Here is a 95628-nt window from a genome sequence, read left to right as displayed (position 1 = left end):
CATCAAAGCCACCGGTGACTTAGAAAGCCTGCAAGGGTCCTATAATTATAAGTTTGCAGGTCAAACCAGTAAAATGATTCTAGACTTTGAATTCTAGCAAAATACCCTATAGTTTAGTAAAAAGGGCATCCCCTGTAATACCAGGAATGTCCTTTTCGTCGAACGAGCTTATTGAACTAACCTGCTTCGTTAGTTCAATAAGAAAAAAGGCTTTACTCTTATTGAAGTAAAGCACCCGTTAGTTTAAGTACAATTTTTCACTATCTATCTCGTGCAAAAAAGCAATGCCCCGTCACTCCGTTAACCTAATAAATTTTGGAATTATGTTGAGATGCCACTTCATTGTTGAAAGGAAAGTTTCCCCGCCTCACTTCTTCCTTTAATCTTTCCAGCGCTTCTACTGTTTCCCTCTTCAAGTCTTTTGAATACCCATATTTAATACTATTTGATTCAAATTCATCCTCATCTACTACTTTCCAGTCATTATTCTTTTCCTGAATAAAATCTAAATCTAGGTCAACAAAACTTATTTGTCCGTTATTAAATAAAGAAGGTTTTGCCACATTACAATAAGTAGATACAACTTTTCCATCTTCAACTTCTATTGCAGCTGTGAACCACTCTTTCAAAGAAAAATACTCTAGAGAGGTATTATCGATAGTAAAAATCTTATTTTTGGTATGATGAATCAATTTGCAACCCGGTTTGCATAGGACTAATAAATAATCAGAGGTGTGACGAATCAGTTCGCCTTCCCATTCATAGTGAAGAACATCAGGGAACTTAAGGGCTTTAATTTTCACAATATTACTCAATACACTCATCCTTACAATGTGTTTTATCCTATATATTTCGCTTTATTATTCGTAATTCCCTTATTCAACTAACCTGCCCCGTTAGTAGAACAAGAAACTAAATGATCCGTCCCGTTAAAGCTCGATTCACTTACTCAACTGGATTGTATCACGTATACATCCTAGGTTCATAAAAAAAGACTGCCCTGCAAAAGGCAGCCGGTTCTTCAACTAAAGCTACCGTTTAGTTAAACAAGCACATTTTCTTATATTGCATAAATTCTTCGTATTGTTCACAACATATTTTTCTTTATTTTCGCTTCGTCCCTATATTTATTTACACATTTTTTACATATACAATTCTTCCTTATACTCTCTGCAGGAACTAACTCAAAGATTCCAATAGGAAATACGCCTTCTGTATCACACCAGCAGTTACCGTGTTCTACTCTTCCTGTCATACATTCGTTTTCCTCTCCACATATAGGACAATATTTATTAGCCAATTATAACCCCTCCTCATTCTTTCACAATATGAATCAAATTCGACATAAAAGAGAGATGAATTCTCACCTTTTTGTTCAACTAACCTGCCCCGTTAGTTCAATAAGAAAAAGGGCTGAATAATAAGCCCGATGATCTTCAACTAAAGCACCCGTTAGTTGAATAAGAAATGCGATTATTAACATATCTATTCTATCGATGAACGACATGCACTCCTAGTAGACATAACACCCGGATTGGGAAGTATTCGACATTAATCCATAAAGAAAGCTGCCCTTTAAAGGCAACTGGATTCACATTTGTATATAATCCAACTTACATAATGTTAAATAAAAAAATCGTCCGTTCAATCGGACAATTTTTTCTTATTGTGCTACTTCGCTGGCAATGCTTGATTCTTTAGCCAACTTCTCTTGCGGGAGAAAATTAATCAACTTCTGCTTACCTATAAGTTCAAAAGAAAAAGAGCAGCCGCTGCCGTTCATTGTTTAACTCAATAAAGAAAGCGATCCCTGCTAAAGCATCGCTCCGGCTTGCGGAAGACTAAAAATATTTTTAAAGGGCTTAAGGGCATGTTTGCGCTTAGCTGGCTAAACAGAATTTGTTCGGATTTTATATGGTTACTGAAAATAGACAGCCTTTTTTGATCGTGTCACTTGTTGGTAGTAACCCTCCAACCAATAAATCCATATCAATAATCTTTCAGCTCGATCCCGTTAGCAGCTTTGGCTATCATTTTTGAAATCATCTTAAATTGTACGATCATAATCGGGGGTATGTGCAACATTAAATTGCGTAGAAAGATTTTGAAGTTTGATTTTTCAATCATACTCCCGGCAGCCATTAGTCCTATTTTTTGATTTTTCTCAACAAACTTTCTCATTTTTTGTTCGTAGGCTACAAATGCACGGGCGAAATCGCCATCTGCAGCTTTAAGTTCACCAGCTAATACATAAGCCCCGACAAGCGCCAGGCTAGATCCTTGACCTGATAGAGGAGATGGACCATACGCCGCATCGCCTACCAATGTAATCCGCCCTTTTGACCATGTCGGCATGTGAATCTGGCAAACCTCGTCAAAATAAAAGTCTGTCGCATCTTTCATGGTTTTGAGTAGATGCGAGGTTTCCCAACCTGAATCGCCTAAGAAGGCATTTTCTACTAGTTTCTTTTGAGATTCTGTATCATTGCGGTCGTGCTTCAATGCCTCTGATTGGAACAAGAACATACCCCTTGCTTCGGTATTGTCACGAGCGCTATACATACCTACAGTTTTGCCTGGTATCGTATATAACAGTTGGCGGTGGTCGAGGTTGAGGTAATTCTCGAGAGTGAAAATCGAGATATAACAGCCAAGCGTCCGTTTAAACTGTGCTTCATCTCCAAAAGTTAAGGTGCGAACATTAGAATGAAGCCCGTCTGCACCGATGACAAAGTCAAATGTCTGTGGCTTGCCATGAATAAATTGAACTTCTGCACCAGCTTCAGTCTCATTTATAGCGGTAATCGAATCGCCCCAAATGTAATCAACAGTATCCTTGGTTAAATCGTACAAAATGTTACTTAGATCGTCTCGCATGACTTCGATGTCCAGACCATGCTGGTTCCCCATACTTGCTTCGCTTATTTGACCTTGGATCTTGCACTTGCTGTTCACAAAGTAAACACCAGTCATGTTCGTGTCAGCTGCACGAACTTGATCAAGTATACCCATCCCCTTAAGCACGGAAATGGCTGCACCACGGATATCAACCCCGAAACCACCCGCGCGCAATGCTGGAGCACGTTCTATTACAGTCACGTCGAATCCATAACGATGAAGCCAGTAAGCGAGTGCCGGACCGGCAATGCTAGCACCAGAAATAAGAACGCGCATCGTTTGTTTCATAATTGCCTATTCACTCCTATCCTAATTAAAGTCTTAACATATCCACAGTATATTTATGGATGATTTCACTTATTTAGGACAATAAAATAATAGGAATTTAATTTTAAAAGCTGAGACTAATGTTCAACTAACCCGACCCGTTAGTTCAATAAGAAAAAAAGAGCTGTCTTAGCAGCTCAATGAATGACAATAACTTAACTCAACTACCACTAGATTATATTGACGGAAGCTAAAATAGCTATAGTCCACATAATGAAAAGAAATGATATTGTGAGCCAAATCGTGTTTTTAGATGTATCTTGCTCATTTTTCACTTTTTTCATTATAGTAACGAGATTAAGACAAAACACAATGGACAATACAGGGATTAAGAACCAACCTAAATACAAAAATGAAACGATCATTTATTAGTTCCTCCCCAAATTATGGCTCTCTAATGTATTATTCTATGTTTTACTTTGTTAAACTACCCTGTCCCGTAAGTTCAATAAGCTTTAAAATTTTTCCTGAGGTTTTTTCTACGATCAATAAAGATTTCTGCATTAGTTGATGAGAAAAAAGAGCAGCTCTTTAGTGGATATTTTTTCCTTTTAATTAACGTTGTATACATCCTGTTCCCAAATTCCATTTGAAATGAAGCCCCCTATTAAGGTAACTATTTTACCGTCTTCACCGATTTCCACTTTGTATCTTTGTTCTGTGTACAAATCAATTTGTGGTGTTACATCAAAAGTGTTTACCTCTGAAAGTATATTGTTTTCATACAGATATTCTTCATAGTAAAGGAATGAGTGCTCTTGTAATCCCAAAAAACAAGAACAATCTGCATATGTAATGATATTCCCGTTTTCATAAGTACTCCGGGATACCCCATTTATTTCACCCATATGATCAAACTCTACACCATAAACAATCTCATTGTTATAAACTAAATATTCTTCCCCAAACTGGCTCTCTGGGGTAGTAAACTCATTTACGCCTTTAACCCTTACCAGCCTGTTATCTTTATCAAACCCGTATTCATAAGAAAACTTTCCAAACTCAGGTTTTTTCTTAAGAAGTTTACCTCTTTTAAGATTGCCAACGATTAAATCTTTTACTAGACTTGGACAATAAAATCCTCTGTGTATGGTCTCCCCACCCTTTTTATATTCAACTTTAATAATTTCCTGTTTTATTGAAGCCTGTGATTGAGGCATGTTATCGGCATACTCATTTCCAAAGCTTACTAAATCTGAAATTATATCTTTGAAGGAGTTTAATTTATCTTTGTCTATTTGAATGCTTGATTTTTTCATCTCATCCACTGTTCTTTGTTGCATTTCTTCTAACATACGTTCAAAATCGTCCATTTCATCACCTGCCCTGTTGGTTGAAGTACTTTTGGATTACTCTCCCAGTTGAAGTAAATATCTTATTTCTATTCCGTTATTTTCTACTATGAGAATATCTCTTCTTTCTTTTGGTGCGAAAATTTTAGTTCCCAGAGGTAAATCACTTGCCATACCTTCTTCAATTTCCCCAATTATCTCATCTTTTGTCAATTCTACTTCCTCTATCCAACCAATTCCCCTTACATAAACTTTATCATTGAGTTCAAAATAGTCTGCTTCAGGATTTTCCTTCAACACTTGTTTTTTAGTTAAATAAGCTGGTGTTTCTTCACCTGGAACACCAGTACAACCTGCCAATAGTAAAATAAAAATTATAACTACAAACATTTTAATTAAATGTTTCATATTTCCCCCTATTATTTTACGTTTATCTCTTAATTAGGATTCTTATTCAACTAACCTGCCCCGTTAGTTCAATAAGAAAAAGGCTTTACTCCTTCTTGAAGTAAAGACCCGTTAGAAACCACTCACCGTTATTTGAAAAGTGCAACATTACGCACTTTTTCCCTCTTTTTTTAACTGTTGAAGAGTTATTATCAAACCAGTAAGCCCTGCTGTAAAGGAAGGCGGAATGCTCCACATAAGATAGTTCCAATTCCCTGTAAACAATGATATGAAGAAAAAAAGAACTGGAAAACCTATTAAAATTATTAATGAAACAGATAGTGCGAATTTGGTATTTCTTTTCATAGTGACCCTCCATTCACTTTTAAAGTTATTCAATTAACTGCCCCGTAAGTTGAATAACAAGAGACCCGGCTTAATCAATTTATCTATTTAAACATTACCATATATTTGATAAAAATCCTTTTATTATTAAAATTGAGCAAGAAAAAAGCAATGCTAAAAGCAATGCTAATTTGTATGTTAATATGACGCTATTTGCCGAGTTATTTAAAATTTTGTACCTGCAAACTGAACGGGTTAATGATAAATCACCTCGCCATTTTTATTGGCTCATGCGAACATGTGGCTAGCGCAAAGATACACTATACAACATCAACGTTTAACAGAGCCTTTATTTTTGAAGCGATTGAGCAAAGTGGGACTCCACTTTTGCAAATGCCTGTTGTAAATCTTCTATTAAATCATCTGAATGCTCAAGTCCAACAGACAAACGCAGTAAGGAATGAGTGATTCCCATTTTTTCACGTTCCATTTCAGGAATGACTGAGTGAGTCATGGTTGCCGGGTGCTGAATCAATGTTTCCGCGTCTCCCAAACTTACAGCAATTTTGATAAGCTTAAGTGAATTCATTAAATATTGAGCAACTTCTTTCCCACCGTGAATTGTAAATGAAATCAAACCACTACCGGCTTTCATTTGCTTCTTAGCAATTTCGTATTGTGGGTGGTCTGGATCAAATGGATAATAAATCTCATTCACAATTGGTGAAGATTTAAAGAATGACAACAGTTTCGATGCATTGTCTGAATGGCGATCCATTCGAACATGAAGCGTTTTTAATCCTCTGATGATCAGCCAAGCATCAAACGGTGAGATAATTCCACCAACGTCTTTTTGGACCGTCATACGAAGATTCATCATATCCTCAGCATCTTTTCCAACCAACAATCCTGCAATCACATCCCCGTGACCATTGATGTATTTGGTTGCACTATGCAACACATAGTCCGCACCGAAATCGATAGGATTTTGTAAATAAGGCGATGAAAATGTATTATCCACAATTACTTTCAATCCATGTTTTCGAGCGACTCTCCCAACCAGTTCCAAATCCACAATTTCCATTGTTGGATTGATTGGTGTCTCAACATATAAACAAACCGTTTCGGGACGAATCGCCGCTTCAATTTCCTGTTCACTCGACATCGAACTGAAACTATGCGAAATGTTATATTTTTCATTCATCATTTCAAGTAACCCAAACGTACAACCATATATCCCTCTCGAACAAAGGATATGATCCTCTGTTTTCGTAACATGAATTAACACTGCACTGACAGCCGCCATCCCGGACCCAAATGCCAATGCGCTTTGTCCATTCTCAAGTTCAGCCATGCGCTCTTCCAAAACTCTTACAGTTGGATTTCCTAACCGTGAATAGATATTGCCCTCTTCTTCACCAGCAAAACGTTTTTCTCCTTGTTCCGCCGTTGAAAAAGCAAATGTAGATGTTTGATATAAAGGTACGGACAAACTGTCGTGATGAATTGAAGTGTCAAATCCTTTATGAACGACTGCCGTTTCTTTTTTCATCTTTTTATTTTCCATAATAAGCACCCCTTTTATGTAAACGCTTTCATCCCATTCATACCTATCCTACTCGATTCCATCTTTTTTGAAAAGGTCAACTACCCTAATCGAATCATTAAATTGTCAAGGTAACATCTTGACATAAGTATAGGAAATCGATACAATGGAGGATGTGTAAAATAAAAGCAGCAGTTGTATGGTCTTATTCGTTTCATTTTATTCCTCCAAACTTTTTGGATGGGGTATCGTGTAACCCTTGGCTGCGAGGGCGAGGATACATGAAAATAAAATGACAGTTTGATTGATACATCTGGTCTTATTTTACAACAAAATAAAACCACTTAAAGGAGGAGTCTCTCATGGCTCGTTATACAGGTCCAGCATGGAAACTGTCTCGTCGTCTTGGTTTATCACTAAGCGGCACAGGTAAAGAATTAGAAAAACGCCCTTACGCACCAGGACAACACGGTCCTAACCAACGCAAAAAAATCTCGGAATACGGTTTACAATTACAAGAGAAGCAAAAGCTTCGTCACATGTATGGTGTAAACGAACGTCAATTCCGTACACTTTTTGATAAAGCTGCTAAAATGCCTGGTAAATCTGGTGAAAACTTCATGATTCTTCTTGAAACTCGCCTTGATAACGTAGTTTACCGTTTAGGTCTTGCACGCACTCGTCGTGGAGCTCGTCAATTAGTTAACCATGGCCACGTAATGGTTGATGGAAAACGCGTTGATATTCCTTCATTCCGTCTTAAAGCAGGTCAAGAGATTTCACTTCGTGAAAAATCTCAAAACCTTGATATCGTTAATGAGTCTATGGAAGTAAACAACTTCGTTCCAGAATACTTATCTTTCGATGCAGACAAAAAAGTTGGTCAATTTGTTCGCCTTCCAGAGCGTAGCGAATTATCAGCTGAAATCAACGAATCATTAATCGTTGAGTTCTACTCTCGTTAATTAAAACGAGTAGTAAATAGCGATTATAAAAACCCTAGAAACCTTGATATATCAAAGGTTCTAGGGTTTTTTTTTACTCTGGTTAGTAGAATTTTGTATTCTCCCCCAAAAAATCGGGGGGCTTTTTGGGGGAAGTTTCATTGTCTCCCTAACCTCCCCTTCATAATTTAAAAAGAAAAAAACCGAAAATAAACAAGCTTGAATAAAAACTTGCATACTTCCGGCTAACTTCAGTTGTCTGTTATGGAAGAATTCCTATAATTTAGATTAATACAACATTGGGCATCTGTACCTATTAGACTAGTTATTAGATGATTATTGGTCTTATACGCATTGGCCACAAAGGAAGTTGTTTCTTTTTTGTAATGTGCGTAAAATATAAAAACGCTATTCTTTCCAATTATTTCAGAAAGAATAGCGTCTTTTTCGTTATATAAAGGTAATTGTGTCTTACTTAAACCAGCATGAGACACACACATTTTGATTATTAGAGAATTTAAATGCTAAGCTGAGATTTGCAATTCTTTTAAAATATCTTGCAGTGTCTTTCCGTCAACTTGTTGGATAGGTACCGGTGGATTGTCAGCTTCTTGGTTTTGTTTTAGATAGTTTCTTTCAACCCAATACATATCATTTGCATCCACAATTCCGTTAAAGTTAATATCCGCAGCTCTGTTATTTGTATTCCAAGCCTGTTGGATGGCTAGTGCATCCTGGATATCAATCACATTATCTTGATTCACATCGCCAGCAACAGCATACTCATGAAAGACTGCTCCCATACCACTATAGTATTGAAGAAACTGTCCCAAAATGATTCCATTCTTCTCTACCCCAATTTGAATTTGTCGTTTCATCATAAAATGTCCTGGCAATTTCATTTCCCAAGTGAATAGTTTGTCAGTAATTGGAAGTTTAGAAATGCGGTAATCTCCAGTTTTACCAATTGTCGATGTGCCATCAAACACAGTGCCGTTCGCATCGATTAATCGAATAGATGCACCAAGTTTTGTCCAATCTTTTAATGGCACGGCAGATCCTCTTAATGTGCCAGTTACATCCGAGAAGGTTGACTGTAGTTGCCATTCCATTCCCGCAGAAGAGACGGAAATACGATTATCCAGATCATTCGTATAAGCAACGGTCGGATTTACGGCTGCACTTACTGCAAATGCTGTATCCTTCACTTTTAATGTTAGATTGATTGCAGGAATATTTCCGCTCACCGTTTTTGTTCCATCCATAGTCAGCTTCACTTTTGAAGTGTTGCCTGTCGTTTCAACATTCACTATGGATGCACCGTAATTCGCAAGTGCATCATTCGCCTTTACATCTACAATCTCAAAGCTTTGGCCGATGTTAGTAAGAGTCCACTCTGCGGTTTTTAACTTATCTACGTTATTTAAAATGAGGGTAGCAGATACCGTTTCTCCCATTTTTACGTTTGTTTTGTCAGTCTTCATATATCCGTACGGTGTACCCGCTTTAACAAAGTAGTAATTTTTCTTTGGAGTCGGATTTTTCGCGCCATCTTGTCCATTTAATGTAAAGCGATTGAATGGGTTGGTTTCATTTATCGGAAAGTCAAAATTTACCATTCCGTCTATTCCGACAGGAAGGACAGGCTTAGAGCTTCCATTAATAGAATACTTGAGAGAGTTGATAGACTGATCGACATTCATTCCGGATGCCACCATCTTTTCCACTTCTTCATCTGTAACTTTAATTTGAAGAGGAACTGTTTTTTGTCCCGGCTGATATTCATAGACAGGTGATTCATTTCCATCTAAAGTTGTTGTCATCGTTGGGCTGTTAGGGTCAACATATATATCATTATTCATCGTAAAAATATGATCACGTTCACTTGTACCAATAACTTTAATCTGGTAATATCCAGGTTTTACATAACTCTGTTGAGCGGAGATTGGCTTTTCTGGATTTCCAGTAAACGCATAGTATTTACCATTAAATATCCTTTCAACATAATAATTCGTACTATCATACAAATCATCTGTATAAATCGTCTCTATAAAACCAATATCATTTCCGGTTTTTCCATCTACCAAAACTAAATCCAGCCATTTCATAGGAGATTTTAATCTGAAATTCAATCTTTCATACCAAGTAGAAGCACTAATTGGGCTCACTTGTAAATGGTAAGGTGAAATTGCATTTGAAGAAAGGGAAGTAGATTCAATTCCTTCTTCAGTTGTTCGAACGCTAAACGGAATCCGATATTGTTCGTTTTTGTCGTCTTGGTTTGAAATGATAAGATATCCTTCATAAATGCCCGCCTTGGCAGTCGCTGGAACTGTTATTGTAACAGGCACTTTTTTTGTTTTAAAAGATTGGACTGGAATAACCTTTGGAATATCTAATATCACCTTATTAGAACTAGCATCGAGTGATCCGTTTACATCTGTTTGAAATTGGACATCCACATCAAACTTTTTCATGTTTTTTTCGAAATTTGTAATATTTACAGTCTTTTTAATAAATGTTTCTTCGTTTGCATAATGATTACCGAAACTAAGTCCGCCTGTCTCGTCTTGTATTGCAATGTTTTCTTCATTGAAGCGAATTGGAGTTTCATCTTGAACTCGAAGCTCCATTCCTGTATGGACGGCACGATATGGATCTACACGACCTGCGCCTACATCAAATACACTATATTTGTCCGCTAATGGTTTAGCTGTATTCATCAAAATCGTTTTAATATCACTTGGCTCGAGATCAGGATTTGCCTGTAGTAATAAAGCAGAAATTCCTGTTACATGAGGTGCGGCCATTGATGTACCAGACATGCGGTTATAAGCGTATTGATAATTAGATGGATCATTTTGATAAACCGAATAAGCTGGAACGCTTGATAAAACGTTCACACCTGGGGCGGTGATTTCTGGCTTCATATCGTAATTTTTGCGTGATGGCCCGCGAGAGCTGAACCAAGCAAGCTTATCACCTTCTGTATATTCTTCTTTAAAATTTTTAAAAGTCAATTTCGTATTGCCTGTAGCTAATTGTGCTTTTAACTCCAATCCTTGCTCATAGCTAATGGAAAAAGCAGGAATGAAATTTTGATCCTCTCTTACGAAAGGGTTTGTCCCGCTATTTGGGATATTGTGATATGCGATGATGGCAGCTGCACCGTGATTCTTGGCATAAACGGTCTTAGTTTGAGTCCCAATACCGCCGGTACTCACGAAAACAATCTTTCCAGCGACATCCTTTCCAACGTAATCGGATTCCAAACCGACCCCTAAATCAATGACCTCATATTGATGATTGTTAAAAACACTCAAATCGGTCACTAAATCACTGTATAGATTGCTTAAAAGAAACTCTGTCGTAGAACCAGATACTACTCCAGTATATTGCGCTACCGGAATCGGTGCACTGCTTGCTCCAACCGTCAATGCTAAAGCAGCCGCTCCCGGAGAGCCAAGAGTATACGAATAAGGTCCAGAGTTACCAGCCGAAACAACCGCGGTCACACCATTTAAAACCGCATAATTGATAGCTGTACTTGTAGGATACTGCGGATCATTGATGTTGATCCCTAATGATAAATTGATAACATCCATGCCATCTCTAACTGCTTTTTCTATACCCGCTAGAATATCTTCCAGTCCACCCGTTCCATATGGCCCTAAAACACGATATCCATAAACTTCAGCTTCAGGTGCAATTCCTTTTACAGCTACACCGCTCGTATTTTTTGCTCGCCCTGCAATCGTACCTGAAACATGCGTACCATGATTCGTATAATATGGTGAACCACCTTCACTAGTCTCTGGAAGTCCAGACTTTTTCCAATCGTCGTATGAGGTTTCCATTGGATCAAGATCGTTATCTACAAAATCATATCCACCCTTAAAAGCATCTTTTAAATCAGGATGGTGATAATCGATACCTGTGTCAATGACTCCGACCTTCACTCCTTTTCCTGTAACACCCTCTTTATGTAACTTGTCTACGCCTAGAAAAGGAATACTCTCTATTCTTTTAGTAGATTCTTCTTCTTCACTAGAATCTGATTGGATTGGCGGATCGATAGTAAATGTAACACTTTTATAAACAGCTTTTACAGCATCTGATTGAAGTAGCGACTCTACTTCGTTCGAGGGTAGTTTCATAGAAACCCCGTTGTAGGCTGTCTTAAAGGAACGCGTTATTTTATAAGATTTTTCACTGCTTTTTTCCAGATTGGATGGAAAAATTCTCTTTAAATCATCTTCAAAAGTAGCGTGCTCATGGTCAATCTTGTTTTTCGCTTGTTCTGGTGTCAGTTTCTTTCCTTTAATAGTAGCCTCAAGTACCTCAACTTTCTCAGGCTTGGACTTAAACTCGACAATAACAGAGATTTCATTATCACTCTTTAATTCTTCTTCATCAAATCCTTGCACCCCATAGTTTTCCGTGGCTTGAAGCTTAGTCATTGCGTCCCGCTGCTCTTTGGTCAGCGAAGCCAAGATTTGTTCAGCCTTTGTACTAGATACAGATCCACTTTGAAAAAGTGGTAATAGAGTCCCCTCAGCATGTACTTGAGATGGTAAATTAAGATTTGTGTTTGATAGACTGCTAGAAAGCAAACCTATCCCCAATGCAAGCATTGCCGCTTTTTTAATAAACTTCTTTTTCATTCTCTTTTACCTCTCCCCCATTAAAATATTATGATAAAATCTTTTACCCCTCGCATGATAATCCATACAATTTAAATGTAAATGCATCATTAAAGAGTGTAAATTGGGGGAAATCACATGATACTTAATCTTTAATTTGGTAAATTTAATAAAAAAATTGTATTAAAGTGCTATTAACAAAGAATTTTTTGCTTTTTTTCAGGAGAATGTAACAAATATTGTCGAATTTTCATTTTAGTAAAAGGATTAAATTGGGGGAATTTATATAATTATGTTCAAGAAATAATTCATATAGTCTTCTTTTAAATGTTGAGATAAATGCTCGTAATATTGGTTTATAAACACATCAAAGAAAGAAAGCTGACCGTTATCATAAGTTAGAGCATATATTCTATCAATATTATGCGCCAATACTAAATTCATATAAATTAAATGATCCGATTTGGTGTGAAGTCTATTAAATGATTTAGTATTATTATTACCCCTATTAAAGAGTAGCCAAAAATTCCACTTATATTAACTATTTCGATGTCATTCCAAATATCCTTGCCTTCTTGAACTAACCTTCCCCTCACGAAAACTTTATTGTTCAATAGCAAAGAGTGGTCGAAATTACATCTTCGACCTCCCCTATCCATAAATTCGTTCATTTCCAAAACACTAATAGTAAAATCTATTGGTTTAAGAATTTACTTTCTATCTTTATAGGTTCCAGACCAAAACTAATGTAAAAAATTTCATATATCAATAATAAAATGAAAGGAGGTTGTGTTATTTTGGAAAAGCATAAAGACACGGACTGCGGGTGCTATACCCGCGATTTTGATTTAGACTTCAGAAATTGCTCCTACTGGCCATGCTGTCCTTCAAGTTGTGGATGTGGGTATGGAATTGGATGCAATTGCTGTCGAAATCGTTGCCGCAGGGATTTGTGTGATGATGATTTCAGTATTCGATTAGCAGGCTTGACTGAGGGCCTAAATTACCGCTTGTATCAACTTCTTTGGTTCAACGTCAATATAGAACTGGAGAATGGCCATTCAGCGTTTGGAAAAATCATTTATGTAGGGTCCAATTTTGTTGAATTGCTTCTGCCGTTAGTTGACGGAGAACCAGTTGAAGAAGATATGGAAGAGGAAGAATTAACTCAAGAAGATTTTGAAGAAAAATCGGAGCTTCATGAAAATAGGGAGCATATTAAAGGCAGAACACTGATTTTTTCCATTGATAGGATCGTAACCGTTGAAACAGCTATATCTAAAGATTGAATAAAGAGTTCTATCAAGTACCTCACCAGTTAAAAAATAAGTCAGCTATTATGAAGGTTTCCTTCAAAAAGCTGACTTTTTTTGTTTAATTGTTTAAGGTAAACAATTTGATTTTATCTATTGAAATGGTTGTCAGTTGTTCAGCCACTTCTAGACTGATTGATTCTTTATCTACTTTTTTCATTTGTCCTTCAATTGTTTGGCCATCAATTTGTACTTGTATATGTTTTTCTTCATATACAAGTAAATAGATGTTCAGCCTCATCCTGAAAAACAGATGGATTAATTCTGGCGAAGAAGAAACGACATCCCCGAAGTTAAAGGTCAATTCCCGGCGAAAGCAAGGATCGATTTCCCTTAGTTCAGGGTCATCGTAAGGATCCGCAAAACGCCCAAAAGGCTTAACTATATCGATTTGACTATATGGGTAGATGAATACCTTTTCTTCATTGCGAAGCACAACAAAATCATAGCCTGACAGGGAGACTTTCCCCTCGCAGGTTTCTCCTGATAGGGCGGTAATCTCAACTCGCAGTCCAATTAAACCGTCAAAAACTTTCTGATAAGTTTCATCTGGCAGCCGCTCCTCGCCCAGAGCCAGATCAAGAAGCAATTCATTTGCAGCCCTTATCTTTTCAAGTACTCTTTCCAAATCTTCTTTCGGAAGGCAGCTCGTAGGGGAAGGAAGATTTGGGGATGGGTACCGATCGGGACAGCATTGTACGGGTATATAGAAATAACTTTCTTTATCAAACTTTTTTTGTACCTTTTCATCAGAAGATATTTCCTTATGGTTTTCTTTTTTCATTTTCTCACCCCCTTCCCGAAAGTAATTCTATGTAGAAAAAAGAGAAGAAATTATTCTTCTCTTCTGTTCGGTCTATTTCTCTAATGGAGGTAAGTGTTCTTGAATCCCCTTGTGAATTCTCATTATCCCCCACATACCCTGCTCTATGTCCCAGAGTATATTTCCTGCACGGTACATATAATCCCCTGGGAATCCCATATAAGCACCAGCGCCGCCGAGCAATTCCAAATTGCGTGCTGCTCCCGCTACGTTCAATCCTGCAAATGATTCCGTACGCGAATTCAAATTTTTCACTTCAAATCGAAAGCGATGTCCATGAATATGGAACGTATGCGTCCTGCGCCTTTCTGCTGGCGTCACCAATCGAATTGTAACCGGGTCTCCTAAGTAGCTTTCAAACAATGGCGTAGCTGGGTCCCCGAAAACACACGAACTGAATAAGTCTTGCAGCACTGGATGTTTGCGGTAGCGGTTGACCAAACGTTCACTTCGATAGTTGAATCCTCTGGAACCTTGGTCATACGTATCGACTTCGTCTTCATCAATGTCCGGAGGTGGCAAAATCATCCCCGCAAGAGGATCGACTATTACCTGTTCTTTTTTATCAAGCAGCCTTACGCCGTCATGCATGATGATGACGAATTCCCTTATGCTTGGAAGGAATGGGTTACGTAGAACCACATTCGCTCCGGTTTTGACCGGCTTCAGCGTATAGGGATCTAAATGCTCTGTTCCCCTTGGTTCGGCAATAAATGCGCCGAATGCGCCGTGGGACTTATGGTTGCGGATATCCGCCATATCCCACATGCCGCATGCACCCATTGGGGCGTCAACATACCAGCGATATTTCCTGCTTTCACCTGGCCCTACCGTTTGGTCTCCATTGAAACCAACTGTTTCCCCTGCAGATGTTTTCACATCATACTGGATCAATTGAGGGTGCATAGAGATTCTCAAAGATGGCGGATAGAAAGCCTGCTCCTTTACTTCCGGATAGGGGTAGATGCCATCCTTGAATGGGAATAGATCCAGTTTCAAAAGGCTAGTGAGAGCAATTTCAATTGTATCTCCAACGTTTCCACGAATGACCAGCGGTTCCGGATTTTTCTTTCCTTTTAAAATAGCATCCATATCTTGGCGCAGTGCAAAAATGATCCCATGAGGATCGTGATCTTCAAAACTGTTATAGATAAGTGGCACTTGGAAAGCTACGATATCGAAATAGCGGATTGGACCTTTTTTGACTGGAACTTTAGTAGGGTCATCTGCTTTAGGAGGCTTTTTCCCCGTACATTCAGGGAGTGGCCTTGAACGCTTTAAAGGGGCTGGACGGTCAGATAAAGGGATAAGATCCGGCACTCTTTCATCAAATGCCCTAATCAATCCCCAAAGCCCATTCCATAGATCTTCTTCCGTTTCAAATGCCCAGAAATAATCTCCCGCTCGGGGAATAAAAGTTTCCATGGTAAACGATTCGGATATTCCAATATGCTGCTGCTCTTCGACATTTGAATTCAAATTCTTTCGCTGCTTTAGCCACCTCAACCCATGGACATTGAAGCTATGGGATTCTTCCTGACACCCTTGGAGGAGCCTGATCCGAATGCTGTCTCCTTCGTAGGCTTTCAATATCGGGGTAATCGGATCACCATTCACATAAGAACTGAATGTATAGGCAGGATCGCAATCAGATCCTAATCGGAATTGAAGCGGTTCATTTTTGTAGTTCACCCCGAATAAACCCGGGTCATCAAAAGAGCCTGGGAACCCAGGGGGCTGAAGGGGTTTGCCGTCTTTATCGAACAGCAAGGCGAAATCCTGTGCGAATAGCACAAAGTCCCGATAATCAGGAATCAAGGGATTCCGAGTAGTGACCTGGGCGCCGCGGGCAACCTCTTCCCCTGTAGCCGAATCGAGAATCTCCGTAAATCGCGGGTGGACAACGCCAGATCCGAATACTCCATGCTGCTGATGGGCGGCTGGAAATAAGTGATCGTGGACGAACCAGGCTTTCAACTCGATATCAGCATAATATTCATACTGGATGGTTTCACCCGGCAGTACCGAAGAATCATAGTTCCAGCCGACATTTGCCCCATCGTTCACCAGAACATCAAATTTCACAAAGTGAATATGGAAACCGATTTCGTACGCTCTCGTCACCAGCTGGAATGCATCGCCATCAAGAATATGGGGCAATCGGTTTGTAAAATTAATGCGAATGCTGGTATGTGCCGTTGCATGGAAAACGAGCGGTTCAGGCTCTTTCTTGCCTGAACATACATCATCCATGTCTTCATCTAACACAAAAATCCGGGCTTTCGGATCATGCCAACCCTGTTTATTATAGGTTACAGGCAGTTCGATTGCTGAGACGTTGAATTCCTTCACGATTGCATCTTCAGGAGATGGATTTACAAATACAGCCCCTGGCCTTGGATTTTTCACCGCTGCGTTGCGTTCCAGTTCTGTCAATCCCCGTCCTCCTTTGATGCCTAGCGGTGGACGCGGCGCTTTGTAACCGACCTTCCCTGGGATGAAGTTCGGGAACCCCGGTTTCAATTTTGTAGGCTTCGGCGGGGCTTTACGGTCAGGCAATGGCTGTAAAGATTTTATCGGGACACCATTCGGATAACACTGGCTACCGTCCTGAAGCGTATCAAATATCCGGTTCATGCCCCACATTCCGGCTGCGAAATGCGGATACAGATGGCAATGGACAATGGCGTCACCAAAGGAGCCTTGTAGGCTTCCCAACCCGTAAAGAGGCTCAACTGTGTAGTGGGATTGAGGACTGATCGCTTGGGAATCAAGCATTTCCGAGTTGAGGTCTTGCGGGTCACTCAGCCATTGATGTACATGATAATGAAAGACGTGCGTCTCTTTCACCCCGCCATGTATCACACGGAATTTTGCAGGATCCCCTACATATCCCCTCAAAATCGGGGTTGATGGATCTCCAAATACCCATGAGTCATGATGGACTTCTTCACCTTCCGTATTAGGTCCTACAACGCCTTCTTCAATGAGCTGCTGGCGCCTGTTGATCGGTTCATACCGGTAGTTAGCCCCATGAAAGGATTCCTCCTCCTGATTAGTAAGATGATTGATTGGCCGGTTTCCCGTTAAATCATCGACCTCCATTTCATCATGGAATATCCAGGCGTATTCCCGATACGAAGGAAGCAAAGGATGATGTACATCAGCATACACACCGCTATTCATGGTTTTGCCCGTTTCTGGGTCCGTCCACCAGGAAAAACGGGGTTGGATCAATAAAGCCCCAAACAACCCATTGGAATTGGAACCATTTTCACCGCTTGCCGGATTGCCCAGATCAGAAAAGATATACGTTCCTTCTTTAACCGCATGCAATCGATATAGAATGGATTCACCTGGGGCAGCCGTCGTATCTTTATTGAACCCTACATTTGCTCCGTCCGATTGGCATACATCATATTCGGCTTGCTGAAAATGCATGCCTGTATTGAAATCCAATTTATTTTCAAAAAGCAGTTCAATTGTTTCGCCTTCATTTGCCCGGATTACAAGAGGCTGGACGAGCTCTACAGGAGCGAAAGGATTTTTTTTGACCAAGTCTTTAACTTTATGCTCATTTTCTTTCAGGACGTACATCATCCCATTAGGGTTGTGGTCCCCAAATGAATTCAGAACAATGCGAATCGGAATTGCTGCTACATGATACCTTCTAGTCATGCAAGTTCCTCATCTGAATGATCTTTTAAATGAGGAATTTTCGCCCCGGTGCCTGTTTCAATGTAGAACACATCAATGGAATCGATATGAATGTTCCATACCTTTCCTTCCAAGGCAGGTACGGATGTGGTTTGTACATACAATGTCACGATATCTCCCAATATTCCTTTGATCTTGCCTATGAACATAAATGGAAAGGCTTCAGTCAATATGAATGCCCGCCGTCCTATATTTTTTTTGAAATAAGATACAAGAGCTTCCTCTCTTGTATCATTAACCGGCCTGCATTCACTTTTTTCGTTAGTCATTTAATAATCTCTCCTCAATTATGCTAATGGGAACACTTCATCAACAGGCACTTCGGTCGAGTAAGATACAATTTGCTCAAATGGAATGCTTATCGGGAAAGGAAAATTATAAAATGGAGCATTCACCATTTTAATGATGACTGGTGACAACGTCATATGACCCTGCTGAACGTCAGAAACCGTTCCAGAGAAAATGGGGCGGAATACTTGGCCGAGTAAGTTCAGCTGGACGGCCCGGGTTATGACAATTAGGTCATCCCCAACAAGCTTTTTCAGCTCTTCATATAAATTATCCACTGTTTGTTCCATCAATTTGCCCCCTTATTATTTCAATATTTTTCCAACCATAACTTCAGGACCTTTTTCCACAGTGGGATTATCCCGATAGTTGAAACATAGCGAATCTCATTTAATGGAATCACGCTTTCTTTTTTCTTTGACAGCTGAAGAATTAAATCTGCTTTTGTGGCTGACACGATTTTCCCGAAAAAGATGTTGTCAGCTGTTCTGGTTTCAACCCAGATTCCTTTCCAAAAGTGAAGGTTTGTCTGAAGAGATTCTTCAAAAAACTGGCGGATTAGGACGTCTTTTTTAGCTACTGTTTCACCGAATTGAAGAACGAGCTTTTGCTGGAGGTTATTATCATAAATAAAATGTTGGTGGGTATTGGAGTAAGTGGGAAATCCAAAGGGGATGGTTGCAGATTGAATCGCTCTGTAGGGAATCCATAATCTTTTTTTCAGATCTGTCAGCATGACAAAGTCTCTTCCAATCGTTGCAACTTTTCCCTCAGTCGTCAAAGGGATATCCTTTTCGATGACAGAAGAAACGACAACTTGTTGGTTCCGCTTCATTTTAAAAAACTGCTTCAAGAAAAGGACTTTCCTGCGGGATTCGTCTTGGCTCGTCACTTTAAACAGGTTTTTCTGGGCGATATACTCGGAAAGAATTCTCGTCTCTTCTTCGGAAACCGCACTGGTTGGTGAAGAAAACGAAGGATTTTTGTTAAAATCGTCCGTTGTCTGGCCAAACGATCCCGTTTCCTCAAAATGATCCTTCATATGCAGGCTCCTTCATTTTGAAATCTCTTCCATAATTTATGTTGAGCCCATAATTTTATGAACTATAAAAAGACTAGACCAGCCAAACTATTCTGCTTCTTTTATCAATTGCATGAAATGGTGGAGAATTTCCTCGGTATTCACTTTTTTGTCTCCCACCGCCATGTCGTGGATGGATCTGATTTGGTTCTTTGAGTCCACAATATACATCGATGTGGAGTGGGTTAGGAACCCATCCTTATTCTTTTCATACACAAAGTTGAAGGACTTGGTAAACCCTCTGATTTCTTTTTCAGAGCCTCTTAAAAACAGCCAATTGTCACTTGAGATTCCAAAAGCTTCTTTATATTGGAGAATTCTTTCTTCTGTATCGTAGGCCGGGTCCAGCGTCACCGATACAATAAGATATTGATCTTCAGTTATCCCTTCGTCCTCCATCGATTGTTGCAGATTTTGCAGATCAATCATAGTGGTAGGGCAAATATCTGGACAGTTTGTATAGAAAAATGTGATAAGTTTTGGCTTATCATGGGCAGGCACTTCCTCTGTTCCCACTTCTGTCAGTTCCCAATCAGTTACGGTACCCAACTTAGGCAAGCTAGTTGATTCGGGCCAAAAGAAGTAAATGGCCAGAATTCCCCCAATCAATAAAATGGTGCATGCAAAAAATTTCATTTAACTCCTCCTTGGTTTTTTCATGAGAATGAGCTCCATTACACCCTAAATGAATAGCGAACGAGCTGGCATACGAGTGCATGAAGGCAGGCAATGAAAAAGGCCAGAATATACATGTTTTCAGCAACCATGGCTTCCGTTTCAATTGGGATCTTGCACAGGGCTGGATTTTGCAGGACTGCACCAAACATCATTCCCATGATCCCACCAATTGCACCATTATAAATTCCATTTAAGGAAGCAGGAGCTTTAATAATAGCCCCGAACTTCCAGCCAATGAAAAGTCCTATTACCAAGGGAATCAAATAAAAAATAGGCTGGTTGACAGGAAGAAGCAAACGAGTGTAAAACGCCATGGCAAATGAAGACATCATGGATATAGCCATACACATCGACTTTGTAAATCGATCATCAAACAGGAAATGCTTCTTAATAAATATCCGGTAAACAAAAAAAGCTTCGAAAAAGCACCACATCAATAACAATATAATGGGCCACAAGGTTTACATCACGACCTTTTAATAGAAATGAGAATGGTGAGTAAACATAATGCAAAGACCCCATGCACGAACAAACTGAACAGGGTAGGCATTTCTACAACAGTTCCAATCATCGGGGACATCAGCCCAATGAACGCACCATTGGTCAATCCGGTTACAAACGTCTGGTAATCGAACAGAAGCCCAAATAACGCACCAACCAATAGCCCCACGGCCGTTGATATCAGCGTAATCAACGTAAAATGGAATGGATATTGCTGCTGAAGCAAAACACCAGAAAGCAGAGCTGCCATCCCGCCCATTGCCACACTAATGTTCATCCCCAACTGAAACCCGATTAACTTTTTAAAGCTTCGCAAATAAAAATAAAAACAAAGAGCTATCCAGCCATCTACATAAAAGATGATTAAATGTGCAATTTTATCCATAGCCCCACCTCTACACAACATATGTACCAGCAAATATGAACGAACTTTGTCCACTGTAAAATGTTGTATATTTGCCTGCTCTATGGGATTCCTTTCTGCATACACTGTTAACAGTTTGAAAAAATATGCAGAAAGTAGGAAATCGCCTGATATATCCAGTATAAATTTGGTAATATCTCTTTTTCTGCGAAAAAAAAAGGAGGCTACACATGACAGTCGGACCAATTAATACGTTTGATGGTTTTCCTATATGGTATAAAGATGAAAATAGATTGCGTCTTCAATTGAATGTCGATCCTACTGATCCTTACTCAGGGATTACTCCTGCAGATTTGCCTAACCCAGCGCTGCCCGTGTCATTCCCGGATAATTATCCATCGGAAGCTTTTTATTTTCTGGCGGAAGCTGAAATGACTACTGGTACTGGCGAAAGAGCTAGGCTTGTCTTAGCTTTGGAAGCTGCTTTTGTAAGCGAAGTTCCTAGGGATGGAGACCAAATTGTATTTGGCAGAGTGCGGATTCGTATCTTTGGATTACAGCCAAATACCGAATATACGGTTACACACCCATATGGAACTGACACATTCATCGCTGAACCTGATGGAGAAGGAGCCGGGGAAATTAATTTTACAGAGGATATTGGCGGATTGAACGGCGGAGAATTCGAGCTTGCGCTTAACAGCCGCGTCCATCCATTTTTAAAATGGGATCCAAATGTTGCACCACTTACCCCAGAAGGATATATTGGCGATCCAAATGTGCCCCATCCAATTACAGGCAGTGTGTTTGTTGATCCATTCGGCCAGCCACAAAACATTTTTCGGATTGAAGGACCAGGAATTGGCATCGGATCCCCGAATCGCTCAACAACTCCTGGCCTTGACCCCGATAACTGTATTGAAACCAGACTTTTTACGGTTCTAGGTAAAATCTCTACCGTTTCGGGAGTCGATGTGACTAGAGCCAACTATACACAAACCGATAGCGCAGGCGGTCTGCTAGATGTCTTTGCGGTTTCAGATGACACCACACAGACGATAAGCGTTTCCGGAAACGGAATTAACACCACCCTGCTTCAAGGAATAAACGGACGGTACTTTGCCCGAGTCGCTTATACAGGTGCTCGCCCCCCTGCTTCCATTACTGTTACAAACTTGAGTGATGTTCCGAACAGTATAAAAGAAGCCGTGCCAGTTGATTTTATTACGGCAACGGCGAACTATGACACGAATTCCCAAACTTTGGCCGTCATTGTCTCATCCAGTGATTTGATTGGAGCACCGGCTTTATCCATAGAGGATTTTGGGGTTGGCGAGATCATCATTCCGCCTACTGGATTAAGCACTACAAGCCTCCCATTTGCACCGTCCCAGGTAACTATTAAATCGACTGCGGGAGGCACAAGGGTTATAGATGTATCAGTGACCGGTTCTCCTGATGGTCCTATACCTGTAGCAGCTAATGCCGGGCCCGACCAAACAGTTGTCGTTAATTCAACCGTGTTTCTGAACGGAACGAATTCAACGGGTGCTATCACCTCATATAATTGGATTCAGTTATCCGGACCTACTGTTGCATTGACTGGTGGCACAACAGCAACTCCTACCTTTATTGCACCAGCTTCTCAAGCGACTCTAGTATTTGAGTTGACAGTTGATGGCGAAGGCGGACCTTCCACCGACTCCGTAAGTATTACGATTCTTGACTCCACACCACCTCCAATTGCTGATGCAGGGCCAGATCAAGTCGTCCAACAAGGAGCACTAGTGACGCTGGCAGGAAGCGCAACAGGGCTTGCAACATCTTACCAATGGGCTCAAATCTCGGGAGTTCCCGTACAATTAACCAATCCCAATACCTCCACAGCCACATTTAGATTTCCCGCACAGCCAGCAACACTAACTTTCCACCTTACAGTCCAAGGTCCTGGAGGCATTTCTTCAGACACTGTCCAAGTGTCATCGGTTCCGGAAACCTTGACCGTTACTCGGGCAGAGTATCGTACTGGTGATGCAGAATGGCGTATTTCCGGGACATCAAATGTGCTTCAAGTAGGGGCATCAATCTCTATCTATATCGGCAGTAGTCTTAACGGCACTCACCTAGCCCAAGTGCCTGTGGATACATTAGGGGAATGGGAGTATCGGGTTGAAGGCTCCTCTCAGCTACCAGATCAAACGAGAGCTATTTCCATCCAATCCAGCTCGGGCGGGACACTCCAAAATATACCACTTAATATTCGCAATTAAAAAACAATTGGTCAGGGATGCAAAAGTACGAACGCATCAAATCAATTGTCATCTTTATTAAGGAAGGAAGGATTAAATTGGATCGCTGTCCAAAATGTAATGGACCATCGAATAATTGTAATTGCGCACGTGGGCCTAGAGGTCCTAGAGGCTATCAAGGTCCCGTTGGTTTTAGAGGAGAGCAAGGCCATCCTGGACCAAAAGGCCAGCAGGGCCCACAAGGATTAAAAGGACCTAAAGGTGATCAAGGCATTAGAGGTCTACAAGGAATACAAGGTCCAAAAGGGGATCAAGGCCCTCCTGGACTACCAGGTATATTGCAAGCAGCTCATGGTTTCGGCATTTGTAATGTAATGAGCAAAGCGTCTGGGGCTGTAAGATTTATCATGCCTGGACCACTCCAAGATGTAGAGTTAATGCAAGACGGCCTGAAAGTATTGAAATCAGGGATTTATCAAATTAGTTATAAAATCATATTGGCATCAAATACAATAACTTGTTCGCCATCGACATTTCACTTAAAGATAAATGACGCCATTACGGTAGTATCCTCGTTCACCGAATCCACCACTGCTACCTCCCTGTCCTCTTCTGATCTAGTTTCATTGCTAGAAGGAGATATTGTTAAAATCCAAGCAAAATTACAGGAGCATTTTAGCTACAAAATGGCCACCCTGCAAATTATCCAGGTAGGGTGAAATAAAAAATGCCTGTACACTTTCGATGACCAGGCAATTTGACTATTGAGTACTACTCTCGTTAATTTTAATAGAGTCCCTGATGGGGCTCTTTTTTTGTGCCTATGATACACTTATATAAAAATTATAAGGAGTTTTTTTGTATGAGACTCATTTCTATATGCCCTAGCAATACTGAAGTTCTTGCCTATTTAGGCTTAACGGATCAGCTTGTCGGACTCGATGACTTTTCTGATTGGCCTTCTTCAGTTCAACATTTACCTCGATTAGGTCCGGATTTATCAATTGATATCGATGCACTAGAGGCATTAGAGCCTGATCTTGTATTGGCTTCGCTCAGTGTTCCTGGTATGGAGAAAAATGTGAACGAATTAGTGGATCGTGGTATTCCCCATCTTGTGTTGGATCCTCAAAGTTTAAACGAAATTGCAGAGGATTTACTGACTGTTGGTCACGCATGTGGTATTTCTGTTGAGGCTGAAAAGATCGTCTTGGAATACAGAAAATTTGTTGATGAAATGAAGATTCGCGCTACCCTTGTTTCCACTTATCCCGAATTATATTGGGAGTGGTGGCCGAAACCAATCTTTACACCCGGACAAGTAAATTGGTTAACTGAAGTCAGTGAAATTTCTGGTGGGCGCAATGTCTTTCGTGACGTTGAATTGGCAAGTGTTCAGACAGATTGGGATGATGTAATGCGTCGCAATCCGGACTATATTTTCCTTGCTTGGGTTGGCGTTCAGCTATCTAAAGTAAATAAAAAAGTTGTTGAAAAACGGTCTGGTTATGAGAATCTAACAGATATACAAAAGAACAATGTACATATAATGGAAGAAGAATTGTATTGCCGTCCCTCCCCGCGCCTTTTGGAAGGTGCGTTTAAGCTCGCCAGTATCCTACATCCTGATATTTATGCCGATTTAGAATTACCTACATGGATTACTGAAAATAAGTGATTACGAAAAAAGCTGCCTTGATGACGATATTAGTCATCAAGGCAGCTTTACTTTTAAGATAAAAATCATCACAGTTTAACGGTGAGCGGTGGTTAGTTGGAAACATGTCTTTCTTTTAATAAAAAAGACCGTTTTAATAAAAAAACGGTCTTTCCTCTTGTGTTATACGAATTTCACCATATGGTATTTCTTCTTGCCGCGGCGCAAGATTGAGAACGAATCATCCAAACGATTTTCAGCATTCACGATGTGATCAACAGCCGTCAATTTTTCTCCATTGATTGAAATCGCTCCATTCGTTACATCTTCACGTGCTTGACGTTTAGATGGCGAAACTCCCGCTTCAACCAATAAGTCCACAATGTTTTTGTCTTCTTTTGGCAATTCAATAGAAGGGACATCTTTGAATACTTCTTTCATTTCACTTGCAGATAATGATTTTAAGTCTCCGCTGAATAATGCTTGTGTAATACGCAATGCGTTATCCAAAGAGTCTTGACCATGAATCATACGTGTCATTTCTTCAGCAAGCGCCTTTTGTGCTTTGCGTAAATGTGGCTCTTCCGCAACTGTCACTTCAAATGCCTCGATTTCTTCACGTGTCAAGAAAGTAAAGATTTTCATGTACTTGATTACATCTGCATCTGCAGTATTCAACCAAAACTGGTAGAACTCATATGGTGATGTTTTTTCAGCATCTAACCATACCGCTCCAGTAGCCGACTTACCGAACTTCGTACCATCCGATTTCGTCACAAGTGGAATGGTCATACCAAATGCTTTTGATTCTTCTGTATGAGTTTTACGAATCATTTCAAGTCCAGTCGTGATATTACCCCACTGATCAGATCCCCCTACTTGAATTCGACAGTTGTGAGAATCGTATAAGTGATTGTAATCAATTGCTTGAATCAACATGTACGAAAATTCCGTGAACGAAATTCCTCCTTCCAAACGTGAGGCAACAGTATCTTTCGCTAACATGTAGTTAACCCCAATGTATTTTCCATAGTCACGTAAAAATTCGATGACATTCATCGAACCGATCCAGTCACGGTTGTTAACCAAAACGGCTCCATTTTCAGAACCAAAATCAAAAATGCGTTCCATTTGAACTTTAAGACCTTTAACATTTTCATCAATTTGTTCAGTTGTTTGCAATTGACGTTCTTCGCTACGGCCAGACGGATCTCCAATCATTCCTGTAGCTCCACCTATCAACAGAATCGGTTGATGGCCATGTAATTGAAAACGGCGCAATGTCAGTAAAGGAACGATGTGTCCAATGTGCATACTGTCCGCTGTAGGGTCCACTCCACAATATAAAGAGATTGATTCTTTATTCAAAAGCTCCACCATACCCGCTTCGTCAGTCAGCTGGTAGGCAAGGCCTCTCCATTTTAAGTCTTCGATTAATGCGTTTGTCATTTGCCATTCCTCCTTGAAAATATGAATTGCGTAACTCGCCACTCAAGCTCAACTCCGACGCTGTAAGAAACATATCGGAAACTTGTTTCCGAGTGAGTTCATGAAGCGGAGGTGCGAGCTGGCGCGTGGAGCTAAACATAAAAAAGTCCCTGCACGATTAATAAAAATCATGCAGGGACGCTAAATACAATTTGCGCGGTACCACCCAGCTTGAAGGAACCAGTCCTTCCGCTCATCAGACACAGTATCGTTGTGTTGACGTTTAAGCTCCCAGCCTGTAATTCATGTATGCACACCGACCAGCTTTCACCACCCGCTGGCTCTCTAAACAGCACTTGCATTCATTACTTCGGACTTTTCATCACTCAAAATAATATATATTTTTTCATTGTACGCTTTTATTAATCGTTGTCAATAAATATATTGGGCATCTACCATTTTATGATATAATAGGACAAGATTTTAGGAGGTCGATTCGGTTGAATGATCAAGTAAAAAACTGGTTGAAAAAAATAGACGAAACATGGGATAGGTGGACGAATGCACAGTGGGCTAAAAGATTGCGCATTACCTCAGGGGTCATCTGGAATCTCGCATTAATTTTGCTTATTGTCCTTTTGGTAGGCGGCGCATTTGCAGGATCGGTGGCAGCTGGATATTTCGCTTCACTAGTCGATCAGGAACCACTTCGTGAAGAAGCGGATATGCGAGCATCCATCTTCAGTTATGAAGAGACCTCAGAAGTATATTTTGCGAACAATGTGTACTTAGGGAAAATAAGAACAGATTTACAGCGTCGTGAAACTAAACTTGAGGAAGTCTCTCCTTATGTCCTTGATGCAGTGTATGCAACGGAAGATGAATATTTCCCAGTACATAATGGAATCGTACCAAAAGCTATTTTCCGTGGGCTACTGCAGGATGTAACGAATTCTGATAGCCAGACAGGTGGATCCACATTAACACAACAATTAATCAAAAATCAGATTCTCACAAATGAAGTTTCCTATGAACGCAAAGCAAAAGAAATTCTTCTCGCCATGCGCCTTGAAAAATTCATGGAAAAAGATGAAATTCTGGAAGCTTATTTAAATATTATCCCCTATGGCCGCAACGCTTCTGGAGCCAATATTGCAGGGATTGAAACCGCCGCAGAAGGAATTTTTAATGTCAAAGCAAAAGATTTAAATTTACCGCAGGCTGCTTTTATAGCGGGTATTCCGCAAGCACCTTTCGCTCATACACCATTCACTTCTGGAGGTTTATTGAAAGATGATGATGGTCTGAAACCAGGAATCGATCGGATGCTGACAGTTCTGTATCGTATGAAAGAAACTGGCTACATAACGGAACAAGAATATAACGCAGCGATTGCTTACGATATTAAAAAAGATTTCCGTTCTCCTGAATTATTACCTCAGGAAAGGTACCCTTTCTTAACATATGAATTGGAACGCCAAGCAAAACAGATTATAGCGGAATTGTTAGCTGAAAAAGAAGGCATTGACCCTTCTCGTTTAAAAGATGAAGAAAAATTAAATGAAAAATATACAATTATGGCCGATCGCGCAATGCGTAACAACGGCTACCGAATACATTCAACCATAGACAAAGAAATGTATGACGCTCATCAAAAAGTTAAAGATGAATTTAAAAACTATGGCCCCTCAATCAAGGTTGAAAAATACAATGCCGAATCACAAAAAAATGAATGGGTTGAAGAACCTGTTCAGGTAGGCAGTGTGCTGATGGAAAATAGTACAGGCAGAATCTTAAGTTTTATCGGCGGACGTAGTTATGACATTGAAGCATCAAATCATGCAACACAAAGGTATCGTCAAAATGGTTCAACCATGAAGCCTTTATTAATTTATGCTCCTGCCATTGAGTATGGTGTGATTGGTGCTGGAAGTCCGGTCGTCGATGTTGCATTCAAAGACTATGTAGACGGCAGTGGAAATTCATACTCACCTGGAAACTTCAATAAAGAACAAGAACTTGGTATCATTCCTGCCCGACAGGCACTGGCATCTTCACAAAACTTGGCAGCTTTAAGATTGTATAATCAAATTGTCGAAAAACGGCCAGCGGAATTTTTAAAAAAACTCGGATTCTCTCGTTTAATAGATGAGGATTATGTAAACCTTTCCGCTTCCATTGGTGGTATTAGAAATGGTGTCACAATTGAAGAAAACACAAATGCTTATGCCACTTTGGCGAATGGTGGTCAATTTATCGATTCATATATGATTGAGAAAATTGAAGATGCTGATGGCAATATTATTTTCGAGCATCAATCAAAAGCTGTACCTGTCTACTCTCCACAAACATCATATATCGTAACTGATATGCTAAGAGATGTTTTATCTGAAGGTACTGGTAGACGAGCGCAATCGGAATTGAAATTCAACTCTGATTTTGCAGCTAAAACGGGAACAACAAATAATGCACACGATGTTTGGTTCATGGGATATAACCCTTCTATTACACTTGGTGTATGGCTAGGTTACGATACTCCAACCAATTTAAATATTTCGAATGGTACTTATCAACAACCAGGAACTCGCGTCAATATGTTATGGGCAAGATTGATGAATAGTTCATATGATGTGAATCCTGAACTCGTGGACCCAGCTGCCGAATTCAAGCGGCCCAAAGGCGTTGTCTCTCGTTCATTCTGTGCAATTTCAGGAATGTCTCCATCAGAAGAATGTTCTCGTGCAGGTCTTGTTAGATCTGATTTATTCAATGCCAACACTTACGTACCAAGGAAAGCAGATGATAGCTTCGTCTCATCATCTTACGTCATGATCGATGGCAAACGGTATCGCGCACTTCCGTCAACACCTAGCGAATTTGTAGTGAGTGGTGGAGTTGGTGTAAACAAAGACTTTATTAATCGTATGTTTGGCAATATCAACGGTGATGCAAGTAAGCTTTTCCCTCAAAATTCTAGTTTTGCAGACCGAGTAGTATCTGAAGATACATTCGATGCTGATGGGGCTTCACCCGGATCAGTTTCTGCTTCCATTTCAGGAAGAACTCTAACTTGGTCGAATTCCGCTTCCAAAGATGTCGTTGGATACCGAGTGTTCAAAAGTACTGGTGGCAATGTTTTGTTAACTTCCGTCAAAGAAGCAAGTGGCAACTCGTATCAATTGAGCAGCCCAGGCACATACTTCGTGGTTGCTGTGGATATTACAGGGAACCAATCTCCCGCATCCAATATGGTAATTGTGGAAGCTCCTGAACCAGAACCAAAACCAGAACCTAAACCTGGTACGGAACCAAAGCCGAAGCCAGATCCAAAACCTAAACCGGATCCAAAACCTGAGCCACCTCCAGTAGTACCACCTCCAGTAGAACCACCTCCTGGAGATGGTGAAGGAGCATAAAATTAAAAAGCAGTGAAACTTATCAGCATCGATAAGTTTTACTGCTTTTCTATTTGTCTAGCTTCAAGCGCCAGCCCTCGCCTCCGCTTCACACGGTTGGAGTCAGGCAGCGTGGCCAGGTTCACGTTTCAAAGTGTCTGGATATGCTTTTCAATAAAGAAATGCCAACATCTTGCACTGCAATAGTGCAAGATGTTGGCATTTTCATTAATCTTCCATTGTAGATAAATCGCCTGTTGGTAAATCAAGTTCCCACGCTTTTAACACACGTCTCATGATTTTCCCACTGCGTGTTTTCGGAAGCTTGTCTTTAAATTCAATTTCACGCGGAGCAGCGTGTGCAGCTAATCCTTTTTTCACGAATTGTTGTATATCCGCAATCAATTCGTCCGAAGGCTCAACACCTTCTTTTAATGCTACGAATGCTTTAATGATTTCTCCACGAACTGGATCCGGTTTTCCGATTACACCCGCTTCGACAATTGATGGATGCTCGAGAAGTTTACTTTCCACTTCAAATGGTCCTACGCGTTCGCCAGAAGTCATGATGACATCGTCAATACGCCCTTGGAACCAGAAATACCCGTCTTCGTCCATGTAAGCAGAATCTCCTGAAACGTACCATTCATCGTTAAGGAAATACGATTGATATTTTTCAGGATTATTCCAGATTTGACGCATCATTGATGGCCAGCCTTTTTTAAGTGCCAAGTTCCCCATTTGGTATGGAGGCAACTCAACCCCACGATCGTCAACGATAGCTGCTCTCACACCTGGAACTGGTTTACCCATTGATCCCGGGCGAATTGGCAAGCACGCATAGTTACAAATCATCTGAGCGCCTGTTTCTGTCATCCACCATGTATCATGTATGCGATGGCGGAATACTTCTGCTCCCCATCTGATTACTTCTGGATTCAATGGTTCACCGACAGATAAAACGTGACGCAGTGAAGATAAATCATATTCCTTCACTAAAGCATCGCCAGCTCCCATCAACATACGGAAAGCGGTTGGCGCACTATACCAAATCGTTACACCGAAGTCTTCAATCGCCTGGTACCATGCATCAGGAGAAAAACGTCCTCCTAATACAACCATTGTTGTTCCAGTTAACCATGGACCAAAAATTCCATAAGATGTCCCCGTTACCCAACCTGGATCCGCTGTGCACCAGTAAATATCCTGCTCTTTTAAATCCAAGACCCATTTTGCAGTCTGATAATGTTGTACCATGGCTTCCTGTACGTGTAATACACCTTTAGGCTTGCCAGTTGAACCAGACGTATAATGAAGAACCAATCCATCTTCTTTATCGAGCCACTCCACTTGGAAATACTGAGAAGCAGCTTTCAAATGTTTCATAAAATCTACTGTTTTATTATCTTCTTCCACGTTTTCGCCGACTAATAGGATTGTTTCCAGGTGAGGTAATTTATCTACCGGAATTCGATTTAGCAATTCAGGGGTCGTCACAATCGCTTTTGCTTCACTGTCCGCTAAACGATCATAGACTGCACCCTCCATAAATGCCTCGAACAATGGTCCAACAATTACACCCATTTTTAGAGCACCGATTAACGCAAAATACAATTCAGGCGAGCGCGGCATGAAGATAAATAAACGGTCACCTTTTTCAAGATTTGTATGGGCTTTCAAGACATTTGCTGCTTTGTTTGTCCATTTTTTCATTTCATTGAACGTGTAAGATTCTTTACGAGTTGCATCTTTGTAATAAAGAGCAATTTTGTTTTTTCTGTCTGAATTTGCATGACGGTCAATGGCTTCGTGCGCCACATTCATACGACCTGTCACATGCCAACTAAACGCCTTTTCTGCCTCTTTCCAATCGAAATTGGCTGCAGTTTCGTCGTAGTTTTGGAGTAAATAATCTCCTTGAACGACCGGAAGTGCTTCAAGTTTCATTTCTACCACCCTCTCAATTACGATACAAATACTAGTTTACATGAAATTGAAAGTAAATGGCGAATAATTTTACTTTTTAGACTATGACTCTTCTAATCAAATTGAAAACGTTTTCCTTATGTCTTTTTCATGTATAATGAAACTACGTAATTCTTTTCAGGTGGTGTACAAATGGATCATAAAAAAACCTATAATGCCATGGAATTGAAAACTAAACATGGCCATTTAATTATCGAAGGACCAATATCATCAGCAGATCTTGCACGTTACGACTTTCATGATGATTTGGTGGCATTCCGACCTCCTTCCCAGCAACATAAGGCAATCATTGAAATTGCCAAGTTGCCAGAAGGAAGAATTCTGATAGCTCGTGATAACATGACCATTGTGGGCTATGTAACATTCTTGTATCCTGACCCTTTGGAACGTTGGTCGAAAGGGCAAATGAGCAACTTAATTGAACTGGGGGCCATTGAAGTCATTCCAAAGTTTCGTGGAACCGGTGTCGGAAAGAGCTTGCTTCACGTTTCGATGATGGATGATGCAATGGAAGATTATATCACCATTACTACTGAGTATTATTGGCATTGGGATTTAAAAGGTACTGGACTGAATGTATGGGAGTACCGAAAAGTGATGGAAAAAATGATGAATGCAGGTGGATTGGAATACTTTGCAACCGATGATCCAGAAATCAGCTCCCATCCGGCCAATTGTTTAATGGCTAAAATTGGTGCGCGCATTGACAATGAATCCATTCAACGCTTTGATCAGTTACGTTTTATGAATCGATTTATGTATTAATCCGCAAAGGAGTTTTTGACATATGATTGTGGAACAAATGATGAAAACAAATGTCTTGACCTTACAGCCTTCACATTCGATTAAAGATGCAATCAGTCTCCTTCGTGAAAGTAAAATCAGACACTTGCCGATTACCGATAATGAAGGCAAAGTAGTAGGGATTGTATCAGATAGAGATATCAAAGATGCCACACCTTCCAATCGGATGGTAGGACATAATCAGGATATATACTCAACACCTCTTGAAGAAATTATGACGAAAAATCCCATAACCGGACATCCGCTGGACTTTGTTGAAGAAGTTGCCACGATTTTCTATGATCAACAAATAGGGTGTCTGCCCATCGTCAGTGGTGGGAAATTAGTTGGTATCGTTACAGAAACAGATTTATTATATAAATATATTGAATTAACAGGCGCCCACCAACCAGGTTCTCAAATTGAGGTTCGTGTACCGAATAAGCCTGGGATATTATTTGAAGTTTCCAAAGTTTTTCATGATCATAATTCAAATGTATTAAGTGTTCTTGTGTATCCAGATATCCAAAATGACAACAACAAGATCTTGGTATTCCGTGTAATGACGATGAACCCTCTCGGAATTATTGAAGATATACGTAAAGAAGGTTTCGATGTGCTATGGCCGAACATGCCGGGAATGACAAACTAAAAAAACATGCGGTTTATATATATTCGGATGATCAATTGGGCTATAAATTTTCTGAGAACCATCCATTCAATCAGAAAAGGCTGACTTTGACAACCGATTTGTTACGAAAAATGAATGCGCTTACAGATGAAGACATCATCGCTCCCCGCATTGCAACGGACGACGAGCTATTGCTTGCGCATGATGCACGATATATTGATATCGTCAAAAAAGCGAGCAAAGGGCTTGTCACTTCTTCAGAAACAGAGAGTTACGGTATTGGAACCGATGACACTCCTATTTTTCCGAATATGCACGAAGCCAGTGCTCGTTTGGTCGGTGGCACGTTAACTGCCGTGGATTATGTAATGGAAAATAAAGCTTCGCATGCCCTAAATCTTGGTGGCGGACTGCATCATGGCTTTCATGGGCGCGCATCTGGATTTTGTGTCTACAATGACAGTTCGGTCGCAATTAAATACATACAGCAGAAGTATAAAGCCCGTGTACTATATATTGACACGGATGCTCACCATGGAGATGGTGTACAATGGAGCTTTTATGAGGATCCTGATGTGTGTACAATCTCCATTCATGAAACTGGGAGATACTTATTTCCTGGAACCGGTAATGTAACAGAACGTGGTACCGGTCAGGGTTATGGAACTTCATTCAATTTACCAATAGATGCTTTTACAGAAGATGAATCATTTTTGGAACTTTATATGACTGCTTTCCGAGAGATTGCTGCCTATTTCAAACCAGACGTCATCATCAGTCAAAATGGAGCAGATGCACATTATTTTGATCCACTGACTCATCTATATGGATCTATGAAAATCTACCACGAGATTCCGAAGCTTGCCCATCAGCTGGCCCACGAATATTGTGACGGCAAATGGATTGCCGTCGGTGGTGGAGGATACGATATATGGAGAGTGGTGCCAAGAGCCTGGTCGTTATTGTGGATGGAAATGAATAATATTCCACTTCCTCAAGTTAATCTACCGAAAGAGTGGTTGGAGAAATGGCAACCAGAATCACCCGTACCATTAATTCCCACCTGGTTGGATCCAGATAACTTATATGAACCCATACCTCGTAAAGAAGAAATTACCGAAAAGAATAAACAAGTGTTGAACAAGGCACTTTATTTAATTCGATCTCATTAAAAAAGGAGTGGACTACGCTAAGCATAGTCCACTCCTTCCATTATTTCACGGAATCTCTTTCTTCAATTCGGTGTGGCAATATTACTGTTTTCTCATCAATTTGTTCTTTGTTCATATATTTTGTCAGCAGACGCATGGATACCGCTCCAATATCGTATAGAGGTAACACGATACTTGTTAATTCTGGACGCACCATTCGTGCTAGCTTCGAGTTTTCAAAACTAATGACTTCAATGTCGTTAGGAACATGGAAACCGGAATCCTGAGCTCCATGAATTAGCCCAATGGCCAGTTCATCGTTTCCTGCAAAGAAAGCCGTAGGTGCATCTTGCATACTCTTTAAATTACTGAATGCTGCATGCCCTGCGTCATAAGTGGCTTCACTTTCCACTACCAATTCTTCGTTCATATCAAGACCTGCATCCCCTAAAGCTTTTTCATAGCCTGTGAACTTGAATGCACGATTAATGGTGGACGATAATGACCCAGAAACGTACGCGATTCGTTTGTGATTATTTTGAAGCAAGCGATTAACCGCTTCATAAGCTGCCTGGTGATAGTCGATATTTACAGAAGGCATTTTCCCTGAAGGATCAATTGTACCTGCTAAAACGATCGGTACGGGCGATCGCTCCATCATATTTAACAACTCTGTCGATACATGTTCACTCATGAACACAATTCCATCCACTTGTTTTCCAAACATCGTTTCCAGGAGTTGTAACTCTTTATCTTCTCGTTGATCCGAGTTTGATAATATAATATTATAGCGATACATGGTCGCAATATCTTCTATTCCTCGTGCAAGTTCTGCGTAAAAAATATTTGATATATCTGGAATAATAACTCCAACTGTAGTTGTTTTCTTGCTTGCCAGTCCTCTGGCAACCGCATTTGGACGATACTCCAATCGTTCAATAACGTCCAGCACTTTTTTCCGAGTAGCCGGTTTTACATTCGGATTGCCGTTAACAACTCGTGAAACCGTTGCCATCGAAACGCTAGCTTCACGTGCTACGTCATAAATTGTAATTGTCATGTGCTTACACTCCCTGCTCGGTCCCTATCTCATACCATCATATAATAGTTTTCTGACGTTTTCCAACGTTACGTCAAACGAAAGAAAAATACCGGTTCAGAAATTGAACCGGTAGGATGCTTATGATTGAAATTCGTATGATTTCATGAACTTTTGAAGAGAATCGTAAAACTCGTCAAATTGCTGTAAGTTCATTTGTTGTGCTGCATCAGATAAAGCAACAGCTGGGTCTGGATGTACTTCAGCCATAACACCATCTGCACCAATGGCAATTGCCGCTTTCGCTGTAGGCAATAGTAAATCACGACGTCCTGTTGAATGGGTTACATCCACAAACACAGGTAAATGTGTTTCTTGTTTTAATATTGGAACTGCTGAAATATCGAGTGTATTACGTGTCGCTTTTTCGTATGTTCGAATTCCACGTTCACATAAAATAATTTGATCATTTCCTTGGGAGATGATGTACTCGGCAGCATGGATAAATTCATCAATCGTTGCAGCCATTCCGCGTTTCAATAACACCGGTTTGTTAATGGCACCTGCTGCTTTCAATAACTCGAAGTTTTGCATGTTACGTGCGCCGATTTGAACAACATCAATGTAATCTAATGCCTCTTCTAGATGATGAGGTGTCACAATTTCAGAAACAACTGCAAGATTGTATTGCTCTGAAACACGCTTAAGGATTTTCAAACCTTCAAGTCCAAGACCTTGGAAATCATAAGGTGATGTACGAGGTTTGTAAGCTCCTCCTCGGATCATTCTCAAGCCTTTATGTTGGATTGCATTTGCTACAGCTGCAACTTGATCAAATGATTCTACAGCACATGGACCGAATACAAATGATGGCTTGCCTTCTCCAATGCGTTCCCCATTAATCACAACAATTGTATCTTCTGCTTTCTTTTTACGAGAAACAAGAAGTGCTTTACGGTGATCATCTTCCTGAAGCTCCAGTGCAGTTTTAAAGATTTCCTTGAAAATATGATCTACAGTTGATTGCGGTAGTGGACCCGCATTGTTTTCTTTTAGTAAGTTCAACATATGACGTTCGCGAAGAGGATCATATCGGTTGACACCTTGCTTTTCTTTTACTTTTCCAATTTCTTTTACAACTGCTGCACGCTCATTGATTAAACGAAGAATTTCTAAGTTTAATTCGTCAACATTTGTGCGTAAGCTATCTAATTCTTGATGGCTCATACCTTGATCTCCTCTCTTACCCATACGAAATTCACGAAATCCAAACGGAAGATGTATGATGCTTTTTTTGATATTAGAACCATTATAGTATGTACATTTCTAAAAGTCACGCAAAATATCTTTAACGCTTCAACGCGCGAAAGTTTTAATGCTTATTGTACTCATTGTTTTATACAAGAGAAAGCCCACATATCAACTATGCGGGCTTTTTAATTCTTAATATTATAGACTTTTCTTGACGTCTACAGCTTCTTTTAATGCTTGTGCGGTTGAAGTTTCGTTTGAGCTTTCCCCAACAACTTCATTCACTGTATTCGTTACAGTTTCCATGAAATCGATTGGCTCTTCGCCTTCTGATGAAACTGTACCATCATCCATTAACGTTGGCGTTTTTGATTTAATTGACTTGACTTTATCTACCAAAGGACCTGATTTTTCTTTTAATTGAGTTGATAATTGAGACGTTTTTTCTTTAGCAGTTGATGATAAATCAACCGTTTTTTCTTTTAGATAAGAAGCTTGAGTTGTCACATCACCACGAAGCTCAGCACCCGATTTTGGAGCAAGGAATAAAGCAGTAGCTGCTCCAATAATTCCGCCTACCAATGCACCGATTAAGAAATCTTTAGAATTCATATCATCACTTGATTTTGAATAAATTGGATCTCGGTGCTGTCCATTCGAATACTCATACGCTTGTGGAAGATAGGCTTCCGTCTGATTGGATTTATTCGAATAAAACTCGTGGTTGTACTTTGCCTCGTTATAATTTGGTTTAAATTGTGTCATGTTGGTTCCCCCTTATTTTTTGGTATCTCTATATGATTTATCTGGTTCGCTTGCATAAATCGTGTAACCTGCTCTAGCTTCTTCAATTGCTTTTCTTTCTTTCCACTTGTCGCGAATGCCTAGAGCAACATTGCTCCATTGCACAACTTGCGCAATCTTATCTTCATTGCGTTCTACCTCTGTCGTAATTGACGATGTAATGCGTCGGATTGATGTATTTAAGCCATTTACTGACTCCCCTACATTTTTCACGGCATCTACAACACTGTTCAGTTTTTCAGATTTATTTTGAATATCTGAAGCCAAACCATTTGTCTTATGCAATAATTCTGTTGTCTCTTTTGTTACTCCTTGTAATTGACCTTCTAATCCAGACATTGTGTCTGAAAATTCATTAAGCGTCTTCTTCAGCGATGTAAATGTCATCGCAAGACTAACGCAAAGAACGAGAAAGCCTATAGCTGCAACCAACGCTGCTATGTATAATATTATTTCCATTCGAGTTCCTCCTCTAGATTGTACATACTACCTATTTTCCCACACATAGTGGTAAATAAACATCTATGTTATCTTTATTCCACAAAAACATTTTATTTCCTCCATAAAAATAAAACTCCAGTCAAAAAAGACCAGAGTTTTGTGAAATTATATTTTTTGTTCGAAGGCAGCTTGGAACTTTTGAACATCCCCTGCACCCATGAATAAGTATACAGCATTTTGATGCTTCAGTAACACATCAATTTCTTCGGTTTTCAGGACAACACAGTTGTCAATCAGATCACATAAATCATCGATGGTTAAGTCTCCTGCATTTTCACGTGCTGATCCGAAGATATCACACAAATATACGTTATCAGCCGTTTCCAGGCTCTCTGCAAACTCCTTAAGGAATGCGCGCGTGCGTGAAAACGTATGAGGTTGGAATATTGCAATGACTTCACGATTTGGATACTTCTGACGAGCCGACTGGATGGTTACTTTGATTTCAGTCGGATGGTGTGCATAATCGTCAATTAAGATTCGTTCTCCCTTTCTGGTTTCAGAAAAACGGCGTTTGACGCCACCGAATGAATGCAACTGCTGCTGAATGATATCAGCAGGGATTCCTTCGTAATTACACAAAGAAATGACAGCCAATGCATTTAGTACGGCATGGTCTCCGAATGAAGGAATTTCAAATGTACGGTAAAATTCATTTCGAACGAAAACATCGAATGTAGACCCAGAAGTCGTTTTCACCACATTACGAGCTTCAAAGTCATTTTCTGAGCCAAATCCATAAAACACAACGGGAACATTGGCATGAATTTTTTGTAGATGTTCATCATCACCACATGCAATAATGGCCTTATTCACTTGAAGCGCCATTGATTGGAATGCCTCAACCACATCGTCGATGCCACCAAAATAATCCGGATGATCAAAATCGATATTAGTCATGATCATGTAATCAGGATGGTATGCTAGGAAATGACGACGGTATTCACATGCTTCAAAAGCAAAGTATTGTGCTTGCGATTCACCATGACCCGTTCCATCTCCAATTAAATATGAAGTCGGTGCAAAGCCACTTAATACATGTGACATCAAACCCGTTGTAGAAGTTTTGCCATGTGATCCTGTAATACCTACCGAGATGTACTGGCCCATTAAGTTCCCTAAAAACTTGTGATAACGGATTACATCGATTCCTAATTCGTTAGCACGAATAAGTTCTTCATGATTGTCTTTATATGCATTCCCCGCAATTACGGTCATGCCTTTTTCAATATTATCTGCGTTAAATGGCAAGATTTTGATGTCACGTTTTCTTAGTGGATCTTCAGTGAAGAAATGTTTCTCTATATCAGAGCCCTGAACCTGGTTCCCTGCATCGTGCAAAATTTGTGCAAGTGAACTCATGCCAGACCCTTTAATTCCTGTAAAATGAAACACTGTCATTTGTATAAACCTCCTGGGAAAGGTGCCCGTACTTTATTATCAATAATTCCTTACCCCATTATATCATCATTTAATCTTGCCTAGAAATGAACGATTTTTCCCACAATTATATAGACCTGTCTGGGGTTATTCTCAATTCCATTGTCAATCATTAAAAAGAAGCTGTAAATCATTTTCTGTAATGAAAACTTCCCGTGCTTTACTTCCTCTTGATTCCGAAACATATCCATGCTGTTCCATTAAGTCAACAAGTCTTGCTGCACGGTTGTAGCCTATATGAAACTTACGTTGAAGCAGTGAAGTTGAAGCAGAGCCTTGTTCCAAAATAAATCGGCATGCTTCTTCAAATAACTCATCCTGATCTTCTGCCACTTCCAGACGACGTACCAATTCCTCTTGCTCAAATAAATATGATGGTTCTCCCTGACTACGTGCGTGTTCAATAATTTCTTCCATCTCTTCATCCGTTACGTAGGTCCCTTGTATACGGATTGGCGCAGACATACCATTGCCAAGGTAGAGCATGTCGCCTCGTCCGAGTAACCTTTCAGCACCTTGGACATCCAAAATTGTACGCGAATCTATTTGTGAGGATACTGAAAATGCGATACGAGTCGGGATATTTGCTTTAATCAGTCCTGTTATGACATCTACAGACGGACGTTGTGTAGCGACCACTAAATGAATCCCGCAAGCACGTGCTTTTTGGGCAATCCGACAAATGGATTCTTCCACTTCCGTAGGTGCCATCATCATTAAGTCTGCCAATTCATCAATAACAATCAACAAATAAGGCATTTTTTGTGCAAATTGTCTTTTCTCTTCTGCCATTGCATTATAACGCGTGATATCCCTTACCCCTGTATGAGCAAACAGCTGATAACGGCGTTCCATTTCTTCTACTGCCCATTTTAGTGCGGCAGTTGCAGCCTTAACGTCAGTAATGACGGGACTGACGAGATGAGGGATATGATTGAAGGGTGCCAGTTCTACCATTTTCGGATCAATCAGGAGTAAATTTAATTCTTTCGGCGTGGCTTTATATAATAAACTGATTAATAAAGAATTAATACAAACTGACTTACCTGATCCCGTTGCTCCAGCAATTAAGCCATGTGGCATTTTACGCAAATCAATGGTAATAGGTGTCCCAGTCAAATCTAGTCCGAGAGCTGCTTCAAGCGGTGAGTCAGAATCCGTGAAATTTGAACTCCCGACAACTTCCGATAGACGGACAGGACGGGACGTTTGGTTTGGAATTTCAATTCCAATCGAACTTTTCCCAGGAATCGGTGCCTGTATCCGAATGTCTTTCGCAGCAAGTGCCAATTTCAAATCATCCGCCAGATTACGAATTTTGCTTACTTTCGTCCCTTGACCGACTGTCATTTCAAATTGTGTGACAGCAGGACCTTGAACCATGCTTACAATTTCCGCTTTAACTTGGAAATAAGACAAGGATTCGATTAATCGAGCAGCTTGCATGCTCATCCACTCGTTATCTTGCGTCTTTTGCTCAGGTGGTACTAAATATCTCTCTCTCGGGAAAATATAGCCAGGCTGGCTATCTTCCACAATTGCATGATCAAGTTGTTGGTCCTGACCAGTCGACCTTTCAACAGGAGCATCCACTGGCTGTTGTTCGATTGGTTTACTAGGAATCTCTTGTTTTGGCATTATAGTAGGTATCATATTTGTTCGTGTTGTGGCTTGCTGATATTTTGCCTTATCAGAATTAAGCATCATCACATTAAAAGGCAAAGATTTCTTTTTCTTTTCTGTTAATGGGATGTCGGTTACTTGCTCATCAATAGTCAATGGCATCTCTACATCCAACTGTTCTTCAACCTTTTTATGGGACTCATATACAACTTCTTTTTCGATTGTTGCTGATTGTTCGAGCATTTCAGATTCTACTTGCTTGGAAATGTTTGTTTCAGTCGGTTTAACTTCAACAAATACACTCGCCTCTTGTTCAACGACTTTAATCTCATTCTTTTTAGCCAACATCTCATCAAAAGGAGATATTTTCGAACGGAAAGGTGTTTCCCGAACTATCTCTTTTTCTATGATAGGTTGATGCTTTTTCATTTCCTGTTCGCTTTGTTTGATGATGGTTCCAGATGGCTTAATCGTCGGTGATTCACTTTCTTCGATAATGGTAGCCGCTGTTTCTTTATTCACTTCACCCATATTCTTTTTGGCTAATAGATCATCAATCGGAGATATTTTTGGGCGATTGAAACCATGGATAGGGGATGGAACTTCTGAAGGGACAAACAGCTTCGACTGAACAGGCACTTTTGTTATTCTTGGCTTTACTTCTTGGAAGCTATCTCTTGTGGTCGAAAAGCTTTCTCTTGGACTTGGAATACTTGAGTGCTCTACTCTTGGTTTTGTCGCTTGATGGACAACTGTGTTTTGTCGCTTCTGCTGCCATTGTTTATGCATATATAAGGGTTGATATTCTTCTTCCTTTTCGACCTCATCTAAATCAGCATCTTCTGAACGATCTTTCTCATCATCGCTGATTAATGGGAACCGGAAAGGTGTTTTGGTCTCTCTGTATGTAGTCTGCTCAAGTTCTTCTATTAATATTACTTCATCTTTTTCTATTGATTCTTCTGAAAATACTTTTTTTAATGTTTTGGTCAACCAATTCAATACAAACCCTCTTTTCGTGTCAATGCTTCCATTTTAGCAGGTTTGTAAGTCAAATCAAACGGCTTAAAAAAACTCTGCGCATCAAAATCCTTGAGTACACAGAGTTTTACCTAGTTTATGCTTGGAAAGCTGATCCTATTTCAGCAGTGTCTTCTAATACTAAAATCCCTTTTTCTGTAGGTGCATCTGGTAAAGCCAATTCTTTCGCCGAACAAATCATACCACTCGATGCAACGCCACGTAATTCTGCATCTTTGATCACTAGACCACTTGGCATCACAGCGCCAACCTTTGCTACTACTACTTTTTGGCCCGCTTCCACATTAGGGGCTCCACATACAATTTGAAGCGTTTCTTCGCCCACTTCAACTTGGCAAACATTTAATTTATCAGCATTTGGATGTTTTTCTTTAGAAGAAACATAGCCAACTACAAATTTAGGCGAAAAGTCGACCTCTAATTTCAGGTCCAAATCATGATTGATCAGCAGTTGTTGTAAAGATTCCACGATTTCTTTTGTTACTTCAACGGAGCCTTGCTCAGTCAATTGAAGATATTTACTCGAGTTAAATACATTAAATGCCCCAACTTTGCCTGTCTTTGCATCTTTGATTAACGTAATGTCACCTTTAGTTTCAGTTGTCACTTCTTCAAATGTATTTGGTACCAGTTGTACTAAAAGCACATCTCCGACACCTTTTGTATTGTAAAAAATATTCATTTGTCATTATTCTCCTTTTGTACGCGATTTTTGGCCATAATAAAGATCGGTTCCAATTCCCCGTCTTCGTAAATGAAAGATAAAGATGTGATTGGCACTTTGCCTACTGTAAAGAAATGCATGGTTAACTGGGCAAGTACATCATAACCTGCTTCGTTTCGAATATCTCCGATGATTAACACATCTTGATGAGGCACTGACAATGTCATATCTCCTTTAATTTTCGTTTGCATGTCTTTCAAAAATTGTTCATTTAAAATACGACTGGCGTCATATCCATCGTTCGCATTGACAAAGTAAAATATATTTCCTGCCACATGGTCTTCTTTCATGTCGGTTGACAGTTTTCTGACTTGGAAACGCGCAGCTTCCTTCATCTCTGAATCTGTGATATTTAACTGACTCATCATTTGTTCATCGAGCAATCGATACGTATTTCCCAGGTCCAGTGCATAATAGATTCGTGTTTCCGCTGTATGATCAGTAACTACGAATGCATGTCCTTCATTCGATTTCAACGGGAATGAAGTTGAACGGATAACAGGATAAATATGTGATGTTGATTTAGTCAAGCCTTTGGTTTCCTGTTCCATCGCGTCGAAAGTCTGGCTAATGGTATAGACAACCTCTTGGATTGCCAGATCTTTTTTCATTTCATATTTAGCCAAAATTTCTGGCAGTGAAATTTCCATACCTTTATTCAACCCAGTATGATTCAGACGCATTCGATCAGTTTTTTTATCATGTTGCCACGTGAATGAAGGATTCGGTAGTTCTTGCTTTAATCGTTCAACTAATTGTTCTGGTTTCAAATTTTCACATCCTTTACAAAAGGAAGCGGTTCCTACCGTTTGGGCGGAACCGCTCTCATAATATTGGAACATTCTAAAGAAGTTCGGTTAGGAATTGTTCTATTTCTTCCTTAGTTTTACGGTCTTTGCTGACAAAACGCCCTGCTTCCAGTCCGTTTCTAAAGACTAAGAAACTCGGAATTCCATATATCTCTTGTTCTGCACACAAATCAATAAATTGATCACGGTTAACAGATACAAATGTGAAGCTTTCAAACTTCTCTTCAACCTCTGGCATGAAAGGGTCAATAAAATGACAATCCGGACACCAGCCTGCCGTAAATAGAAACACTACATCTTCCGTTACTTTCAGAGCTTGGAATTCTTCAACAGATTGTAAATCTCTCATTTGAATTCCTCCTTTATGAATCAATTTTTACAGAACGAACAATTTCCATCATTTGTTCCATGTTCTCCGAAATGTTAGCTTTATCCGAAATGGTCGTTAGTTTCACGCCACCGATACTTGCCATAATTTCGTATTGTTCCTCACCTGATGGTAAAACAGCGATGAAACCAAAGCGACCATTTTGCTCAAAAGTCTCTTGAGCTTTAATGTCATCTTTTTTCTCAGCTTGTAATAAATCATAAAATAACTGACTATCTTGTTGTTCATTCGGGTTTACAAACAACACATACGATTCGTCGTTATCCTTCATGACGATGTTCGTTTCGTCCGAATCTTCCTCTATAGAAAAGCCTTTTGGAACAAATAATTCAACATTTTCAATTTGTTCATTCGGCTCAGCTGATTCATTTTGAAAAGCTTCTTTTGCAGCATTTATTCCTTCTCCCATTTGTTCTTCAGGAGTTGCAGAACAAGCAGCTAAAGTTACTAATAAGAAAGGTGCGATCGCAATTCGCATCCATTTTCGTCTCATGTTTTTCCCTCCTATCTAAGAAAGCACTATGTTCTATTTTAATATGGTTCCCCTATCGTTGCAACTTAAGTCGTTTTTTGCGTAGGATTGGCATATAAGTATTGACCTATCAATAGTTTGACAATGTGTTCAAACATCACACTGCGATTGACAAGTCCGTTAGTGAACACACCTACGGCACCTTCTTTATGTCGTATTCCCGCTTGTTTCGTGTAGGATTCCATTACAGGTCCAAGCTCTTCCCCATTTCGGATGGGTTCTGCCACTTCTGCAGGCAAAGGAATCTGGGCGCCTCCAGCGATAAATTGCTGACCTGTTTTCGTATGCAGTACACCCCAGTTGCAAACAAACAGTTGACCATTTATCTCTTTTACTCCTCCCTCGAGTCCGAAAGAAATTTCCGCTTGGGATTCCTTGAAAGCTAACCATGCTCGGTTTTTTGCACCGAGTAAAGTTTCTTCGTCTCCAATTGGTTGATCCGAAACATTCGAGGGTACAGAAACTGAAATGAAATCCACATTTTCCAGTAATGAAGAACATATATTTTCTACTGCGTTCACTTTTGCCTGATTTTTTGTTCCAATAGCAATTTTCATATGAGTCTCCTTGAATTTCGCACAAAAAAAGCGCCTTTTCAGGCACTTCTTTATTATTTTGGTTTACTATACATTTTGACGAATGGTCTCGAGTGTTGTTTTGTCAGCAGAACGGACTAATTTCACAATTAATTCTTTTGCCGCTGCATAATCGTCCGTGTGAATAATTGAACCCGATGTATGAATGTATCGTGAACAAATCCCCACAACTGCACTCGGTACGCCTTCATTTGACATGTGTACGCGTCCAGCATCAGTTCCACCTTGAGAAATGAAATATTGATATGGAATATTGTGTGTTTCAGCAGTATCCAATACAAATTCACGCATTCCACGATGTGTAATCATGGAGCGGTCAAAAATACGGAGCAATGTTCCTTTGCCAAGTTGACCGAATTCTGATTTAGAACCAGACATATCATTTGCAGGACTCGCATCCAAAGCGAAGAACAAATCAGGTTTGATTAAGCTTGCAGCTGTTTGTGCTCCTCTTAAACCCACTTCTTCCATTACATTGGCACCTGAATAAAGTGTGTTTGGTAATTTTTCATCTTTCAATTCTTTTAACAATTCAATCGCAAGGCCACAACCATAACGGTTATCCCATGCTTTGGCCAATATTTTTTTATTATTTGCCATTGGCGTAAATGCACAGACCGGGACAATTTGCTGACCAGGTCGGATACCAATTTTTTTGGCATCTTCCAAATCATCCGCACCAATATCAATGAGCATATTTTTAATATCCATTGGCTTGTTGCGTACAGCATCACTTAATAAATGTGGGGGAATCGAACCGATGACTCCTACAACTGGTCCATTATCTGTAATAATCTCGACACGCTGTGCAAGTAAAACCTGACTCCACCATCCACCTAATGGCTGGAATCGTAACATGCCGTTTTTTGTAATTTGCGTTACCATAAAGCCGACTTCATCCATATGCCCTGCAACCATGATACGAGGACCTTGGTCATCCCCTTTTTTCAATCCAAAGATGCCACCTAAATGGTCTTGGACAATTTCATCAGAGTATTTTTCAAGTTCGCTTCTCATAAACTTTCTCATGGCATGTTCATTGCCTGGAGCTGCTGGAAGTTCAGTTAATGTTTTAAATAATTGAAGTGTTTCTGAGTTCAATGTCATATCCCCCTAAGTACTTACAGTCTTTCATATTGTAGTCGATTTATCAGAACATTTCCATCTTTTTTCTTTCGACAATCGAATTATTCACATGAGTGATTTACACACTGTTTGGCGGACTCAATTATGATACACTGAAAAAAATGGTTTTATTAGGAGGTTATTTAATGAGAACGAGAGATTTACTTCTTGGATTTTCCACGGGTATCGCGGCAGGATTTTTAATTCGCGAAGCTGCCCATCGAATTGACCCAACGAAACCGGCCGAACTTGTTTTGCATGGCATCAAACAATCTTTTAAAGCTGAAGGACCTATTGATGGGTCGTGGATTTATATGAAGACAGAACCTTTCAAACGTCAAGCGATCTCGACTGATGTTTACAGAGGTGGCATTTCACGTGTGCATGAAGGGGAAATCGAGCAATTCGAATTTTTCGCTGATGCCCGTACAGGTACTGTCGTTGAATTAATCAAAATATAATACAAAAGCGATCCCATTTTTTTCGGGATCGCTATTTTTATAATAAAAATTGCAAGAAGTATAATATGGAGAGTCTTTTCATCAATCTTCTTTCTCTACTTCTTCATACAAATCGTGTTCGCCAACATAAATAGGGCCGTTTGCATAATCGATTCTGATTGGCCATTAATACGGAATGGATAAACGGCTGCAAACACCTATGAAAATCTCCTCGATTAAAATCACTTTCTACTGCAAATTGTTTTCTAAAACATATCCATTTTTCCAAGTACCAATTAATAAGTATTGATTATCATCACTAAATTCAGCAAAACAAGCATACTGTATAGTTTCAATCATTAAGACTTCTAAGTCTTCAAAACGTAAAATAAATATTTTATTACTGTAGGTAATTACAATAAATTTCCTATTAGAAGATTGATGCATATAGGTAAAATATCCAGCTGCCTCTCTTTCCTTTTTTTCGCTGAATAAAGTCTTTTCCCTCAATACTTTTTTAAAGGTTGAATCCACAACAATAAGTTTATAATTCTCTTGCATTACTATATAGACATCATGGATTGGATCATAGATAACGTACTTCCAAGATAATCTATTGGGATGACTTAATAGAGAAATCTCATGAGTTGACTCTTTAATTTTCAATAATTTATATTCACGCATGTCATCAGCTTTATTATCATATTCCAGGGTAAATAGATGAGAATCTTCAGATGGAATATATTGATGGTAGGTAAATCTAGTAATTGAGTCTTCGTAGGTAGTAATTACTTTGGAATCACCATTATCCAAGTTAAGTGAAGCAAGTTGGTTCCCATCTTTAGTCTTAACCATATCTATAATATTGAAGGGGTCTTTAGTTATTGCAAATCTTCCCTCTGTCATTTTCAATGATTTATTTGATTGGATGTTCTTGACTAACTGAAACGTAGCCGTGTCATAAACACAAAGAGTACCGAGAGCGTTTTTGATGTATAAATACCTATTATTTCTTGAAAACACTAAATCACCGGGATTTTTTGGTTTAGTTAGTTCAGCTACCTTTTCCCATGATTTCGTATCAAATACTATCGTCTTACTTCCCATCGTATGACATAATAATCCTTGATCATTTGATATTTTTATTTCGAATGATGTTTTAAGTTTTTTGATGATATTCATTTGAAACATGGTCATTCCCCTTTAACTCTGCAAGTCTTAAACTGTTTTAGACAATTATTCCACACTATCCTTGAACTACTCAATAAGTCAAAATCCCCTCCGCTATCATTCTAGCGAAAGAATTCCTTGCAATGACAAGGGGGGAGATGTGACGATCCCACATCTACCCCCTTGTTCATTTAATAGGCAATGGTACAGCCTCTGAAGTTATCCGAAAACCCAAGAATAAAAGCATTTATAAAAGTTCAGACATTAAAAGTTATTAATTATTTGTCCGTTCTAATTTCTCGATGATTTCTTTTCCTGTTTCATCCCACTTGATCAATCGGTAGTAAGCATCATGATAGAAGATAAATGAATGACCGTTTGCTAACGCTTCTTTCATTATTTTTTCTTTGGCAAAAACTGAAGTCATTGGGTAGTCGTCAAAAGCCAGTACCCACAGTGGATTTTGATGAGCATGTGTTGGCATGATATCCGCCATGTGGATGATCGTTTCGCCATTTTGTTCGAGCTTAATGATGCTATGCCCTTCACTGTGTCCCCCTGTATGAACCATTCGGACTCCTGGAAGTACTTCAAGCTCTCCTTCAAATGTTTCAACCTGGCCTTGGATTGCTTCCCAATTTTCTTTCCAATATGTATTCCTTGAACGGATGTTTGGGTTACGAACTTCGTTCCATTCAATAGCAGATAAGTGAATTTTCGCATTCGGGAAAGTAGAAACAAGTTGATTATTTTCTCTTCTTGTCAGACCAGAAGCATGATCGGCATGCATATGTGTCATGAGAACGTAATGAATATCATCAGTCAACAGCCCTAACATAGCCAATGAATCCTCGAGTTGAGACTGTACTTTTACCCCATTATTGCGTAATTGTCGCTCGTCCATTTTATTAAACCCAACACCGGTATCAATCAATAAGTTTTTCCCATCTACTTGAATCAGAATTGGGTCGGTACTCATGGCAATTTGGTTTGTTTCGTTGGCAGGGTATTTTTTTGACCATACCATTTTTGGTACCACCCCAAACATGGAACCCCCATCTAAGTTTGTCAAGCCTCCGTTTAACCATGATAAAGTCATTTTGTGAAATATATATTGATCCATATGGAACCCTCCTTTGTACTGTTTTCAGTGTATCAAAAAACGCCACGACAATCTCTTGATTGCGTGGCGAGTATGTTATAACTTTAATCAGCCTTCTTCGTGATAAATTGAGATTCTAGGCGATAGATAGGTTGTCCTTTTGCAGAAAACTTTTCTTCGTATTCCGTCATGATATTATCTTCTGGCATGTTTGCATGTAAATCCAGTGAAACATATTTCAACAACATGCCATATGCTGACATGCTCATTAACGAGAATTCAAAAAGTCCACGATTATCTGTTTTAAAATGAACTTCACCATTATCAATCAAAATTGACTCGTATAACTTCAAGAAGTTTTCGTGAGATAATCTTCTTTTCTCGTGTCTAACTTTTGGCCAAGGATCCGAGAAATTTAAATAAACGCAACTAACATCATTCTTTTCAAAGAATTTCGCCAAGTGTGCCCCATTCACTTTTAACAGTTTCAAGTTTGGCAATGTTCCCGCTTCCAGCGCATTTTCTAAAGCAGATACAATCACACTGTCATATAATTCGATGCCCATATAATTAATATGTGGATTGGCTTTCGCCATACCTGTCACAAATTGACCTTTTCCAGTGCCTACTTCAATATGCAATGGATTGTCATTTTGAAAGACTTCTTCCCATTTGCCTTTATGGTCTTCCGGATTTGGTATCACGATATGTGGGTGTGCAGCGATAAAATCTTCTGCCCATGGTTTATTGCGTAATCTCATAATCTATTCCTACTTTCATACGTGCTTTTCGACTATACATTATCATCCAAGTTCCCGCTATCGTCAAGTTCAAGTCAATTTCGTTATTCTCCACCGCTTAGGTAGAACTGTAAATTTGTCCGCTACTTGTGGCATCGTTTTGCTCGCAAACTCCCCATCTGTGTGCCGATACATATAATCATTAGTTGTTAAAGCAAACGATTTAGCTGACATTTGATGTACTTCTTTAAACGATGTATGCTTCCCAAAATATACGGAGACAAAAACGAGTAACAGTTTAATACGTGACAAATGATGAACAACTGTTAATTCAATTTGACCATCAGCTGGATTGGATTGGGGAGAGATTTTCATGCCTCCGCCATAGTAGGGCTGGTTACTTACAGTCACAAACCATACTTTTTTGAATGAGTGACTGTAACTAGGCGTTTCTACGGTTAAATCGAAGTGTTGAAATGTCACCAATGTCTTAATGAGAAAGAATGTATAAGCAAGTTTGCCCATACTGAATTTATTCAATATTTTTTTCACTGGTGATTTGTTTACTTGGTATGCAATGTAAGCGTCAAAACCAATGCCTGCATTGTTAACAAAATAGTAACTTCTATTCTGATGATTCATTACACCGATGTCCATTTCATTTGCCAAACCTTGTGACTGCACATATTGATTGACTTCGTGCGCGTTTTGAAAGGACAGAAATCCGCGTCCAAAATCATTGCCTGATCCGGCGCCGATGACTCCTGCGATACAATTTGAACAATCGAGAATCCCTTCAATTACTTCATGGGCAGTACCGTCTCCTCCAAATGCAATAATCAGTTGGGGCTCACCCGTTTCAGCACATTTTCTCGCTAATGTAGTGGCGTGTTTTGGTCTGGTTGTCATCTGGAGATCGTATGTGAAATTTAATTTAATCTTGAATTGCTCCCAGCGTTTCAACGACTTTCCGTTAGCTGCTGTGGGATTGACAATAATGGTTGTTTTCATCAAATTAGTCCTTTAAGTAAATGGTATGGATTGCTTGATAAGAAGGCGTGACTCCAGGATTTATGGAGTATACAGAAAATTGATTCACATTGAACGTACTTGTTGCTATATGCATTTCTTTTGAAAATCCCTCTTGCTGTCCACTCCATTTTTTCGCTAAAGTGATATGCGGAACAAACTTCTTTTTATCCACAGGCAATGAAAGATCCAGGCATTTTTCAAGAATTGTACTTTGCAACTCACTCAATTTAGGATGTTCTTCGATCGCTGCATAGATTACACGTGGCGTAATGGGATTTCCAAAAGTGGACACTCCAAAAATTGTAAGTTTCATGGATGCAAAGGATTCATTGTCATCCAGCTCTAGCATCAATGTCTTCAATTTTTCGCTTTCTACGGCACCTAAATAAACCAACGTGATATGCAAATCCTCTGCAGAAGGCAATCTTTTGTGTGTTTTTTCCAACTGCCAATCATTCCGTGTATCGACCAGTTGTTGAGACAGCTCACTTGGTAGTTTTACCCCGATAAAATAATGTTGCATCTCATATACACCACCCTTTTTATACAACTCAGTTTACAGGAATAAGGTTAAAAAAAATACCCCTCCACTTAGTGGAGAGGCATTTAACTTATGCATGCACGGCTTGCTCAATTTTAGCTTCAAATGCGGCTTGTAATTTTTTCGTCCAAACTCCAGGTAAACCTGAACCGACTTTTACTCCATCGATGACGACAATTGGCATGATTTCCGAAGTTGTCGAAGACATGAAGAATTCATCATTTGAATAAACTGTTGATAGAGACATCGGTTCTTCGACTACTGGTAAACCGATCTCTTCACAACAAGCCAGAATGACGCGACGTGTGATGCCATTTAATATTAAGTTGGTCGCTGGATGTGTATAAAGAACGCCGTTTTTAATCCCATACATATTCGAAGAAGAACCTTCCGTGATTGTATCTCCTCTATGTAAAAGTGCTTCAAAACATCCATTTTCATAAGCATCTTGTTTTGCCATGATATTCCCTAGTAAATTCAAGCTCTTAATATCACAACGCAACCAGCGTACATCTTCAACCGATTTGGCAGCTACCCCGTTCGCCATTTGGGAAACGGGACGTTCCACTAACTTCGTGTATGCCGTTAGAACCGGTTCAACAGCTTCGGTAGGAAAATGATGTTGTCTTGGACTTCCACCGCGCGTAATTTGAACATACACCTGTCCAGTTGTCACTTCGTTGGCCTCGATTAAATCGTACATCATTTTATGGAATACATCTTTTGTATATGGAATGACTAATTTAATTTTATCGGCACTTTCGTAAAAGCGATCAATATGTTCTTTCGCCGTAAACATATTGCCATTATATACTCGGATGACTTCGTAAATGCCGTCGCCAAACTGGTAACCACGGTCTTCTTTAGATAAATGTACTTCTTCGTCTTTTACTAATCGATCATTCCACAATACCCAATTCATATAAATCCTTCTTTCTACGATTGATTTGAAGCCAGTTCACAAATTGCATCTGCATAAATGGCAACTGCTTTGATTAGATTTGGAATATCAACAAATTCATCCACTTGGTGGGCTACATCTTTCTCACCTGGGAATAACATTCCGAACGCTACACCTTTTTTAAGGACACGCGCATAAGTACCGCCGCCAATGGATAGCAAAGTTGCCTTTTCACCCGTCTGTCGTTCATATACACGGGATAAACTTTGAATAAGCTCATCCGATTCTTCTATATAATGTGGTTTTGAATTTGATGTAACATCGACGGCGATTCCTTTGTCACTCATTATCGTCTGGCACTGTGTCAATTGTTTCTCAAAATCATAGGTCACGGAGTATCGTAAGCTGACATCCACCGTTCCGCCTTTAGCAGGATCAAAAGAAATGATGCCTGCATTCAAGGTTGTATCTCCTGACATTTCATCATTGTAGTTCAAACCGAAAGCATTTCCTCTAGAATCGTTAAAGAATGATGTGGAAACAAATTCAACAAAAGTCTTAGATCCCGCAGTTGTCACAACATCTTTCAGGAATTCAGCCAGATACACACCCGCATTTATGCCATCATTTGGTTCCATGGCATGGGCTGATTTCCCTTCCAATGACAGTTGAATGGTATGATCTTTTCTTTCAATTGAACCTTGCAGTTGATGTTGCTGTGTGAACTGTTCAAATTCCTGTTCAATTGTATCTAGTTCACCATATACAACAGCTGTTGCCAAATCAGGAACCATGTTTGTACGTGTCCCTGCTTGGAATGATTGCAACTGCTCTTCCTGCTCAACCTTGGCCGTAGTGAATCTTAAAGTAGAAATGCCTTTTTCTGCGTTGATAATTGGGAAATCGGCATCAGGTGCAAAGCCAATATGCGGCATTTCTTCTTTTTCAAAATAACGTTTTACGCATCGGAATCCACTTTCCTCGTCTGTTCCGATAATTAATCGCACCCGTTTATTTAATGGTATTCCAGCTTCTTTCACCATTTTCATAGCCATCCAAGCAGCCATTGTTGGGCCTTTATCGTCAATGGCACCTCTTCCATACAAACGGTTATTTTCTATATGGCCTTCAAACGGAGGATAAGTCCAACCTTTGCCTGCTGGCACCACATCAACATGTCCTAAAATACCAAGAAGTTCTTCCCCTTCTCCCATTTCAATGTGCCCAGCCATTTGATCGACATTTTTCACTTGCATTCCCGCTTGCTGACCTTTTTGAAGCATCCACTCTAGCGCCTTTAGCGGCTCGGGTCCAAACGGGTGATCTGTTGACGATTGTGTTTCATCCAGAACACTGGGAATTTGTATCAGTTGTTGTAATTCTGCTAATAGTTCATCCTGTCTTTTGTGTGCTTCTTCCATCCAATTAATCACGTTTGAATTCCTCCTGCCACTTTCTTAAAGCTATTCTACACTTTTCTTCGAAAAATCATAGGGGGCAATTTCACTTTCTTTATACACGAACATTTTAGAACTTTTTGTACAAAATCATTCGTTTTTATATATCAATATTGTAAAGACACTGTAAATTTTAGATATAATACTAGAATTATTGAGCTTTTTACTATATAATCGAATTGTCAGACAACAGTAGTCTGACGAACTAATAGAAAAGGGGCTGTTTACGGCACTCTATTCAATATAGTGGAGTCTACTATAAGACTCATAATATCGTCCGCTAGTCTTTTGCCAAGAGAACATAAGATGAAGGAGTGGTTCTACATTGAAACCAACTACTGATCGGATGCTCAATCGTATTAAAGATGTGTACATGTTTATCCGAGATCATGGGATTGTTACGACACAAGACTTAGTCGATGAATTCGGCATCACTCCTCGCACCGTTCAAAGAGATTTGAATGTGTTAGCCTTTAATGACTTGGTCAGCAGTCCAAGTCGAGGCAGATGGACAACGACGAACAAACGCGTAAAAATGACATCTTAGACTACTTAATCAAGGTAAAAAAGAATGACCGAGAAATTCTCGGTCATTCTTTCTGTTGTAATGCTTCTAATTCAGCTTCTGTTAATGGACGATAATCGCCGAGCTCGAGAGTTTCATCCAATTGAAGAGAACCCATACGCATCCGTTTTAGATACGTCACTTTTTTACCAACGGATTCAAACATTCGTTTTACTTGATGAAATTTCCCCTCCATAATCGTCAACTCGATTTCAGACACTTCACCACTTGACAAGATAGTCAACTCACCAGGTTTTGTGAAATACCCATCATCAAGCGTGACACCCTCTTTAAACTTCTTCACATCATCATCCGTTACTCGCCCATCAATAGTGGCGAAATATAATTTCGGCACATGTTTTTTCGGCGATAAAAGCTGATGGGATAGATGGCCGTCATTCGTCAGAATCAACAGACCTTCCGTGTCTTTATCCAAGCGCCCTACCGGAAAAGGTTTAAAATGTTGCGCCACTGGATCAAGTAAATCAATGACGGTTTCATCTTTTTTATCTTCCGTGGCAGAAATGACACCAGGTGGTTTGTTCATCATTAAATAAATAAACTCTGTATAAATAACTTCTTCCCCATAAACAACGATCGAATCTTTTTCCGTATCGACGTGCATGGAGACATCCTTCGCAGAAACGCCGTTTACTTCAACTGCTTTTGATTTAAGCAAAAGCTTTACTTCTTTTCTGGAACCATAGCCCATATTTGAAAGCAATTTATCTAACCTCATAAAAGAACCACCTTAAAAACCAAATTTCTTCGTATATTTCGTTAATCGTTCACCAAATAATTTCTGCGCAATTCCCAAACGAAGGGCAATGGCTCCATAAACTAGTGCGCCAATTGCACCTACAATTAAGATAATCAACATAGCCCCGAATTTAGATTCGGCAGGCATGATTTGAATTAGCACCATGCGAGTGATGACAGCGGCAATGAACATCGCTACGTTTATCAATGTAATAAGTGCGATTCTTCTTACCAATAAAATGGAACGGTAGTTTTGCGTTACCACCAATACAGCAAAGTTCATAAAGATTGCAACACTGTATCCAATAATTGTCGCTGCAATAGCCCCGTTCGTTTCCCACAAGCTGATTAACGGAATGTTCAACGCCAATTTAATTAATAATCCAACCAACAAGTTGAGAATGATCCATCTCTGTTGATTGATACCTTGTAAAATGGCAGCAGTTACAGGGAACAGACTGAATAGAATGGCAACAGGCAAGTAATGCGCCAGAATATCTGAGCCAACTGCACTTTGTTCATAGAATAAGTGATAGAGTTCAGGAGCCAGAACCGTCATTCCAATCACAGCAGGCATCGTAAGGAAATATAGAATTTGGAATGTCTGATCAAGCGTTCGTGACAATTGCTTATGCTCATTGGTCGTGAAATATTTAGTTACCAAAGGTATCAATGCCATGGAGAATCCGGTCGCAAGCATGACAGGAATCATAACCAATTTATGTGCCGTGAGATTCAGAATACCCAAATAATCGGTTTTCAAGGAATGTCCTGCATCACTCATTGCACGATTGAATGTTAATAAATCCACAAATTGGAACAGTGGATTAGCAACTCCCAAAAATACTACCGGAATTGCATAAACCAAAATTTCTTTATACATATCTTTTAAATTCACATCGTAAGAAGCTGTAGATTTTTCAAGTAAATTGTCATATTCCGGTTTCTTTTTCCGCCAATAATAATACAGCACGACTATACCGCCAAGTGCACCGACAAATGCGGATAGTACAGCTACTTGAATGGCTTCTTTTGGTGTTCCACCAAAAACATTCAAGACCAGGAAAGTGCCCCCAAGTAAAAAGATAATCCGTACGATTTGTTCAATCAATTGAGAAGATGCTGTTGGCATCATGAAACTATACCCTTGGAAGAATCCTCGAAGCAAGCTCATAAAAGGAACAGCAATCAATGCAAAACTAACCCATTGAATGGCATCCGTCACGTCTCCAACCGTATATATTTTCTCATTCTCAGCGATGGTAACCCTTGCAAGTGGTTCCGCAAAGAAATATAAAAACAAAAACGATAGGAATCCTGTGACCAGCATCGCCATTAAACCGGATTTTAATAATCTTCTGCCTGTTTCATAATCCCCTAAAGAATTATATTTGGAAACAAACTTTGAAAAAGCCAAAGGCGCACCGGAAATCGCTACTGCTAGCATAAGATTGTATGGAATATATGCATATTGGTACAGCCCAATATTCTCTTCTCCAACCATCGAGTAAAATGGGATGATATAAATAACCCCTAATATTTTCGAGAGGAATAGACCAATCGTCAGAATGGCCGTACCTTTATATAAATTATTTGACATGTTTAACTTCCTGACCTCTAAATTTTAAAACCTACAGGATATTTTACCCCTCGAACATGAAAACCACAAATGGTTTATAATAAAGAAAAAAGAAGAAAGTGTGTTTATCCCATGTATGATGTAATAATTGTCGGAGGCGGTCCCTCTGGATTAATGGCGGCCATTGCTGCTGGTGAAATTGGCAAGAAAGTATTACTTCTTGAAAAAGGAACGAAACTTGGAAAAAAATTAGCGATATCCGGCGGTGGACGTTGCAACGTTACGAACCGATTATCCCAGGAAGAAATTGTGAAGCACATACCCGGTAATGGACGGTTCCTGTATAGTCCTTTCTCGGTTTTCAATAATGAAGACATCATTACTTTCTTTGAAGGACTTGGTGTTGAGCTGAAAGAAGAAGATCATGGGCGCATGTTCCCTGTTTCCAATCGGGCTCAGGATGTTGTCGATACTTTAGTACGCCAATTGGAAAAGTTGCGTGTAGAAGTACTATTCGAAAGACCCGTTGCGAAACTTTTGATGAACGAAGATAAAATTCTTGGCGTCCGTCTGAAAAGTGGACAAGAAATCTTAAGTAAATCCGTTGTACTCGCTGTTGGAGGGAAAGCTGTCCCTCAAACAGGGTCGACTGGCGACGGTTACCCATGGGCACAGCGTGCAGGACATACAGTCACCACCTTATATCCAACTGAAGTACCGTTGTTGTCTGATGAAAAATTCATTCGCTCAAAAGAATTGCAAGGACTCGCACTTCGTGATGTAGCGGTCTCTGTCTTGAATAAAAAAGGAAAAGTGTTGATTACCCATCAAATGGACATGTTATTTACTCACTTCGGTTTAAGCGGTCCCGCTATTTTACGTTGCAGTCAATTTGTTGTCAAAGAACGCATGAAAAACGGGGAATCCCCTGTTGATATGGTTATCGATTCCTTGCCGCAAGAAAATGCGGAGTCAGCTTTCCAGATGCTGGTCAAGTTGATGAAAGAAGATGCCAAGAAATCAGTGAAAAATGTTTGGAAAGGCGTTGCGCCTGAACGTTGGCTGTTGTTTTTATTAAATCGAGCTGGCATCGAATCGAATGAAATCGGTGCTAACCTGTCCAATGAAAAAGTTCGAGCTTTAGCCAGCTTGTTGAAATCATTTACGATGAAAGTAAATGGCACTCAACCTATCGAAAAAGCGTTCGTTACCGGTGGTGGTGTTTCAGTAAAAGAAATTGAACCGAAGACGATGGCTTCCAAGAAAAAGCCTGGTCTGTATTTCTGCGGTGAAATTTTGGATATTCACGGCTATACTGGCGGGTATAACATTACCTCCGCTCTCGTTACCGGGAAAATTGCTGGCATGAGCGCTGCACAATACGCAAAAACGATTCCATACGTACCGGTTGAATATAAATAATCATTACACAACTAACGAAAAACGGAGCGAAGTGATCCAGTCACTTTGCTCCGTTTTTTAATTACATCTCACTATTTTTGTTGGCTCATGCGGAACATGCGGCTAGCGCAAATGTACGGTTCTAAACCCTAGCAAGATATATGAACCAAAAAAGGAAAGAGGCAAGTGATTTTGTCACTTCCCCCTTTCCATAACATTATTGCGTAATCTCTCGCATCTTCTTATCCAGCAGTTGAAACGCGTGCTTTAATTCACTTTTTGGTACACTCTCATACAAGTCACCAATGCTCAATTCAAAATTACATCTTTCAACTGATGTTTCTCTTAAATAACTGGTTAAACCAATACCTGTTTCAATGTGTATTTCTGCCAACAAATGTTCCATGGTTTCCTTTGCGCCACCAAAATAGACGTGGAACATATTAGAAACAGGCTTCAATGGTAATGTTTCCACTCCATGACATGAGTTAAAAAGTCCGGCAAGTTCCTTTGCATCCTCATAATATTGCCCCATTTTCTCTGATCTTTGCTCAAAATAATGATCGGCACTGATGATATATGGGTACAGACTGATTAAATCTCCCCCATGACGTCGTTTCCAAATCTTTGATTCTTGCGCAAAGTCCTGATCACCGGCCAGGATAGCCCCCGCAATTCCACCTATCCCTTTATAAACGGAGATATATACGCTATCAAATAAACTACAAATCTCAGTTGCAGTTTTTTGATAATAAGGAAGTATTTCAAGAAGTCGTGCCCCATCTAAATGCAACTTGATTCCTTTTTCACGACAATGACTGGATATTTTTTCGAGTGTTTCATACGTCGGTAATTGACCGCCTATTTCACGCTGAGGCAATTCCAGCAATAAGCAAGCTATTTCCTCGTCCATTGTGAGCACATCATTTAGTTCAATTACCCTGTTCTTATCCGCCAACAACACCGTTTCGATGTGGTGCAATTCCTTCAAGCCATCTTGCTCATGAATTTCCAGATGGCTTAATGGATGATAAGCCACTTTTCTCAGGGCTTTTTGGTCGCACCAGATACGCAATGCGATTTGCTGTGCCATTGTGCCACTTGGAAAGAAGACAGCTGTTTCTTTTCCTAAATACGCTGCCATCTTGTCTTGAAAAGCTTCAATTATTTCGCCTCTCCCGTACATATCACTCACTGTCTGGCCATCGAAAGAGTCGAATGCCTCTTTCAATATTTGAACATTTCTTATTCCGTGTCCACCAACTTGATGTTTAGTTTGTTTAAAAGAATCCATTAGAAGATTAGTTTGGCCCATTGTTTTTGTCCTCCCATTCTTTCTATGTATCTATTTAGTATAGCACTTGAGCATGGCATGTATGAGGAGCTGTACACTTCAATTAAGATGAATGTTGTGTATTCCAAATGACACATTTATACTGAACTTATATAAAACCTGAATATTCAAAACTATTAGGAGGAAGTAATATGAAACTAGGAGCATTTTCTGTAAGTTTAAGTGTAAAAGACATTAATAAATCAAAATCATTTTACGAAGATTTAGGGTTTGAAGTCTTTGGTGGGAACATTACTCAAAATTGGCTTATTATGAAGAATGAAGGTTGTGTAATCGGGCTATTCCAAGGAATGTTCGAAAAGAACATTCTGACTTTTAATCCTGGGTGGAATCAAAATGCCGAGAATCTTGATGCATTTACGGACATTCGAGAGCTGCAGAATCAGCTTAAAGCAAAAGGAATTAAAATACTGACTGAAGCAGATACATCAGGCGTTGGACCAGCCAGTTTTACAATTGAAGATCCAGACGGTAATCCTATTCTCGTGGATCAACACGTATAAAGAACAGATAATGTGGGACAACTACTTTTTTCGGAATGATCGCAACTTCACCATCTAATCATCAACAAAAATAAACCCCAGTCATTTTTAAAAATGACTGGGGTTTGCGCTTATCCGGCAAAATATAGTGCAATGGCGAATGAAATCAGTGAAATGATAAATACACTGAGTGCCATCCTTTTGTTGGATTTAGAAATTTCTGGGTGACGCAGTATCGTGAAAATCTTCCAAGAAAATGCGATGACGACAAGTATTAAAACAACATGTATCGGTTCCATTAGCCGACCACTATGTTCACAAGCTTACCAGGAATGGCAATGACTTTTTTGATTTCTTTTCCATCAAGAATTTCAATCACTTTTTCGTCTTGTAATACCGCTTTTTCCAACTCATCTTTAGTGAAGTCTTTACTAACGACCATTTTCGTGCGAACCTTACCATTGAATTGGATAGCCATTTCAATTTCGTTTTCCACTAGTTTGGATTCATCGAATGTCGGCCAAGCCACGTAAGAAATCGTTTCGCTGCCTCCAAGCTTTTCCCAAAGTTCTTCTGCCACGTGTGGTGCTACAGGAGCAAGAAGCTGAACGAATCCTTTTACATATTCAACAGGAATTTGTGGTGCTTTGTAAGCATCATTGATAAAGACCATCATTTGCGAAATCGCTGTGTTGAAACGGATTCCTTCGTAGTCTTCCGTCACTTTCTTCACTGTCTGATGATACACTTTTTCGAGTGTTCCATCATTTGACTCAACTATCTTACCGCTGATTGTACCATCTTCATTTACGAACAAGCGCCAGATGCGATCCAGGAATCGACGGGCACCGTCAAGTCCATTTTCTGACCACGCAATGGACGCGTCCAATGGCCCCATGAACATTTCGTACAAGCGAAGAGTGTCTGCTCCATGGCTTTCCACGATATCGTCAGGATTCACGACATTTCCTTTTGATTTGGACATTTTTTCGTTATTTTCGCCCAAAATCATTCCTTGGTTGTAAAGTTTTTGGAATGGTTCTTTAGTTGGCACAACGCCAATATCATACAACACTTTATGCCAGAAACGAGCGTAAAGTAAGTGAAGAACCGCATGTTCAGCTCCACCGATATAAATATCGACAGGCAACCATTGTTTAATCAATTCTGGGTCTGCGATGGCTTGATCATTGTTTGGATCAATATAGCGCAGGTAATACCAGCAGCTACCTGCCCAGTTTGGCATTGTATTCGTCTCACGACGGCCTTTCATGCCCGTTTTCGGATCAACAACATTTACCCATTCGTCTATTTTAGCAAGTGGTGATTCACCTGTTCCACTTGGTTTAATATCATTAGATTTCGGTAAAATCAGTGGAAGTTCTGATTCATCAATAGCTGTTATTGAACCATCTTCCCAGTGAATTACAGGAATCGGCTCACCCCAGTAACGTTGACGGCTGAATAACCAATCACGTAGGCGGTATGTTACTTTCTTTTCGCCAGTTCCTTTTTCTTCAAACCAAGCAATCGCTTTTTCAATTGCTTCCGTTTTGTCCAAACCATTCAAGAAATCAGAGTTAACATGCTCGCCTTCTCCTGCATACGGTTCTTTTGAAATGTCTCCACCTGCAACGACTTCAACGATTGGAAGTTCAAACTGTTTGGCAAATTCATAGTCGCGTTCGTCATGTGCAGGAACAGCCATGATTGCGCCAGTACCATATGAAGCCAGTACATAGTCAGCAATCCAAATCGGCATTTTCTCTCCATTTACAGGATTAAGTGCATAAGCACCTGTAAACACACCTGTTTTGGATTTTGCTAAATCTGTACGCTCAAGGTCGCTTTTCAACTTCACAGATTCAATATATTTTTCTACCGCTTCACGTTGTTCTGCAGTGGTAATATCTTTTACCAAAGCATGCTCGGGTGCCAGTACTGCATATGTTGCGCCAAAGATTGTATCCGGACGTGTAGTAAATGCACGGAATGTGTGCTCAGTGCAATCCACTTTGAATGTCAGTTCTGCTCCTTCTGAACGGCCAACCCAGTTACGTTGCATATCTTTAATGCTTTCTGGCCAATCCAGCTCATCCAAATCTTCGATTAAACGATCAGCATACGCTGTAATTTTCAGCATCCATTGCTTCATTGGACGTCTTTCAACAGGATGCCCGCCGCGTTCGGATTTCCCATCAATCACTTCTTCGTTTGCAAGCACAGTTCCAAGTGCCGGGCACCAGTTCACTGCCACTTCATCCACATAAGCCAATCCTTTTTTATGTAGCTGAAGGAATATCCATTGCGTCCACTTGTAATAAGAAGGATCCGTTGTATTGATTTCACGTTCCCAATCATAAGAGAATCCAAGTTCCTGAATCTGACGTTTGAATGTCGCAATGTTTTTTGCCGTAAATTCAGCAGGGTCATTTCCTGTATCAAGTGCATATTGCTCTGCAGGTAAACCAAAAGCATCCCATCCCATTGGATGTAACACATTGTAACCTTGCATACGCTTGAATCGGCTCAAAATATCAGTTGCCGTATATCCTTCTGGATGACCTACATGCAGTCCTGCACCTGAAGGAAAAGGAAACATATCCAAAGCATAAAACTTCGGTTTTGAAGAATCTTCCCCAGTTTTAAATGTTTTATTTTGATCCCAATACGTTTGCCACTTTTTTTCAATCTGTTGATGTTTAAAATTCATATCTATTCCTCCTTAAAATAAAGGCTCTGTTAATCATTGCTGTTGATTTTCCGCAAAACAGCTACGCTTTCCTTGGGCGAGTGTCGAGCTTTCCCAAAGGAGTCTTCGCTGTTTTGCTCCATATCACTTACCAGTAAAAAACAACAAAGAAATATAACATAACCAAATAAAAAAAACTCTCGTCCATTAGTCAAAAAGACTAAGGGACGAGAGTTATACGCATACTCCCGCGGTACCACCCAAATTAGCAACAAATATCGCTCAACTTGTTTCCTTAACGCGGAAAACGGCACCGGTTACTACTACTTCACCACTGCAGACTCCAAGGCGAGTTCAATAATTTGTGATACCGACTTGCACCAACCGTCGGCTCTCTACAAAACACAACATTATTTACTGATCCTTTTCACAGTCTTACACTATTATTTTTTATTGTAATCGAAGTTTTCAAAAAGCACAAGATTTATTGAACAGTATATCCGCCGTCCAAAACAACTGCCTGTCCCGTCATGCCTTTTGCCGATTCGCTGGATAAGAACATCGCTAAATCCGCGATTTCTTTTACATCCAGTAAACGTTTTTGGGGAACCAACGGATAAATAACTTGTTCAAGCACTGATTCAAGGGGCACATTGCGAGTTGTAGCCAAATCTTGCAACTGATTACGCACAAGAGGCGTGTCCACATAACCTGGGCAAATTGCATTTACGGTAATGCCGTCCACTGCTGTTTCAAGAGCAGCAACTTTCGTCAATCCAATCACGCCATGCTTGGCGGAGTTATAGGCTGATTTACCCGCAAATCCTACTAATCCGTTGATTGAGGCAATGTTGATAATACGGCCGAAGCCTTGTTTGCGCATATGTGGCAATACATTTTTCGTGGCGATAAAAGGAGCTGTCAACATGATCTTTACCAGCAATTCAAAACGTGCTGTTGGGAAATCTTCCAACATGGCAACGTGTTGCATACCAGCATTGTTGATTAAAATATCAAGCTTGCCAAATTGTCTGATGGTTTCATCGATTGAATTGATAATTTCCTCTTCAACAGTTACGTCACATTTTAAGCCGATTGCACCTGAACCAAGTAAAGCCGCTGCTTCTTTTACTTTTTCCTCATTCAAATCAGTCAACACCACTTTGGCGCCAGCTTGTGCAAACTCTTGTGCAATTTGAAAACCGATTCCTTGTGCTGCACCTGTAATGAATAATACTTTATCTTTTACCATCATTAATTCCCTCCATAAAAATCAGCCGCACTAGGCGGCTGATTTCGATTAATTAATTCCAAAACCTAACGAGAATAGTATAATCGCAATTACTACACCGATTGCTGGTGTAACAACAGTAGTTGCAGCTACTGCCCAATAAGCTTGGCTATATTTCTCACCACAAATGGAATGTATAGTTGTAACAACATAGCCATTGTGTGGCAGTGAATCAAGCGCTCCAGATGAAATGGCCACAACACGGTGTAACGCTTCAGGGTTAACACCAGCATCCAAATAACCTGGTGCTAATAATGGTAATGCAATAGCTTGCCCACCAGAAGCTGAACCTGTCATACCTGCAATTACTGATACAGCTACAGCCGCTCCGATTAAAGGAGAACCAGGAATGCTTGTCATTGCATCAACTGCTACCTGAAATGCAGGCACAGATTTTGCAACTCCGCCGAAACCTACAACCGCAGCCGTGTTACCAATAGCGATAATAGCACCTACAGTACCTGCAGAAACTGCTTCCCAAGGTGATTTAAAGTATTTCCAACTAACGATAAACGTTGCAATAATTCCACCCAGCAAGGCAACAATTAATGCGGAAGTTTTTAATTCATTGTGGAAAATGAACGAAATACCCAATACAACCAATAATGGAATCATAGATAGGAATGGATTGGGCAATGGACGGTTTACATCAAAAGTTGGATCCGTTTCACGATTTTCAAAACGTTCACCTTTATTGACTGCTTTCGTGATAAGTTTTTTCAACCACCAATAACCGAATACTGCCATGAAAGCAGCTACAATTAAACTGACTTCCCAACCTGCAAACTGATCTGTCCCTAAAAATGGAATTGGAATCCAGTTTTGAATTTCTGGAGAACCTGCAGAAGTCATTGTAAATGTGACAGATCCTAAAGCTAATGTCGCTGGAATAAAACGACGTGGTAAATCTGCTTGTTTAAATAAAGAGATAGCCATTGGATATACAGAGAATGCTACGACGAACAAACTAACACCGCCGTAAGTTAAAGCTGCACATGCAAGTACAATTGCAAGCACGGCAAACTTCATGCCTAATTTTGCAACAAACCATTTGGCAACTGAATCAGCAGCACCACTGTCTTCCATTACTTTTCCAAAAACAGCCCCAAGTAAGAACATTAGGTACCAAGCTAAAATGAATGATGTAAAACCTGTCATATAACTGGTAACAAAGTTTGCTGCTCCTTCTTCAACCAACTGAGGAAATAATGGCAAACCACTCATGACGGCAACGAATAATGCAGAAATCGGTCCACCAATAAGAATGTTTACACCTTTTAATGTTAAGAAAATAAGTAAAGCTAGTCCACCAAGGAGGCCGATCATACTTAATACAATACTAGTATCCATTAATAAATTTCCCCCGAAATTTTATTAAGACGTTTTAGTTATTAAACTCGACATTTTCTTTTACGTTATCTACATTTAAAGAAGCTTCTGTAGAATCAATGACGTCTTGAACAGAGAACCCTTCAAAAACTTCTTTTAGAACCAATCCAGTTGGTGTTACTTCAATCAAAGCACGTTCTGTAATTATTTTGTTTACAACGCCTTTACCGGTTAACGGGAGATCACATTGTTTCTTGATTTTGGCTGACCCATCTTTTGCAACATGGTCCATAATAACGATGATTTTCTTGGCACCATGAACTAAATCCATTGCGCCGCCCATGCCTTTAATCATTTTGCCTGGAATCATCCAGTTTGCTAAATCGCCAGTCTCTGAAACTTCCATACCACCTAAAATAGCAACGTCAACATGTCCACCACGAATCATGGCAAACGACTCAGCACTTGTGAAAAAGGCAGAACCTGGAATTGTTGTAACCGTTTCCTTTCCTGCGTTAATCAAGTCAGGATCAACTTCATTTTCTGTTGGATAAGGCCCGATACCTAGTAATCCGTTTTCAGATTGTAAAACTACTGTTTTGTTAGGAGAAATATAGTTTGCAACCAAAGTTGGCATCCCAATTCCTAAGTTCACGTAGTTTCCGTCTTCAATTTCTTGTTCAGCTCGAATAGCTATACGATCCCTAACATTTACTTTTCCCATGCTGTTTGTCTCCTCCTGTCTTATGAACGAGTCGTTAAACGTTCAATCCGTTTCTCTTGTGATGCTTGCAGTAGTCCTTGTACATAGATGCTTGGTGTTTGAACTGTGTTCGGATCCAAGTCACCTGTTTCAACAATTTCTTCCACTTCTGCAATGGTGAACTTTCCAGCAGCCGCCATCATCGGATTAAAGTTTTGCGCTGTTTTGTTATAAACAAGATTCCCAAACTTATCAGCTTTCGCAGCACGAACAAGTGCAAAGTCAGCTCGCAATGCTTCTTCAAGTACATATTCCTTACCGTCAAATTCACGAATTTCTTTTCCTTCAGCAATGGTTGTACCAACGCCTGCCGGAGTAAAGAATGCAGGTATGCCTGCACCACCCGCGCGAATTTTTTCAGCTAAAGTCCCTTGTGGCGTCAACTCCACTTCGATTTCGCCAGATAATACTTGGCGTTCAAATTCCTTGTTTTCACCAACATATGAACCGATCATCTTTTTTATTTGTTTATTTTTCAATAAAAGACCAAGGCCCCAATCATCAATTCCACAGTTATTCGAGATAACGGTTAAATCGGTTACGCCTTTATCAACAAGAGCAAGAATCAATTTTTCGGGTATTCCAACCAGTCCAAAACCACCGACCATTAATGTCGCACCATTTTGAATTTGTTGTACAGCCTCTTCTGCAGAAGAATAGATTGGCTTCATGTGTTTTCCTCCTTACAAGAATTCATTTAATTAATTGTATAAAAGCGCTTTCATAGCTATTAAATCAGATGCAGAATTTTCACGCAATAGCAGTTGTGACAACTAATTGTCGAAATCACTCGTCCTCAAGTCCGAAATTTCGGACTATTTAGAAGTCTATTGAATATGAATTGAGATTTTGTCGAAATTAGTAGTCTTATTTTTCGGATTTACGTCCGTTTATTCGGAATTAGGTCATAAGTTATATTTTTTTATTTTCTCATAAAGGGTCGAACGACTTAGTCCTAATTGTTTGGCTATTATCCTTTTATCCTTTTCATCTTGCAATGCATGTTGAATCATCATCTTTTCAAGATCTTCTATTGCATCCTGCAAATTGACGAACTGAGTTACGGGTTTTTTCCGAACTTGTTTCAATTGTTCCGGTAATGCAGTGGGTTCTATTATCTCGTGCTCAGCTAAATATACTGCCGCTTGAATGACATTTTGCAATTCGCGAACATTCCCTGGCCAATGGTAGTTTTGTAAATACTCTCTTGTTCGGCTCGACAGGACAAGTCTGCGTTTACCCGCCTTTAATATGTATTGCTGTAGAAAGGTATTGGCCAGTTCTGTGAAATCTTCCATTCGCTCACGTAACGGGGGAATACGTAGCGTAATGGCTTGGATACGGTAATATAAATCTTCTCGAAATTTGCCTTGTTCAATTAAATGTTCCAGAGGACGATTGGTTGCTGCAAGTATTCTTACGTTTACTTTTTTCGGCATATGAGAACCAACAGCTTCAATCTCGCCTTCCTGAATAGCGCGCAATAGCTTCGCTTGAATGGTCAGTGGCATTGCACCAATTTCATCGATAAACAAGGTTCCATTATCGGCAAGTTCAAAGCGTCCTTTTCGATGATGCTTTTCGGGCTCTAAATAGGCACCAAAAATCTCCGATTCCAATAAATCCGCTGGGATTGCTGCACAATTAATTTTCACAAAGGGTAATTCAGCACGCTCCGATCGTTCATGGATACTTTGAGCAAATAGTTCTTTTCCTGTTCCACTTTCGCCTTCAATCAGTACGGACAAATCACTTGGGGCAATCATTTGTATTGTTTCTTTGATCGAACGAATCGCTTTCGAACTACCTTTGATATCTTCAAGACGATATGATTTGTTCGGTGCTTCATGCGAAGTCATGTTAATTTTGTCCATGGTAGTCCTAACGTGTGAACTAAGCTTTTTCCAATCGTTCATATCCCGAAAAACAACGCTTCCAAAAGCACCGACAATTTCTCCATCCACTATTAAAGGTACGCGATTAGCCAGCATATATGTCCCTTTTATGTAATGTGGAGATGCTTGGTGTGCCATTCCGGATTTAATAACTTCGTGCATTTTTGTATTTTCGATTACTTCATCCACAGGTTTTCCGATGGCTTGATCTCGTGGCACCTCTAAAAACCGGCAATAGTCTTCGTTGATATAAAGGATTCGTGAATTTTTATCTACCACGACAAACCATTGAAATGCGTTCTCCAATATTTGTGCAAGAACAGATTCCGGTAATTGTTGTAATACTGACTTCATTTTACTCACCCTAACTTTGCGATTCGTTCCATTCTATTTTCCCAAAGAATACGCAATTATGCAAAAAAGCGAAGAGCCTAAGTAGGCTCTTCACTTTCTTTTCTTAAGGTTAAATTTAACTTTCCTATTGTTATCATAGATTTCATGATAGATGTAAATGCACTCTCTTTGGAGCAACTAACCAATATCCTCCTAATTTGCACTCTTACTACCCATGCCATCATGCAACAGAAAAGTACTTGTACTCTTTCAATTCTTATTCAACATCTACTACATTCTTTAACATTGCTTTTTTTAGCGGACGATCATAGTAAAGGCTTGGAATAATAGCCAATGCCATGAATGACGTCAAGATTAAAAACATAGCTGTCATACCATACTGATCGACCAGGACTCCACCTACAAAAGGACCCAGCATTCTGCCAACTGTCGCTGTACTGTTAACAATTCCCTGATAGAACCCTTCCCTGCCCTTAGGTGCCAGCTGACTTGCCAAAGTCGGCACAGCGGGCCACACAAACATCTCCCCAATGGTCAATATCACCATCGCTGTTACGAACATCGAAAATACTTGTGCATATCCAACGACGATAAATGAAATCATCATGATAACAATACCTAAAACCAGCTGAGCTTTTACACGGTGTTCAAGTCTTTTGACAATCGGTTGAATGATTGGCTGGGCAGCTAAAATGAGCAACCCGTTAATTGTCCATAGCAAACTGTAATGCTTCAGTGTCAGTCCCAGCTCCTGAGTATACGTCGCAATAGTTGACTGCCATTGCACATACACTAGCCAACATAGTAAATAGCCGCTAGTGACGATAAGCAAGGCATAAAACGGTGCTTTGTTTCGTATCTTTTTCCCTTCATTAATGACGGAAGTATGCATATTCGGCGAAATATTAAACTTTCGATAGCCAAAAAACGCAATGAAAAAGAACACAATATACATGCCTAAATTCGCAATGAAAATATAATCAAAACTGGCATCCGCGATAATTCCAGCTACTGCCGGACCGATAGCCACACCCAAATTCTGTGCAAGATAGATCGCATTGAACGCTTTCCTCCCACCTTCCGGCCAGGCAGTTCCTACCATCGCATACATACTTGGAAAGACAATACCTCCACTGAATCCTATAATCGTCAGGAACCACACATAATGCGGCCAACCGTGCCATAGAGTTAACCCGATCAGACCAATAATAGTAATGACAATTCCAAGCATGATGGATTTATACCCACCAATACGGTCAAACAAATAACCACCGAGTAAATTTCCGAAGATTCCTGCACCTGCATTCGCCATTAAAACCAGCCCTGCCACTGACAGACTTTTTCCTAAATGTTCATGTAAATATATAGTATTTAAGGGCCATAAAAACGAGCTACCCGTGACATTGACGAGCATACCTATTATTAAAAGCCATACACTTCTAGGCATGACAATTCCTCCATTATTTCGAAATCCTAAATAATTGTAGTCTTTTTTGGACAATCCAACAAGATGTCTCAAATAATACAAGTATTCTGCTTTTGGGGTGCATGGGTTTTCTATGAGAATCATGATAAAATACCCTTTTAGAGGAGTGGATGCATAAATGAATTTCCCTTTTCCTTCTGACGGGAAGCGATACTACACTTGGAACCGTCATTTACGAAACGAATTTGGTTTCAAAGTATTTAAAGTAGCATTAGACGCTGGATTTGATTGTCCAAATAGGGACGGAACAGTGGCTTTCGGAGGTTGCACTTTCTGCAGCGCGGCGGGCTCAGGAGATTTTGCCGGTGACCGTGTAGATTCGATTGACGTTCAATTTGAAGAAGTGAAAAATAAGATGCATAAGAAATGGAAAGACGGAAAATATATGGCTTATTTTCAGGCTTACACGAATACACATGCGCCGCTCCCTGTATTAAAAGAAAAATTCGAAGCTGCTTTAGCACAGGAAGGCGTTATCGGTTTATCGATAGCAACACGCCCAGATTGTCTGCCAGATGATGTCGTGGAATATCTGGCTGAATTGAACGAGCGTACCTATCTATGGGTAGAACTTGGTCTTCAGACCGTTCACGAACGGACAGCAAAGTTAATCAATCGTGCACATGATTATGCTTGTTATATCGAAGGAGTTCAGAAACTCCGCAAACATGGCATTAACGTATGCGCCCATATTATTAATGGTCTGCCTCTTGAAGATAAAGAGATGATGATGGAAACTGCCCGTGAAGTATCCAAACTGGATGTTCAAGGTATTAAAATCCATTTGCTTCATTTACTGAAGGGAACACCCATGATCAAACAATACGAAAAAGGATTGCTCGAGTTTATGGACCAGGACGCATATGTCCAACTCGTTGCCGATCAACTTGAACTTCTGCCACCTGAAATGGTAATTCATCGTATTACAGGAGATGGACCGATTAATTTAATGATTGGGCCCATGTGGAGTGTCAATAAATGGTCTGTACTGAATGCAATCGATGCTGAACTTGTTCACCGGGACAGTTGGCAAGGCAAACATTTCTCAGAGAAGGTGACCATACAATGAAACTAGAAAGGGTTCTCCCCTATGTGAAAACATTATTAAAAAGCTCGGTTTGTCCTGGAGATACTGTTGTAGACGCAACCGCTGGGAATGGCCATGATACCCTTTTTCTCGCACAGCTGGTCGGACCGACTGGAAAAGTGTATGCTTTCGATGTTCAGGAAGAGGCAATTGAAGCAACACGATTACGATTAGATGAATGGCAGGAATGTGCTACGGTCATACAGGATGGTCACGAGAAAATCACCCAATATGTAACGAATGAAATATCTGCCGCCGTTTTCAACCTCGGCTATTTGCCAGGTGCAGACCATTCCATCATCACAAAACCGAATACAACCATTCAAGCAATCACTGGTTGTCTGGATTTATTAAAAGTCGGTGGAATCATTGTGTTGGTCGTATACCATGGACATGAGGGCGGCGATGTGGAGCGTGACGCTTTGCTTGATTATTTACAAACACTACCTCAATCATTTGTCCATGTACTGAAATATGAATTTATCAATCAACAAAATCATCCGCCGTTTGTTGTGGCGATTGAGAAAATGAAGCATCTTACATGACCTTAAGGTAAGCTATTTAGCTTTCCTTAAGGTTTTTTGCATATTTTTAAGAGGATTGGAAAAACTAGGGTTATCATTTTTCCCTAAGGAGATTTCTATGCCAAAAATCCAATCCATCAGTTCATTCCTTCCTCCATATTCCTATTCCCAAGAAGAAGCCTCGACATTATTGAAAAATTTATTTACCGATCACTACGAAGATTTGGAACGGATGCTCAAAGTATTTGAAAATGGCGAAATTGAATCCCGTCAATTTTGCGTGCCAACGGAGTGGTTTGAACATCCTCATGATTTGGAGGAACGCAATCGACTATACATCGAACTTGCCACTTCCTACGGTGCTTTAGCTATTAATGCCTGTCTGCAAAACCAGGAGTTTTTGGAAGAGTCCGTTCATCCTTCCGAGATTGACGGTATTTTATTTATTTCTAGTACCGGTTTTTCGACACCGAGTATCGAGGCGCGAATTTTAAATCAACTTCCATTCTCTGACTATGTCAAACGCATCCCGATTTGGGGACTGGGGTGTGCAGGCGGTGCATCAGGATTAAGTCGTGCATTTGACTATTGTCTTGCTTATCCGAAAGCGAAAGTACTCGTGCTATGTGTGGAATTATGCAGCTTAACATTTCAGCCAAATGACTACTCAAAGAGCAATTTAATTGGGGCATCTTTATTTGCAGATGGAGTAGCTTGTGCATTGATTTGCGGAGACGACGCAGTCATTCAATCCAAGAAACCTTGCCCTGTATTTGTCGCAACATCTTCAAAAACAATGGCCAATTCCGAAAATGTGATGGGATGGGATATGAAAAACGATGGATTGCATGTCGTCTTTTCCAAAAGCATTCCTTCCATTATTGAAAAGTGGCTCGAGCCATTCGTTACAGAATTTTTGGCAGAACACCACTTGACTTCTAAACAACTTGACCATTTCATTGCCCATCCTGGTGGCAAGAAAGTGCTGACTGCATACGAAAAATCGCTTGGGTTTGACTCATCCAAAACCGATATTTCAAGGGAGATTTTAAGAAAACACGGGAATATGTCTTCGCCCACCGTTCTTTATGTTTTGGAAGCTTTCATGAAGCTAGATTGTTCTCCAGGAGAAAAAGGTTTGTTGGCGGCACTTGGACCTGGATTCAGTGGAGAATTGGTGCTGCTGGAATGGCAATAGAAACAATTATTTTCTCCAGTATAGTGGGATTTGTTATTGTGCAAAGAATAGTTGAGCTTTTTGTCGCACGCAATAATGAACGATGGATTCGTAGTCAAGGAGGATACGAAGTCGGGGCGAGGCACTATCCTTACATGGTAGGCATACATGTTGGCTTTTTCCTTAGTCTAATTGTTGAATTTTTGATGTTCGACCGCGAACTCCCTTCTCTTTGGCCTGTGCTATTTATCATTTTTGTAGGTCTACAAATCATGCGCGTATGGGTAATCGCTTCACTTGGAAGGTTCTGGAACACAAAAATCCTTGTCTTACCTGGTGCGCATGTCGTTAAAAAAGGACCCTTCCGCTTCTTGAGGCACCCAAATTATTTCGTCGTTTCATTGGAAATTTTAGTGATTCCCTTAATGTTCGGGGCTTACTTTACAGCACTGATATTTGCCTTATTAAATTTAATTATTTTGTGTGTGCGCATCCCGATGGAAGAGGCAGCTTTACGAGAAGTTACGAATTACAAGGAAGTCTTCTAATATACGATTTTCCTACGCAAAAAGGCTGACCCTAATAATGAGTCAGCCTTTTACTATTTTTAATTTATTTTTCAAACACAATCTCTCCGGCTATGATTGTTTTCACGACTTTTGCTTCCAGAACTTGTTCATCTGGTCCGTCAAATAAATCTCGATCAAAGACGGTAAAATCTGCGTCAAAGTTCTTCTTAATGTAGCCTCTTTCATTTTCCTTGCCAATAGCCATTGCACTGCCAATCGTATATAGGGCAATCGCGTCGTATCGACTGAGTTTTTCCTGTGGTTGATACCCGTCATGTGTGTCACCAGGGCTCTTCCTTGCAATGGCTGCATATAAACCAAGTCGTGGATCCACTTCTTCGATTGGAGAATCTGAACCTCCGCTGCATGTAATTCCGCGGTCCAATAGCCTTTTCCAAGCATACGCCCAGTCAAGTCGAGTTTCTCCCAACCTCTCTTTAACCCACGGAAAGTCCGATGTAACAAAACTTGGTTGAATATCGAGTACAATATCGAGTTTCTCCATACGGTCTACTAAATCCTCACGTAATACATTCGCATGAATTAAACGATCTCGTTTCCCTTCTCGGACAGGGTGTTTTTCTATAGCGGATACAATCATTTCCATCCCCATATCACCAATTGCATGCACAGCTACTGCTTCACCATAAGAACGAGCTCTTGACACGAGGGCATTCAATTCTTCTTGAGTATGAATTGAAACACCTGAAGTTGACATGTCGTCGGCATATGGTCCACTCAGCAAGGCCGTTCGCCCTCCAAGGGAACCATCAATAAATATTTTCATGGCGCCTGGTTCAATCCACGGTTGATCATACGTTGCATCATGCATCATCTTTTCAAAGACTGTATGATGGCGAAGTAAATTCACACGGAATTTGCGGTCATTTCCGATGACTGTTTTAAACGCTTGCAACGGTCGGTTGTAATCACCGTAATAACTCATATCCTCTGTATGAACGCCTGTAAAGCCTCGCGATACCAAATCGGTCAAAGCCGTTTCTAAAGAAATGACCAATTGTGTAACAGAGACTTCAGGAATATGTTTTTCTACAAAAGCCATAGCCCCGTCCAATAAGTATCCAGTTGGTTCGCCTTCATCGTCTCTGACTATGACACCATTCTCCGGGTCGGGAGTATCTTTTGTAATTCCCGCCAGCTTAAGTGCAACTGAATTCACAATCATGGCATGTCTACAAATTCGCTTTAACACAATCGGTGAAGTAGAAAGCTCATCCAGTTCGTAGCGGTTAAGTATTTTTTGGTTGTCAAAATTATTTTCATTCCATCCTTCAGCAAGAAACCATTCTCCTTCTGGATGATTGATCAGAAGATTTTTCAAATCTGCCGTCATTTCATTTGGAGACATATATTTAGATAAATCAATATGACGCAATTTATCACCATGACCAATCATATGTATATGGCTGTCCACAAATCCAGGATAGACAAATGCCCCCTCAAGATTGATACATTGATCTGCATACTTTTTCATATCTTCATATAAACCGGTATTGATAATTTTGCCGTTCTCTACCAAAACTGCATCAATAGTATGTTGTGAATCTTTCATCGTATAAAATGTTGCATGATGAAAACAGATTTTTGTCATGATGGCACCTCCACTTTGTATAATCATAAAACAAAAACCGTCTCATTCACAATGGAATGAAACGGTTATTACTTATTTTTGTTCCTGTACAGCTTGTTCAACAGCTCTTGCTACAACTGTATGCACACTCGAATCTAATGGATTTGGTATTAAATCCCCTGGTTTTGTATGATTGGCAATGGCTCGAGCCGCTCCAACTAGCATCGGGTAACTGATGTCACTCATGCGTGCATTCAAAGCACCACGTAAAATCCCTGGAAATCCTAATGCATTATTAACCAATCTTCCATCCGCTGCATAAGCAGCACCGGCAGCCAAGGCATCCTTAAGAAAACGTCATTCGTCCATTATATTAAATTCCCAAGTATGTCCGGAAATCAAAATGTATAGTCCGCAGATAATCACTTTTTCTTTCTATAAAAGAACAAAATCGCCCAACCGGAGTTAGGCGATAAATTGTTATTTCTTCAGGTTCTCATTTTTTAAGTTGTCATTATATTCAACCCAGAAATCAGCATTTTTAATACCTAAGTTTCTCGGATCAAATACTGGATCTTTGCCTTCTTTTTTCTGAGCTTCATAATCTTTAAGAGCAAGAAGAGCGGGCTTAGCTATGATAAGAATTGCAATTAAATTCAACCAGCACATTAAACCTAACCCTACATCGCCTAGTGCCCAAGCTAATTTAGCTTCATTTATCGTTCCATAGAACGCTGTTATTAAAATGACAATTTTCAAAACAAAAATACCTATTTTTTCAGCATTGCCTTTCAGTAGATAAGCAACATTGGTTTCTGCCATATAGTAGTAAGCCATAATTGTCGTGAATGCAAAGAAGAACAACGCAATTGCAACAAATCCAGCTCCAATACCTGCTCCCGGCATTGCATAATCAATTGCCGCTTGAGTGTAGCCAGCTCCAGCATCGACTCCTGGAAGGTTTTCAACAACAAATTCGCCTTCGCCGTCATCCAATTGAACATTGTACATCCCTGTGAATAAAATCATGAATGCAGTTGCTGAACACACCAACAATGTATCAATGTACACTGAGAATGCCTGAACGAGACCTTGTTTCACCGGATGAGAAACTTCTGCCGCAGCTGCTGCGTGTGGTCCAGTACCTTGACCAGCTTCATTTGAATAGACTCCACGTTTGACGCCCCATGCAATTGCAGCACCAATCATCCCACCGAAAGTCGAGTCAAAGCTGAAAGCACTTGAAAAGATCAATCTAAGAACACCTGGCACTTCAGTAATGTTCATTCCAATAATGATTATTGCCATTAGAATGTAAGCTAGCGCCATGAAAGGTACAACAAATTGAGCTACGTTTGCAATACGTTTTACTCCGCCGAGAATAATGACGCCTAGAATGACAACAATTACAGCTCCAGTAACCCATCGAGGCATGTCAAATGCATTTTCCATCCCTATGGCAATGGAGTTCGATTGAATGCCTGGCATCAATATGGACATAGCCAATAGTGTTGCGAGTGCAAAAATAACTGCATACCACTTCGAGCCGATTCCTTTTTCTATGTAATAAGCAGGACCACCACGGTATTGTCCTTGGTCTTTCACTTTATAAATTTGAGCCAAAGTTGATTCGACAAACGCTGAAGACGCCCCGATAAACGCAATTGCCCACATCCAGAATACAGCCCCTGGACCACCAAATGCAATCGCCGTAGCAACCCCTGCAATATTTCCGGTTCCAACACGACCTGATAATGCAATCGATAATGCTTGGAATGAAGATACCCCGGCATCCGATTTTTCACCTTTGAACATTTGAACAACCATATCCTTGATCAGTCGAACTTGCAAGAAACGAGTAAGGATTGAAAATAATAGACCGATAGCCAAACAGCCATAAATCATCCATGGTCCCCATAAAAAGTTATTTATTTGCCCAATAAACTCTTCCATCCGATTTCCCCCTTTGTTTGTTCATGATATTGTCACATTATTCACTATATTACAAAAAATATATTAGTACAAGGTAAGAAATTTTATATACTTCTAGATTTTCATTATGTTAACTGCGACTTTTGCAAGGCATAGCGTTCTTAAATCCACGTTTCAAAAGGGTTGAAAAAGGATTTACTGCTTCTTTTTGTGCTTAGTAAGCTTTGCATGCAATGCAATGTTACTCTAAAAAATATAGAGAAATATTATTATTAAAATTGCCGCCGCCTCCACTGCAATCAACAGAAATCACTTCTGTAGCGTGTCTAAGCAAAATATTTCAGTAGGAAGGTGGTTGGCTATTTCTGAAGACCCCTGCGGAAAGCGAAAGAAATAGCCGACCACAATCTTTTTCGATAGAGTGCAAAAGATAAGAACTCAAATTTTTAAATTAATATTCTTTTCGTTAACAAGCTGTAATATTTTTATTAAAAGAGAATTATCATATTCGTAAATGTTCAGGTTTTGAAATTTGGAATCTATTGATTCCCTTTTTTACAGGGGGCTAATTTTCTGTCAGAATAATTTATATCTAAAGCACCGCATGATTGTAAAAATCCTTGTAAATCAGCATAATTCATAAATGAAGTCATAAACAAATCCATAATAAAAGCCTTTCTAATTTTTCATTAGAAAGGCTTTTATTTGTCTTAAACCACATATCCGAGTGAACGCAACACATTATTCACGAATGTCTTAGTGTAATAAAACACATCTTCTCGTTCTGGCTCTTGGAACAGATCATGGAAACAATTTTTCCACTCTTTGTATTGTATTTCAGAAAGTTGTTGTTTTTGCAGCCAATTCTTTGCGAATGTCGGATCCGTAATTTTATCCCGCTCTGCAGTCATCATCAAAATAGGAACATTTTGAATGCTTTCTTGTTTGGCGGTTGTTGCTTTCATCAAATGCTGCAACTCCCTGTACCACTTCAAAGTAATGGTCGTGTTATATAGTTCATCGTCTTTATCTTGCGTATAAACATCATAATTTCTTGTCAGTTTTTTAATGGTTATTTCATGAGTACTCTTGACGTTTTCAGCAAGCTTCCCCATGTTGGCTAAAGCACTGGAAAGTTTCGATGCATGAATATGTAAATGCATCCAAGGAGATGTCAGAATAATTCCTGCACATTCAATTGATTTTTCCTGAAGCACTTGCATGAGTAAAGTTGCACCTAACCCGTGACCCATAATAAAAACGGGTAAGTTATATGTAAGCGAAGCGTCAATCAAGTGATTGATAAAAGTGCCATACGATTGAAAATCCTCGTCATGTGCTTGTTTATTGAGAGCCGATTCTCCGTGCCCCGGCAGATCCCCCATTACAACATGAAATCCTGAACTCCTGAATTCTTCTATTAACCAGGCGTACCTACGATGATGTTCATACGCGCTGTGTACGATGGCGATGACTGCTTTTGCCTGTCCATCAGCTTCCCATTTCCACATAATCATCGCTCCTTCTATTTCTTTATTCGACGAAGTCATCCTTTTTTAGTTCCTCTTTTTTTGTATAATGAAAGCATATGGCAAGAAGAAACGAGGTTTTAGAATGATTTACCCATTTAATGATAAAACACCCATGATTGACCCATCTGTTTATATTGCTGATTATGTCACAATAAGTGGTGATGTGACAATCGGTCCAGAGTCCACTATTTGGTTTAATACCATTATTCGTGGTGATGTCAATGCGACACGAATCGGCCGAAAAGTTAATATTCAAGATTTGTGTTGCCTTCATCAAAGCCCTGCCGCTCCATTAATTTTGGAAGATGAAGTCACCATCGGACACCAAGTAACTTTACATAGCTGTACCGTACGAAAAGGAGCATTAGTTGGCATGGGTTCCATTGTGCTGGATGGCGCAGAGATTGGTGAAGGTGCATTTATTGGTGCAGGCAGCTTGGTACCTCCCGGTAAAGTAATTCCCCCAGGTATGCTTGCATTGGGACGTCCGGCAAAAGTGGTTCGTGAATTGAACGCTGAAGACAAACTAGATATGGAACGTATTGTGAGAGAATATGCTGAAAAAGGACAGATTTATAAGGAAATGCAAAAACAAAAGTAAACGGATATTAAGGACCGGGTAATTGAGCCCGGTCCTTTTAATATGTTAAAGCATTCTTAGATTTATTCCCGTTCAAATTGATTTGTTCCCGTTCACTCTTCGATTCTTCCTGTACGAATGCACTTTGTTCCCTTTCAACTGGATTTATTGCGGTTCACAGCTGATTCAACCCTTCCTCCCACTAATTTCCAACAAAAAAGCCATTCCAGGTCATACCCCGGAATGGCTTCTCACTCTTAAACGCCTGCTTTTTCTTTCAAAGTAGCCGCTCTGTCTGTTTTCTCCCATGGTACATCCAAGTCTGTGCGACCGAAGTGTCCATAAGCAGCTGTTTGCTTGTAAATTGGACGACGTAGATCTAACATTTTGATGATTCCAGCTGGGCGAAGGTCGAATGAATCACGAACAATTTCAACAAGTTTCGATTCTTCTACTGTACCTGTACCAAAAGTATCGATTGCAATTGATACTGGTTGAGCAACACCGATTGCATATGCAAGTTGAACTTCGCAACGGTCAGCAAGTCCTGCTGCTACGATGTTTTTCGCTACATAGCGTGCAGCATATGCTGCTGAACGGTCAACTTTCGTAGCGTCCTTACCAGAGAATGCGCCGCCACCGTGACGAGCGTATCCACCGTAAGTATCAACGATAATTTTGCGACCAGTTAAACCAGCATCCCCTTGTGGTCCACCAATTACGAAGCGACCAGTTGGGTTAATGAAGTATTTTGTATTTTCGTCAATTAATTCTGCCGGAACGACAGGATTGATGACATGTTCTTTCAAGTTACGTTGAATTTGCTCAAGTGTTACTTCTGGGTGATGTTGAGTAGAAATAACGATTGTGTCAATACGCAACGGTTTATTGTTTTCATCATATTCTACAGTTACTTGTGTTTTGCCATCTGGACGTAAGTATGGAAGAATTTCTTCTTTACGAACTAATGCTAAACGACGAGCTAACTTATGAGCCATACTAATTGGAAGAGGCATTAATTCCGGTGTTTCATTACAAGCAAAACCGAACATTAAACCTTGGTCACCTGCACCGATTGCTTCGATGTCTGAATCTGTCATCGAACCTTCACGTGCTTCCAGTGCTCTGTCAACACCCATTGCGATATCAGCAGATTGCTCATCGATTGCAGTCAATACTGCAGAAGTCTCTGAGTCAAAACCATACTTTGCACGTGTGTAGCCGATTTCACGAACTGTTTCACGTACCACTTTTTGAATATCCACGTATGCAGATGTTGTGATTTCACCGGCAACAAGCACTAAACCTGTTGTTACAGTGGTTTCACACGCAACACGTGCATTTGGATCTTCAGTTAAAATAGCATCTAAAATTGCGTCTGAGATTTGATCACAAATCTTATCCGGATGCCCTTCTGTTACTGATTCTGATGTAAATAGACGACGAGTTGTCATTTAATATTCCTCCTATATCCTTCGAGATTGCTCTCGGAAAATTCAAACGGTACTCATTTCCCATGTCCAGCTTATTCAGTTGAATAAAACCTTCCGCCTTTTCGGGCTTCTGCACACGAGGATAAAGGGAGATGTCATAAAAAAAACCCTCTCTCACGTAAAATACATGAGGAAAGGTATTCATGTATAGGCACCTTTCACTCTTATCATCCAAGGAATTCACCTTGTTTCAGGTTCAGCACCTTTGCCAATTACTACTTGGTTCATAATTGCAGGTTGCCGGGTTTCATAGGGCCTGACCCCTCAACCAGCTCGGGATAAGAGTATCCGTTCAGTTTTACATCATAATAAACTAATGAAGCCTTGTCAAATATTTTTTTCGTTCTATATAAATGTTCGAAAATCAGATATAATTAATTAGGCTATTAGTGTAGATTATTAAGCGTAATGTGTTATACTAATTTTCGAATCAAGGTTAACCCGATATAAGGGTAATATACGATAAAGGAAGGTACATATACATGAATTCAGTGAACACGATGAACGAGCTGAACGACTTGTTAAATGGCCAAAACGTGCATGTGCAACTTTCAGTCCCACAACTTGTGGAGAAAGCAACATTACGTGGAGAAGCTGTCTTAACACCAACTGGAGCTGTAAAAGTAGTGACAGGAAAATATACAGGACGTTCTCCTAAAGACAAATATGTTGTTGTGGAAGATAGCTCGAAAGACAAGATTGATTGGGGCTCAGTAAACCAACCAATATCATCTGAAATTTTCAACTCTTTATATAAAAAAGTTGTGAACTATTTAAAAACAAAAGAAGAGTTATTTGTCTTTAATGGCTTTGCCGGTGCGGATAAAGAATCTCGCCTTTCATTGCAAGTAATCAATGAATATGCTTGGCATAACCTTTTTGCACACCAATTATTCATTCGTCCGACTAAAGATGAGTTGGCATCGCATGAAGCACAATTCACAATCGTTTATGCTCCGACTTTCAAAGCAGATCCTGCAATCGATGGTACAGGTTCCGAAACGTTTATCATTGTGTCAATGGAAAAACGCATCATTTTAATCGGTGGTACTGAGTATGCCGGTGAAATGAAAAAATCAATTTTCTCCATTATGAACTACTTGCTTCCTGAGCAAGGCATACTACCGATGCACTGTTCTGCAAACGTTGGTGAAAAAGGCGATGTTGCTTTGTTCTTCGGATTGTCCGGAACAGGAAAAACAACATTATCTGCTGATGCAGATCGTAAATTAATCGGCGATGATGAGCATGGCTGGTCAGATAACGGCGTATTCAATATTGAAGGCGGCTGTTACGCAAAAGCAATTAACTTAACACGTGAAAATGAACCACAAATTTTCGATGCAATCCGTTTTGGTTCTGTATTGGAAAACGTGGTATTGGATCCTGAAACGCGTATACCCGACTACGAAAATGTTTCGTTAACTGAAAATACGCGTGCTGCTTACCCATTACAAGCAATCGACAATATTGTTGATCCTTCTGTAGCGGGTCATCCAAAAACCATCATTTTCTTAACTGCAGATGCGTTTGGGGTATTACCTCCAATCAGTAAGTTGACGAAAGAACAAGCGATGTATCACTTCTTAAGCGGATTTACATCGAAGCTTGCTGGTACAGAGCGTGGAATTACATCTCCACAAGCAACATTCTCAACTTGTTTCGGTTCTCCATTCCTTCCCCTTCCTGCAACTGTATATGCAGAAATGTTAGGGAACAAAATCGATGAGCATGATGCACAAGTCTTCCTTGTAAATACTGGCTGGACTGGTGGCGAATATGGCGTTGGTAGCCGTATGAAACTTTCTTATACACGTGCGATGGTTCGTGCTGCATTGGAAGGCAAATTAGATAATGTTGAAATGGATAAAGGTTCAGCATTCGGTTTAGCTATTCCTAAAGAAGTACCTGGCGTACCGTCTGACGTATTAAACCCACGCGATGCATGGGCGGATCCAGCAGCATACGATAACAAAGCTCAAGAACTGGCTAATCGATTCCGTGAAAACTTCATTAAATTCGGATCAGTGTCTGAAGAGATTATTTCTAAAGGCGGTCCGATTATCTAGAATAAAAAAATGGCTTGCACTTCATGTGCAGGCCATTTTTTTACTTCGTATATTCAAAAACTGTCTCTTCGGGAAAGTAAGATTCTATCTCTTTAGCATCCTCTTTCGTTATCTGGTAGAAAAACAATTCAGATCCGTGATATTTAACAGTACAAATATGTGCACCATTTCTCTTGAATACTAATGTATACCAGGGAATCCTGGTATGTCCTTCATTTACCCCATACAGCAGCAAGTCTTTTAGCTTCTGATTTAGAGGCATTGTAAAAATGACCAATCCACTTCCATATCGAATGGTATGAGCGAAAGGTTTAATCTTAAGAATTGCTTCTTTTTCATCTTCACGACAATGCACTTCGACTTCTGTAAACACTGGAAGTACCTCATTCATTAACGGAAACCAATAGCTAATACTCTTCCTAAGCTTGTTGGTTTCACTGGTTAGTAATAAAGAGTCGTATATTATATGTAAATTTCCCATGCCTCACCCTCCTCTGCTTACATGAGGTGTTCTTTGAAGTATTCCGCGTTCTCGATTTCAGGGAATAGCGCTTCAAATTCTTCCGCTTCTTTCTCATTTACTCCATATAATACAATTTCTGAACCATATTGTGCTATCTCAAGCATTTGAATATCTTCTTTATAAAAGAATATAGTGAACCATTTTAAACCACCGTCTGCATCAATCGAATGATTACGTAAATAGTTACAGTTTTCTTCGTCCAATGTAATTGTAAACGATTTTACAAGTCCTTGATTCACAGAATGTGCAGAGAGTCTGGTCAATTCCTCAATATCATGCACTTCTTCCTGCCAACATAGAATTTCCACTGAAGCATATTCACTCGTATATGAATCCCAAAGCTTTTTCCAATATGACGTATCATTAGGGACAGAGGTTTTGTTAGCAGTACTGCTAGTCTTTAAATGAATTCGGATATGTTTCATATATTAATCCCCTTGTCGTTTCATCCAGTCCGTTAAATCTCTGACAGTTTGTCTATTGGTTTTCGAAGGGAAATAATGTGTGTAATCTTTAAAATACCAAGTCTCAAAATTTTTATTTCCATCGATGAGTGCTTTTTCGAGACGTAAGGCATGTTCAATTCCGACATTCCCATCTTTTCGTCCATGGATAATTAGAATTTTGGCATCAATAGCACTGACATGTTTGAGTGGTTGACGAAGTTCATATGCCTCAGGTGCATTCGTAGGATTACCACCAATCACCCGCTTCATCATTCTACGCATGTCTTCACGTTCCTCATAGGTGAGAACCATGTCTGACACACCTGACCAGGTGACAACCGATGTAATATCTGAACGCAGAACAGCCGTCCATAAAGCCATAATTCCTCCACGAGAAAATGCAAACAAATGAATACGGTTCACTGAAATAAACTGTCTTAATACTTCTACTCCATTGGTAGCGTCAAACCGATCTTCCCCAGCAAATTCATCTCTACCTTCGCCGCCTCTGTTCCCACGATAATAAGGGGCAAACACCACGAATCCTTGTGTGGCAAACTGAGCAATTCGAGCAGATCGAACCATACCAATGTTTTGAATACCTCCACGTAAATAGAGGATTCCCTCATACTTGCCTTCTTTGCGTGGCTCCGCGAGTAACCCTTTTACCCTGAATCCACATGACCAATAGACAATTTCCGTTAATTTAACTTGTGGATTTGGACTTGGATACGGAAGTCTGTGTACAATTGTTCCGTCTACTTTCATCTAACATCACCTGTTCCAACATTTTTCGCATTCCGTCATCTGTCATATGAAAACTAAGATTAGTTGATTTGAAAAACTCCTGTATCGTCATCCATACAGGTCCCTCAGTCTCAAATCGTTCACTATTGTTTTCAATTGAATCAACTGTTGCACGGAAAACCGCCTTACAAAAAGGCTTACGCTCATGCACCATATATTCTGCAAACCATATTAAATTTGAAAGTTGTGCGCCTGTTTCTTCAAATACTTCCCGTTTTGCTGCTTGTTCTAACGTCTCGCCTGATTCTACTTTTCCACCGGGAAATTCAATCCCTCTTTGTGGATGTTTTGTTAGCAACCACTGGTTCTGCCTGTTCGCTAGCACGAGTACATGTGTGGTAGGAATTAAAAAGGCATTTGGTTCAAATGATAACGTAACTTTTAACCCATGCTGATCTACAAAAGAAAACATGCCTGCTACACTCCTTTCAAATAGTGTAGCGAAGGCATGCACAGCATTCAACTATAATAAGGCAATGTTTCTATTTGTTGTTTTGCTTCTTCATTTCCGTACTCATGAATGACAGCGTATAACTTTTTCAATCGCAAATCGACACCATCATTTTCTGGGTCTAGATGGTAAGGGACATAAGGCGTTTGAGCTCTCCAAAAACCTTTCCATTCAAAGGATTCCTTTTGATCAAATAATTGATCTAGTACGGTTAAAACTTCGGGCTCGGCTTCAATCTCATATTCCCATGGCGAATCCTCAGGATGGAAATAGTATCGGTGATGAGCGACCGAAACATATACTTTTGACATTTTTTCAACCCCTTTTTTCTAGCATGGCATTATGGATATATTTCATGCATGCAAACGATAGGAGAATTGAAAAAAGCAAATTCCCATAAGGAATTTGCTGGAAATGCTTATTTGTTTGTATCGCCTAAAAAAGCATTTAACATCCATTGATGTTTTTCAATCGATTGATACACTGCATTCAATACATCTTCTGTCATATCGTCTTCATCTTTTGCAGCTTCGTCCATCCCTTTTTTCAATGATTTCATAATTTTACCGAAATCTTTTACAACTGTTTCAACCATTTGCATATCATTTTCTTTGCCTGTCGCTTCCGTAACATCTGATAGTTCTAAATGCTCCTTCAATGTGGCAACTGGTTTACCGCCTAAAGTAAGCAAACGTTCGGCAATTTCATCCATATGTAACGTTGCTTCATTGTAAAGTTCTTCAAACTTTGCATGTAATGTAAAGAATTGAGGTCCTTTTACATACCAATGGAAATTATGTAACTTCGCATACATTACTGACCAAGTTGCTACTTGCTTATTTAGTTCTGTATTTAATGCTGCTGACATAAAAACTTCACACTCCTAAGTTTATTTATCGCTCTGAATACTTTCAATTTACCACTAAGTTCTCTACAATAAACATACAGAACGAAGTGGAGTGAAAAAAATGTTAGCATTTATGATAATCGTCTCAATAGTAATGGTCATCGGCATCACCATGATGTTCCTTCTTGCAACTAAAAAAGCGTATAAAATAGAGCATAAAATAGATCCAGTTCCAACTGAATCAGCAGGCAAAAGTGACAACACATGAAATTCCTTGTGATTGGCATCTTCCGGTTTTATCAGAAATTCATTTCGCCAATGACACCGCCGAGTTGCCGATTTTATCCAACATGTTCCCATTACGGCGTTGAAGCTGTCGAAAAACACGGAGCAATCAAAGGCACTTACTTGGCAATCAGCCGTATCCTTCGTTGTCATCCATTTCATGAAGGCGGATATGATCCAGTACCAGAAGAATGGCCTACAAAGAAATGACTTGAAAAGAGTCATTTTTTTTGTGTCCATTTTTCTTGTATTTTAAAGATTTATCTTGTATGATAAGTAAGTTCTTAATTCAAATCGTAATCGTTACTATTTAAAAAGGAGATAATCATGAAGAAATTTCTATTATATAGTTTAATCACTGTTCTTACTTTATTTACCGTTGCTTGTGGAAAAGACACTTCGACTAATGGTAAATCTGAAAACCCCAATGCCTTAACTGTCTATACAACGGTCTATCCACTTACTTACTTTACCGAACGAATCGGTGGCAAGCATGTGAATGTGGAATCCGTATATCCTGCAGGTTCAAACGAGCATACATTCGATCCCACGCAAAAAGATATGATGGATTTAGCAGATGCAGACTTGTTTTTTTATATTGGCTTAGGACTTGAAGGTTTTGTTGAAAATGCGAAAAAGACATTGGCAAATGAAGATGTTTCTTTGGTCGCAACTGCTGATGCAGTTTCTGATAAAGAATTGGAAATGGGTAAAGCAAATGACCATGGACATGAAGAAGAAGGTCACGATGAGCATGATCATGGTGACATCGATCCGCACCTTTGGATTTCACCTCAAATCAGCATTAAACTTGCATCTTCAATTAAAAATTCATTAATTGAAAAAGATCCTGAAAATGAAGCAACTTATACTAAGAACTACGACCTATTAGTGACTGAACTCAAACAATTGGATTCGGATTTCAAGGAAATGGCGGACGCATCGAATAATAAAACGTTCTTTGTATCTCATGCGGCTTTTGGGTACTTGGCTGGAACATATGGTCTTGAGCAAGTTGCAGTTTCAGGCTTGAATTCGCAGGACGAACCTTCTCAACAAGATCTTACTGATATCGTCAAACTGGCAAAAGAAAAAAACATCAAAACGATTTTATTTGAACAAAATGTCTCATCCAATTTAACGAAAGTGATTCAAAATGAAGTCGGTGCAGATGCCATGACCTTGCATAACTTAGGCGTACTGACACAGAAAGATATTGAAAACAAAGAAACTTACTTCACATTAATGGAGCAAAATTTAGAAACATTAAAGAAAGCACTGGCTTCAGCTAAGTAATATAAAAACCACGGAATGGCTTTCATTCCGTGGTTTTACTCATTTAAATAGCTTGGTTTGCACTTCGAATTGCTGAAGAATGGCATGATTCCAAGATACTCCGACACCTGGTAAATTAGAGAGTTCTATTTTACCATCACATACATCGATGGGCGGAGTCGCCAAATCCTTCTCCCAAAAATGAGTCGATGAACTGAAATCTCCTGGAAACTTAACTCCTGGTAATGAAGCAAAAGCTAAATTGAATGCTTTTGAAACGCCAAATTCAATCATACCACCCACCCAAATTGGTATTTCTGCTATGACACATAGATTATGAATTTGAAGAGCAGCAGTTAGGCCACCAACTCTGCCTTGTTTCATCACAATTATTTTCCCAGACTTGCGTTCAATCATATCCTGGGCATCTGCTAAACTTGCAATACTTTCATCCAGGGCAAATGGCGTTTTCATTATTCGTTGAGCTTCAGCAGACAAGCGATTATGGTGTTCTGAAAAAGGTTGTTCGATTAATGCAAAACCACATTCGTCGAATGCGATTAAGTGATCCAGTGTTCTTTCTGTGAATGCTCCATTCGCATCGGCGAAAAATAACATTTGAGGGTATTGTGCGATAATTGATTTCATGAGTTTTGGATCTGTGTTTTGAGAAATTTTCACCTTTATCCGTTTATACCCGGTTTTTACTGCGGTTTCGATTTCTTCCATCATGGCTTTTTCAGTTGCAGCAGCTACCACTATTCCGGCATTTATAACGGGTCTTGTTCCACCGATTACTTGCCATAGAGGATGATTCAATTTCTTGGCATAAATATCCCAAACTGCATGATTAAAGGCCGCTTTTGCCATATGATTGCGTTTTATTTTCTCTAAAGCGGCGTCTAGTTGGTCTGGATGTGAAAAAGATTGATTCAACAAAGCTGGGATTATCCAATTTTCAAGCGTGTTCCAAGCAGTGTCCACTGTCTCTTCGGTGTACCATGGGGAAGTAAATGCCACACATTCGCCTACACCGATTGTACCGTCGACATCCATTACTTCAAGCAAGATACTCTCTCGTTCCACCACTTCCTGTAAATGCGTAGAAAACGTTTGCTTTAGCGGTACACGTACGTGATATAACGTCACTTGCTTGATTTGGATATTAACCACGCTCTCAGCTCTCTTCTAAGTAATTTATTCGATGCATTCCGTGGCATAGCATTGACTTGATATAATGCTTTCGGCATTTTATAAGGTGCTAATTTGGCTTGTAAAAATGCCTGTAATGATGCAACTGTCATATCCTCATCACTGACAATAAAGGCTACGGGTACTTGTCCCCACTTCTCATCACTCATTCCGCAGACTCCGGCTTCCCGAATCTGTGGATGTTGAAGAATCGCATTCTCCACTTCTGCTGGGTAAATATTTTCCCCGCCGGAAATAATTAAATCAGAACGTCGGTCGACGACAAATAAATATCCTTCTTCATCGAAATAGCCAATATCGCCGGTATGAAGCCATCCTTTTACTTGGGATGCCGTAGTTGTATGACTGCCAATGTAACCAGGTGTTACATGCCCGCCACGTATGCAAATCTCTCCTTCTTCAAATGGCTTTGATGCTTGATCGATTCGAATGAAACTCAAATACAATGGTTTGCCAGAAGACCCCAGTTTCCTGACCGCATCTTCAGGAGCAAGCGTTGCTGTTTGGGAGGACGTTTCGGTCATTCCATAAGTTTGCAGTATTGGAATACCGCGAGAAATAGCTCGCTCTAAATAATTGCTCGGAACAGGACCTCCACCCACTAGCATCGTCAGTAAACAAGGAGATACTTTCGCGTCCCGCTCCTCTAATTCCCTTAGAATCCGTTCTAGCATAACGGAGACAACAGACATACGTGTGACCTGTCCATCTACTAAATCGTCGACCACTTTTACCAAGTCGAATTTTGAATAGAGCTTCACTTCCATTCCATATAATACGGAGCGAATGAATATGGATAAACCGCTAATGTGAAAGACTGGCATCGTACAAAGCCATACATCATTTGATTGTATCCCCATGTTAAACGCTGAAGCCGTTGCATTCGTGGTATGGTTTCGGACGGTTTGACGAACACCTTTTGGATTTCCCGTTGTACCAGATGTATACATAATGGACATGGTACGATCGATTGGCCACTCATCTTCTATCCCGAATTTGCTTGAAGCCTTTTCTGCCAGTTCGTCCAATGTCACTGATGGGTGGTTAGCCACTCTTGCCTGATAGTCTTTTTCGACTAACAAAAGTGTTGGCTGTGCATCGTTAATTTGATAGTCAAGTTCCCCATCAGACAATCGTTCATTTAATAGAACAACTTCACAGCCCAATTGCCAACAGGCATGGATTGTAACAATTAAAGAAGGATTTGAAGGTGATAGAATGGCGACGCGATTTCCATTGTCAATTCCAACTGTCTTTAGTGAACCAGCTAAATTCATTGCTTCGTCGAAAAGCTGTTGAAACGTCCAGGAATGTTGTCCAAATGTTAATGCCTTACGGTTCGGAGTCATTTTGACCCGTTGTGCTAGCCAGTTAGGGTACATGATTTATAGCCACCTTTAGAAAAAGCTGCCCTTAAAAAGGACAGCTAGAAAATTGTTATTATCAAGGGAAACGTGGGAATTGACCGAAGTCAGGTTTACGTTTTTCCTTAAAGGCATCGCGGCCTTCTTTTGCTTCATCTGTCGTGTAGTAAAGAAGTGTCGCATCTCCAGCCATTTGTTGCAAACCTGCTAAACCATCTGTATCTGCATTCATTGCCGCTTTCAGGAAACGAAGGGCTGTAGGTGACATTGAAAGCATTTCTTCACACCATTGAACCGTTTCATCTTCTAATTGTGCGTAAGGAACTACAGTGTTAACCAAGCCCATGTCAAGTGCTGCCTGTGCGTCATATTGACGGCATAAGTACCAGATTTCACGTGCTTTTTTATGACCGATAATACGAGCTAAATATCCTGAGCCGTATCCTGCATCAAACGATCCCACTTTCGGTCCAGTTTGTCCGAAGATCGCGTTGTCTGCAGCAATCGTCAAATCACATACGACATGCAGTACATGTCCGCCACCGATCGCATACCCCGCTACCATTGCCACTACAGGTTTAGGAATAACACGAATCAGGCGCTGTAAATCCAAAACGTTCAAACGTGGGATTTCATCTTCCCCAACATATCCACCATGTCCACGAACGGACTGGTCTCCACCTGAACAGAAAGCTTTTTCGCCTTCACCCGTTAATACGATAACGCCTACTTTTGAATCATCGCGTGCATAAGTAAATGCATCCAATAATTCTTTAACTGTTTTAGGTCGGAAAGCATTTCTTACTTCCGGACGGTTAATTGTAATTTTCGCAATACCGTTATATGTTTCATACTTAATATCTTCATATGTACGTTCTGATACCCATTGACGTGTCATACTCTTCCTCCTCAAAATCTTTCTAATACTTGCTCCAATATTATTGTAGCAAACTGAACGGGATTTTCCACATGTATTGCATGTCCTGCCCCTGAAACTTCAAGATGCTGGCTATATCGAATGAGTTCTGTCATTTGTTTGGCAATGATCGTAAATTTTTCATCGAGTTCACCTGTGATTATGATGACAGTGATTTTCAACTCATTCAATCTGGACCAGTAAGAAGGCTGTCTGCCGGTACCCATTCCCTTTAAACTATTAGCCAATCCCAAAACAGCTTGTTGCATTCGCTCTTCCCTGATGGAATGAAGCTTTATCTCACCTAACTTTTTTTGAGAATGAAATAATGGAATGTCCTGCCAAAAATCGATAAAAGATGAAAGACCTTCAATTTCCATTTTCTCCGCTAATTTTTCATCTGCAGTTATTCGGGCCATTCTGTCAGCTTCTGATTGTAAACCTGGAGATGCACTCTCCAGTACGAGCCGCTTAACATGCTTAGGAAATGCAAGCGCATAAGCAAGCGCAATACGTCCTCCCATAGAATAACCAACGAGCGTGAAATTAGTAACATTCAGAAATAGAAAAAGTTCGTGTAAATCCATCACTTGTTCGTACATGATGTAACGATTTGCATCACTCGGTGAATCGGTTTTACCATGCCCCATTAAATCGACTGTAATGCAACGGACAGAATCAGGTAATTGTTCAATAATCGGAACCCACGTTTTCGTGCTTCCAGTAAATCCATGTAAAAAGATGATTGTTTCCGAAGCTTCTCTGTTGGTGATGGAATAACTAACTTTCACTCCTCGAACGGTTGCGACTAGTTGTTCCATTTTCGGTCCAACTCCTCAGTAATTCCATTCCATAACTGACGGTGTTTCAAAACGTTCTGTTGGCGATTGGTCTTTACTTCTATAATTCGTAAGTCTTTTTGTTTGGGCGTTGTTAAAGCTTTTGTAAAATCTTCTTTTGATTCCACAGCAAAATATTCAGCTTCATACATGGTGGCAATTGAATCGAACGTCAAACCGGTTGGCGTACCAAACAATTTTTCGAAGTACGTCTCTTCGGTGGACTGAGGCAAATACGAGAAGATGCCGCCACCATCGTTATTCATAACAACAATGGTGAGGTCAGTTTCATGGAAACGTGTAACCAGTAATCCATTGCTGTCGTGCAGGAACGAGATGTCCCCAATCAATAAAGTCGCAGGTCTTTTTCTCGCCTGCTGAATACCTAGAGCAGTGGAAACGACACCGTCAATTCCATTCGTTCCCCGGTTAGCATAAATCGAAATGTCTTTATCAGTTTGATTGAAGAACGTATCGACATCACGGATTGGCATACTGCTGCCTGAAATAAGATCACTCCCATCAGGCAAATGTTTAAACAGCAGACCTGCTAGCGCTCCTTCGTCGTGTTGTTCATTAATATATCTCTCAACGTGCTTAGTAGCAATCGTGTTAGCCTCTGTCCATTTTGGAAGAGCTTCATTCTCCTGAATGTTACTTAATTCTTTCCACAACGCTTGGGCCTCGGAGTGTACATGGTGAGTCACAACCCCTAACGAATCCCTGAACAAAGGATCTTCATCCACCGCAATATAGATTTCAGGCTGTACATCTTTCAAAAATAACGATAGCGGTTTGGATACTGGTTGGGCACCAAAGCGAATAACTACATCGGGAACAATGGACTGTTTAAAGTGTTCACTTTTCAGAAGTGCATCGTATTGATCAATGAGTAAGTGTTGGCATTCTTTTGGGACGCCTGTCCGAAGTTGAGAAAGTGAATCTGCCAATACAGGCCACTGGATTGACTTAGCAAAAGCCCAAAACTCATTCTTATCAGTGTCTGCCGATAGTTCCCCAACTATGAGTAAACCACGACTAGCTTGAGCAATCGTCTGTTCAACAAAATTCATATTGGTCTGTGAAGCAACGATAGTCCCTGGTAATGATTTTTGAAAAGTAGAAGCTTCTATTTGATAGTCAAAATCAAGCAGTAAAGGTTCACGGAAAGGGATGTTCATATGGACTGGACCCATTGGTGCAGCCTTTGCGTGTGCTATGGCCCTCCCCGTATGACGGACAATAAATGGGATCGTCTCTTTATGGTCGTCAGCCAAAGGTAAGTCCACACTCCATTTAACATGTTTTCCATACAATTGAACTTGATCAATGGCTTGAGGTGCTCCCACTTCCCTAAGTTCATGCGGACGATCTGCCGTTAAAACAATAAGTGGAATTCTCGCATAGCTCGCTTCTACAATAGAAGGAAAATAGTTGGCTGCGGCTGTTCCAGACGTACATAGTAAAAGAACTGGACTCTGTTTAGCTTTGGCCATTCCTAAAGCAAAAAAGCCAGCGGATCGCTCATCGATTTGCATATACGTGTTGAATTCTTTCGTAAGACTGAATGCATAAGCCAAGGGAGTAGATCGAGAACCTGGACTGATTACGATATCATTAACGCCTGCTTGGAGAAAGGCTTGTACAATAGAGTGTACATACTCAGTTAACATTGCACGATTATCCATGTAATTTGCCTCCAAGCGTGCGTAACATCGGCCTGAATTTCACTAACGTCTCCGCATATTCTGAAGTCGGATCCGAATCCGCAACAATACCTCCACCAGCATATAGGTAAGCGTTCGTTTTATTTAATAACGCGGACCGGATCGCAACAGCAAACTCACCATTTCCTTCTGCATCTATCCATCCAACTGGAGCAGCATAGTATCCACGATTCATTTGCTCAACCATTCTAATTATAGCCATGGCATCTCCTCGGGGTTCTCCACCTAAAGCCGGCGTTGGGTGCAAATCTTTCACCAGTTGCAATAGTCCTTGACCTTTTTGCAACTTCCCTTCCACCGGTGTATATAGATGCTGGATATCCCTGATTTTCATCAATTTTGGATATTTAGGCACTTTAACATCATCACAATATTGGTTGAAAACACCTGTAATCATGTCTACCACGTATTGATGTTCTTCCCTGTTTTTTGAATCCTGCAGTAAATCATTGCCTAATTGCTGATCTTCGGTTGCAGTTTGTCCCCGCTTAACAGATCCAGCTAAGCAAGTGGATAATGCTCGTCGATTTTCTACTTTCACCAAGCGTTCTGGTGTCGCTCCAAAAAACAAATTATCTGCAAGCTCTAAACCAAATAGAAAACTTTCTGGTTGCTCTTTAGACATATGATACATGGCGGATGGTGAACTCACTTCTTCAGCAAAGGTCAGTGCCAATGAACGTGCTATGACAACTTTTTGAGCTTCTCCGGCATGAATAAATTTCGTGACATGTGAAACTGCATCCATATACAACTCTTTGAAGCGCTCATCCATTTGAGTTAATAGAGGCTTTGCATAAGGTTTCAATTCTTTGACCTGTGCTGCATGAATCAGGTCATCCCGTTCACCTCGCAACCGATCGAATTGAAGTTGTGAATTTTTATCACTCGTAATTAAATGGATGCTGATAAATACTCTGTCATCACGAATAACGAGTTGAAAAGAAGGCACAGCAAAGTAAGCCGAAGGAAACATATCCCACTCGGAAGATAGTTTATTGGCTGGATCAAATGAAAACCCGCCAAACAAAATTGGTTGTAAATCATGCTCTTCATTCACGATTTTAGAACATAATTCATTCCATTGTTTATCCACTTCTGCAAAGCGATTTTCTTCTGAAGAACTTGTAATGACATGAGCATGTCCAAGTCCGACTAATGTAAATGTCTTTTCACGGTTTTGCCAGTAAAATCGTTGACCTTTATATGACTCTCCTGCTTCAAAGAAAGCAACAGAGGATAATCCATTCACTTCAATTGTTTCTGTATAAAAATGTACGGCCGAAGAATGATCTTCGACTACATATTCTGTGGATGTAAATGACTTTCGTTTCATCCAGCTTCCCTCCGTAATTAGGACTTCATAAACATATGAGAACCCTTTAATATCCTACCTTCTATCATACCTCTTTATTGATAATTCAGCACCCGTTAAGCAAACAATCTACACAGAATTAAGTGGATGAAGTACAATGAGAGAGGTGAAAAAAGATGAAGGAGCGGAAACTATATGTCACACGAGTTAAAAGCTGATAGTGGCTGGCGTATTTGGTGGCAATTAACACGGCCTCACACGTTAACTGCATCATTTGTTCCGGTGTTTCTAGGTACAATGATTGCAATTTCTTATACAGATATACACTGGCCTTTATTCTTAGCAATGCTAGTTGCAAGTATGCTCATCCAAGCAGCAACTAATATGTTTAATGAGTATTATGATTTCACAAGAGGTTTAGATAATGAGAAGTCTGTGGGAATTGGTGGAGCCATCGTCAGAAATGGCGTTCAACCAAAAACAGTTATGCAGCTCGCGTTACTGCTTTATGCAGTTTCAATTATCTTAGGGATATACATATGTATCGAAACCACTTGGTTGTTGGCAGTCGTTGGTGCTGTGTCAATGGCGATCGGCTATTTCTATACAGGCGGTCCCTACCCGATTGCGTACACACCTTTTGGAGAAATATTTTCAGGTGTATTTATGGGAATGCTCATTGTTCTCATCGCATTTTATATCCAAACAGGTGAAATAACGACCATTGCTCTATTATTGTCTATACCCAGTATGTTACTGGTTGCAGCAATTATGCTCTCCAATAATATTCGCGATTTAGTTGGTGATAAAGAAAGTGGTCGAAAAACGATGGCCATCTTAATCGGTCGCAAACGAGCAGTTAATGTCTTGTTAGCACTATTCGTAATTTCATACATTTGGATTTTAATATTAGTTATTCTAAACCTTGTAACGCCTTGGGCACTACTTGTGATCTTAAGCGTAAAGAAACCAGTGTATGCCATCCAAGTTTTCAAAACAAAAGAACACCCACTGGAAGTAATGCCGGCTATGAAAGATACGGCATTAACAAACACACTATTCGGATTCTTACTCGGTATAGGTTTATTGATCGGCTACTTATTATAGAATGAAAAACAACCGCAATTGCATTCAGCAATTGCGGTTGTTTGTTTATAAAAATACTTGTATGAATTTCGTCTGTCGCGTTTCGCTACAATTCGACATTTCTCCATAAAAAAACACGCTATCCCGAAGATAGCGCATCTTTTTAAATGACCCCTACGGGATTCGAACCCGTGTTACCGCCGTGAAAGGGCGGTGTCTTAACCGCTTGACCAAGGGGCCTTACATCTGGCGGAGAAGGAGGGATTTGAACCCTCGCGCCGGTTGCCCGACCTACACCCTTAGCAGGGGCGCCTCTTCAGCCACTTGAGTACTTCCCCAGAAATAATT

At 40.0% G+C, this 95628-nt stretch carries 87 protein-coding genes, 2 tRNA genes, 2 pseudogenes, 1 riboswitch and 2 other annotated features; of the genes and pseudogenes, 24 read left to right on the top strand and 67 right to left on the bottom strand.

Going from position 1 to position 95628, the window contains the following annotated elements; all coding sequences use genetic code 11:
• Window positions 1-97: pseudogene (locus AC1DSK_RS13030) on the top strand (DUF3224 domain-containing protein); the annotation flags it as partial.
• Window positions 98-305: 208 nt separating this feature from the next.
• On the opposite strand, the gene AC1DSK_RS13025 reads toward AC1DSK_RS13030, so the two are convergent.
• The 7 genes from AC1DSK_RS13025 to megL form a co-directional block, all read right to left on the bottom strand.
• Entirely contained in the window at window positions 306-815 is a 510-nt protein-coding gene (locus tag AC1DSK_RS13025; RefSeq protein WP_477548092.1) for a DUF402 domain-containing protein, read from the bottom strand.
• Between the two features lie 272 nt (window positions 816-1087).
• Complete coding sequence (locus AC1DSK_RS13020; RefSeq protein ID WP_477598269.1) at window positions 1088-1300, bottom strand: cysteine-rich CWC family protein; 213 nt, start codon at window positions 1298-1300, stop codon at window positions 1088-1090.
• Between the two features lie 689 nt (window positions 1301-1989).
• On the bottom strand, window positions 1990-3186 hold the full coding sequence (locus AC1DSK_RS13015; RefSeq protein ID WP_477548090.1) for an FAD-dependent monooxygenase: 1197 nt from the start codon (window positions 3184-3186) through the stop codon (window positions 1990-1992).
• 590 nt (window positions 3187-3776) lie between these two features.
• The gene (locus AC1DSK_RS13010) at window positions 3777-4538 is read right to left on the bottom strand and encodes a hypothetical protein (RefSeq protein WP_477598267.1); all 762 of its coding nucleotides are present in this window, start codon (window positions 4536-4538) and stop codon (window positions 3777-3779) included.
• Window positions 4539-4574: 36 nt separating this feature from the next.
• Window positions 4575-4925 carry a hypothetical protein gene (locus AC1DSK_RS13005; protein WP_477548088.1) on the bottom strand — a complete coding sequence of 117 codons (351 nt, stop codon included), beginning with the start codon at window positions 4923-4925 and terminating at the stop codon, window positions 4575-4577.
• A gap of 147 nt (window positions 4926-5072) precedes the next feature.
• Entirely contained in the window at window positions 5073-5270 is a 198-nt protein-coding gene (locus AC1DSK_RS13000) for a hypothetical protein (protein WP_477548087.1), read from the bottom strand.
• Window positions 5271-5598: 328 nt separating this feature from the next.
• Window positions 5599-6816, bottom strand: a complete 1218-nt coding sequence (gene megL / locus AC1DSK_RS12995; protein ID WP_477548086.1) for a methionine gamma-lyase — start codon at window positions 6814-6816, stop codon at window positions 5599-5601.
• A gap of 341 nt (window positions 6817-7157) precedes the next feature.
• Here megL and rpsD point away from each other — a divergent pair, with 341 nt between their 5' ends.
• Window positions 7158-7760 (top strand): 30S ribosomal protein S4, encoded by a 603-nt coding sequence (gene rpsD / locus AC1DSK_RS12990; RefSeq protein ID WP_016426616.1) that lies wholly within the window; start codon window positions 7158-7160, stop codon window positions 7758-7760.
• A gap of 503 nt (window positions 7761-8263) precedes the next feature.
• Here rpsD and AC1DSK_RS12985 read toward each other — a convergent pair.
• Window positions 8264-12403, bottom strand: a complete 4140-nt coding sequence (locus tag AC1DSK_RS12985; protein ID WP_477548085.1) for a S8 family serine peptidase — start codon at window positions 12401-12403, stop codon at window positions 8264-8266.
• Window positions 12404-13179: 776 nt separating this feature from the next.
• On the opposite strand from AC1DSK_RS12985, the gene AC1DSK_RS12980 reads away from it, so the two are divergent.
• Window positions 13180-13671, top strand: a complete 492-nt coding sequence (locus tag AC1DSK_RS12980) for a hypothetical protein (protein WP_477598265.1) — start codon at window positions 13180-13182, stop codon at window positions 13669-13671.
• 85 nt (window positions 13672-13756) lie between these two features.
• Here AC1DSK_RS12980 and AC1DSK_RS12975 read toward each other — a convergent pair whose 3' ends face one another.
• From AC1DSK_RS12975 to AC1DSK_RS12940, 8 genes are all read right to left on the bottom strand, one after another.
• Window positions 13757-14479 (bottom strand): hypothetical protein, encoded by a 723-nt coding sequence (locus tag AC1DSK_RS12975; protein ID WP_477548083.1) that lies wholly within the window; start codon window positions 14477-14479, stop codon window positions 13757-13759.
• Window positions 14480-14551: 72 nt separating this feature from the next.
• Entirely contained in the window at window positions 14552-18196 is a 3645-nt protein-coding gene (locus tag AC1DSK_RS12970) for a multicopper oxidase domain-containing protein (RefSeq protein WP_477548082.1), read from the bottom strand.
• Window positions 18193-18504 (bottom strand): hypothetical protein, encoded by a 312-nt coding sequence (locus AC1DSK_RS12965; RefSeq protein ID WP_477548081.1) that lies wholly within the window; start codon window positions 18502-18504, stop codon window positions 18193-18195. Before AC1DSK_RS12965 ends, AC1DSK_RS12970 begins: the two co-directional genes overlap by 4 nt.
• A gap of 18 nt (window positions 18505-18522) precedes the next feature.
• On the bottom strand, window positions 18523-18813 hold the full coding sequence (locus tag AC1DSK_RS12960) for a hypothetical protein (protein WP_477548080.1): 291 nt from the start codon (window positions 18811-18813) through the stop codon (window positions 18523-18525).
• A gap of 20 nt (window positions 18814-18833) precedes the next feature.
• A complete protein-coding gene (locus tag AC1DSK_RS12955) occupies window positions 18834-19565 on the bottom strand; it encodes a hypothetical protein (RefSeq protein ID WP_477548079.1) in 732 nt (243 codons plus the stop codon).
• 87 nt (window positions 19566-19652) lie between these two features.
• Window positions 19653-20240: an SCO family protein gene (locus tag AC1DSK_RS12950; protein ID WP_477548078.1), complete on the bottom strand. Its 588-nt coding sequence runs from the start codon at window positions 20238-20240 to the stop codon at window positions 19653-19655.
• 38 nt (window positions 20241-20278) lie between these two features.
• The gene (locus tag AC1DSK_RS12945; protein WP_477548077.1) at window positions 20279-20626 is read right to left on the bottom strand and encodes a hypothetical protein; all 348 of its coding nucleotides are present in this window, start codon (window positions 20624-20626) and stop codon (window positions 20279-20281) included.
• Window positions 20627-20748: 122 nt separating this feature from the next.
• Window positions 20749-21168, bottom strand: coding sequence for a hypothetical protein (locus tag AC1DSK_RS12940; RefSeq protein ID WP_477531185.1), 420 nt, complete (start codon window positions 21166-21168; stop codon window positions 20749-20751).
• Window positions 21169-21377: 209 nt separating this feature from the next.
• Here AC1DSK_RS12940 and AC1DSK_RS12935 point away from each other — a divergent pair, with 209 nt between their 5' ends.
• The 3 genes from AC1DSK_RS12935 to AC1DSK_RS12925 all read left to right on the top strand — a co-directional run bounded on the left by AC1DSK_RS12935 (window position 21378) and on the right by AC1DSK_RS12925 (window position 25074).
• Window positions 21378-23417 carry a PKD domain-containing protein gene (locus AC1DSK_RS12935; protein ID WP_477548076.1) on the top strand — a complete coding sequence of 680 codons (2040 nt, stop codon included), beginning with the start codon at window positions 21378-21380 and terminating at the stop codon, window positions 23415-23417.
• Between the two features lie 77 nt (window positions 23418-23494).
• Window positions 23495-24115, top strand: coding sequence for a collagen-like protein (locus tag AC1DSK_RS12930; protein ID WP_477598263.1), 621 nt, complete (start codon window positions 23495-23497; stop codon window positions 24113-24115).
• Between the two features lie 143 nt (window positions 24116-24258).
• On the top strand, window positions 24259-25074 hold the full coding sequence (locus AC1DSK_RS12925; protein WP_477548074.1) for a cobalamin-binding protein: 816 nt from the start codon (window positions 24259-24261) through the stop codon (window positions 25072-25074).
• 162 nt (window positions 25075-25236) lie between these two features.
• Here AC1DSK_RS12925 and tyrS read toward each other — a convergent pair whose 3' ends face one another.
• The gene (gene tyrS / locus AC1DSK_RS12920) at window positions 25237-26502 is read right to left on the bottom strand and encodes a tyrosine--tRNA ligase (protein ID WP_477548073.1); all 1266 of its coding nucleotides are present in this window, start codon (window positions 26500-26502) and stop codon (window positions 25237-25239) included.
• A 170-nt stretch (window positions 26503-26672) separates the two neighbouring features.
• Window positions 26673-26873, bottom strand: a binding site (T-box leader).
• A gap of 108 nt (window positions 26874-26981) precedes the next feature.
• Here tyrS and AC1DSK_RS12915 point away from each other — a divergent pair.
• Window positions 26982-29897: a transglycosylase domain-containing protein gene (locus AC1DSK_RS12915; RefSeq protein WP_477548072.1), complete on the top strand. Its 2916-nt coding sequence runs from the start codon at window positions 26982-26984 to the stop codon at window positions 29895-29897.
• 207 nt (window positions 29898-30104) lie between these two features.
• Here AC1DSK_RS12915 and acsA read toward each other — a convergent pair whose 3' ends face one another.
• Complete coding sequence (gene acsA, locus AC1DSK_RS12910) at window positions 30105-31823, bottom strand: acetate--CoA ligase (RefSeq protein ID WP_477548071.1); 1719 nt, start codon at window positions 31821-31823, stop codon at window positions 30105-30107.
• Between the two features lie 171 nt (window positions 31824-31994).
• Here acsA and AC1DSK_RS12905 point away from each other — a divergent pair, with 171 nt between their 5' ends.
• The 3 genes from AC1DSK_RS12905 to AC1DSK_RS12895 are packed head-to-tail and all read left to right on the top strand — an operon-like array spanning window position 31995 to window position 34448.
• Window positions 31995-32627, top strand: a complete 633-nt coding sequence (locus AC1DSK_RS12905) for a GNAT family N-acetyltransferase (protein WP_477548070.1) — start codon at window positions 31995-31997, stop codon at window positions 32625-32627.
• A gap of 22 nt (window positions 32628-32649) precedes the next feature.
• The gene (locus tag AC1DSK_RS12900; RefSeq protein ID WP_016426596.1) at window positions 32650-33297 is read left to right on the top strand and encodes an acetoin utilization AcuB family protein; all 648 of its coding nucleotides are present in this window, start codon (window positions 32650-32652) and stop codon (window positions 33295-33297) included.
• On the top strand, window positions 33267-34448 hold the full coding sequence (locus AC1DSK_RS12895) for an acetoin utilization protein AcuC (protein WP_477548069.1): 1182 nt from the start codon (window positions 33267-33269) through the stop codon (window positions 34446-34448). The genes AC1DSK_RS12900 and AC1DSK_RS12895 overlap by 31 nt, the downstream gene beginning before the upstream one ends.
• A 40-nt stretch (window positions 34449-34488) precedes the next feature.
• Here AC1DSK_RS12895 and ccpA read toward each other — a convergent pair whose 3' ends face one another.
• The 12 genes from ccpA to AC1DSK_RS12835 all read right to left on the bottom strand — a co-directional run bounded on the left by ccpA (window position 34489) and on the right by AC1DSK_RS12835 (window position 46276).
• Window positions 34489-35487, bottom strand: coding sequence for a catabolite control protein A (gene ccpA / locus AC1DSK_RS12890; protein WP_016426594.1), 999 nt, complete (start codon window positions 35485-35487; stop codon window positions 34489-34491).
• Window positions 35488-35607: 120 nt separating this feature from the next.
• Entirely contained in the window at window positions 35608-36693 is a 1086-nt protein-coding gene (locus AC1DSK_RS12885) for a bifunctional 3-deoxy-7-phosphoheptulonate synthase/chorismate mutase (protein ID WP_016426593.1), read from the bottom strand.
• A 222-nt stretch (window positions 36694-36915) separates the two neighbouring features.
• Window positions 36916-37482, bottom strand: a complete 567-nt coding sequence (locus AC1DSK_RS12880; protein WP_477548068.1) for a YtxH domain-containing protein — start codon at window positions 37480-37482, stop codon at window positions 36916-36918.
• A 12-nt stretch (window positions 37483-37494) separates the two neighbouring features.
• A complete protein-coding gene (locus AC1DSK_RS12875) occupies window positions 37495-37980 on the bottom strand; it encodes a DUF948 domain-containing protein (protein WP_477548067.1) in 486 nt (161 codons plus the stop codon).
• A gap of 147 nt (window positions 37981-38127) precedes the next feature.
• On the bottom strand, window positions 38128-39423 hold the full coding sequence (gene murC / locus AC1DSK_RS12870) for a UDP-N-acetylmuramate--L-alanine ligase (protein ID WP_477548066.1): 1296 nt from the start codon (window positions 39421-39423) through the stop codon (window positions 38128-38130).
• A gap of 144 nt (window positions 39424-39567) precedes the next feature.
• Window positions 39568-42087 carry a DNA translocase FtsK gene (locus AC1DSK_RS12865; protein WP_477548065.1) on the bottom strand — a complete coding sequence of 840 codons (2520 nt, stop codon included), beginning with the start codon at window positions 42085-42087 and terminating at the stop codon, window positions 39568-39570.
• A gap of 115 nt (window positions 42088-42202) precedes the next feature.
• Window positions 42203-42808: a YtpR family tRNA-binding protein gene (gene ytpR / locus AC1DSK_RS12860; protein WP_477531196.1), complete on the bottom strand. Its 606-nt coding sequence runs from the start codon at window positions 42806-42808 to the stop codon at window positions 42203-42205.
• Window positions 42805-43620: a DUF1444 domain-containing protein gene (locus tag AC1DSK_RS12855; RefSeq protein WP_477548064.1), complete on the bottom strand. Its 816-nt coding sequence runs from the start codon at window positions 43618-43620 to the stop codon at window positions 42805-42807. The genes ytpR and AC1DSK_RS12855 overlap by 4 nt, the downstream gene beginning before the upstream one ends.
• A 73-nt stretch (window positions 43621-43693) precedes the next feature.
• Window positions 43694-44008: a thioredoxin family protein gene (locus AC1DSK_RS12850; protein WP_477548063.1), complete on the bottom strand. Its 315-nt coding sequence runs from the start codon at window positions 44006-44008 to the stop codon at window positions 43694-43696.
• A gap of 13 nt (window positions 44009-44021) precedes the next feature.
• The gene (locus AC1DSK_RS12845) at window positions 44022-44540 is read right to left on the bottom strand and encodes a hypothetical protein (protein WP_477548062.1); all 519 of its coding nucleotides are present in this window, start codon (window positions 44538-44540) and stop codon (window positions 44022-44024) included.
• Window positions 44541-44605: 65 nt separating this feature from the next.
• On the bottom strand, window positions 44606-45136 hold the full coding sequence (locus AC1DSK_RS12840; RefSeq protein WP_477548061.1) for a DUF84 family protein: 531 nt from the start codon (window positions 45134-45136) through the stop codon (window positions 44606-44608).
• Between the two features lie 66 nt (window positions 45137-45202).
• The gene (locus tag AC1DSK_RS12835) at window positions 45203-46276 is read right to left on the bottom strand and encodes a M42 family metallopeptidase (RefSeq protein WP_477548060.1); all 1074 of its coding nucleotides are present in this window, start codon (window positions 46274-46276) and stop codon (window positions 45203-45205) included.
• Between the two features lie 170 nt (window positions 46277-46446).
• Between AC1DSK_RS12835 and AC1DSK_RS12830 the strand changes: the two genes are divergently transcribed.
• A complete protein-coding gene (locus AC1DSK_RS12830; protein WP_016426582.1) occupies window positions 46447-46761 on the top strand; it encodes a hypothetical protein in 315 nt (104 codons plus the stop codon).
• Window positions 46762-46989: 228 nt separating this feature from the next.
• Here AC1DSK_RS12830 and AC1DSK_RS12825 read toward each other — a convergent pair whose 3' ends face one another.
• The 7 genes from AC1DSK_RS12825 to pepV form a co-directional block, all read right to left on the bottom strand.
• A complete protein-coding gene (locus AC1DSK_RS12825) occupies window positions 46990-47931 on the bottom strand; it encodes a YncE family protein (RefSeq protein ID WP_477548059.1) in 942 nt (313 codons plus the stop codon).
• A 253-nt stretch (window positions 47932-48184) separates the two neighbouring features.
• Window positions 48185-49033, bottom strand: a complete 849-nt coding sequence (locus AC1DSK_RS12820) for a YtnP family quorum-quenching lactonase (protein ID WP_477548058.1) — start codon at window positions 49031-49033, stop codon at window positions 48185-48187.
• A gap of 83 nt (window positions 49034-49116) precedes the next feature.
• The gene (trmB, locus tag AC1DSK_RS12815) at window positions 49117-49773 is read right to left on the bottom strand and encodes a tRNA (guanosine(46)-N7)-methyltransferase TrmB (RefSeq protein ID WP_477548057.1); all 657 of its coding nucleotides are present in this window, start codon (window positions 49771-49773) and stop codon (window positions 49117-49119) included.
• A gap of 69 nt (window positions 49774-49842) precedes the next feature.
• Window positions 49843-50763: a diacylglycerol/lipid kinase family protein gene (locus AC1DSK_RS12810; RefSeq protein ID WP_477548056.1), complete on the bottom strand. Its 921-nt coding sequence runs from the start codon at window positions 50761-50763 to the stop codon at window positions 49843-49845.
• A 4-nt stretch (window positions 50764-50767) separates the two neighbouring features.
• Window positions 50768-51307 carry an RNA 2',3'-cyclic phosphodiesterase gene (gene thpR, locus AC1DSK_RS12805; RefSeq protein WP_477548055.1) on the bottom strand — a complete coding sequence of 180 codons (540 nt, stop codon included), beginning with the start codon at window positions 51305-51307 and terminating at the stop codon, window positions 50768-50770.
• Between the two features lie 88 nt (window positions 51308-51395).
• Window positions 51396-52247: a D-amino-acid transaminase gene (dat, locus tag AC1DSK_RS12800; RefSeq protein ID WP_477548054.1), complete on the bottom strand. Its 852-nt coding sequence runs from the start codon at window positions 52245-52247 to the stop codon at window positions 51396-51398.
• Between the two features lie 14 nt (window positions 52248-52261).
• Window positions 52262-53656 carry a dipeptidase PepV gene (gene pepV, locus AC1DSK_RS12795; RefSeq protein WP_477548110.1) on the bottom strand — a complete coding sequence of 465 codons (1395 nt, stop codon included), beginning with the start codon at window positions 53654-53656 and terminating at the stop codon, window positions 52262-52264.
• 352 nt (window positions 53657-54008) lie between these two features.
• Between pepV and AC1DSK_RS12790 the strand changes: the two genes are divergently transcribed.
• Window positions 54009-54230, top strand: coding sequence for a DeoR family transcriptional regulator (locus tag AC1DSK_RS12790; RefSeq protein ID WP_016426574.1), 222 nt, complete (start codon window positions 54009-54011; stop codon window positions 54228-54230).
• Window positions 54231-54273: 43 nt separating this feature from the next.
• Here AC1DSK_RS12790 and AC1DSK_RS12785 read toward each other — a convergent pair whose 3' ends face one another.
• Together AC1DSK_RS12785 and AC1DSK_RS12780 are read right to left on the bottom strand one after the other, a co-directional pair.
• Window positions 54274-54987: a pseudouridine synthase gene (locus tag AC1DSK_RS12785; protein WP_342543220.1), complete on the bottom strand. Its 714-nt coding sequence runs from the start codon at window positions 54985-54987 to the stop codon at window positions 54274-54276.
• A gap of 12 nt (window positions 54988-54999) precedes the next feature.
• A complete protein-coding gene (locus tag AC1DSK_RS12780; protein WP_477548053.1) occupies window positions 55000-56607 on the bottom strand; it encodes a putative polysaccharide biosynthesis protein in 1608 nt (535 codons plus the stop codon).
• 111 nt (window positions 56608-56718) lie between these two features.
• Here AC1DSK_RS12780 and AC1DSK_RS12775 point away from each other — a divergent pair, with 111 nt between their 5' ends.
• Complete coding sequence (locus AC1DSK_RS12775) at window positions 56719-58008, top strand: BaiN/RdsA family NAD(P)/FAD-dependent oxidoreductase (RefSeq protein ID WP_477548052.1); 1290 nt, start codon at window positions 56719-56721, stop codon at window positions 58006-58008.
• Window positions 58009-58204: 196 nt separating this feature from the next.
• Here the strand turns inward: AC1DSK_RS12775 and AC1DSK_RS12770 are convergent, their stop codons facing one another.
• Window positions 58205-59302, bottom strand: a complete 1098-nt coding sequence (locus AC1DSK_RS12770; protein ID WP_477548051.1) for a threonine aldolase family protein — start codon at window positions 59300-59302, stop codon at window positions 58205-58207.
• 170 nt (window positions 59303-59472) lie between these two features.
• On the opposite strand from AC1DSK_RS12770, the gene AC1DSK_RS12765 reads away from it, so the two are divergent.
• Window positions 59473-59844, top strand: a complete 372-nt coding sequence (locus tag AC1DSK_RS12765) for a VOC family protein (RefSeq protein ID WP_477548050.1) — start codon at window positions 59473-59475, stop codon at window positions 59842-59844.
• 110 nt (window positions 59845-59954) lie between these two features.
• Here AC1DSK_RS12765 and AC1DSK_RS12760 read toward each other — a convergent pair whose 3' ends face one another.
• From AC1DSK_RS12760 to AC1DSK_RS12725, 8 genes are all read right to left on the bottom strand, one after another.
• Window positions 59955-60122 (bottom strand): hypothetical protein, encoded by a 168-nt coding sequence (locus tag AC1DSK_RS12760; RefSeq protein WP_016426568.1) that lies wholly within the window; start codon window positions 60120-60122, stop codon window positions 59955-59957.
• Window positions 60122-62536 (bottom strand): leucine--tRNA ligase, encoded by a 2415-nt coding sequence (gene leuS, locus AC1DSK_RS12755; protein ID WP_477548049.1) that lies wholly within the window; start codon window positions 62534-62536, stop codon window positions 60122-60124. The genes AC1DSK_RS12760 and leuS overlap by 1 nt, the downstream gene beginning before the upstream one ends.
• A 199-nt stretch (window positions 62537-62735) precedes the next feature.
• Window positions 62736-62955, bottom strand: a binding site (T-box leader).
• A gap of 44 nt (window positions 62956-62999) precedes the next feature.
• Window positions 63000-63767, bottom strand: coding sequence for a 3-hydroxybutyrate dehydrogenase (locus AC1DSK_RS12750; protein WP_477548048.1), 768 nt, complete (start codon window positions 63765-63767; stop codon window positions 63000-63002).
• Between the two features lie 48 nt (window positions 63768-63815).
• Complete coding sequence (locus AC1DSK_RS12745) at window positions 63816-65156, bottom strand: GntP family permease (RefSeq protein ID WP_477548047.1); 1341 nt, start codon at window positions 65154-65156, stop codon at window positions 63816-63818.
• A gap of 34 nt (window positions 65157-65190) precedes the next feature.
• A complete protein-coding gene (locus AC1DSK_RS12740; protein WP_477548046.1) occupies window positions 65191-65859 on the bottom strand; it encodes a 3-oxoacid CoA-transferase subunit B in 669 nt (222 codons plus the stop codon).
• A gap of 20 nt (window positions 65860-65879) precedes the next feature.
• Window positions 65880-66569 carry a CoA transferase subunit A gene (locus tag AC1DSK_RS12735; protein ID WP_477548045.1) on the bottom strand — a complete coding sequence of 230 codons (690 nt, stop codon included), beginning with the start codon at window positions 66567-66569 and terminating at the stop codon, window positions 65880-65882.
• A 234-nt stretch (window positions 66570-66803) separates the two neighbouring features.
• Complete coding sequence (locus tag AC1DSK_RS12730) at window positions 66804-68147, bottom strand: sigma-54 interaction domain-containing protein (protein ID WP_477548044.1); 1344 nt, start codon at window positions 68145-68147, stop codon at window positions 66804-66806.
• A gap of 256 nt (window positions 68148-68403) precedes the next feature.
• Window positions 68404-69594 (bottom strand): MDR family MFS transporter, encoded by a 1191-nt coding sequence (locus AC1DSK_RS12725; protein ID WP_477548043.1) that lies wholly within the window; start codon window positions 69592-69594, stop codon window positions 68404-68406.
• A 157-nt stretch (window positions 69595-69751) separates the two neighbouring features.
• Here AC1DSK_RS12725 and mnmL point away from each other — a divergent pair, with 157 nt between their 5' ends.
• The 4 genes from mnmL to AC1DSK_RS12705 all read left to right on the top strand — a co-directional run bounded on the left by mnmL (window position 69752) and on the right by AC1DSK_RS12705 (window position 72969).
• Window positions 69752-70702, top strand: a complete 951-nt coding sequence (mnmL, locus tag AC1DSK_RS12720) for a tRNA modification radical SAM protein MnmL/YtqA (RefSeq protein ID WP_477548042.1) — start codon at window positions 69752-69754, stop codon at window positions 70700-70702.
• Window positions 70699-71265, top strand: a complete 567-nt coding sequence (gene mnmM, locus AC1DSK_RS12715) for a tRNA 5-(aminomethyl)-2-thiouridylate-methyltransferase MnmM (protein WP_477548041.1) — start codon at window positions 70699-70701, stop codon at window positions 71263-71265. The genes mnmL and mnmM overlap by 4 nt, the downstream gene beginning before the upstream one ends.
• A 97-nt stretch (window positions 71266-71362) precedes the next feature.
• Window positions 71363-72442, top strand: a complete 1080-nt coding sequence (locus tag AC1DSK_RS12710; protein ID WP_477548040.1) for a type III polyketide synthase — start codon at window positions 71363-71365, stop codon at window positions 72440-72442.
• A complete protein-coding gene (locus tag AC1DSK_RS12705) occupies window positions 72433-72969 on the top strand; it encodes an isoprenylcysteine carboxyl methyltransferase family protein (RefSeq protein WP_477548039.1) in 537 nt (178 codons plus the stop codon). The genes AC1DSK_RS12710 and AC1DSK_RS12705 overlap by 10 nt, the downstream gene beginning before the upstream one ends.
• Window positions 72970-73033: 64 nt before the next feature.
• Here the strand turns inward: AC1DSK_RS12705 and AC1DSK_RS12700 are convergent, their stop codons facing one another.
• The 4 genes and pseudogenes from AC1DSK_RS12700 to AC1DSK_RS12685 all read right to left on the bottom strand — a co-directional run bounded on the left by AC1DSK_RS12700 (window position 73034) and on the right by AC1DSK_RS12685 (window position 78024).
• Window positions 73034-74602, bottom strand: coding sequence for an amidohydrolase (locus tag AC1DSK_RS12700; protein ID WP_477548038.1), 1569 nt, complete (start codon window positions 74600-74602; stop codon window positions 73034-73036).
• A 72-nt stretch (window positions 74603-74674) separates the two neighbouring features.
• Window positions 74675-74929 (bottom strand): annotated as a pseudogene (locus AC1DSK_RS12695) (malic enzyme-like NAD(P)-binding protein); the annotation flags it as partial.
• 132 nt (window positions 74930-75061) lie between these two features.
• Window positions 75062-76534 carry an alanine/glycine:cation symporter family protein gene (locus AC1DSK_RS12690; RefSeq protein WP_477548037.1) on the bottom strand — a complete coding sequence of 491 codons (1473 nt, stop codon included), beginning with the start codon at window positions 76532-76534 and terminating at the stop codon, window positions 75062-75064.
• A 689-nt stretch (window positions 76535-77223) separates the two neighbouring features.
• Window positions 77224-78024, bottom strand: a complete 801-nt coding sequence (locus tag AC1DSK_RS12685) for an alpha/beta hydrolase (RefSeq protein ID WP_477548036.1) — start codon at window positions 78022-78024, stop codon at window positions 77224-77226.
• A 103-nt stretch (window positions 78025-78127) separates the two neighbouring features.
• Here AC1DSK_RS12685 and AC1DSK_RS12680 point away from each other — a divergent pair, with 103 nt between their 5' ends.
• Window positions 78128-78646 carry a gamma carbonic anhydrase gene (locus AC1DSK_RS12680; protein ID WP_477548035.1) on the top strand — a complete coding sequence of 173 codons (519 nt, stop codon included), beginning with the start codon at window positions 78128-78130 and terminating at the stop codon, window positions 78644-78646.
• A 236-nt stretch (window positions 78647-78882) separates the two neighbouring features.
• Here the strand turns inward: AC1DSK_RS12680 and metK are convergent, their stop codons facing one another.
• Window positions 78883-80079, bottom strand: coding sequence for a methionine adenosyltransferase (gene metK, locus AC1DSK_RS12675; RefSeq protein WP_016426552.1), 1197 nt, complete (start codon window positions 80077-80079; stop codon window positions 78883-78885).
• Between the two features lie 200 nt (window positions 80080-80279).
• A riboswitch (SAM riboswitch) is annotated at window positions 80280-80403 on the bottom strand.
• Window positions 80404-80600: 197 nt separating this feature from the next.
• Between metK and pckA the strand changes: the two genes are divergently transcribed.
• Window positions 80601-82187: a phosphoenolpyruvate carboxykinase (ATP) gene (pckA, locus tag AC1DSK_RS12670; RefSeq protein ID WP_477548034.1), complete on the top strand. Its 1587-nt coding sequence runs from the start codon at window positions 80601-80603 to the stop codon at window positions 82185-82187.
• Window positions 82188-82227: 40 nt separating this feature from the next.
• Here the strand turns inward: pckA and AC1DSK_RS12665 are convergent, their stop codons facing one another.
• The 6 genes from AC1DSK_RS12665 to AC1DSK_RS12640 form a co-directional block, all read right to left on the bottom strand.
• Window positions 82228-82668, bottom strand: a complete 441-nt coding sequence (locus AC1DSK_RS12665; RefSeq protein WP_477548033.1) for a hypothetical protein — start codon at window positions 82666-82668, stop codon at window positions 82228-82230.
• 17 nt (window positions 82669-82685) lie between these two features.
• Complete coding sequence (locus tag AC1DSK_RS12660) at window positions 82686-83135, bottom strand: hypothetical protein (RefSeq protein ID WP_477548032.1); 450 nt, start codon at window positions 83133-83135, stop codon at window positions 82686-82688.
• A 3-nt stretch (window positions 83136-83138) separates the two neighbouring features.
• Window positions 83139-83924, bottom strand: a complete 786-nt coding sequence (locus AC1DSK_RS12655) for an alpha/beta hydrolase family protein (RefSeq protein WP_477548031.1) — start codon at window positions 83922-83924, stop codon at window positions 83139-83141.
• A complete protein-coding gene (locus AC1DSK_RS12650; RefSeq protein WP_016426547.1) occupies window positions 83863-84375 on the bottom strand; it encodes an NUDIX domain-containing protein in 513 nt (170 codons plus the stop codon). The genes AC1DSK_RS12655 and AC1DSK_RS12650 overlap by 62 nt, the downstream gene beginning before the upstream one ends.
• 47 nt (window positions 84376-84422) lie before the next feature.
• A complete protein-coding gene (locus AC1DSK_RS12645; protein WP_477548030.1) occupies window positions 84423-84725 on the bottom strand; it encodes a transposase in 303 nt (100 codons plus the stop codon).
• A gap of 107 nt (window positions 84726-84832) precedes the next feature.
• The gene (locus AC1DSK_RS12640; RefSeq protein WP_016426545.1) at window positions 84833-85282 is read right to left on the bottom strand and encodes a Dps family protein; all 450 of its coding nucleotides are present in this window, start codon (window positions 85280-85282) and stop codon (window positions 84833-84835) included.
• 100 nt (window positions 85283-85382) lie between these two features.
• Here AC1DSK_RS12640 and ytzI point away from each other — a divergent pair, with 100 nt between their 5' ends.
• The 3 genes from ytzI to AC1DSK_RS12625 all read left to right on the top strand — a co-directional run bounded on the left by ytzI (window position 85383) and on the right by AC1DSK_RS12625 (window position 86842).
• Window positions 85383-85529: a YtzI protein gene (gene ytzI, locus AC1DSK_RS12635; protein ID WP_016426544.1), complete on the top strand. Its 147-nt coding sequence runs from the start codon at window positions 85383-85385 to the stop codon at window positions 85527-85529.
• Complete coding sequence (yidD, locus tag AC1DSK_RS12630; protein ID WP_477548029.1) at window positions 85526-85756, top strand: membrane protein insertion efficiency factor YidD; 231 nt, start codon at window positions 85526-85528, stop codon at window positions 85754-85756. The genes ytzI and yidD overlap by 4 nt, the downstream gene beginning before the upstream one ends.
• A gap of 117 nt (window positions 85757-85873) precedes the next feature.
• Window positions 85874-86842, top strand: a complete 969-nt coding sequence (locus AC1DSK_RS12625) for a metal ABC transporter solute-binding protein, Zn/Mn family (RefSeq protein ID WP_477598260.1) — start codon at window positions 85874-85876, stop codon at window positions 86840-86842.
• A gap of 39 nt (window positions 86843-86881) precedes the next feature.
• On the opposite strand, the gene menC is transcribed toward AC1DSK_RS12625, so the two are convergent.
• The 6 genes from menC to AC1DSK_RS12595 form a co-directional block, all read right to left on the bottom strand.
• Window positions 86882-87994 carry an o-succinylbenzoate synthase gene (gene menC, locus AC1DSK_RS12620; protein ID WP_477598258.1) on the bottom strand — a complete coding sequence of 371 codons (1113 nt, stop codon included), beginning with the start codon at window positions 87992-87994 and terminating at the stop codon, window positions 86882-86884.
• Window positions 87967-89415 (bottom strand): o-succinylbenzoate--CoA ligase, encoded by a 1449-nt coding sequence (locus AC1DSK_RS12615; RefSeq protein ID WP_477548026.1) that lies wholly within the window; start codon window positions 89413-89415, stop codon window positions 87967-87969. The genes menC and AC1DSK_RS12615 overlap by 28 nt, the downstream gene beginning before the upstream one ends.
• 61 nt (window positions 89416-89476) lie before the next feature.
• The gene (gene menB, locus AC1DSK_RS12610; RefSeq protein ID WP_016426539.1) at window positions 89477-90295 is read right to left on the bottom strand and encodes a 1,4-dihydroxy-2-naphthoyl-CoA synthase; all 819 of its coding nucleotides are present in this window, start codon (window positions 90293-90295) and stop codon (window positions 89477-89479) included.
• Window positions 90296-90306: 11 nt separating this feature from the next.
• Window positions 90307-91134 carry a 2-succinyl-6-hydroxy-2,4-cyclohexadiene-1-carboxylate synthase gene (gene menH / locus AC1DSK_RS12605; protein ID WP_477548025.1) on the bottom strand — a complete coding sequence of 276 codons (828 nt, stop codon included), beginning with the start codon at window positions 91132-91134 and terminating at the stop codon, window positions 90307-90309.
• Entirely contained in the window at window positions 91122-92840 is a 1719-nt protein-coding gene (gene menD / locus AC1DSK_RS12600; RefSeq protein ID WP_477548024.1) for a 2-succinyl-5-enolpyruvyl-6-hydroxy-3-cyclohexene-1-carboxylic-acid synthase, read from the bottom strand. Before menD ends, menH begins: the two co-directional genes overlap by 13 nt.
• On the bottom strand, window positions 92833-94215 hold the full coding sequence (locus tag AC1DSK_RS12595; protein ID WP_477548023.1) for an isochorismate synthase: 1383 nt from the start codon (window positions 94213-94215) through the stop codon (window positions 92833-92835). The genes menD and AC1DSK_RS12595 overlap by 8 nt, the downstream gene beginning before the upstream one ends.
• A gap of 174 nt (window positions 94216-94389) precedes the next feature.
• Between AC1DSK_RS12595 and AC1DSK_RS12590 the strand changes: the two genes are divergently transcribed.
• Entirely contained in the window at window positions 94390-95301 is a 912-nt protein-coding gene (locus tag AC1DSK_RS12590; protein ID WP_477548022.1) for a 1,4-dihydroxy-2-naphthoate polyprenyltransferase, read from the top strand.
• A 147-nt stretch (window positions 95302-95448) separates the two neighbouring features.
• Here AC1DSK_RS12590 and AC1DSK_RS12585 read toward each other — a convergent pair.
• A tRNA-Glu gene (locus AC1DSK_RS12585) sits at window positions 95449-95520 on the bottom strand.
• A gap of 7 nt (window positions 95521-95527) precedes the next feature.
• A tRNA-Ser gene (locus AC1DSK_RS12580) sits at window positions 95528-95618 on the bottom strand.
• Window positions 95619-95628: the final 10 nt, after the last annotated feature.

It is taken from the genome of Paenisporosarcina sp. P4_B8 (assembly GCF_056402175.1).
This window is presented reverse-complemented; position numbering and strand designations above follow the sequence as displayed.

Coding starts and splice junctions, on each gene's coding strand:
- AC1DSK_RS12850 (WP_477548063.1), bottom strand. CDS start 44,008: ATGAGAGATTTACAATCTGTTGAAGAATTCCAAGCTCTGAAAGTAACG.
- AC1DSK_RS12770 (WP_477548051.1), bottom strand. CDS start 59,302: ATGGGCCAAACTAATCTTCTAATGGATTCTTTTAAACAAACTAAACAT.
- AC1DSK_RS12925 (WP_477548074.1), top strand. CDS start 24,259: ATGAGACTCATTTCTATATGCCCTAGCAATACTGAAGTTCTTGCCTAT.
- AC1DSK_RS12975 (WP_477548083.1), bottom strand. CDS start 14,479: ATGAAAAAAGAAAACCATAAGGAAATATCTTCTGATGAAAAGGTACAA.
- AC1DSK_RS12965 (WP_477548081.1), bottom strand. CDS start 18,504: ATGACTAACGAAAAAAGTGAATGCAGGCCGGTTAATGATACAAGAGAG.
- AC1DSK_RS12705 (WP_477548039.1), top strand. CDS start 72,433: ATGGCAATAGAAACAATTATTTTCTCCAGTATAGTGGGATTTGTTATT.
- acsA (WP_477548071.1), bottom strand. CDS start 31,823: ATGAAACTTGAAGCACTTCCGGTCGTTCAAGGAGATTATTTACTCCAA.
- AC1DSK_RS12820 (WP_477548058.1), bottom strand. CDS start 49,033: ATGGATCAATATATATTTCACAAAATGACTTTATCATGGTTAAACGGA.
- ccpA (WP_016426594.1), bottom strand. CDS start 35,487: ATGACAATTACAATTTATGACGTAGCACGTGAAGCTAGCGTTTCGATG.
- AC1DSK_RS12645 (WP_477548030.1), bottom strand. CDS start 84,725: ATGTCAAAAGTATATGTTTCGGTCGCTCATCACCGATACTATTTCCAT.
- AC1DSK_RS12945 (WP_477548077.1), bottom strand. CDS start 20,626: ATGGCTATATCCATGATGTCTTCATTTGCCATGGCGTTTTACACTCGT.
- menB (WP_016426539.1), bottom strand. CDS start 90,295: ATGACACGTCAATGGGTATCAGAACGTACATATGAAGATATTAAGTAT.
- AC1DSK_RS12685 (WP_477548036.1), bottom strand. CDS start 78,024: ATGTGGAAATGGGAAGCTGATGGACAGGCAAAAGCAGTCATCGCCATC.
- ytpR (WP_477531196.1), bottom strand. CDS start 42,808: ATGAATATTTTTTACAATACAAAAGGTGTCGGAGATGTGCTTTTAGTA.
- AC1DSK_RS12935 (WP_477548076.1), top strand. CDS start 21,378: ATGACAGTCGGACCAATTAATACGTTTGATGGTTTTCCTATATGGTAT.
- AC1DSK_RS12680 (WP_477548035.1), top strand. CDS start 78,128: ATGATTTACCCATTTAATGATAAAACACCCATGATTGACCCATCTGTT.
- AC1DSK_RS12900 (WP_016426596.1), top strand. CDS start 32,650: ATGATTGTGGAACAAATGATGAAAACAAATGTCTTGACCTTACAGCCT.
- AC1DSK_RS12710 (WP_477548040.1), top strand. CDS start 71,363: ATGCCAAAAATCCAATCCATCAGTTCATTCCTTCCTCCATATTCCTAT.
- AC1DSK_RS12660 (WP_477548032.1), bottom strand. CDS start 83,135: ATGAAACATATCCGAATTCATTTAAAGACTAGCAGTACTGCTAACAAA.
- menD (WP_477548024.1), bottom strand. CDS start 92,840: ATGGATAATCGTGCAATGTTAACTGAGTATGTACACTCTATTGTACAA.
- AC1DSK_RS12745 (WP_477548047.1), bottom strand. CDS start 65,156: ATGGATACTAGTATTGTATTAAGTATGATCGGCCTCCTTGGTGGACTA.
- trmB (WP_477548057.1), bottom strand. CDS start 49,773: ATGAGATTACGCAATAAACCATGGGCAGAAGATTTTATCGCTGCACAC.
- AC1DSK_RS12665 (WP_477548033.1), bottom strand. CDS start 82,668: ATGGGAAATTTACATATAATATACGACTCTTTATTACTAACCAGTGAA.
- AC1DSK_RS12650 (WP_016426547.1), bottom strand. CDS start 84,375: ATGTTTTCTTTTGTAGATCAGCATGGGTTAAAAGTTACGTTATCATTT.
- AC1DSK_RS12810 (WP_477548056.1), bottom strand. CDS start 50,763: ATGAAAACAACCATTATTGTCAATCCCACAGCAGCTAACGGAAAGTCG.
- dat (WP_477548054.1), bottom strand. CDS start 52,247: ATGAATTGGGTATTGTGGAATGATCGATTAGTAAAAGACGAAGAAGTA.
- tyrS (WP_477548073.1), bottom strand. CDS start 26,502: ATGACAAACGCATTAATCGAAGACTTAAAATGGAGAGGCCTTGCCTAC.
- AC1DSK_RS12970 (WP_477548082.1), bottom strand. CDS start 18,196: ATGACTAGAAGGTATCATGTAGCAGCAATTCCGATTCGCATTGTTCTG.
- AC1DSK_RS12780 (WP_477548053.1), bottom strand. CDS start 56,607: ATGTCAAATAATTTATATAAAGGTACGGCCATTCTGACGATTGGTCTA.
- AC1DSK_RS13000 (WP_477548087.1), bottom strand. CDS start 5,270: ATGAAAAGAAATACCAAATTCGCACTATCTGTTTCATTAATAATTTTA.
- pckA (WP_477548034.1), top strand. CDS start 80,601: ATGAATTCAGTGAACACGATGAACGAGCTGAACGACTTGTTAAATGGC.
- AC1DSK_RS12955 (WP_477548079.1), bottom strand. CDS start 19,565: ATGAAGGATCATTTTGAGGAAACGGGATCGTTTGGCCAGACAACGGAC.
- AC1DSK_RS12690 (WP_477548037.1), bottom strand. CDS start 76,534: ATGGAAGAGTTTATTGGGCAAATAAATAACTTTTTATGGGGACCATGG.
- AC1DSK_RS12730 (WP_477548044.1), bottom strand. CDS start 68,147: ATGAAGTCAGTATTACAACAATTACCGGAATCTGTTCTTGCACAAATA.
- AC1DSK_RS12885 (WP_016426593.1), bottom strand. CDS start 36,693: ATGAGCCATCAAGAATTAGATAGCTTACGCACAAATGTTGACGAATTA.
- AC1DSK_RS12825 (WP_477548059.1), bottom strand. CDS start 47,931: ATGTTTCAAATGAATATCATCAAAAAACTTAAAACATCATTCGAAATA.
- murC (WP_477548066.1), bottom strand. CDS start 39,423: ATGACAGTGTTTCATTTTACAGGAATTAAAGGGTCTGGCATGAGTTCA.
- AC1DSK_RS12840 (WP_477548061.1), bottom strand. CDS start 45,136: ATGAAAATTGCTATTGGAACAAAAAATCAGGCAAAAGTGAACGCAGTA.
- AC1DSK_RS12785 (WP_342543220.1), bottom strand. CDS start 54,987: ATGAGGTTAGATAAATTGCTTTCAAATATGGGCTATGGTTCCAGAAAA.
- yidD (WP_477548029.1), top strand. CDS start 85,526: ATGAAATTCCTTGTGATTGGCATCTTCCGGTTTTATCAGAAATTCATT.
- AC1DSK_RS12760 (WP_016426568.1), bottom strand. CDS start 60,122: ATGGAACCGATACATGTTGTTTTAATACTTGTCGTCATCGCATTTTCT.
- AC1DSK_RS12740 (WP_477548046.1), bottom strand. CDS start 65,859: ATGGGAAAAGTAAATGTTAGGGATCGTATAGCTATTCGAGCTGAACAA.
- mnmL (WP_477548042.1), top strand. CDS start 69,752: ATGAATTTCCCTTTTCCTTCTGACGGGAAGCGATACTACACTTGGAAC.
- AC1DSK_RS12960 (WP_477548080.1), bottom strand. CDS start 18,813: ATGGAACAAACAGTGGATAATTTATATGAAGAGCTGAAAAAGCTTGTT.
- AC1DSK_RS12735 (WP_477548045.1), bottom strand. CDS start 66,569: ATGAAGCCAATCTATTCTTCTGCAGAAGAGGCTGTACAACAAATTCAA.
- thpR (WP_477548055.1), bottom strand. CDS start 51,307: ATGCAACATTATTTTATCGGGGTAAAACTACCAAGTGAGCTGTCTCAA.
- AC1DSK_RS12905 (WP_477548070.1), top strand. CDS start 31,995: ATGGATCATAAAAAAACCTATAATGCCATGGAATTGAAAACTAAACAT.
- AC1DSK_RS12950 (WP_477548078.1), bottom strand. CDS start 20,240: ATGAAATTTTTTGCATGCACCATTTTATTGATTGGGGGAATTCTGGCC.
- AC1DSK_RS12595 (WP_477548023.1), bottom strand. CDS start 94,215: ATGAAACGAAAGTCATTTACATCCACAGAATATGTAGTCGAAGATCAT.
- menH (WP_477548025.1), bottom strand. CDS start 91,134: ATGGAACAACTAGTCGCAACCGTTCGAGGAGTGAAAGTTAGTTATTCC.
- AC1DSK_RS12750 (WP_477548048.1), bottom strand. CDS start 63,767: ATGGTAAAAGATAAAGTATTATTCATTACAGGTGCAGCACAAGGAATC.
- AC1DSK_RS12880 (WP_477548068.1), bottom strand. CDS start 37,482: ATGACACAATTTAAACCAAATTATAACGAGGCAAAGTACAACCACGAG.
- AC1DSK_RS13015 (WP_477548090.1), bottom strand. CDS start 3,186: ATGAAACAAACGATGCGCGTTCTTATTTCTGGTGCTAGCATTGCCGGT.
- AC1DSK_RS12845 (WP_477548062.1), bottom strand. CDS start 44,540: ATGAGACGAAAATGGATGCGAATTGCGATCGCACCTTTCTTATTAGTA.
- AC1DSK_RS13005 (WP_477548088.1), bottom strand. CDS start 4,925: ATGAAACATTTAATTAAAATGTTTGTAGTTATAATTTTTATTTTACTA.
- megL (WP_477548086.1), bottom strand. CDS start 6,816: ATGGAAAATAAAAAGATGAAAAAAGAAACGGCAGTCGTTCATAAAGGA.
- AC1DSK_RS12765 (WP_477548050.1), top strand. CDS start 59,473: ATGAAACTAGGAGCATTTTCTGTAAGTTTAAGTGTAAAAGACATTAAT.
- AC1DSK_RS12625 (WP_477598260.1), top strand. CDS start 85,874: ATGAAGAAATTTCTATTATATAGTTTAATCACTGTTCTTACTTTATTT.
- rpsD (WP_016426616.1), top strand. CDS start 7,158: ATGGCTCGTTATACAGGTCCAGCATGGAAACTGTCTCGTCGTCTTGGT.
- mnmM (WP_477548041.1), top strand. CDS start 70,699: ATGAAACTAGAAAGGGTTCTCCCCTATGTGAAAACATTATTAAAAAGC.
- AC1DSK_RS12940 (WP_477531185.1), bottom strand. CDS start 21,168: ATGGATAAAATTGCACATTTAATCATCTTTTATGTAGATGGCTGGATA.
- AC1DSK_RS12590 (WP_477548022.1), top strand. CDS start 94,390: ATGTCACACGAGTTAAAAGCTGATAGTGGCTGGCGTATTTGGTGGCAA.
- AC1DSK_RS12775 (WP_477548052.1), top strand. CDS start 56,719: ATGTATGATGTAATAATTGTCGGAGGCGGTCCCTCTGGATTAATGGCG.
- AC1DSK_RS12655 (WP_477548031.1), bottom strand. CDS start 83,924: ATGAAAGTAGACGGAACAATTGTACACAGACTTCCGTATCCAAGTCCA.
- AC1DSK_RS12830 (WP_016426582.1), top strand. CDS start 46,447: ATGAGAACGAGAGATTTACTTCTTGGATTTTCCACGGGTATCGCGGCA.
- ytzI (WP_016426544.1), top strand. CDS start 85,383: ATGTTAGCATTTATGATAATCGTCTCAATAGTAATGGTCATCGGCATC.
- AC1DSK_RS12875 (WP_477548067.1), bottom strand. CDS start 37,980: ATGGAAATAATATTATACATAGCAGCGTTGGTTGCAGCTATAGGCTTT.
- AC1DSK_RS13010 (WP_477598267.1), bottom strand. CDS start 4,538: ATGGACGATTTTGAACGTATGTTAGAAGAAATGCAACAAAGAACAGTG.
- AC1DSK_RS12640 (WP_016426545.1), bottom strand. CDS start 85,282: ATGTCAGCAGCATTAAATACAGAACTAAATAAGCAAGTAGCAACTTGG.
- AC1DSK_RS12725 (WP_477548043.1), bottom strand. CDS start 69,594: ATGCCTAGAAGTGTATGGCTTTTAATAATAGGTATGCTCGTCAATGTC.
- leuS (WP_477548049.1), bottom strand. CDS start 62,536: ATGAATTTTAAACATCAACAGATTGAAAAAAAGTGGCAAACGTATTGG.
- AC1DSK_RS12615 (WP_477548026.1), bottom strand. CDS start 89,415: ATGTACCCTAACTGGCTAGCACAACGGGTCAAAATGACTCCGAACCGT.
- AC1DSK_RS12895 (WP_477548069.1), top strand. CDS start 33,267: ATGGCCGAACATGCCGGGAATGACAAACTAAAAAAACATGCGGTTTAT.
- AC1DSK_RS12700 (WP_477548038.1), bottom strand. CDS start 74,602: ATGACAAAAATCTGTTTTCATCATGCAACATTTTATACGATGAAAGAT.
- metK (WP_016426552.1), bottom strand. CDS start 80,079: ATGACAACTCGTCGTCTATTTACATCAGAATCAGTAACAGAAGGGCAT.
- AC1DSK_RS12985 (WP_477548085.1), bottom strand. CDS start 12,403: ATGAAAAAGAAGTTTATTAAAAAAGCGGCAATGCTTGCATTGGGGATA.